General features: G+C 61.4%; 93 protein-coding genes, 1 tRNA gene and 3 pseudogenes. 61 read left to right on the top strand and 36 right to left on the bottom strand.

Translation table 11 applies throughout. From position 1 onward, the window contains the following. The 8 genes from FEV51_RS10500 to gntA form a co-directional block, all read left to right on the top strand. Positions 1-260: IS3 family transposase (locus FEV51_RS10500; protein WP_171033105.1), on the top strand; the 260-nt coding region annotated here is incomplete at its 5' end. A gap of 78 nt (positions 261-338) precedes the next feature. Then, complete coding sequence (locus FEV51_RS10495) at positions 339-1,130, top strand: alpha/beta fold hydrolase (protein WP_138618682.1); 792 nt, start codon at positions 339-341, stop codon at positions 1,128-1,130. 245 nt (positions 1,131-1,375) lie between these two features. Continuing rightward, positions 1,376-1,882 (top strand): DUF1989 domain-containing protein, encoded by a 507-nt coding sequence (locus tag FEV51_RS10490; RefSeq protein ID WP_246034532.1) that lies wholly within the window; start codon positions 1,376-1,378, stop codon positions 1,880-1,882. Beyond that, positions 1,879-2,634: a Crp/Fnr family transcriptional regulator gene (locus tag FEV51_RS10485; RefSeq protein WP_138618680.1), complete on the top strand. Its 756-nt coding sequence runs from the start codon at positions 1,879-1,881 to the stop codon at positions 2,632-2,634. Before FEV51_RS10490 ends, FEV51_RS10485 begins: the two co-directional genes overlap by 4 nt. A gap of 124 nt (positions 2,635-2,758) precedes the next feature. Beyond that, positions 2,759-3,001 carry a hypothetical protein gene (locus FEV51_RS10480; protein ID WP_138618679.1) on the top strand — a complete coding sequence of 81 codons (243 nt, stop codon included), beginning with the start codon at positions 2,759-2,761 and terminating at the stop codon, positions 2,999-3,001. Then, complete coding sequence (locus tag FEV51_RS10475) at positions 2,998-3,864, top strand: DUF2391 family protein (protein ID WP_138618677.1); 867 nt, start codon at positions 2,998-3,000, stop codon at positions 3,862-3,864. Before FEV51_RS10480 ends, FEV51_RS10475 begins: the two co-directional genes overlap by 4 nt. Next, entirely contained in the window at positions 3,861-4,271 is a 411-nt protein-coding gene (locus FEV51_RS10470; protein ID WP_138618675.1) for a hypothetical protein, read from the top strand. The genes FEV51_RS10475 and FEV51_RS10470 overlap by 4 nt, the downstream gene beginning before the upstream one ends. Positions 4,272-4,305: 34 nt before the next feature. Continuing rightward, on the top strand, positions 4,306-5,025 hold the full coding sequence (gene gntA, locus FEV51_RS10465; protein WP_425466619.1) for a guanitoxin biosynthesis heme-dependent pre-guanitoxin N-hydroxylase GntA: 720 nt from the start codon (positions 4,306-4,308) through the stop codon (positions 5,023-5,025). Between the two features lie 127 nt (positions 5,026-5,152). Here gntA and FEV51_RS10460 read toward each other — a convergent pair whose 3' ends face one another. Beyond that, complete coding sequence (locus FEV51_RS10460) at positions 5,153-5,650, bottom strand: DUF892 family protein (protein ID WP_138618671.1); 498 nt, start codon at positions 5,648-5,650, stop codon at positions 5,153-5,155. Between the two features lie 337 nt (positions 5,651-5,987). On the opposite strand from FEV51_RS10460, the gene ku reads away from it, so the two are divergent. Continuing rightward, positions 5,988-6,824 (top strand): non-homologous end joining protein Ku, encoded by an 837-nt coding sequence (gene ku, locus FEV51_RS10455; protein ID WP_138618669.1) that lies wholly within the window; start codon positions 5,988-5,990, stop codon positions 6,822-6,824. Between the two features lies 1 nt (position 6,825). Continuing rightward, positions 6,826-9,351, top strand: a complete 2,526-nt coding sequence (ligD, locus tag FEV51_RS10450) for a DNA ligase D (RefSeq protein ID WP_138618667.1) — start codon at positions 6,826-6,828, stop codon at positions 9,349-9,351. 559 nt (positions 9,352-9,910) lie between these two features. Here the strand turns inward: ligD and FEV51_RS10440 are convergent. From FEV51_RS10440 to FEV51_RS10430, 4 genes are all read right to left on the bottom strand, one after another. Then, positions 9,911-11,179 carry a HupE/UreJ family protein gene (locus FEV51_RS10440; RefSeq protein WP_171033104.1) on the bottom strand — a complete coding sequence of 423 codons (1,269 nt, stop codon included), beginning with the start codon at positions 11,177-11,179 and terminating at the stop codon, positions 9,911-9,913. Then, complete coding sequence (locus FEV51_RS13160) at positions 11,176-12,519, bottom strand: tetratricopeptide repeat protein (RefSeq protein ID WP_171033103.1); 1,344 nt, start codon at positions 12,517-12,519, stop codon at positions 11,176-11,178. The genes FEV51_RS10440 and FEV51_RS13160 overlap by 4 nt, the downstream gene beginning before the upstream one ends. A 79-nt stretch (positions 12,520-12,598) precedes the next feature. Continuing rightward, positions 12,599-13,303 carry a DUF4331 family protein gene (locus FEV51_RS10435; RefSeq protein WP_138618661.1) on the bottom strand — a complete coding sequence of 235 codons (705 nt, stop codon included), beginning with the start codon at positions 13,301-13,303 and terminating at the stop codon, positions 12,599-12,601. Then, positions 13,303-13,962, bottom strand: coding sequence for a DUF4331 family protein (locus FEV51_RS10430; RefSeq protein ID WP_138618658.1), 660 nt, complete (start codon positions 13,960-13,962; stop codon positions 13,303-13,305). Before FEV51_RS10430 ends, FEV51_RS10435 begins: the two co-directional genes overlap by 1 nt. 216 nt (positions 13,963-14,178) lie before the next feature. Between FEV51_RS10430 and FEV51_RS10425 the strand changes: the two genes are divergently transcribed. The 3 genes from FEV51_RS10425 (at position 14,179) to FEV51_RS10415 (ending at position 15,828) form a co-directional block, all read left to right on the top strand. After that, complete coding sequence (locus FEV51_RS10425; protein WP_171033102.1) at positions 14,179-14,778, top strand: RNA polymerase sigma factor; 600 nt, start codon at positions 14,179-14,181, stop codon at positions 14,776-14,778. Next, positions 14,771-15,532, top strand: coding sequence for an anti-sigma factor (locus FEV51_RS10420; protein WP_138618655.1), 762 nt, complete (start codon positions 14,771-14,773; stop codon positions 15,530-15,532). Before FEV51_RS10425 ends, FEV51_RS10420 begins: the two co-directional genes overlap by 8 nt. Before the next feature lie 65 nt (positions 15,533-15,597). Then, positions 15,598-15,828, top strand: a complete 231-nt coding sequence (locus FEV51_RS10415; protein ID WP_342773749.1) for an amidohydrolase family protein — start codon at positions 15,598-15,600, stop codon at positions 15,826-15,828. On the opposite strand, the gene FEV51_RS10410 is transcribed toward FEV51_RS10415, so the two are convergent. The 4 genes from FEV51_RS10410 to FEV51_RS10395 form a co-directional block, all read right to left on the bottom strand. After that, the gene (locus tag FEV51_RS10410; RefSeq protein ID WP_138618651.1) at positions 15,829-17,430 is read right to left on the bottom strand and encodes a phytoene desaturase family protein; all 1,602 of its coding nucleotides are present in this window, start codon (positions 17,428-17,430) and stop codon (positions 15,829-15,831) included. It lies immediately after the preceding gene. Next, a complete protein-coding gene (locus FEV51_RS10405; RefSeq protein ID WP_138618649.1) occupies positions 17,427-18,608 on the bottom strand; it encodes an aromatic ring-hydroxylating oxygenase subunit alpha in 1,182 nt (393 codons plus the stop codon). Before FEV51_RS10405 ends, FEV51_RS10410 begins: the two co-directional genes overlap by 4 nt. Positions 18,609-18,624: 16 nt before the next feature. Continuing rightward, entirely contained in the window at positions 18,625-19,941 is a 1,317-nt protein-coding gene (locus FEV51_RS10400) for an amino acid permease (protein WP_138618647.1), read from the bottom strand. Between the two features lie 127 nt (positions 19,942-20,068). Beyond that, positions 20,069-22,084 carry an alpha/beta hydrolase family protein gene (locus FEV51_RS10395; protein WP_138618645.1) on the bottom strand — a complete coding sequence of 672 codons (2,016 nt, stop codon included), beginning with the start codon at positions 22,082-22,084 and terminating at the stop codon, positions 20,069-20,071. A 168-nt stretch (positions 22,085-22,252) separates the two neighbouring features. On the opposite strand from FEV51_RS10395, the gene FEV51_RS10390 reads away from it, so the two are divergent. The 8 genes from FEV51_RS10390 to ftsH all read left to right on the top strand — a co-directional run bounded on the left by FEV51_RS10390 (position 22,253) and on the right by ftsH (position 31,736). Further along, complete coding sequence (locus tag FEV51_RS10390; RefSeq protein WP_138618643.1) at positions 22,253-23,341, top strand: CaiB/BaiF CoA transferase family protein; 1,089 nt, start codon at positions 22,253-22,255, stop codon at positions 23,339-23,341. Between the two features lie 23 nt (positions 23,342-23,364). Continuing rightward, positions 23,365-24,786, top strand: coding sequence for an aldehyde dehydrogenase family protein (locus FEV51_RS10385; protein WP_138618642.1), 1,422 nt, complete (start codon positions 23,365-23,367; stop codon positions 24,784-24,786). Beyond that, entirely contained in the window at positions 24,786-25,238 is a 453-nt protein-coding gene (locus FEV51_RS10380) for a MaoC family dehydratase (protein WP_138618640.1), read from the top strand. Before FEV51_RS10385 ends, FEV51_RS10380 begins: the two co-directional genes overlap by 1 nt. A gap of 57 nt (positions 25,239-25,295) precedes the next feature. Next, positions 25,296-25,928 carry an exopolysaccharide biosynthesis protein gene (locus FEV51_RS10375; protein WP_138618638.1) on the top strand — a complete coding sequence of 211 codons (633 nt, stop codon included), beginning with the start codon at positions 25,296-25,298 and terminating at the stop codon, positions 25,926-25,928. A 67-nt stretch (positions 25,929-25,995) separates the two neighbouring features. Further along, positions 25,996-27,939, top strand: a complete 1,944-nt coding sequence (locus FEV51_RS10370; RefSeq protein WP_246034530.1) for a DUF3604 domain-containing protein — start codon at positions 25,996-25,998, stop codon at positions 27,937-27,939. After that, the gene (locus FEV51_RS10365; protein WP_171033101.1) at positions 27,936-28,721 is read left to right on the top strand and encodes a peptidyl-prolyl cis-trans isomerase; all 786 of its coding nucleotides are present in this window, start codon (positions 27,936-27,938) and stop codon (positions 28,719-28,721) included. Before FEV51_RS10370 ends, FEV51_RS10365 begins: the two co-directional genes overlap by 4 nt. Further along, positions 28,718-29,689, top strand: coding sequence for a HupE/UreJ family protein (locus tag FEV51_RS10360; RefSeq protein ID WP_246034529.1), 972 nt, complete (start codon positions 28,718-28,720; stop codon positions 29,687-29,689). Before FEV51_RS10365 ends, FEV51_RS10360 begins: the two co-directional genes overlap by 4 nt. 82 nt (positions 29,690-29,771) lie before the next feature. Then, positions 29,772-31,736 carry an ATP-dependent zinc metalloprotease FtsH gene (ftsH, locus tag FEV51_RS10355; RefSeq protein ID WP_138618634.1) on the top strand — a complete coding sequence of 655 codons (1,965 nt, stop codon included), beginning with the start codon at positions 29,772-29,774 and terminating at the stop codon, positions 31,734-31,736. A 61-nt stretch (positions 31,737-31,797) separates the two neighbouring features. On the opposite strand, the gene FEV51_RS10350 is transcribed toward ftsH, so the two are convergent. Together FEV51_RS10350 and rpoZ are read right to left on the bottom strand one after the other, a co-directional pair. Further along, complete coding sequence (locus tag FEV51_RS10350; RefSeq protein WP_138618632.1) at positions 31,798-32,889, bottom strand: DUF3667 domain-containing protein; 1,092 nt, start codon at positions 32,887-32,889, stop codon at positions 31,798-31,800. 108 nt (positions 32,890-32,997) lie between these two features. Then, positions 32,998-33,342 (bottom strand): DNA-directed RNA polymerase subunit omega, encoded by a 345-nt coding sequence (gene rpoZ, locus FEV51_RS10345; RefSeq protein WP_138618630.1) that lies wholly within the window; start codon positions 33,340-33,342, stop codon positions 32,998-33,000. Positions 33,343-33,450: 108 nt separating this feature from the next. Between rpoZ and FEV51_RS10340 the strand changes: the two genes are divergently transcribed. Beyond that, positions 33,451-34,638 carry a phospholipase D-like domain-containing protein gene (locus FEV51_RS10340; protein WP_138618628.1) on the top strand — a complete coding sequence of 396 codons (1,188 nt, stop codon included), beginning with the start codon at positions 33,451-33,453 and terminating at the stop codon, positions 34,636-34,638. A 17-nt stretch (positions 34,639-34,655) separates the two neighbouring features. On the opposite strand, the gene FEV51_RS10335 is transcribed toward FEV51_RS10340, so the two are convergent. Further along, a complete protein-coding gene (locus tag FEV51_RS10335) occupies positions 34,656-36,170 on the bottom strand; it encodes a replicative DNA helicase (protein ID WP_138618626.1) in 1,515 nt (504 codons plus the stop codon). A gap of 167 nt (positions 36,171-36,337) precedes the next feature. Between FEV51_RS10335 and FEV51_RS10330 the strand changes: the two genes are divergently transcribed. The 4 genes from FEV51_RS10330 (at position 36,338) to FEV51_RS13155 (ending at position 38,268) form a co-directional block, all read left to right on the top strand. Next, a complete protein-coding gene (locus tag FEV51_RS10330) occupies positions 36,338-36,844 on the top strand; it encodes a UPF0262 family protein (protein WP_138618624.1) in 507 nt (168 codons plus the stop codon). 4 nt (positions 36,845-36,848) lie between these two features. Then, the gene (locus FEV51_RS10325; RefSeq protein ID WP_138618622.1) at positions 36,849-37,598 is read left to right on the top strand and encodes a glycoside hydrolase family 25 protein; all 750 of its coding nucleotides are present in this window, start codon (positions 36,849-36,851) and stop codon (positions 37,596-37,598) included. Then, positions 37,598-38,014, top strand: a complete 417-nt coding sequence (locus FEV51_RS10320) for a cytidine deaminase (RefSeq protein WP_138618620.1) — start codon at positions 37,598-37,600, stop codon at positions 38,012-38,014. The genes FEV51_RS10325 and FEV51_RS10320 overlap by 1 nt, the downstream gene beginning before the upstream one ends. Positions 38,015-38,094: 80 nt before the next feature. After that, on the top strand, positions 38,095-38,268 hold the full coding sequence (locus FEV51_RS13155) for a hypothetical protein (protein ID WP_171033100.1): 174 nt from the start codon (positions 38,095-38,097) through the stop codon (positions 38,266-38,268). A 22-nt stretch (positions 38,269-38,290) separates the two neighbouring features. Here the strand turns inward: FEV51_RS13155 and FEV51_RS10315 are convergent, their stop codons facing one another. Continuing rightward, complete coding sequence (locus FEV51_RS10315) at positions 38,291-39,442, bottom strand: M14 family metallopeptidase (RefSeq protein ID WP_138618618.1); 1,152 nt, start codon at positions 39,440-39,442, stop codon at positions 38,291-38,293. Positions 39,443-39,610: 168 nt separating this feature from the next. On the opposite strand from FEV51_RS10315, the gene galE reads away from it, so the two are divergent. The 3 genes from galE (at position 39,611) to FEV51_RS10300 (ending at position 41,550) form a co-directional block, all read left to right on the top strand. Beyond that, positions 39,611-40,624 carry a UDP-glucose 4-epimerase GalE gene (gene galE, locus FEV51_RS10310; RefSeq protein ID WP_138618616.1) on the top strand — a complete coding sequence of 338 codons (1,014 nt, stop codon included), beginning with the start codon at positions 39,611-39,613 and terminating at the stop codon, positions 40,622-40,624. Between the two features lie 90 nt (positions 40,625-40,714). Then, complete coding sequence (ykgO, locus tag FEV51_RS10305; RefSeq protein WP_050599643.1) at positions 40,715-40,840, top strand: type B 50S ribosomal protein L36; 126 nt, start codon at positions 40,715-40,717, stop codon at positions 40,838-40,840. A 98-nt stretch (positions 40,841-40,938) separates the two neighbouring features. Further along, positions 40,939-41,550: an HAD family hydrolase gene (locus FEV51_RS10300; RefSeq protein WP_138618614.1), complete on the top strand. Its 612-nt coding sequence runs from the start codon at positions 40,939-40,941 to the stop codon at positions 41,548-41,550. 78 nt (positions 41,551-41,628) lie between these two features. Here FEV51_RS10300 and FEV51_RS10295 read toward each other — a convergent pair whose 3' ends face one another. Continuing rightward, on the bottom strand, positions 41,629-41,970 hold the full coding sequence (locus FEV51_RS10295; protein ID WP_138618612.1) for a DUF8200 family protein: 342 nt from the start codon (positions 41,968-41,970) through the stop codon (positions 41,629-41,631). 184 nt (positions 41,971-42,154) lie between these two features. Here FEV51_RS10295 and FEV51_RS10290 point away from each other — a divergent pair, with 184 nt between their 5' ends. Together FEV51_RS10290 and FEV51_RS13360 are read left to right on the top strand one after the other, a co-directional pair. Further along, positions 42,155-42,709, top strand: coding sequence for a winged helix-turn-helix transcriptional regulator (locus FEV51_RS10290; RefSeq protein WP_138618610.1), 555 nt, complete (start codon positions 42,155-42,157; stop codon positions 42,707-42,709). A gap of 159 nt (positions 42,710-42,868) precedes the next feature. Continuing rightward, a complete protein-coding gene (locus tag FEV51_RS13360; protein WP_246034528.1) occupies positions 42,869-43,216 on the top strand; it encodes a hypothetical protein in 348 nt (115 codons plus the stop codon). On the opposite strand, the pseudogene FEV51_RS10280 reads toward FEV51_RS13360, so the two are convergent. Beyond that, a pseudogene (locus tag FEV51_RS10280) lies at positions 43,217-43,822 on the bottom strand (ATP-binding protein); the annotation flags it as partial. A gap of 62 nt (positions 43,823-43,884) precedes the next feature. On the opposite strand from FEV51_RS10280, the gene FEV51_RS10275 reads away from it, so the two are divergent. Both FEV51_RS10275 and FEV51_RS10270 read left to right on the top strand, forming a co-directional pair. Then, positions 43,885-44,316, top strand: coding sequence for a hypothetical protein (locus tag FEV51_RS10275; RefSeq protein WP_138618608.1), 432 nt, complete (start codon positions 43,885-43,887; stop codon positions 44,314-44,316). 268 nt (positions 44,317-44,584) lie between these two features. Next, entirely contained in the window at positions 44,585-45,226 is a 642-nt protein-coding gene (locus FEV51_RS10270) for a DUF4760 domain-containing protein (protein WP_138618606.1), read from the top strand. Here FEV51_RS10270 and FEV51_RS10265 read toward each other — a convergent pair whose 3' ends face one another. After that, positions 45,227-46,180 carry an IS1595 family transposase gene (locus FEV51_RS10265; RefSeq protein WP_138618698.1) on the bottom strand — a complete coding sequence of 318 codons (954 nt, stop codon included), beginning with the start codon at positions 46,178-46,180 and terminating at the stop codon, positions 45,227-45,229. It lies immediately after the preceding gene. Positions 46,181-46,285: 105 nt separating this feature from the next. On the opposite strand from FEV51_RS10265, the gene FEV51_RS10260 reads away from it, so the two are divergent. Then, positions 46,286-46,513 carry a DUF6471 domain-containing protein gene (locus tag FEV51_RS10260; protein WP_138618604.1) on the top strand — a complete coding sequence of 76 codons (228 nt, stop codon included), beginning with the start codon at positions 46,286-46,288 and terminating at the stop codon, positions 46,511-46,513. A gap of 47 nt (positions 46,514-46,560) precedes the next feature. On the opposite strand, the gene FEV51_RS10255 is transcribed toward FEV51_RS10260, so the two are convergent. Further along, positions 46,561-47,412 (bottom strand): hypothetical protein, encoded by an 852-nt coding sequence (locus FEV51_RS10255; protein ID WP_138618602.1) that lies wholly within the window; start codon positions 47,410-47,412, stop codon positions 46,561-46,563. Positions 47,413-47,438: 26 nt separating this feature from the next. After that, positions 47,439-48,353, bottom strand: a pseudogene (locus tag FEV51_RS10250) (YifB family Mg chelatase-like AAA ATPase); the annotation flags it as partial. Between the two features lie 162 nt (positions 48,354-48,515). Here FEV51_RS10250 and FEV51_RS10245 point away from each other — a divergent pair. The 7 genes from FEV51_RS10245 (at position 48,516) to FEV51_RS10215 (ending at position 53,593) form a co-directional block, all read left to right on the top strand. After that, the gene (locus FEV51_RS10245; protein WP_138618598.1) at positions 48,516-49,418 is read left to right on the top strand and encodes an alpha/beta hydrolase; all 903 of its coding nucleotides are present in this window, start codon (positions 48,516-48,518) and stop codon (positions 49,416-49,418) included. Positions 49,419-49,553: 135 nt separating this feature from the next. Beyond that, positions 49,554-49,688 carry a 50S ribosomal protein L34 gene (gene rpmH / locus FEV51_RS10240; protein ID WP_138618596.1) on the top strand — a complete coding sequence of 45 codons (135 nt, stop codon included), beginning with the start codon at positions 49,554-49,556 and terminating at the stop codon, positions 49,686-49,688. A gap of 96 nt (positions 49,689-49,784) precedes the next feature. Continuing rightward, positions 49,785-50,171, top strand: coding sequence for a ribonuclease P protein component (gene rnpA, locus FEV51_RS10235; RefSeq protein ID WP_138618594.1), 387 nt, complete (start codon positions 49,785-49,787; stop codon positions 50,169-50,171). Next, positions 50,168-50,377, top strand: a complete 210-nt coding sequence (yidD, locus tag FEV51_RS10230) for a membrane protein insertion efficiency factor YidD (RefSeq protein WP_138618592.1) — start codon at positions 50,168-50,170, stop codon at positions 50,375-50,377. The genes rnpA and yidD overlap by 4 nt, the downstream gene beginning before the upstream one ends. Before the next feature lie 76 nt (positions 50,378-50,453). After that, positions 50,454-52,226 carry a membrane protein insertase YidC gene (gene yidC / locus FEV51_RS10225; protein WP_138618590.1) on the top strand — a complete coding sequence of 591 codons (1,773 nt, stop codon included), beginning with the start codon at positions 50,454-50,456 and terminating at the stop codon, positions 52,224-52,226. A 35-nt stretch (positions 52,227-52,261) separates the two neighbouring features. Continuing rightward, positions 52,262-52,912: a ribosome biogenesis GTP-binding protein YihA/YsxC gene (yihA, locus tag FEV51_RS10220; protein ID WP_138618696.1), complete on the top strand. Its 651-nt coding sequence runs from the start codon at positions 52,262-52,264 to the stop codon at positions 52,910-52,912. A gap of 246 nt (positions 52,913-53,158) precedes the next feature. Continuing rightward, a complete protein-coding gene (locus FEV51_RS10215) occupies positions 53,159-53,593 on the top strand; it encodes an ester cyclase (RefSeq protein ID WP_138618588.1) in 435 nt (144 codons plus the stop codon). Positions 53,594-53,714: 121 nt separating this feature from the next. On the opposite strand, the pseudogene FEV51_RS10210 reads toward FEV51_RS10215, so the two are convergent. Beyond that, positions 53,715-53,848: pseudogene (locus FEV51_RS10210) on the bottom strand (IS5/IS1182 family transposase); the annotation flags it as partial. Positions 53,849-54,029: 181 nt separating this feature from the next. Continuing rightward, positions 54,030-54,449, bottom strand: coding sequence for a VOC family protein (locus FEV51_RS10205; protein ID WP_138618586.1), 420 nt, complete (start codon positions 54,447-54,449; stop codon positions 54,030-54,032). 232 nt (positions 54,450-54,681) lie between these two features. On the opposite strand from FEV51_RS10205, the gene FEV51_RS10200 reads away from it, so the two are divergent. Continuing rightward, positions 54,682-55,344 (top strand): glutathione S-transferase family protein, encoded by a 663-nt coding sequence (locus FEV51_RS10200; protein ID WP_138618584.1) that lies wholly within the window; start codon positions 54,682-54,684, stop codon positions 55,342-55,344. Then, positions 55,311-56,204 (top strand): S1/P1 nuclease, encoded by an 894-nt coding sequence (locus tag FEV51_RS10195; protein ID WP_138618582.1) that lies wholly within the window; start codon positions 55,311-55,313, stop codon positions 56,202-56,204. The genes FEV51_RS10200 and FEV51_RS10195 overlap by 34 nt, the downstream gene beginning before the upstream one ends. On the opposite strand, the gene FEV51_RS10190 is transcribed toward FEV51_RS10195, so the two are convergent. Continuing rightward, positions 56,201-56,668, bottom strand: coding sequence for a cupin domain-containing protein (locus FEV51_RS10190; protein ID WP_138618580.1), 468 nt, complete (start codon positions 56,666-56,668; stop codon positions 56,201-56,203). The genes FEV51_RS10195 and FEV51_RS10190 overlap by 4 nt on opposite strands. A gap of 29 nt (positions 56,669-56,697) precedes the next feature. Here FEV51_RS10190 and dapE point away from each other — a divergent pair, with 29 nt between their 5' ends. Next, on the top strand, positions 56,698-57,825 hold the full coding sequence (gene dapE, locus FEV51_RS10185; RefSeq protein WP_138618578.1) for a succinyl-diaminopimelate desuccinylase: 1,128 nt from the start codon (positions 56,698-56,700) through the stop codon (positions 57,823-57,825). A gap of 24 nt (positions 57,826-57,849) precedes the next feature. Continuing rightward, positions 57,850-59,088, top strand: coding sequence for a dicarboxylate/amino acid:cation symporter (locus FEV51_RS10180; RefSeq protein ID WP_138618576.1), 1,239 nt, complete (start codon positions 57,850-57,852; stop codon positions 59,086-59,088). A 323-nt stretch (positions 59,089-59,411) separates the two neighbouring features. Here the strand turns inward: FEV51_RS10180 and nth are convergent, their stop codons facing one another. The 3 genes from nth to dapB are packed head-to-tail and all read right to left on the bottom strand — an operon-like array spanning position 59,412 to position 61,584. Continuing rightward, the gene (gene nth / locus FEV51_RS10175) at positions 59,412-60,068 is read right to left on the bottom strand and encodes an endonuclease III (protein ID WP_138618574.1); all 657 of its coding nucleotides are present in this window, start codon (positions 60,066-60,068) and stop codon (positions 59,412-59,414) included. Continuing rightward, positions 60,065-60,859 carry an ion transporter gene (locus FEV51_RS10170; protein ID WP_171033099.1) on the bottom strand — a complete coding sequence of 265 codons (795 nt, stop codon included), beginning with the start codon at positions 60,857-60,859 and terminating at the stop codon, positions 60,065-60,067. The genes nth and FEV51_RS10170 overlap by 4 nt, the downstream gene beginning before the upstream one ends. Further along, on the bottom strand, positions 60,856-61,584 hold the full coding sequence (gene dapB / locus FEV51_RS10165) for a 4-hydroxy-tetrahydrodipicolinate reductase (protein ID WP_138618570.1): 729 nt from the start codon (positions 61,582-61,584) through the stop codon (positions 60,856-60,858). Before dapB ends, FEV51_RS10170 begins: the two co-directional genes overlap by 4 nt. A 34-nt stretch (positions 61,585-61,618) precedes the next feature. Here dapB and FEV51_RS10160 point away from each other — a divergent pair, with 34 nt between their 5' ends. Then, a complete protein-coding gene (locus FEV51_RS10160; protein ID WP_138618692.1) occupies positions 61,619-62,332 on the top strand; it encodes an NAD-dependent deacylase in 714 nt (237 codons plus the stop codon). Here the strand turns inward: FEV51_RS10160 and FEV51_RS10155 are convergent. Continuing rightward, positions 62,321-63,094 (bottom strand): HesA/MoeB/ThiF family protein, encoded by a 774-nt coding sequence (locus tag FEV51_RS10155; RefSeq protein ID WP_171033098.1) that lies wholly within the window; start codon positions 63,092-63,094, stop codon positions 62,321-62,323. The genes FEV51_RS10160 and FEV51_RS10155 overlap by 12 nt on opposite strands. Before the next feature lie 191 nt (positions 63,095-63,285). Between FEV51_RS10155 and FEV51_RS10150 the strand changes: the two genes are divergently transcribed. Continuing rightward, positions 63,286-63,927, top strand: a complete 642-nt coding sequence (locus FEV51_RS10150) for a PilZ domain-containing protein (protein WP_138618568.1) — start codon at positions 63,286-63,288, stop codon at positions 63,925-63,927. Between the two features lie 33 nt (positions 63,928-63,960). Here FEV51_RS10150 and FEV51_RS10145 read toward each other — a convergent pair whose 3' ends face one another. From FEV51_RS10145 to rpsT, 3 genes are all read right to left on the bottom strand, one after another. Next, complete coding sequence (locus FEV51_RS10145) at positions 63,961-64,389, bottom strand: hypothetical protein (RefSeq protein ID WP_138618567.1); 429 nt, start codon at positions 64,387-64,389, stop codon at positions 63,961-63,963. After that, the gene (gene dnaA / locus FEV51_RS10140; protein ID WP_138618565.1) at positions 64,389-65,855 is read right to left on the bottom strand and encodes a chromosomal replication initiator protein DnaA; all 1,467 of its coding nucleotides are present in this window, start codon (positions 65,853-65,855) and stop codon (positions 64,389-64,391) included. Before dnaA ends, FEV51_RS10145 begins: the two co-directional genes overlap by 1 nt. Positions 65,856-66,329: 474 nt before the next feature. Further along, a complete protein-coding gene (gene rpsT, locus FEV51_RS10135; RefSeq protein ID WP_138618563.1) occupies positions 66,330-66,590 on the bottom strand; it encodes a 30S ribosomal protein S20 in 261 nt (86 codons plus the stop codon). Positions 66,591-66,831: 241 nt separating this feature from the next. Here rpsT and msrB point away from each other — a divergent pair, with 241 nt between their 5' ends. Both msrB and FEV51_RS10125 read left to right on the top strand, forming a co-directional pair. Then, positions 66,832-67,269: a peptide-methionine (R)-S-oxide reductase MsrB gene (gene msrB / locus FEV51_RS10130; protein ID WP_246034527.1), complete on the top strand. Its 438-nt coding sequence runs from the start codon at positions 66,832-66,834 to the stop codon at positions 67,267-67,269. Positions 67,270-67,384: 115 nt separating this feature from the next. Beyond that, a complete protein-coding gene (locus FEV51_RS10125; protein ID WP_138618561.1) occupies positions 67,385-69,607 on the top strand; it encodes a transglycosylase domain-containing protein in 2,223 nt (740 codons plus the stop codon). A 376-nt stretch (positions 69,608-69,983) separates the two neighbouring features. Here FEV51_RS10125 and FEV51_RS10120 read toward each other — a convergent pair whose 3' ends face one another. From FEV51_RS10120 to hflK, 3 genes are all read right to left on the bottom strand, one after another. After that, on the bottom strand, positions 69,984-71,513 hold the full coding sequence (locus FEV51_RS10120) for a DegQ family serine endoprotease (protein WP_138618688.1): 1,530 nt from the start codon (positions 71,511-71,513) through the stop codon (positions 69,984-69,986). Positions 71,514-71,662: 149 nt separating this feature from the next. Next, positions 71,663-72,508 (bottom strand): protease modulator HflC, encoded by an 846-nt coding sequence (gene hflC / locus FEV51_RS10115; RefSeq protein ID WP_138618559.1) that lies wholly within the window; start codon positions 72,506-72,508, stop codon positions 71,663-71,665. Between the two features lies 1 nt (position 72,509). After that, entirely contained in the window at positions 72,510-73,712 is a 1,203-nt protein-coding gene (gene hflK / locus FEV51_RS10110) for a protease modulator HflK (RefSeq protein ID WP_246034526.1), read from the bottom strand. 268 nt (positions 73,713-73,980) lie between these two features. Between hflK and FEV51_RS10105 the strand changes: the two genes are divergently transcribed. The 4 genes from FEV51_RS10105 to FEV51_RS10090 are packed head-to-tail and all read left to right on the top strand — an operon-like array spanning position 73,981 to position 79,482. Beyond that, positions 73,981-74,748: an Mrp/NBP35 family ATP-binding protein gene (locus FEV51_RS10105; protein WP_246034533.1), complete on the top strand. Its 768-nt coding sequence runs from the start codon at positions 73,981-73,983 to the stop codon at positions 74,746-74,748. Next, positions 74,727-77,024: a xanthine dehydrogenase family protein molybdopterin-binding subunit gene (locus FEV51_RS10100; RefSeq protein ID WP_171033096.1), complete on the top strand. Its 2,298-nt coding sequence runs from the start codon at positions 74,727-74,729 to the stop codon at positions 77,022-77,024. The genes FEV51_RS10105 and FEV51_RS10100 overlap by 22 nt, the downstream gene beginning before the upstream one ends. Further along, positions 77,021-78,049 carry a ferrochelatase gene (gene hemH, locus FEV51_RS10095; RefSeq protein ID WP_138618555.1) on the top strand — a complete coding sequence of 343 codons (1,029 nt, stop codon included), beginning with the start codon at positions 77,021-77,023 and terminating at the stop codon, positions 78,047-78,049. Before FEV51_RS10100 ends, hemH begins: the two co-directional genes overlap by 4 nt. 38 nt (positions 78,050-78,087) lie before the next feature. Continuing rightward, positions 78,088-79,482 carry a cytochrome P450 gene (locus tag FEV51_RS10090; RefSeq protein ID WP_138618553.1) on the top strand — a complete coding sequence of 465 codons (1,395 nt, stop codon included), beginning with the start codon at positions 78,088-78,090 and terminating at the stop codon, positions 79,480-79,482. A 129-nt stretch (positions 79,483-79,611) separates the two neighbouring features. Here the strand turns inward: FEV51_RS10090 and FEV51_RS10085 are convergent, their stop codons facing one another. Beyond that, positions 79,612-79,770, bottom strand: coding sequence for a DUF1674 domain-containing protein (locus FEV51_RS10085; RefSeq protein WP_138618551.1), 159 nt, complete (start codon positions 79,768-79,770; stop codon positions 79,612-79,614). 54 nt (positions 79,771-79,824) lie between these two features. On the opposite strand from FEV51_RS10085, the gene FEV51_RS10080 reads away from it, so the two are divergent. Both FEV51_RS10080 and FEV51_RS10075 read left to right on the top strand, forming a co-directional pair. Next, positions 79,825-81,063 (top strand): RsmB/NOP family class I SAM-dependent RNA methyltransferase, encoded by a 1,239-nt coding sequence (locus FEV51_RS10080; RefSeq protein ID WP_138618549.1) that lies wholly within the window; start codon positions 79,825-79,827, stop codon positions 81,061-81,063. Positions 81,064-81,197: 134 nt separating this feature from the next. After that, complete coding sequence (locus tag FEV51_RS10075; protein ID WP_138618547.1) at positions 81,198-81,596, top strand: VOC family protein; 399 nt, start codon at positions 81,198-81,200, stop codon at positions 81,594-81,596. A 391-nt stretch (positions 81,597-81,987) separates the two neighbouring features. Here FEV51_RS10075 and msrA read toward each other — a convergent pair whose 3' ends face one another. After that, positions 81,988-82,530, bottom strand: a complete 543-nt coding sequence (msrA, locus tag FEV51_RS10070; protein WP_138618545.1) for a peptide-methionine (S)-S-oxide reductase MsrA — start codon at positions 82,528-82,530, stop codon at positions 81,988-81,990. 116 nt (positions 82,531-82,646) lie between these two features. Here msrA and FEV51_RS10065 point away from each other — a divergent pair, with 116 nt between their 5' ends. From FEV51_RS10065 to FEV51_RS10050, 4 genes are all read left to right on the top strand, one after another. Continuing rightward, positions 82,647-83,459: a class I SAM-dependent methyltransferase gene (locus tag FEV51_RS10065; RefSeq protein ID WP_138618543.1), complete on the top strand. Its 813-nt coding sequence runs from the start codon at positions 82,647-82,649 to the stop codon at positions 83,457-83,459. Between the two features lie 96 nt (positions 83,460-83,555). After that, complete coding sequence (locus tag FEV51_RS10060; RefSeq protein WP_138618541.1) at positions 83,556-84,299, top strand: SIMPL domain-containing protein; 744 nt, start codon at positions 83,556-83,558, stop codon at positions 84,297-84,299. 11 nt (positions 84,300-84,310) lie between these two features. Then, a complete protein-coding gene (gene aguB / locus FEV51_RS10055) occupies positions 84,311-85,186 on the top strand; it encodes an N-carbamoylputrescine amidase (protein ID WP_138618539.1) in 876 nt (291 codons plus the stop codon). A gap of 2 nt (positions 85,187-85,188) precedes the next feature. Next, positions 85,189-85,611, top strand: coding sequence for a hypothetical protein (locus FEV51_RS10050; RefSeq protein WP_138618537.1), 423 nt, complete (start codon positions 85,189-85,191; stop codon positions 85,609-85,611). On the opposite strand, the gene FEV51_RS10045 is transcribed toward FEV51_RS10050, so the two are convergent. Continuing rightward, positions 85,608-87,032 carry a M20/M25/M40 family metallo-hydrolase gene (locus tag FEV51_RS10045; protein ID WP_138618535.1) on the bottom strand — a complete coding sequence of 475 codons (1,425 nt, stop codon included), beginning with the start codon at positions 87,030-87,032 and terminating at the stop codon, positions 85,608-85,610. The two genes, FEV51_RS10050 and FEV51_RS10045, sit on opposite strands and share 4 nt — an antisense overlap. 55 nt (positions 87,033-87,087) lie before the next feature. Between FEV51_RS10045 and folK the strand changes: the two genes are divergently transcribed. Continuing rightward, positions 87,088-87,594 carry a 2-amino-4-hydroxy-6-hydroxymethyldihydropteridine diphosphokinase gene (gene folK / locus FEV51_RS10040; protein WP_138618533.1) on the top strand — a complete coding sequence of 169 codons (507 nt, stop codon included), beginning with the start codon at positions 87,088-87,090 and terminating at the stop codon, positions 87,592-87,594. Here folK and FEV51_RS10035 read toward each other — a convergent pair. After that, positions 87,539-89,323: a carbamoyltransferase family protein gene (locus FEV51_RS10035; protein ID WP_138618531.1), complete on the bottom strand. Its 1,785-nt coding sequence runs from the start codon at positions 89,321-89,323 to the stop codon at positions 87,539-87,541. The two genes, folK and FEV51_RS10035, sit on opposite strands and share 56 nt — an antisense overlap. A 107-nt stretch (positions 89,324-89,430) precedes the next feature. On the opposite strand from FEV51_RS10035, the gene FEV51_RS10030 reads away from it, so the two are divergent. Then, positions 89,431-89,506, top strand: a tRNA-Lys gene (locus FEV51_RS10030). Positions 89,507-89,990: 484 nt separating this feature from the next. On the opposite strand, the gene FEV51_RS10025 is transcribed toward FEV51_RS10030, so the two are convergent. After that, on the bottom strand, positions 89,991-90,251 hold a 261-nt coding region (locus tag FEV51_RS10025), incomplete at its 5' end, for an IS3 family transposase (RefSeq protein ID WP_138615238.1).

Below are 90,251 nucleotides of genomic sequence, written 5' to 3'. Positions count from 1 at the left end.
CCTACGATTATCAAAAGATGCTGCAGGCTTACGGCCTGCGGCCATCGATGAGCGGCAAGGGTAATTGCTATGATAACGCCTCTGTCGAGACATTCTTCAAAAGCCTGAAGGCGGAACTAATCTGGCGGCAGAGCTGGCCAACACGGCGACAAGCCGAGGCCGCCATCTTCCAGTACATCAACGGGTTCTACAATACCCGCCGCCGCCATTCATATCTGGGCGGCATCAGCCCGCTCGCATTCGAAGCCAAAGTGGCATAATGAGATCAGTGACCGGCACAAAACCGTTACAAGTCCACATCCTTGGGCCCATAAGTCGGTGTGAGACGTTACTATCACATGACCATGCATTACACGCGCACGGGGCGCGGAAAACCCCTCCTCCTTGTCCACGGACTGGGGGCGACTTGCGGCTCGTGGGACACGATCTCGCCTGCGCTTTCTCAATCCAGGGAGGTAATCGCCGTTGACCTGCCCGGCCACGGGCAGACACCCGAAGAGCCCGACAGCGGCACGTTCGACGGGCTGGCGCGCAGTCTGGACGCTTGGCTCGGCGCGGAGAATTTCGCAGGTATCGATATGGTTGGCAGCTCGCTGGGTGCGCGCCTGGTGCTCGAGATGGCGCGGCGCGGCCAAGCGGGCGCGGTTGTCGCACTGGATCCGGGCGGCTTCTGGCAGGGATGGGAGCGGACCTTCTTCAAAGCCACCATAACGCCTTCGGTTGCTCTGGTTCGCGCGCTGCGACCGGCGCTTTCTGCCATTACCGGAAATGTCGCAGGCCGGACCGCGCTCATGGCCCAGCTCTCTGCAAGGCCGTGGGCGCTCGACCCGGCATTCGTTGCGCGTGAACTGAAGTCATTGGCTAATACGCGCACCGTCAATTCGCTAGTGAAGGATCTCGCCAACGGCGCAATGCAGGAGGGCCCTGCGGAAACGGCTGCGCCCGTTGTCATCGGTTGGGGACGCAAGGATCGGTTGTGTCTACCGCAGCAGGCGGATCGCGCGATCAAAGCCTTCCCGGAAGCGACGATGCACTGGTTCGAGCATAGCGGACACTTCCCGATGTGGGATCAGCCAGAGGAGACCGTTCGCGTGATTCTGGATGCAACGAATATCTCGGAATCGAAATAACACTGCAATTGGGCGATTAGCAAAACGAGGGCCTATGCAGGGCTGGCCCCATTGTAAGGTCCTTTGTTGGGCCGATTGCGGACTGTCTGGTTGTGATGGTAACGCTGCACAAAGCGGAACATCACGGCAGCTCTTGCTTTAAACTGGCATGGAAAAGACGCATATTGTTTCACCCCGGACCGGGGCTGCTTTCGCCCTCTGCAAGGGGGCAAAAACTGAAAGCGCTTAACTCCGAGGGAGAGAAGATGAGCGATCTATTGTGTTTCGACCGCACTGATTTGAGTGAATCTTTGTCCAATCGTCGCACGATCGATTTTGCTTCGAACATCTATTCTTCGACCGGCGACAGGCTGTGTGCCAACCGTTCGGACGTGATGTTAACGGTTGAAGAGGCCCGAGTGGGCAAGCATGATTTCCTTCTGACGCCATGCAGCGCCGAGAGGTTTCGCAGCCCATATGGGCATGAAGACCCGCATCGCGGCTGCTTTGGTAATCTTGCGACGGCGCTCGATGAGGGTGGGGTCAAGCCTGACCAGATTCCGGCATCATTCAGCGTGTTCATGAATGTCCCGGTCGATGGCGAAACCGGGAAGTTGGGCGTCGAGCCGCCACTTTCAAAGGCGGGGGATTTCACCTCCTTCAAGGCTGGGATGGATTTGGTGGTTGCGCTGACCGCCTGCTCCGCGCCGCTGTCCAACAAAGGTGACTTCAAGCCGAACCGTTACGAAATTATCGGAGAGCCCATCGCGTGATCACCGAACTTTATCTTAAGGGGCGCCTGCGGCATGGACTCTCGCAGGAAGAGGCCGAGGCCATTGACGATGCTATCGACCATGTCATCACACTCGAACCGCGTGAAAAGCTCGTAACGCGCGGCGAAAAAGTAGAGCAGAGTTATTACATTATCGACGGATCAATGATGCGCTGCATCGATGATGCACGCGGGTTTCGGCAGATTGTCGGGCTTCAGGTGCCCGGCGACTGGGTTGATCTTCATTCCTTTCCGATGAAGCGGCTTGATCACGATGTTCATGCGCTCGCCGCGTCTCGGCTCGCTGTATTCAGACATGAGCGATTGCAGAAACTGATTGATGACCGGCCGCACCTAGCTCGCATCATGTGGTTCAGCACCCTGCTCGATGCAGCGATGCACCGTGAATGGATCTTTCGTCTGGGCCGTTTGAATGCCGAGGGACGTATTGCCCATTTGATCTGTGAGCTGCTGGAACGCCTTCGATTGGTTGGACGTCTGGAAGAGAGCAGCTTTCCCTTCCCGCTGACACAGCAGGATTTTGCAGAGGCATCCGGCATCACCACAACGCACGCCAATCGGACTTTCCGCTTATTGCGCGAACGTGGGTTGCTCGATCACGACGAAAATACTCGGGAAATGACTATCATCGATGAGCAGTCTCTTCGCGAACTGGGCGAATTCAAGCCCGATTACCTCTATGGCGAGGGAGCACTGCATCTCAACACTGCTTTTGCCGATAAGCCCGCCTGACAAAAGTCATAACGAATTTTCGAGACGGTTTCGGTGTGGGGATATAACGGGAACAAACTTAGCAAATTCATAACCATTTATCGTTTCGTGCACCCTCGCGGCGATCAGTACAAAAGGGGCGCAATTGTTTACTCAACTCACTGTCCCGCTGCCGGTCCATGTTATCGACAAAGGTGCTGGCCTGGCCTTCGCAATGATCGATTACGGGCCAGAGCATAACCTTATCTGGGTGACAGCGCTCGACGACAGTGGCGAAATCTGGTGCGCCCCCAATCCGAAAGTGAGAATGCAGGCAAACTGGACGACCGGCCGGGTCAAGCGTGACCGTATCGAAACCGAGGTCGAGCCTCAAGGGGACGATTCATGAAACTGGCAGTTACGGGATTTAACGCCCAGATCGACGATGATGGCCAGAATGGCTCTGCCGGAGTGGTTGAGCTGCGCGATTTGGCACGGGGTATGGCGGGCGCGTTATTCGTGTCCTTGCCGCTGCTGTTTACGTTAGAGATGTGGGTTGCTGCCAGAGCAATGCCGGATTTGGTTTTGCTAGCCTTCTTGGCAATCACAGTGGTGCTGAATAAATTCTATCTCGATTTCGCAGGCTTCAGAAAAACGGCATGGCAGTCCGCAAAATGGTGGGATGCGCTGATCACCCTTGGCATCGGGATTGTCGGGAGCGCGATCACGCTCGTCGTCATTGGTTCGCTCAAACCGGACATCGATTTCTATCTCGCAGTGAAGCTTGTCGCGCTGGAAGCGATCCCGATGAGCATGGGTGCAGCAGTCGCCATCAATCAGCTGGGAGCCAGTGACGGGGCAAGCCAGCAGGCCACGGGTTTGAGCCTAGATATGAAGGTCGTCGTCGGCTCGCTGCTTGGCGGCTTCCTCTTTGCTATGAATATTGCTCCGACGATGGAGCCAAAGCTCGTTGTCCTTCAGCAAAACTGGTATTTGACCGGTGCGACCCTTGTCCTGTCAATTCTGGTTTCATACCTGACGGTTGGGCTTGCAGCGTTTGAAGAGCAGGATCTTGCTGATCGAAAGGTCATCAACAGCGCCTGGTTGGAAACGGCGGTAGCATACGCAATTGCCTTTCTCGTCAGCGCGGTCCTGCTTTGGATATTCGGTTTTTCAACGCCGTTGGACCCAATGGTCGTCTGGCTTCCGCACGCTATCGCTCTTGCTTATGTTACGGCCCTCGGCGGGGCTGCGGGGAGACTGGTCCTGTGACTGAACAAAACAAGACTTCGCAGCCGGACAATGGCGATGACGTTGTAACCCATCCGCCCACGTTAGTCGGCTGGGCAGCGCGAGTTTTCAGCCTCGGTCTGATCGCGTCACTTGTCGGGGCGATCCTTTATCAAATCGCAGCGCCAGATCGCGAAGTGGCCTTCGAGGTGGTCACGCAGATAAGCGATGCCCGCGAAGTCGATAATCGTTTTCTGACCCCCATCGAGATCACAAACACCGGCTCGAAAACGGCCGGCGTTGTGAAGCTTGAGGTACTGGTCGATGGCAAGGCTGTAGAAATTTCCATTCCGATGATCGGCCAACAAGAGACGGTCTCTTACGTCATCGGGTCGGACACCCGCGTGTCGCATTTCCAGCACAAGATTATCAGTTATGAAGCGCCTTGATAAAGACGCGCCGGAAGGCGCTCGCAAAGTCGTCCTGTCCCCGAGACTGGGGCGCGAGGCGACATCCGATCTGTTCGGCGAGCAGGCGGGGATCGACCTCGCAGTGGAATTTCGGGACTTTATCCGCACTTCAGCATTTCCGTGCGTTGGCGCGAAATCCGCGCTGGGTCGTAACCAGATGACGGCCTATGTCGGCAACTCATTGACGTCGGCCTGGGATGATCTCCCGCTTGCTGACGAATTAATCGAATTCGCTGCGGCCTACCGCCAGAACCGGTCGATGTTTCAGACCTTTGTTGCGTTCTTTCCCAACACCCCCACATTGGACGAGGAAGCTTTCGAACAAGCATTGTGGGACCGAATCCAGTCGCTGCAGGCGAAGGACGAGTGGCTTGGCCAAGAATACGATTCCACGGTCAGCGCCGATCCTGCGTCACCGAATTTCTCGCTCAGTTTTGGCGGAATGTCATTCTTCGTTGTTGGCATGCATCATCAGGCATCGCGGCCTGCGCGGCGCTTTCGTGTGACCACGCTGGTGTTCAATTTGCATGATCAGTTCCACAAAATGCGAGCGGAAGGCAAATATGAAAAACTGCGCGTTGCAATTCTGGAACGGGACAAGGATTTGGCTGGGTCGATCAATCCGATGCTGGCGCGTCATGGAGAACGCTCAGAGGCCGTGCAATATTCCGGCCGTGTTGTCGGTCCGGATTGGGAATGCCCGTGGCCAGGGCGCGATAAGGATTCCGAATAAGCACGATGCAGCGATGAAACATCGGGGACGCCAATAACTCGGAAAAATCTGCCCGCACCGTTTGTCTACGATGCGGGCATGTTAATTGGGGCAGACGAAGCGATTTCCGTAAAAGGAAAGCGCTGTCTTAAGCGCGTGCAGCCTCGTTGACGCAGGTTTCGGCAACCTTGGTCATCTCCTCGTCGGAATTGTAAATATCAGCCGTGATTTTTTCCAGTTTGCTGGAATGATCCGCTTTGCCCAATCCATCTGCGAATGCCCGCGCGGTGCCAAACCCGCAAATCCCGTAGTGGCAAAGCCGCTGATATTGCGATAAAATGACGACATCCTGCACTGCGTTGAGATGCGGCGCTTCTTCAATTGCGTGCTTCCTGGCTTCCTTGCACAGGCCTTCCATGCCCTTGCAGTGTTCCTTGCCGCTTTCGCCGCAATCCTCAAGCAATTGCTTGATCGTATCGGTGTGCTTTTCGATCCCTTCGATCGTCTTCTTGAGATGGGACTTCAGCGCATCATTCGTTGCAGCTTCGTGAAGCTTTTCGACGACAGTGCTCATCTGGTCATTGGCTGAAATCAGATCCTTGAGCTCGTGGGTGTAACAATCTGTGAGGTTTGAGGGTGCAGACATAAAACTCTCCTTCGCGTGTTCAATCCCCAAGCGACGAGACGCGTTCCAGCCAGGCAGCTACTTTCGTTATGATAAATGTCAGGTAGTCAGGGCTGCGCAGCTGATTGGCGCCTCGATCCGAGTTGCTTGATTAAACTGCGGCATCAAAGACTACGTCGCCTGATGTGAATGATCGAAATTATGGAGTGCTTTGCTTGCCGGAGAAACCTGGGGCGGTAGCGGACCGTCGGCGTGAGGCCGATGCACGGCTGAGGATGACACGGATTCGATTATCGGGTTCCCGCTCCTGAAACCAAACCGAAAGTAAATCGCTGAGTCCTCTGAATGGAGGCAAGGCATGGCGGCACGGACATATTGGCAGGGACAAATCAGACTAGCGCTCGTTTCAATTCCCGTCGAAATTTATTCCGCGAGCAAATCGGGTTCAAAGATCAGGTTCAACCAGATTCACGAGCCGACCGGCAAAAGGGTAAGCTACGAGAAGACCGTGTCCGGCATCGGACCGATTGACCGTGACGATATCATCAAGGGCTACGAAATTTCCAAGGGCGAGTATGTCCTGCTGGAGGACGAGGAGATCGAGGCGGTCAAGATCGAGAGCCGAAAGACGCTCGAACTGGTTCAGTTCGTCGATGCTTGCGAAATTGATCCGCTTTATTTCGAGAAGCCCTATTACGTCGCTCCAAAGGATGATCTGGCGGAGGAGGCCTTCGTCGTATTGCGCGAGGCGCTGCGGAAGGCGAAGAAGGTTGCGCTCGGCCAGCTATCGGTCCGCGGAAGCGAGAAGCTCGTTGCGATCAAGCCATGCGGCAAGGGCCTGTTGCTCGAGACGCTGCGCTATGCCGACGAGGTCCACAAGGGGCAGTCCTTTTTTTCGGGTATCGACGAGGCCAAGCCGAAGAAGGAACTGCTCGATCTAGCCACCACTCTGATCGATGAGAAGAGCGCGCCGTTCGATGCGGGCGAGTTCAAGGATCGCTATATCGATGCCCTGCGCAAGCTGATCGACAAGAAGGCCAAATCAAACAGCAAGAAGGCGATTATCGAGGATGTCGATGCGCCGGAGGGTGCTGCGGGCGGCAACGTGATCGACCTGATGGCCGCGCTGAAGAAGTCGGTAGGAGAGCGAAAGGGCTCGGCGAAGCCCGCCTCCAAACGTAAGAAGTCCGCCTGATATGGCTGCGCAGCGCAAAGCCGATCCGCTCGCTACCTACAACGCCAAGCGCGATTTCAAGAAGACGCTCGAACCTGCTGGCAAGGCACAAGGCAGCGCGAGCGGAAATCTCTTCATCGTCCAGAAACACGATGCGACGCGGCTGCATTGGGACCTGCGGCTGGAAGTGGACGGAGTTCTAAAAAGCTGGGCGGTGACCAAGGGGCCCTCGCCCAATCCCGACACCAAGCGGCTCGCGGTGCGCACCGAGGACCACCCGATGTCCTATGCGGAGTTCGAGGGCACTATACCGAAAGGCGAATATGGCGGCGGTACCGTGATGCTGTGGGACCGCGGCAGCTGGGCGCCAATCGAAGGCAAGAGCGCGAAGGATCTCGAAAAAGGCCACCTCCATTTCTGCCTTCAAGGCGAGCGCATGCAGGGCGAGTGGCTGCTGATCCGGCTCAAAAAAAAGCCGGGAGATAAGCGCGAGAACTGGCTGCTGCGCAAATTGCAGGACGACCACGCGGAAGAGGGCGACGCGCTGGTCGAGCGCGAATTGACCAGCGTGCTCACTGGCCGCTCGATGGCCGAAATCGCGGCTGACAAGCAGGGCGAATATCCGCTTGCCGGGAAAAAGGACGATGCCTTTCTGGCGCAGACGGAAAATGCATCGCAGCGCAATACCTACAAGGCGCATCCTCGGCGCAAGTGCAAAGCCGCGCCACTCCCCAAATTCGTCAAGCCCCAACTCGCCACGCTGGTCGACGCCGTTCCAACCGGCAATGGCTGGATGCACGAGATAAAGTTCGACGGGTACCGCGCGCTGATCGCGGCCAAGGGGGACAAGGTCCGTGTCCATACCCGCAGCGGCAAAGATTGGACCGACAAATTCGGACCGCTTGTCGAGGCGATCGCCGCCCTCGAACTTCCGGCGAGCCTGATTGACGGTGAGATCGTCGCCACCGATGCGAAGGGCAATCCCGATTTTTCGACCCTGCAAAAGGTGCTGATGCGCGGGCATGGAAGTCAAACGCGCGGCGACGCGCTTTCCTTTCATGCCTTCGATCTGCTCTCGCTCGACGGGGACGATATCGGCAAATTGCCGACTATCGAACGCAAGGAGCGGCTCGAGGCGCTGCTGGCCACTGCAGAGCCGCCGATACACGTTGCCGATCACGTGATCGGTTCAGGCGAGAAACTCTATGCCGCGATGTGCCGCGCCGGACAGGAAGGGATAATCGCCAAGAAAATCGATGCGCCTTACCGCCATGCGCGCAGCAAAGCGTGGGTGAAGGTTAAATGCACACGGCGGCAAGAATTCGTCATCGCTGGCTGGAAAGCAAGCAAAGCGAGGGGTCGGCCATTTGCCTCGCTGCTGCTCGCGCAATATGAAGGAGGCGATTTGGTCTACAAGGGCAATGTTGGCACCGGGTTCACTGCCGACGCGCTCGACGATCTTGCCGCGAAGATGAAACGGCTCGAGCGCAAGAGCGCCCCGCTAGAAATCGATAAACCCAGTGCGCGCGATATCACCTGGGTCACGCCCAAACTGGTTGCCGAGATCGCCTTTGCCGAGTTCACCGCCGAGGGCAATGTGCGCCACGGAAGCTATCTCGGTCTCCGGAGCGACAAAGATGCCGGGTCGGTCAAACCGGAAAAACTGGCCCCCATTCCGCGAGCAAAAGACCAGGTGAAAATTTCCAGCCGTGACCGGGTGATCTTTCCCGATAGCGGGCAAACCAAGGGCGACCTCGCCAATTATTATGCGGCTTTCGCTCCGTTCATGCTGCCATTCGCCGGACGTCGCCCCGTCAGCCTCGTGCGCTGCCCGCAAGGCCGCGCGAAGAAGTGCTTTTTTCAGAAGCACGATAGCGGCGCGTTCGGGGAGGGGGTTCACCATGTCCCGATCCGCGAGAAGGACGGCGGTACTGAAGAATACCTCTATATCGAAGACGTGCGGGGAATCCTCGAATGTGTTCAGATGGGCACCATCGAGTTTCATGGCTGGGGGTCGCGCAGCGACAATGTCGAGGCGCCCGACCGCATGGTGTTCGATCTCGACCCCGACGAAGGGCTCGATTTCAGCGACGTCAAAGAGGCGGCACGCGATATCAGGGCGCGGCTATCGGATATCGGATTGGTCAGCTTCGCAATGCTGTCGGGCGGCAAAGGCGTTCATGTCATTGTGCCGCTGCAAACGGGTCACTCCTGGGACGAGCACCAAGACTTTTCGCGGCGGTTCGCCGAGGCCCTGAGCCTTGCCGAACCCGAGCGCTTTACCGCGACGATGAGCAAGGCAAAGCGCAAGGGGAAGATTTTCATAGACTGGCTACGTAACCAGCGCGGTAGCACGGCCGTGCTGCCCTATTCGGCGCGAGCACGGAGCGGCGCGCCAGTTGCCATTCCGCTCAGTTGGAATGAGCTGGAGGATATGAAAGATGCCAAGCCCTTTAGTATCGACGATGCCAAGCGGCTCATCGATCGTGCACGGAGCAAGGCATTGGTTGGCTGGGGATTTGCGGAACAGCGACTACCGGATATCTGATCGCCGCGACAGCGCTTCAATTTGCAGGGGATGGAGTCCAGGATTTGAGGTAGATGGACGTCCGCTTTCAGTAGGCCGCACACGCAACCGCAACGGCTGGAAGGGGTCGCCAAACGGACGATACAACTTAGCCATCAGCAAGGAGAATTGCGGAGGAGAGTGGAGGCTTGTCAGGCATGTAGCTGGCATGGAGGCTGATAGTCCCATCGGTACGCGCTGAAACCTCGCATCGAGCTGATCTGATCGAAATCGGATTTAACGTTGCAAAAGCTTGCGCGGACCCGCTCGATGTATTTTGAGATCGACTGATCGAAAATATCACCTCCCAAGGCAGTTGCCAGAAACGATCGCGTTAGTCCCCTTCCTCTTGCTTGAACGAGAGCCTTCACGATCAGATATTGGCTTTTCGGCAAGCGCAGCTCGCGACCCTCGAAGTGAAGCTCTCCTGGCCGATAGATCGAAATATTGCCATATGTGAAGTCGTCGAACTGACGTAAATTACAACCACAGTTGGGGCAGAGGCTGGTCGCTGTGACCGGAGCCAGATTTTGATAGTGTATCATGCTGAAGCGCCCTGCAAGGGAATGGAATTGCGCTTTCCGGCAAAGTGCCTCGGGACAACCAGAACCAGCGCAAGCAACGCCGCAGCGACTACCAGCCACGCCGCATGGCCCATTGCAGCTTCCATTGTTGCAACAACGCCCCCGGCGAGGCCGGTCGTGCGATTTACGATCCATGCTGCCGCCGCCGCAATGCCGAGATAGGCAAGTGCCTGCCGAAAGGCAGCGTATAACCGGTAGCGCGACAGGATGAGCAGCGATGGAACTACCGCAGCGACAATTGCGAGCTGAACCAGTTCTATGCCAAGATTGAAGCCAAGAAGTGTGAGCGCGCTGCTGGCCATTCCCGCTTGCGCTTCTTTTACCAGAGTGGCGAACGCCAGGCCGTGGACGAGGCCGAATACAAGCGCAATTATCGGCTCCTTCCCAGGTAGGATCGGACGAGCCGCATGCATGGCCGAAATTAAGACCGATAGGGCGATGGCAACTTCGACCGGTGCCGTCGGCAGCGACCAGTTTCCAAGAGTAGCAGCGATCAAGGTGAGGCTATGTCCGACGGTGAATGCGGTGACGATCTGCGCCAGTTTGACCACGGTTCCACAGGTTGATCGATGTCCGCCCCATGCGCCGGCCCGAGCGAGAAGCGGCGCCGGCAGCAGGAGCACGAGTAGAAACAGCAGGTGATCATATCCTTCCATGATGTGATGCGCGCCAAGGGCCATCGCGGCAATGAGGGGAGCCAGGGCACCCTGTTCGGCGTTGTTAATCTCCAACGGGGGCGTGTCTTTCCGCACGGCACCGATAATGACATTGCTGCCTGCGGCCCCTGCATCATGGAGGAAGAGGGCAAAATGTCCGGGCAACTCGTCGTTCAGAACCTGCCAATCAATCGACAGTTCGGTTACGTCAGCGCCCGCTGGAGGCACCAGATACGCGATAGCATGGAGGTAGGGCGGACCGACGGTCTGGACAAATTCGACTGTCCCCATGGAAACGGTCCAGGGCTTTCCGCCGGGGGTTGCGACGTCGATATGATCGGCCAGATATTCGCGGGCCAGACGAGTTGACCGGGGGCTTCCGTCGACTGGATTGCCGGTCCCGAAAGCATACTCGCCTTGCGGTACTATGATGTCGGCGACCACCCATTCTTCTGAGATCTTCAACCGAACTTCGGAATTGGGAGTGGAGTGCGCAGACAGAGGGGCAGCGACCATGGTCATCAAGACGACCAGCAAGGGCTTCAGCCAGAAGAGGAGGCGATCACTCATCCGTGCGACAGCCAGACTAGCGACGTCTGCGGTTCGAAGATCCTTGAGTTCAGTTGCTCGGCTGCCTTGCGCGCCTTTGCCGCCTCGTTCGGCCGGCCAGACAATTGGTTGGCTTGCGCAAGTAGCGCATACAATGGAGCGCTTCGCCATCCTGACCTTTCCGCAACCTTCAGCTCTTCGACTGCATCTTCGAAAGCTCCTTTCGACAGGTATGCAGAGGCCAGAAGAATACGGGATTCGCCATAGGGCCGGGCATCGAAATTGCGTTTCGCGAGGTCGAGAGCCTTGTCGGGAGAACCGAAAACGAGCTCATGCTCTACCGCGTGCCCATAGGCAGCTTCAGGTAGTTGCCCAAGACGTTTTTCCCAGATCGCTGAGGCCTTGTCCGCCCAGAGCCGGCTCTCACGCGCCTGCCCATCGGTACGAAGCAGCATCGCGAGGGCATCCAGAACTTCGCCCGCAGGCGCGCGGCGCGCCACGGCTTTCATATCTGTAATGGCACCGGCCAGATCGCCTTCGAGTGCCTTTGCCTGCGCCAGGTGGGCCTCGATCAGCCAGAACCCGGGGAACTGCCGGTTCGCCGTCTCGAACCACGCCCTCGCGTTCCGGTAATCGCCTCTTGCGAGTTCCACCCCGCCAATTTGCATCGCCGCACTCGCACTTGCGAGGGGAGTGGCAGTGCCCTGATCGGAGACGGCATCTGAGAAATGTCTTGCTGCGGCGTCGAACCTGCCCTGCGATTTGGCCAGTATCGCATAACGATACGCGACACCCGCGTTCGAGCCATACTTCGCAGCATCATCATATAATGCGCGAGCACGGGCCATGTCTCCGCGATAAAAGGCTATGTCGCCCTTCAGGCTTGAACTTTCCGCAAGGATGGTGCGATCGCTTCTGACTGCCGCCCCATCGAGTGCCGAGAGAGAGTTTTGGGTTCGGTCAAGTTGATGAGCCATCTGGGCGAATGCCGCATCGGTCAGCAAGGGACCGGAACCGACGGGTGCGAGACGCTTGGCCTCCGTCAGTACTTCACCCGCAAGAGCAAGCTCGTCGTAAGTATAGCTGAGATGCGAACGGGCAAGATACATTCGGGCAAGGCTATCGTGCCGAAGCCATTCATCAGGCCCTTTTGAAACCCGCTCCTTTCCAAGAGAGACGTCGGAATCCGATCGGGCCATCGCCGCGGAATACGAAGCCGCTCCAAAGCCGGGCCTTTCCCAATCGGCAGCACTGACCGGCGCTTCTGCCGTATCACTGGCCAGCCATTCGGCGCCAGTAAGCAGCGCGACCGCGGCAATCGGCAAGATCACATAGCGAGAGTTCTTCAAAGCATCACGCATGCACAATCCTCGCCTTTAGCTCCCATGGTGGCTGCAGATTATATGGCGGACGAGCGATGCCCGTCCGCCACTGTCCGAACTACTCCGGAACCGCGCAAGGGGTCAGCCCGGCTCCGGTCAGATCGTCCGCAAGCGCATTGGTCAATCCCGTCAGCGTAGCTGCCAGATCGGGCACGAAAGCGCCATTTGCGTCGGCCATCGGGCCAGCGTCGTTATAGGCGTTTTTCCGGTCTGACGGTATCAATGCAGTCGAGACCGCCGGCATTCCCATACGGTCGACCCTCACGTAGCTCGATACCGGATCACTTCTGAAGGTAAACATGGTGCCGCTGTTATCGGCGACCGGCGGCGAGCCTTGCGGGCCCGCCAGATAGGGGAATGTGTCCCTGAACGCGACGTCGTTCGCGGGAGGGTTGAGCGGGAGACCCGCCAGCGTCCCGGGACCGTTGACCGAAAGGTCGAGGAAAATGACCGCTAGAGTAACGTCGATTACAGGATCCGGGAGCTTCCGACCGTTCGGGAAACCGGAAGCTGCCGAAAGGTCCAGTGTCAGCGTGTCGGGAATAACGGCCTGCGCAACAGTTACGCCGGTTCCTGGAATCATCTGATTGAGGCAGGGCTCGACATTAAATGTCGTCTCTGTCGGGGGCGGTGTCGGAGTCGGCATGGCGATTGGATCGTCATCGTCATCGCCGTCGAAACAGGCGGATAGCATGCCGAGGCTTGCAATCATCGAGGTCGCCATTGCGAGCCGGCGGAGTGAAAGGTGGTTATTGGTCTTCATCAGAGCTGCCCTCCAAATCGCGCGGTTGCTCCCCAGACGTCCACTGGCGCGCCAGTATCGATCCGGTCCTTGGGTATCTCGATTACGACGGCGGTTAGGTTCTGCCCGGCGAAGAAATCTCGCTCTGAATCGAAACTCAAAGTGCCTGTGCTGCGTGTGTCTCTGAATCCTTGGAGATCGAAAAAGAACGGGTCATCGAAAAGACCGGCCCAGACCCTGACGCCGTCCTTTTCCAATTCGGTTTCGACCGAGCCCCTGATTGCCCCGCTGACGCCTGGAAGACCGGTTACGCTTACGCCGAACTGGCCCATCGCTCCCGTCCCGAATCGAAACCGGATCGGAATGTCGGTGGTGGTGCGAGGGCTGCTGTTCGATACGTTGATCGAATAAAGGACGTCCGGGTCGTAGGTCGCCGGCTGGTTGGTTGCCTGCGGGCCAGCGAAGGTCATCGCGACAACAACCGACGTATCGGTATGCCAGGCATAAACATCTGCTATGTCAGCAGCGCGGTCGGGCGTGCTATCCACGGCGGGATCGGTCCGTGCGGGCGGATCGAGATGGTCGGCGGCGATAATTCCCACCCCGGGCGCGAACAGGGCAGCTGCAGTCGCAAGCGACAGCCCTCCCAGCGCGAAAGGTATGGCTTTCGAATATTTCATTGCGATCTCCCCAATTCAACCCGAAGGTTCCTCAGCAGGGCCTTGTGACGGCCCCTCGGATGCCTTCCTGAGAAAGCACCGACGTAATATTGACGAGTGCTTGCGGGCTATCGATGCACCCGTGGCCAAAAAAAATCGGCCACTCTGTGATAGAGGCGGGAAGGGTAGTGTCAGATTCGTCTGTTTTCTGCGGAAAAAACCCTTATGCATGTGTGTGTGCAAAACCCGCAGTCTCCTCAAGACCAGGTAAGTCAAACCGTTCAAGGGCTCTCCGAGAACGAGATGCTTTCGCTTGATATCGGCTTGGTGGGTGATCTGGACAGGGAGGCTTTCCAGCGCTTGTACGCGAGAACCTCCAGCAAGCTGTTCGCAATCTGCCTCGCAGTGACGCGGGACCACGCCGCAGCCGAAGACGTACTGCAGGAATCCTATCTGAAGATATGGGACCGTGCCAAAGGTTATGATCCCGAACGTAACAGGCCGCTGGCCTGGATGTGCGCAATCGCGCGAAATGCTGCCATCGACTGGTACAGGGCTCGTGCGAGGCATCACCATGTCAGCGACGACCACTTAAATTTGCAGGAAAGTGAAGCGGCGGCCGCCGACGACCGTATCATAGCTATGAACCGCGAAGACCAGGTTTGGACAGCGGTCAGCGATCTCGACGCTGAAAGCGAACAAGAATTGAAGTCGATTTTCCTTTTAGGCCTGACTTACCCGGAAGCCGCACAGCGGCTCGGTTTACCTGTTGCTACATTCAAGAGCCGGGTGCGCCGTACCGTGATCAGGATTCGTCGGAAGCTGGCCGATGACTGATCGTTCGACCCACGACGACCTCGAGATCATGGCTGCCGGCTTGGCTCTTGGCCTGCTTGAAGGGATGGAGCGCGCCGAGGCTATGCGGCGCCAGCTTGAGGATCCGCACTTCGCGAACCGCGTAAGAGATTGGCAGGAGCAATCAGATCGCTGGCTTGAGGATGTCGAGTCCGTTGATGCACCGGCCAGCGCACTCGCGGCAATCGAGCACCAGCTGGAAAGTCGCGGCGCGAACACCGAAGTCTCGTCCATTTCCAACGATCAAGGATCTAACAAGATTTGGCGGAGCTGGGCCATAACCGCGACCGCAGCGTCGGTATTGCTGGCTGTCGGACTAGGTCTGGCGGTGACCAGCCCGGTGCAGGAGCAGACTGGACCAGTGCGTACTGCCTCCGAACAACCAGGGCAGCGAGTCAATGTTGCCCAGATCAAGGATGAGGCAGGCGCAACGCTCCTCAGTGCCTTGTACCGCCCTGAATCTGGTACGCTTTCTCTGCGGCTCTCCGATCTTCAGCAACCCGAACATGGCCCCGAACTCTGGATCATACCTGAGGACGGGATCCCTCGGTCACTCGGGCTTATGGATAGCGAACGTCTGACCGTAACAATGTCGTATGAGTTGCGATCTTACCTTCAGGACGGGGCGACAATGGCGGTGACTATAGAACCGCGTGACGGCGCACCCCACGACGCTCCGACCGGTGACATACTGGGAGCCGCGGTGCTGCAAGAAGTTCCGGCGAATACCATCTAGCCGAACATGCTTCTTCGGTAGCGGCTAGTTTACGCGATCGGATCCACGCAAACGCCAATGGCCGCTTGTCGCCAAGACTCGCGTTGTGCAGTGTGGCGAATGGCATGACTCCGGCACTGGCCATCCGCGCCGCCACGCTGGACGCCGCCAAAGTGATTGGCCGCGAGGGCGAATTGGGCAGTATCACCCCCGGAAAGTTCGCCGATCTGGTCGCGGAAAGGGGCAAACCGATGGCGGATATCCACGTGATGGAGCATATTGCGCGGTTCATTAAGCGCGGTGAAGTCTTCCGCTAATCACCCGAACCGTTTGAACTTGCCACCATCCGCGATCACTTCACGGGCGCAGTTGTGGCCGGGGGCGCCGGTTACGCCGCCGCCAGGGTGAGTGCCGGCCCCGCACATATACAGGCCCTTCACCGGGCCGCGATAGGCACCGTGGCCGAGCACAGGGCGGGCGGTCCACAACTGGTCGAGGCTCATATGGCCATGCATAATATCGCCGCCGACAAGCCCGAATTTATCATACAGGCCCTTCGGGCTGAGCACCTGTTGGCCCAGGATCGATGCTTGGAACCCGGGGGCGTATCCCTCGACCGTATGGATGATGGTGTTGGCGGCGGCGTCCTGTTCGTCGTCCCAATTGCGGCCACCAGGCAGTTCGGGCGCGAATTGCTGGCAGAACAGGCTGGCGACGTGCTGACCTTCGGGGGCGAGGCTGTCGTCCACCGTGCTGGGGATCAGCATTTCGACGATCGGTGCCTTTGACCAACCGTGCTGTTTGGCGTCGAGGAAGGCGCGGTCCATGTAATCCAGCGTGGGCGCGATAATGATGCCCGAGCGGTGATGTTCGCCCGGTTCAGGCAGGCAGGTAAAGCGCGGCAATTCACTGAGCGCGACATTCATACGGAAAGTGCCGCCGCCCGCCTTGAAACCGCGCATCCGGCGGCGGAAATCCTCCGGCTGGTGCGCATCGTCCAGCATTTTGCCATAGAGCAGCTTTGGCCCGACATTGGCGATGACCCTCCCGGCCGCGATTTCCTCGCCGCTGGCAAGCCGTACACCGGCGGCCCTGTCGCCATCGACCAGCACCTGATCCACCGGGCTTTCGAGGCTGATCTCCACGCCCAGATCACGGCACACCTTGGCCATAATCTGGGTGATCGTGCCCATGCCGCCGATCGAATGGCCCCATGCGCCCTTCTTGCCGTTCACCTCGCCAAACACATGGTGGAGCAAGACATAGGCGCTACCCAGAGTGTCGGGCGATGCGTAATTGCCGACCACGCTGTCAAAGCCAAACGCGGCCTTGACCGCTTCGCTTTCAAACCAGCTGTCGAGGAAGCTGCGCGCCGATTTGGTGAACAGGTCGAGCACGTCTCGCTTGGCCTCAAGGCTGAGCCGCGACAGGCCCCAGCCTTGTGTTGCTCCGGCCACCAGCGTGCGCAGCCCTTCGCCTGCATTGGGCGGGGATTTCAGCGCCAGGTCGCGCAGCACCTCGGCAACGCCCTCCAGCGCATCGTAATATGCAGGCAGTACCTCGGCGTCATGCGCTGAGAATTTGCGGAATTCTTCCTGCGTGCGCTTCAGCCCGCCGCCCAACTTGAGGTAGCCGCCATCTTCCTGCGGCAGGAGGTTGGAGATTGGCCGTTCAATCACGCGATATCCGTGATCGTGCAACTTCATGTCGGCGATGACCTTGGGCTGCAACAGGCTGACGGTGTAACTGGCCACCGAATTTCGAAAGCCGGGGTGAAATTCCTCGGTCACCGCTGCGCCGCCCACGACATCGCGGCGCTCGACAATACGGACTTTCAGCCCGGCTTTGGCGAGGTAGAAGCCGCAGACCAGCCCGTTATGGCCAGCTCCGATGATCACTGCGTCATAATGCTTGGTCATGCGTGGCTCCATCCCGGAGCGGGTTGGCGCTCCATCCGGGCTTGGGGAATGATGTGCCGCATCCGTGCGCAGAACTGCTTCAGGCATACCTCCTTGTCGCTGAGCGGTCCCGTGGTGAAACTGGCGGATTGCATCCCCTGCTGCACCCGGGCGATCAGCGCGGTGTCTTCGGTGTTGACCTGGCGATTGATCCGCCAGTTGAGATAGCGTGCGGCGCGCATTTCGCGGCGGTGATCGGCACTATAGGCCCCGGGCAGGACATAGCTGATTTCGCGGATCACGCAGCTGGTCGGCCCGGTGGGCAGCCATTGCATGAAATCGACCTGATCGGGATAGATGTCGAAGGCAACATTGGGCCACAGCTTGAAATACAGCCAGTGCCGCTGCGCATGATCGGGCAGATGCGGCACGGGCGGCAGTAATCGCTGATACAGCGCCTCTGACCAATTGGCCGATGGGCGATCGATCATATCGCCCCACATCCGGTCAACGTGCTGCTCCGCTTCGACGCCGTAGCTTTTGCCGAACAGCCGGGTCAGGCCGGGATGCGCCACAGGGATGTGCAGGCCGTCGGAATAATTGTCGCCAACGTTCTTCCAGTTCACTTCGCGCGGACGCAATGTGACGCGGCCCAGCGCCTCCAGCTCTCTGAAGCGATAGGGCGCGATCATCGCCTCGTAGGGTGCCATCATCTGCGCGGGGGAGGGGCCGCCGTCATCCTCCAGTCGCACGAAGACGAAACCGTTCCAGCTCTCCATACCGACGGGGACAAGGCCGGAGCGCTCTCTATCCAGCGCGGGATAGCTGGCGCTGTCGGGCACGCCTGTCAGCCTGCCGTCGAGGTCGTAAGTCCATGCGTGATAGGGGCATACCAGCTTGCGCGCGCAGCCGCTGGCGCCGTCGACCAGCCGTGATCCGCGGTGGCGGCAAACATTGGTGAAGGCGCGCAGCACAGCGTCGCGCCCGCGCACCACGATCACGCTCTCGCCGCAATAATCCAGCGTGTGCCAGTCACCGGCGGCGGGCAAATCGCTTTCGTGGCACACCACCTGCCAGCTGGGGCGGAAAATGCGCGCCTGTTCCAGCGCGAAAAACTCCGCATCGTGATAAGTCCAGGCGGGCAGGCTCCAGCCGTCAAGCGGGTCGGTGGCGGGAGAATTGTGGGCGATGGTGGCCATGGTCTTATCCTACGTGTCAGGCGGGCTCTTGCGAAGTGGCGGCTTCGCGCTTGCCCCACCAATATAGCGGCAGGCCCGCCAGCATCAGTACCAGACTCCATCCGCTCGCCTCGACCCCTGCCCCCCACAGCGTCCACAGCGCATAGACTGCGCCAATCAGCGCGAAGACGCGGACCACGCGCATCTTCCACGCGGCCAGCGCGCAGGCGAGATACAGCCACAGCGCCGCTGATGTGGAGAGCAGCAGCACGAATTCGTAAATCCCCTGCATGCTGCGGCTGGAGTTGAACAGCAGGCACAGCGTGGCGATGACGCTGGAGGCCAGCAATGCGCGCACCGGCGTACCGCGCAAATCGGTGCCCCCGAACCAGCGCGGCAGCAGGCCGCGCGCCGCAAGATTGCGTGGCAGTTCGCCCTGCACCAGCACCCAGCCATTCAACGCGCCTACGCAGGAGATAATTGCGAACAGCGCAATCAACGCCGCCGCCCCTGTGCTCCAGTACTGCTCGACAAAGGTTGCAAAAGGAGCAGACGAGCTGCTCGCCACGGCTTCGGGCAGCATCAGCGCGATGGCAGAGCATACCAGCAAGTAGAGTAGCCCGGTCAGCGCCGTGCCCCACATGGTGGCGCGTGGGACATTGACCTGCGGGTTTTCGACCCGTGCGGCGGCGAGACTTGCGCATTCGAAGCCCAGCAGCGCAAACAGCGTCAGCGCCGCCGCCCCGCGCAAATCGACCCCGTTAATTTCGCGTATGGCGAACGGGCGAATATTGGCACTGCCATCGCCCAGTGCCACACCCGCGATAATGATTACGGCGATCAGCGGCATGATCTTGAGCACTACAGTTACCACCTGGAAATCGCCCGCCGCACGCACACCGCGCAGATTGAGCAGCGTCATCGCCCAAACCAGCGCGATGGAGCACAGCGCGGGCATGAAGGGTGTGGCACCGATGGCTGGGAAGAAAGACGACAGATAGCTGACCGCGGCAACCGCAATCGAAACCACCGCAGTCCACACGGAAACCCAGTAAATCCAATACACAAGGAAGGCGGGCAGCTCGCCAAACGCCTCGGTCACAAAACCCGCCGGATCTCGCGCCAGCGGGCGGGCGCGGGTCAGCGCGGCGAGCACCCAGGCCAGTATCAGCGTGCCGACAATGGTGACGATCCAGCCCAGCACTGCGTTCCACCCGAAGGGGGCGAGGCTGGCAGGGAGCAGAAACACCCCCGAACCGATCATATTGCCCATGACCAGCGCGGTAGCAGCGACGAGGCCGAGCTTGCGCCCGGCCCCGCCATTATCAGGAGTAACTGGGGCTGAAGCAATCATCCGACCCGAGATAGCATCGCCTCACAGCGCAAGAAAGCGGGTGTTACCACAAGCAAAGGGCGCGCCACGCATTATGCCGAGCATTATGCGAAGCGCGCCCATGTTAAAATTAAAGCTGCGAAGTGGCTTAGAGGCCGCCAGGACCGCAATCGTTTTTCAGGAAGTCGAGCATTTTGGTGTAAAATGTTTCCTGATGTTCGTAATTCAATGTGTTGGAGAAGTGATCTGCCCCTTTTAAAGTCAGGAATTGAGCATTGGTCTTGCCCGCTTTTTGCATCGCTTTCTCGTAATCTTCGTAATTGTAATAAAGCACGCGGCGATCAACATCACCATGCACCATCAATAGCGGGATATTCGACTTGGCCACTTCATTGATCGGGTTGATACCGATTGTTCCTCGGCGTTTGCCCCAATCATCCAGCGCCTTGGCACCATTTGGATTGCGGGTCTGGATGTAGCCCTTCTCTGGATCGGCCACAGCGGCGCCGGCAATCGCACACTGGTAGATCTGCGGGTCACGCGTTGTCGCCACCAAGGCGGCGTAACCGCCATATGACCATCCAAACATAGCCATCCGGTCCTTGTCCACCAGGCCTTGCTTGACCAGATACAAAGCGCCGTCATCCTTGTCGTCCTGCATGGCCAGCCCATGCTGACCGTATGCGCTGTCGAAATGATCCTGGCCCCAGCCTACCGACATCCGGTATTGCGGTTGCAAGACCATGTAACCGGCATTGGCCAGCAATTGGCCCCATTCGTCAAATCCCACGACTTCATTTACGTGGGGCCCGCCGTGCGGCAACACCACCAGTGGGAATGGCCCCTGGCCTTTGGGTTTGGTGACATAGGCCGGGATCATCCGCCCATCGCGCGCCGGATATTTGATAAACTCGACATCGGCAAGGTCGTCAGCCTTGAGCAAGGGGTTGCGACTACCAATCTTGGCCAGTTTGCCGTCCAGAAAAAGCCAGAATGACCCCGGATCATGCGGGCCGGAATTGCTGATGACCATTGATTTGCCGTCACGCGAGCGCGTGCGGATATTTACGCTGTGCGCGTTGGGAATGGCAGATTCCAACAGTTCGTACAGCTGCTTTTCCTGCGGGTCGAACCAATGGCGCTCCATTTTTGCACCCGGATAGACTGCGGCAGCAAGCGTGTTGTCGCCTGCCCAGCGCATCGAGTTTTCGGTAATTCCCATGACATCGGCGTCAGGAGCAGAGAAAAGCTTTCGCCCAAATTGTCCGCTCGTAAAATCGAATTCCCACAGAGCCGCCTTATCCTCCCCGCGATTGTCGATGACGTAGCCTGTGTTCGGATCACCCTGTTTGAATCCTACAAGACCCTGAAAGCCACCTAGCACACGGTACAGGTTCGCATGATCGTCAAGATCGAACCGGTCACCAAATTCTTTCCAAGTGCTGTCGCCGGGTGCACGGTAGTAATACACTTGCTCCTTGGTGCCGGCCTCGAATCCTGTAGCGAAGCGCGGATTGCCTTCGTCATCAAAGCTGATGTTGGCATATTGCGTACTGCCGCGAATAACGAGTTCTCGTCCGCCGGTATTCAAATTGTAACGGTAATAGGAACGCGGACGAAATGCGGCGTACGGGTCCACCCCGGAGCCGCCATCATTGGAAGTAGCTGCGGCCACCAGAACACTGTCAGGCTCACCCGGCAATACGTTAACAATATCGTAGCTGCGCTCGTCCGCAGAAGGCTGGGTCTTCGAAAACTTGCCAGTTTCCAGATTGTACGAATATGACTTGTAGCTTCGAACGTCCTGCTCAGGCCCCTTGACCGACTTGCGGCTCACTTGCCATGCAGTTCCGTATATGAATTTGTCGCTTACAAACCGCGCGCTGACGATTTCCATCGGATCCGCAGCAAGGCGCGCAATCGGTTTGGTCAAATTCGCGGTCTCGTAAAGCTCGAGGACGTTCTCGCCCATCTTGCTCTCGGTCTTGAGAATGAGCAGGTGCTTGCCGTCGGGCGAAAGGTCAGCTGTGCTGATGACATCGCGCAGCGCCCACACCTCGACCGGTATGCTTGGCGTACCGGCAGTTTGTGCGGCCAGCGGATTGGTGGTTGCGGCCAGCGCGCACGCCACCGCCATCAAAAATGGATATTTCTTCAAGCGCATTATGCGACTCCCCAGTATGTCATTCCCTAAGCGTCCTGCCTAACATACTTCATGCTCTCCGCAATATTGCGAATGTTACAAGTTTGCTGACCAGTCGAGCGCCAGCGACGCTTGCCAAAGCGGTGTGCGGCAATCCATGCACACCGCCAGAGACAAAAGGACAACGTTATGAGCACGATCAACCAGAGCGGACCATTGACCGGGGTCAGGGTGGTGGAGTTCGCTGGCATCGGGCCTGGGCCGCATGTTGCCATGCTGCTGGCCGATCTGGGGGCTGAGGTCGTGCGGATCGGGCGGCCGGGCGGTGCGGTGATGAATCCGGTGGTTGAACGCGCGCGTCACCGTGTGGCGGTCGATATGAAAAGCGCCGAAGGCAAGGCGCTCGCCTTGAAGGCCTGCGCCAATGCCGATGTGCTGATCGAAGGGTTTCGCCCCGGCGTGATGGAACGGCTGGGGCTGGGGCCGGACGTGCTGCTGGCAGCGAATGAGCGGCTGGTTTACGCGCGGATGACCGGCTGGGGGCAGGACGGGCCACTGGCGCAGGCGGCGGGGCATGATCTCAATTATATTGCAGTGACCGGCGCTCTGGATGCGATTGGGGCCAAGGGCGAATTGCCCATACCGCCGCAAAATCTGGTCGGCGATTTTGGCGGCGGTTCGCTTTATTGCGCCTTTGGCATTCTGGCCGCGCTGTATGAGCGGGAGCGGTCGGGCAAGGGGCAGGTCGTCGATGCCGCAATTGTCGATGGTGTGACCAGCCTGATGAGCTTTTTCTATGGTCAGCCGCCATCGGCGCTGCGCACCACGGAACGCGGGACGGGACTGCTGGGCGGGGCGGCGCATTTCTATCGCTGTTACACCTGCCATGACGGCAAGGAGATCAGCGTCGGCGCGATCGAGCCGAAGTTCTATGCCGAATTGCTCCAGCGCGCCGATGCGCCTGAGGAACTGCGCGAGGGGCAGCTCAACCCTGCCAATTGGGACGATTACACGGGCAGGCTGCGCGAATTGTTTGCCACCAGAACGCAGGCCGAATGGTGCGAACTGCTCGAAGGCAGCGATGCGTGCTTTGCCCCTGTCGTCCCCCTCGACGAAGCGAAGGATCATCCCCACATGAAGGCACGCGGCGCTTTCGTCGAACATGGCGGCCGCTGGCATACTGCGCCCGCACCGCGCTTTGACCGCACCCCCGGTACCATTCGCGATAGCGCGGATGATGGCGCGGATGTGGTGGCGCGGTGGGCACAGGAACGCTAGGGCGGCGCACAAAGGAGAGATTTATGTACGAGTTCACCCAGTTTTATATCGATGGCGCGTGGGTCGATCCGGTCAAGCCCAACACGGTCCCGGTCGAGAACCCAGCCACCGAAGAAACCATCGGTCACATCTCGCTGGGCAGTGCCGCAGATGTCGACAAGGCGGTGGCCGCTGCACGCAACGCGTTTGAAAGCTGGTCGCAAACCAGCCGCGAGGAACGGCTTACGGTAATGCGCGCCATCCTGTCCGAAATTGGCAAGCGCAAGGAAGATCTGGCGCGCGCGGTGAGCGATGAAATGGGCGCCCCGATGTCGCTGGCCAATGGTCCGCATGTTGGCTTGTTGTCGGGGCATCTCCAGACGACCATCGGCATTCTGGAAAATTTCGAATTCGAACGGCAGGACGGGCCAACGATGCATCGTTACGAGCCAATTGGCGTGGTCGGTATGATTACCCCGTGGAACTGGCCGCTGAACCAGATCGCCTGCAAGGTGTTTCCAGCGCTGGCAACCGGCTGCACGATGGTGCTCAAGCCGTCGGAAATCGCTCCACTCGATGCGGCGATCTTTGCCGAGATTATGCACGCGGCTGGCGTACCGGCTGGCGTGTTCAACCTGATCAATGGTGACGGTCCGGGTGTTGGCACCGCGATCTCTGGCCATACCGATATAGATATGGTCAGCTTCACCGGCTCGACCCGCGCGGGCATCGCGATTGCCGAAAATGCCGCCAAGACGGTCAAGCGCGTGGCGCAGGAACTGGGCGGCAAAAGCCCGAACATCATTCTGGATGATGGCGCCTTTGCCAAATCGGTTGCGCGCGGCACCACCGCGATGATGAACAATTCGGGCCAGACCTGCACCGCGCCCAGCCGCATGCTGGTCCCGGCCAAGCGGATGGACGAAGCCAAGGTTGCCGCCAAGGAAGCCGCTGAGGGCGTGATTCCCGGTGACCCCAAGGGCAATTCCACCATCGGTCCGGTCGTCTCCGGCGCACAGTGGGACAAGATCCAGGGCCTGATCGAAAAGGGCATTTCCGAAGGTGCCACGTTGGTCGCTGGCGGAACCGGCAAACCCGATGGGCTGGAGACCGGCCATTACGTCAAACCGACCGTCTTCGCCGATGTCGACAATGACATGACCATCGCGCGCGAGGAAATCTTCGGCCCGGTGCTGTCCATCATCGGTTATGAGGATTATGATGACGCGATCCGCATTGCCAATGACACCGAATACGGTCTTGCCAGCCACATTGCGGGAGAAGACATCGAAACTGCCAAAAAGCTGGCTCCGCGCATTCGTGCAGGCCGGGTGGCGATCAATGGTGCCTATGACATGAACGCCGCGTTCGGCGGTTACAAGAAGTCGGGCAATGGCCGCGAATGGGGCGAGTTCGGCTTCCATGACTTCCTCGAAGTCAAGGCGGTCATGGGATACGACGCCTGATGGCAGGACGGCACTTCGACGAATGGAACATCGGCGACAAGATCACGCATGAGATCCGGCGCACGGTGACAGAGGCGGACAACCTCTTCTTCACCGTGATGACTCACAATCCGCAGCCTTTGCACCTCGATGTCGAGGCGGCAAAGGCCAGCGAATTCGGGCAGATCCTGGTCAATGGCACCTACACATTTGCATTGATGGTGGGGTTGTCGGTCGCTGACACCACGCTGGGCACGCTGGTGGCCAATCTGGGCTATGACAAACTGGTCATGCCCAAGCCGGTGTTTCTGGGCGACACCTTGCACGCCACCAGCGAAGTGGCGGCTTTGCGTCAAAGCAAATCGCGGCCCGATACCGGGATCGTCACTTTCGTGCATGAGGCGACCAATCAGCGCGGCGAAGTGGTGTGCCGCTGTGAACGCTCGGCTCTGTTGAAGAAAAGCGCCGCCTAAGCGCACTTGCGGACCCAATCCTCCGGTCCAGCCGTTTGGACCGGAGGAAAGTTCGCAATGCCGCATGATCCCCATCATCCGCCGGAAAGCGTCGAGGACGTGCTGGGCGAGCTCGACGATCTGGCCTCCAGCCGCAGCCGTGTGTGCGTTGCCCATGTGCTGCGCGATTTTGGCGAGCGCAGTTTCGGCCCCTTCATCATGCTGCCTGCCCTGATGGAGCTGACCCCGATTGGCGGCGTTCCCTTCGTGCCGACATTTCTGGCTGTCATCATCGCGCTGGTGGCAGGACAATTGCTGTTGGGCCGCGATCATGTGTGGATGCCGCGCTTCATCCGTTCGCGGTCCGTCACGGGCAAGAAATGGCACCGCGCGGTGCGCAAGCTGCGCGGGATCGGGCATTGGCTGGACAGCCACAGCGAAGGGCGGCTGGAACAGCTGACTCAGGGCGTGTGGCAACGGTTGGTGGGGCTTGTTATCATCCTGCTGTGCTGCACGGTGCCGCCGCTTGAGCTGTTGCCCTTTGCCAGTTCGCTGCCGATGCTGGCGATTGCGATGCTGGGACTGGCGCTGATTGTGCGTGACGGAGCGCTGGTGCTGGGGGCGCTGATGTTTGCCGGGCTGGCGGCGGCGCTGGGCGGCTATCTCTATGCCACATCGGATCTGGCCGAGAGCGGGCTTAATTTCTTCTGACCAGTGCGCTTGACGCGGCGCTGCCTAGGCGCGCAGAAAGGTTGCAAAGGGAAATGGGGAGAAACCGATGCGCAAGCTGGTTATGGCCGCGTGGACGACCACTGCAGCATTGACGTTGGTCGGCTGCGACATGGTCGCGTCTGACCCTGATGCCGCCGCGCAATCCGGGGATCAGGCGCAAACCGCCGAGCTCCCTGAGTTTCCCGATCGCCCATATTGGGGCGACACACATCTCCACACGGATGTTTCGGTTGACGCCTTTGGCTTCGGCGTCCGGCTGGGGCCAGAGGACGCGCTGAAATTTGCGCGCGGCGAGCAGGTGACGGCCACCACCGGCATGCCAGCACAGCTCGACCGCCCACTCGATTTCCTGGTCATCGCCGATCATTCGGACGCGATGGGTGCCACCCGGCGGCTGTTTGATGCCCCGCGCATGCTGGTGCGCGATCCGGTGCTGCGGCGCTGGTACGATCTGATGCACGAAGGGCCGGAAGGGTCGCAGCGCGCAATTGCCGAGCTGATTACCGCCGCTGCCAATGACGAAATTCCCGAAGCCTTGCGCGATCCCGAGCGGCAGGCAGGGGCGACCCGCGCGCTGTGGGACAATCATCTGGCGCTGCTGGAACGCTATAACCAGCCGGGCACATTCACCGCCTTTGCCGGGTTTGAATGGACCGCCATGCCCGATGGCAACAATCTGCACCGGGTGGTGATGTTCAGGGACAATGATGATCGGACCGAGCAGGTGGTGCCGTTCCCCGGCATCGATACCGAGGCGGAGCAGCTGTGGGATTATATGGAAGCCTATGAACGGGCGACCGGGGGCAAGGTGCTGGCGATCCCGCACAATTCCAATCTTTCCAACGGGCAGATGTTCGAACTGACCGGCCCGGATGGCGGGCCGATGACCGCCGCCTACGCCCGCCGCCGCGCCGCGCGAGAGCCGGTGGTGGAGGCCACGCAGATCAAGGGCGACAGCGAGACGCACCCCTTCCTTTCTCCTAATGACGAGTTGGCCGGGTTCGGAATCGCCGGGTGGGAGCTGGGCAATCTGCCGCTGACCCACACAACCACGCCCGACATGCTGCCCGGATCCTATGTCCGATCGGCGCTGAAGCGCGGGCTGACACTGGAGCAGCAGACGGGGGCCAACCCCTATGCCTTTGGCCTGATCGGTGCGACCGACAGCCACACCGCGCTGGCCACCGGGGATGAGGACAATTTCTTTGGCAAGCACACCGGCAATGAACCCAAGGCGACCCGCGCGATGCGGCCGCAAAATCTGGGTACGCGCGTGGGGCGTTTCGGCTGGAATTATCTGGCGGGCGGCTATGCAGCGGCCTGGGCGCGCGGCAATACGCGGACGGAAATCTTCGACGCCTTCATGCGGCGCGAAGTCTATGCCACCACTGGCCCGCGCATGACCGTGCGGCTGTTTGCCGGGTTCGACTTTGCCGAACAGGACTGGGAAGGCGATTGGGTGCGCGCAGGCTATACGCGCGGCGTGCCGATGGGCGGACAGCTGACCGATAGCGGCAAGGCACCCAGTTTCCTGATCTCGGCGCTCAAGGATCCCGACGGCGCAAATCTTGACCGGGTGCAGGTGGTGAAGGGCTGGGTCGGCGCCGACGGGGTGGCGCAGGAACAGGTCTATGATGTGGTCTGGTCCGATATGGCCAAGCGCCAGCGTAATGGCGGCAAGGTTCCGGCGGTGGGCGATACTGTCGACCGCGCCAATGCCAGCTATACCAACACGATCGGCGCCGCAGAACTGCGTGCCGCCTGGACCGATCCCGATTACCGCGCCGGGCAAAACGCGTTCTATTATGTCCGCGTGCTGGAAATCCCCACGCCGCGCTGGGTGCTGTTCGATGCCAAAAGGTTTGGGCTTGAGATTCCCGAAGATGTGATCGAGCAGGGGGTGGCGCAGGAACGGGCATACAGCTCGCCAGTATGGCTGCGGCCTGCCGCGCGGCCAGGCGATGCCCCGGCCATCATGGAGGGCGCGTGAGCCGCGCGCTGCTGCGCGAACCGCTGTTGCATTTCCTGATCGGCGGAGCCGTGCTGTACGCGCTGTTCGCGTGGATCGGCACGCCGGTTGATCCCGCCAGCCGCACGATCAGCCTGAGCCGCAGCGACCAGGCGCAAATCGCGCAGGGCTTCGCCCAGATGATGGGCCGGCCGCCCACCGATGCTGAATTGTCGGGCCTGATCGAACGCCGCGTGCGCGAGGAAGTGCTGTACCGTGAAGCACTGAGGCTGGGGCTGGACCGGGACGATCCGGCAGTGCGGCGGCGGCTAGCCACCAAGATGGACGAGATTGCAGCGGCCAGTGCCGAGGCGGAAACACCCGGTGATGCGGTGCTCGAAGAATGGCACAAAGCCCACGCGGGCACTTTTGAAACCGGCGGTGTGGTGAATTTCGAACAGGTCTATTTCGCTAGCGAGGCGGCGGCGCTGGCGGCCAAGGGGCAGGCCTCGCCGAGCGGCCAGCCGATCAGCCTGCCGCGCACTGTCGATGCGAAGTCGATGGTCGAACTGGGCGCGATTTTCGGGCAGCAATTCGCGCAGGAAATCGCCGAGCGGTCGGTGGCGCGTGAGTGGCAGGGGCCGATCCCCTCGGGCTTTGGCTGGCACCTTGTGCGTCTGTCCCATCGCGAGGAAGGCAGCGTGCCGCCGCTGGCGGAAATCCGTGACCGCGTCGAGGCCGACTGGCGCAACAGCACCATCACGGCGCGGCGGGCGGCCGCGTACAATGCTCTGCGTGAGGCATACCGGGTCGAAATCGAGTGAGGAGATACCTCGCCGCCCTGTTCGCATTGCTGCTGGCGGTGCCTGCCTCCGCTGACGAGCTGCGCCCGGTCTCGGTCCAGTTCGCCCAGCGTGAGGCGGCGATGTGGTCGCTGGGCTGGAAGCAGCCGCTGGCCTCGTCCGCCGATAATCCGCGCACTTTACCGGTTCTCCCCGCAGCGTGCCGCATAATTGGCGAACCGCGCTTCGATATTGCCGCGCTGGCCGCTCTTGGTTCTGCGCAAGTGCGCTGCCAAGGCGAGATTGCGGGCCAGCGTATCGGCTGGCCGCTGACCGCCACCGCGCCAGAGGCTCTGGTGCGAATCGCGCCTCAGGGCCGCCCGGTGCAAATCTATCGGCTGACACTGTCGCAGCCCGCCGCGACCATCGCCGCGCGGCCCGATGCGGGGCAGGTATGGCGCGAATATTTCGTGCTGGGCGCGGGGCATATCCTGTCGGGCTGGGACCATCTGCTGTTTGTAATTGCATTGGTGCTGCTGGTCGTGCGCGGCCGGGCCGTAGTGATCGCCGCCACAGCGTTTACAGTGGCGCATTCGCTGACGCTGGCGGGTGCGACGCTGGGTCTGGCCGGATTGCCCCAGCGTCCGGTTGAGGCACTGATTGCGCTGAGCATTGTGTTTCTGGCGCTGGAACTGTTGCGCGGACGGCGGGACACGCTGTCACACCGCCTGCCGTGGCTGGTCGCCTTTGGATTTGGCCTGCTCCACGGATTGGGCTTTGCCGGGGCATTGCGCGAAATCGGCTTGCCCGAAGGCGAGGTGCCTGCTGCCCTGCTAAGCTTCAATCTGGGCGTCGAAGCGGGCCAGCTTGCCGTCATCGCAGCCGTAATGCTGCTGCGCGCTGCGCTTGTCAGGCTGCGCCCCGCCGCCGAAATACCTGCGATTCGTTTGGCGTCCTATGCCATCGGGATCACTGGCGCATATTGGCTGATCGACCGGATCGCTGGCTGAGCGCGGAATTTTCGCGTGTCCGGTCAACTTGCCATTCACCCCTGCGCACCTACATTGGCGGGGACGAAAGGATTTCCTGTCGATGAGCGATCAAAACGAGCAGCCTGGCCCTGAGGGCGAAGGTCCCAATCCCTGGGTGAAAAGCCTGATGGTGTGGGGCGGGATTTTCCTGGCCCTGCTGATGGTTGTATCGGTGTTCGGCAATGCCGGACAGCCCAGCGGCGCAGCGGTGCCCTATTCGGCGTTCAAGGCGAAAGTGGCTGAAGGCTCGGTCACCGACGTCCAGATTTCCGACAAGAAAATCACCGGCACGATGAAAAATGGTGACGTTTTCACCACCATCCCGGTCAAAACCGACACCGGTCTGCCCAAATTGCTCGAGGATAACGGCGTCGCCTATTCCGGCGCTGAAGCGGATGAAGGCAATGTGCTGCTGTACATCCTGATCCAGACGCTCCCCTTTCTGCTGATCCTGGGCGTCGCATTCTTTGCGCTGCGACAGGTCCAGAAGGGCGGCGGCGCAGGCGGCGCGATGGGCTTTGGCAAATCCAAGGCCAAGCTGCTGACCGAAAAGCAGGGCAAGGTCACCTTTGCCGATGTCGCCGGTATCGACGAAGCGCGTGAAGAGCTGGAAGAAATCGTCGAGTTTCTCAAGGACCCGCACCGCTTTGCCAAGCTGGGCGGACAAATCCCCAAGGGTGCATTGCTGGTCGGTAGCCCCGGCACCGGCAAGACGCTGCTGGCGCGCGCGATTGCGGGCGAGGCGGGCGTGCCGTTCTTCACCATTTCGGGCTCCGACTTTGTCGAAATGTTTGTGGGCGTCGGCGCCAGCCGTGTGCGCGACATGTTCGAACAGGCGAAGAAAAATGCGCCGTGCATCGTCTTCATCGACGAAATCGACGCGGTTGGCCGTCATCGCGGCCACGGTCTGGGCAATTCCAATGACGAGCGCGAACAGACGCTGAACCAGCTGCTGGTCGAGATGGATGGCTTTGAGGCCAATGAAGGCATCATCATCATCGCGGCCACCAACCGTCCCGATGTGCTGGACCCCGCGCTGCTGCGTCCGGGCCGCTTCGATCGCCAGGTGGTTGTGCCGATTCCCGATATCGAAGGGCGCGAGAAGATCCTTGCCGTACACATGAAGAAGGTGCCGCTGGCGCCCGACGTCAATCCGCGCACCATTGCGCGCGGCACGCCGGGTTTCTCGGGCGCGGATCTTGCCAATCTGGTGAATGAAGCTGCCCTGCTGGCGGCCCGCCGTAACAAGCGGCTGGTGGCGATGCAGGAATTTGAAGACGCCAAGGACAAGGTCATGATGGGCGCTGAACGCCGCAGCATGGTCATGACCGAGGAAGAGAAGAAAATGACCGCCTATCACGAGGCTGGTCACGCGCTGGTGTCGGTCAACGAACCGGCGTCCGATCCCATTCACAAGGCCACGATCATCCCGCGCGGCCGTGCGCTGGGCATGGTTATGCGGTTGCCCGAACGCGACAGCTATTCCTATCACCGCGACAAAATGCACGCCAATCTGGCGGTGGCGATGGGCGGTCGCGTGGCAGAAGAAATCATCTTCGGGCATGACAAGGTTTCCAGCGGCGCATCGGGCGATATCCAATACGCCACCGATCTGGCACGCAGCATGGTCACCAAATGGGGTATGTCCGACAAGCTCGGCCCGCTTCAATACGAGGAAAGCCAGGAAGGCTATCTTGGAATGGGCCAGACCGCACGCACCATGGGCGGCGCGGAAACCAACAAGCTGATCGATGCCGAGATCAAGGAATTGGTCGAAAACGGTCTCAAACGGGCGACTCAGGTGCTCAGCGAGCAGGAAGACAAGCTCCATCTGCTGGCGCTGGCGCTGCTCGAATATGAAACGCTGAGCGGTGAAGAAATCGACCAGCTGATCAAGGACGGCAAGATCGATCGCCCCAACGAACCGCGCGGCCCGATTGCGATCAAGCCCGCCGGCGGCGCAGCCGTGCCCAAGGCCGGACGCAAGTTTGGCGGCGAAGGCGGGACAGCGCCGCAGGGCGTCTAAGTCGCTGGTAATCCGAGACAATTGAAGGGGCGTCCTGCGGGGCGCCCCTTTTGCTTGTGCCTCAGATTGCGCCCAACAGCAGCAGGACTTGCAGGAACAGCATTGCCACAATTGCAATGAAGAACAGCAACACTGCCAGCCGCCACAGCGCGGAAAAGCGCGACAGGCCGTAGGCACCGCGCAATTGCTTATACATGTGCACGGGCGGGATGAAGGCCAGCATGCTCCCCCACAGCCACTCTGCCGCGCCAAATTTGATCAGCAGTGAGATGGTGATGAACAGCAGCGACATGAAAGCGATCGAATAGGTCACGAAAATTGCGTGATCATAGGCTTTGAAGCGCCGCTTCCAGAAGAACAGCAGCCATACGAACGGGATCGACAGCGGGATCAACAGCCAGCTGAATTTGTAGCTGTTGGCCTGCAATTTATAGAGCATCAGGCTGGGATTGGTGCGCCATTTTTGCACCGCATTGTCCAGCCAGTTCCAGCCGGTCTGCTTGATCGACATCGAGACGGTCTTGTCGTCCTTGTTCGTGAACGTATAATCCTGTCCGGTCTCGATAGCTGCAAGCGCTGTATCGAGCTTCGCGATTTCGCCGGATAAATCAGCGCGCTGCGGATCGTTCTCGGGCAGGGCGTCATATTTCAGCTGGACGTCTGCTCGCGCTTCGCTCGCCTGCACCTTTGCCTGTGCGATTGGACCTTCGGTATCGATGTCGGTTGGCGTGGTCAGCCCCACCGCCTGAAACACTGCGAACATCAGAAAGATCGAGAACAGGAACAGCGCCATCGGTGACACAAAGCGTGCGCGCTCTCCCGCGATATAGCGGCGGGTCAGCTCGCCTGGTTTGAACGCCAGCTTGGGCAGCGTTTTCCAGGTCTTGCCTTCGAAATGCAGCGCCCCGTGGAGCAGATCATGCATGAACGCGCCCAGCGTGCGGTGCAAATGTGCCTTCTGACCGCATTGGTGACAATGAGGGCCAGTCAGCAGTTCGCCGCAATTGAGGCAGCTGCTTTCGGAAAAATGACCTTCGGCGAGTGGAACGTCATCCCCATCCGGCGGCTGCTTGCCGGTAGCTTTGCTGGCGACAGCGCGTGACAACAGGCCGCCTTCGACAGCTGTGCCCAGTGCATCGCCAATATTGCTCATACCGCTTGCCCTCCGCCCGCGTGTGTAGCGGCCACAACACACGCACTGCAACGCAAAAGGCCGCCCATCGGGGCGGCCTTCAGCTGTTCAGTAATGGGACACGCAGGCTTAGCCTTCGTAATCGCCGCCAACCGAGGTTGAGCGGGTCGGGGCCGAAGCCGTAATCCGCAGCGCTTCTGCCGACTGGCTGAGCGAGCCGACTTCGTCCGCTTCTTCCTCGTCATCAGGCAGGATCTTCTGCAGATTGCCGATGGCCGATTCCTTGAGCTCGGTCGGGCGCACGGTCTGTTCCGCAATTTCGCGCAATGCGACAACCGGGTTCTTGTCCCGGTCCCGCTCGATCGTCAGTTCCGCACCACCTGAAATCTCACGAGCCCGCTGGGCAGCCAGCAGGACAAGGTCGAAACGGTTGGGAATCTTGTCAACGCAATCTTCAACGGTAACGCGCGCCATCGGGCACTCCGGTCAATCAGGGGTGTCGGGAAAGCGCGCTGCTTAGTCGTGCATAGCGTGGCAGTCAAGCATTTGCGCCCGTGCGGCGCGGCGCTACAGCACGCAGCCATGGGCGATCAGACTGACCAGCAAGACCTGGCGAATTACCGCGACCCGCCGCCGTTCTCGGCCACGGCACAGGGGCAATCGCTGACCTTCTATCCCGCCGGACAGGACCGCCGCGGTGCGCTGTTGAAGCTGGTGGCATCGGCCAAGCGCAAGCTGGATGTGTGTTTCTACATCTTTGCCGAAGACACGGTGAGCACCGAATTGCGCGATGCCCTGTGCGAAGCGGCGCAGCGCGGGGTTGAAGTGACTCTGATTATCGACCGATTCGGCGCGGCGGCAACCGATGAATTCCTAAAGCCACTGGTCGATTGCGGCGGTCGGCACCTGTGTTTCAGCCCGCGCAAGACCCAGCGCTATCTGATCCGCAATCATCAAAAGATGGTGATCGCCGATGACGAGCGCGCGCTGTTCGGCGGATTCAATATCGAGGACGACTATTTCGCTTCGCCGCAGGACAATGGCTGGAACGATCTGGCCATATTGATCGAAGGCGATGCGGTGGCCGGGCTGGTCGAATGGTTCGCCAAGCTGCTGGACTGGACCGACAATGACAGCGCCAATTTCCGGGCGATCCGCGACACGGTACAGCAATGGGACTGGACCTCAGGTCAAGGCCACGCGCGCTGGCTGGTCGGCGGCCCCACACGCGGCCTGTCCAGCTGGGCGCGCTGCGTCACGCGCGATCTGGCCGAGGGGGAGAAGCTGGACATGTTTATGGCCTATTTCTCGCCGCCTTACACCCTGCTGAAACGCATCGCTCGGGTGGCGCGCAAGGGGCAGACGCGGTTGGTGATGGCGGGCAAATCGGACAATGGCGCCACCATCGGCGCAACCCGATCGCTGTACAATTACCTGCTCAAACGCGGCGCGAAAATTTGGGAATTCAGCCCGTGCAAGCTGCACACCAAGCTGATCGTACTCGACGATGCGGTTTATATGGGCAGCGCCAATTTCGACATGCGCAGCCTCTATCTCAATCTGGAAGTGATGCTGCGGATCGAAGACGCCGCGCTGGCCAACACCATGCGTGAATTCGTCAGCCAGCATATCGCTGTGTCGGAAGCTATCACGCCGCAGCTGCACCGCAGCCGCGCGACTGTGTGGAACCGGATTCGCTGGTGGGCTGGCTGGGTACTGGTGTCGGTGATCGATTACACCGTCTCACGGCGGCTGAATCTGGGGATCTGAGCGCGCCCGTTCTGCGCCTATTCGTAATCCGAATAATCGCGCGATTCGGGTGAGGTGAACTTGGTGAACTCGCTCTGGAACAGCAGCGGGACATTGCCGGTGGAGCCGTGACGCTGCTTGGCGATGATCAGTGTGGCCTTGTTCACCAGTTCCAGATGGCGCGCTTCCCATTCGGAATATTTGTTGCGCACGTCTTCACTGCTGGTTTCGTCTGGCGTGTCGGGCTTCAGCGAGTTGTGATAATATTCACCGCGGAAAATGAACCACACCATATCGGCGTCCTGCTCGATCGAGCCTGATTCTCGCAAATCCGACAGCTGCGGACGTTTGTCCTCGCGCTGTTCCACCGCGCGGCTGAGCTGTGACAGCGCGATCACCGGAACCGCCAGTTCCTTGGCAAGCGTCTTGAGCCCCCGGCTGATCTCCGAAATTTCGTTCACGCGGTTGTCGGTGGCGCGGCCCGAACCTTGCAGCAGCTGGAGATAATCGACGATCACCAGCCCGATATCGTGCCGCCGCTTCAGCCGCCGCGCTCGGGTGCGCAGCGCGCCGATGGTCAGCGCGGGCGTGTCATCGATATACAGCGGCAGGTCGTTCAATTCCTGGCTGGCGAAGGACAGCCGCTGAAACTCCTCGCGGCTAAGCATGCCGGACCGCAGCTTCTCGCTCGAAATTTCGGCCTGTTCGGCAAGGATACGGGTGGCCAACTGATCGGCGCTCATTTCCAGACTGAAAAAAGCGGTGGCTGCGCCGGGGGATTTCTCGATGCCGTCAATCTTGTCGCGCATCTGCCGCGCAGCTGCGTTGAACGCGATGTTGGTGGCGAGCGAGGTTTTGCCCATGCCGGGACGTCCGGCCAGAATGATAAGATCCGAATTGTGCAGGCCGCTGGTCTTGTCGTTGATCGTGTCGAGCCCGGTGGTCTTGCCCGAAAAGCGCCCGCCCGAATTCATCGCCGCCTGCACCATTTGCAGCGCGCCCAGCGCGGCGGTGCGGAAGCTTTGCGCCTCGCTGCCCGTGGTCGCCCCCTCGGCAACGCGGTACAGATCGGCCTCGGCCTGCTCGATCTTCTGCAGCGGCGCGACCTCTTCGGACGTGTCCAGCGCGCCTTCGACCAGTGTCCGGCCCACAGTCACCAGTTCGCGCAGCAGCGCGAGGTCATAGATCTGTTCGGCCAATTGGCGCGGGTGCAGCAGGCCCTGACCATCGGCGGTCAGCTGTGCCAGATAGGTCACGCCGCCCAGCTGTTTCAGCCCCTGGTCAGCCTCGAAATAGGGTTTGAGGGTGACCGGCGTGGCGACCGAATTGCGGTCCAGCAGGGTCAACACCCGTTCGTAAATACGCTGATGCACCGGCTCGTGAAAATGGGCGGGCGCCAGCGGGGTCTGCAGTTCCTCGATCACCTTGTTGTCGATCAGCACCGCGCCGATAAATGCCGCCTCCGCCTCAAGGTTGGCGGGCAGGGAGCGGCCCTGCGGCGCAGTTGCGGCGGGCGAATCGTCGGGGCGAAGCATAAGGTCGGTGTCGGCCATGGCGCCACCATGCGGGAATGGGAATTGGCTGTGAAGGCAGCAATTCAACTGATCCGAGGACAGCCCTGTGGAGGAATCCGAAAAGCCGCAATCCGGGCCAAAAGGACACCATTGCGATCCCCGCCCTTGCCGTGCCCTGTAAGGCTTGCGAAAGCGGTCCGCAGCGCATGACCGATTCCGCATCTCCCCCACAAAGCGATTACCGCATCGCGCATATTGCTCTGGATGAAGAGACGATCCTGTGGCGCAATGCTGATGTCGAGCAGGAACGGCGCGTCGCGATCTTCGATCTGATCGAGGAAAACACCTTCAAGCCGCTGCGCGCAGCCGAGCGCGGGGCAGGCGGTCCGTTCCGCCTGACGCTGGCAGTGCGTGACGGGCGGCTGGCAATGACCATTGCCGATGCTGACGACGTCGTGATCGAAGAATTGCTGCTGGGGCTGGCGCGTTTTCGCCGCCCGATCCGCGAATATTTTGCGATCTGCGACAGCTATTATCAAGCGATCCGCAAGGCCACTCCGGCTGAAATCGAGACCATCGACATGGCCCGCCGCGGGGTGCACAATCGCGCAGCCGAGCTGCTGATCGAGCGGCTTGAGGGCAAGGTCGATACCGATTTTGCCACCGCGCGGCGGCTGTTCACGCTGATCTGCGTGCTGCACATACGGGGGTAGGGGCATGGCCAGGAAGCAAACGGTTCAGCGCAAGCGCCGCAGCAAGAAGAAAGCCAAACGGCAGGTCTCGCGCGCGGGCATCATGGCCGCGTTCCTGCTGGCATTCGCGCTGCTGGCTGCGGGTTTCGCATGGTACAAGGGGCGGCAATGGCGTCCAGACGAACAGTTGTGGCCTGATCAGGGCGCAGTGGTGGGCGAGCGTGACGGGGTTGTCGATTTCGGCACTATCGCCGGGCTGGGCGCGAAGTTCACATATGTGCTGGCGAGCCACGGTGCTGGCCGGCAGGATGCGCGCTTCCCCGCCAACTTCGCGGCCGCGCGTGATGCCGGTCTGGAAGTCGGCGCGGTACATGAATTCGACCCTTGCGTCCCGGCTGACGGGCAATCGGCCAATTTCGTAACCGTGGTGCCGCGCGATGGCGATCTGCTGCCGCCGGCGATCCTGCTGGAAGGCGATGCGAGCGATTGCCCCACGCGCGTTTCGGACGCTGCGGTCCAAAGCGAGCTGATGACGCTGGTCAATCAGATAGAGGCGCATTCGGGCAAGGCGGTGATTCTGGCGCCGAGCAAGGATTTCGAAGAGCGCTATCACGTCGCGCAGCGGATTGACCGGCAATTGTGGCTGGCCCGCAATTGGTTCGAGCCGGTCTATGCTGGCCGTCCGTGGATGTTGTGGACGGCAAACCGGACCTTGCAGACCGAGGCAGCCGCGAAGCCGCTGCGCTGGGCAGTGATCCGGCGTGAGGACAATTAATGACTGACGAAAATCTGATCGCCGCCGCGCGCGAGGCGGCGCGCCATTCCTACTCGCCCTATTCGGATTTCGCCGTGGGTGCTGCGCTGCGCTTCGCCGATGGCAGCGTGGTGACCGGCACCAATATCGAAAACGCCAGCTACGGTCTGGCGCTATGCGCTGAAACGGTCGCGGTTTCCAAGGCGATGGCGGGCGGAGTACGCGGGGGGCTGGAAGCGGTCGCTGTGGTCGGCCCGCTGGACAAGGGCGGCAGCGAACCGATCACGCCGTGCGGGCGGTGCCGTCAGGTGCTGAGCGAGTTGGCCCAGCTGGGCAGCACCGATCCGGAGATTCTGTGTGTCGGGCCGGGGACTGTGCGGCGGGTACGCCTTTCGGAGTTGCTTCCGCACGCCTTTGGCCCCGCCAGCCTCGACTAAAACCGCGAAAGAAACATGCGGGCGTTAACGCGGCAGAGAGTGGTTGGCGCTAAGGGTGCCGGTGTCAGGAGACACCCCCAATGAAATTCGTACCTCTCAAATCGCGCGGCGGAAATTACCTCGTGGTGGCCAGCAATATCGCTTGGCTGCGCATTGGCGAGAACGGCCAGACGCTCGTCGGCATTGTCGGAGGCCAGCCACTGCTGGTCACCGGCACGCCCGAAGAAGTGGCTGCGGCAGTGCTAGCGGGATGATTCCGCGCCGCCGCTGGGCAGCTTAGCTGTCGTTTTTGCTGTCTTTGCTATCCAGCCATTCAAGCAGGCTGGCCAAACAATCGCGCGCCAGCATCTTGCACCGTTCGGGGCTCCAGCCCTGATCGGGCTCGGGGCTGGCCGGATTGTCCTTATACGGCATTTCCAGCGTCATGGCGGTGGCTCCGAAACGCTCTGCCACCTGATTGGTGCTCATCGACAGATTGGCCCCGCCGCGCTTGGCCTTGGCATAGCCTTGCTCGGTCTGGAAATCGAGTGTGCGGCGGTCAAGGATACGCTCGTAAGTGTAATAACTTTCGCCCTGCGCATCGGTCCATGACGGGATGCCTTCGAATCCGGCCAGAAAGCTGACGGGGATCGCCTCGTCGCCGTGGACGTCCATTGCGAAATCGACGCCCGTGGCATCCATCGCATTGCGGATGGCGAGCACTTCGGGGGATTTATCCGCAGTCGGGTTTTCCCATTCGCGGTTAAGGTTCACGCCCACAGCATTGGTGCGCAGATGGCCGCGGCGGCTGCCGTCGGGATTACAGTTCGGCACCACATTCAGGCGGCACCGCTTGCGCAATTCGCGCCCGACGCTGTCGGCAGGATCGGTCAGCACTTCCAGCGCGCCTTCCATCCACCATTCGGCCTGTGTTTCACCGGGATGTTGGCGGGCATACAGCCAGACATTGACCGCGCCTTCGCCCATTGCCAGGCAATCGATCGGCTGACCGTCCAGCGTATTGCCCAGATGACGGTATTCGACGCCTTCCGACGCAGCAGCCTCGGCCACCAGATCATGGTGCCGTTCCATCGAATAGGGGGCGAAATAGGCAAACCAGGCGATATCGCTGGCGGGCGTATAGCGGATCGTCAGCGTGCCGCCGTCGGCATCCTTATCAAAGCTGGAGGCGGCGCGGGCCCAATAATCACGGTCTTCGGAAACGCACGCGTCATAGCCGGGCCAGCCGCCGGGATATGCGCTGTCATTGAGGCCGGTGATATTGAGCTCAAGCTCGCGCCCCGCCGCACCGCCAACGCGGAAATGGAACCACTGCGCAAATTCGCTCATGTGGTCGCGCGGGATAGCCAATTTGGCTGTCGCACCATCGATTGCAAGCACTTCGATATTGCCGCTGTCAAAGGCGGAATCGATCCGGATATCGCTCACTGAAAACCTCTTTTTCGTATCGTGCAGCGGGCAGGCCCGCCAGAATTGCGCCGCCCGCATGGGCGTTTGCGCGTGTCTGCGCAAGGGGGTGATTCGGTTGCACCGGTACCGGCGCGGCGGCTCCTTAGGCGAATTGCGATTACCAAATCGTATGCTAGGGCGCGCGTCATGAATAATACAGACAAAGTACCGGTGCTGGTCACCGGCGGGGCTGGCTATATTGGCAGCCATGCGGTGCTGGCGCTGAAAGATGCAGGCTGGGACGTGGCCGTGATCGACAATCTGTCGACCGGCTTCGCGTTTGCCATTCCCGACGGCGTCCCGCTGTATGAAGGGGATATCGCCGATGCCGCGCTGCTGGCGCGGATCTTTGCCGAGCAGGGCACGAAGGCGATCATGCATTTCGCCGGATCGATCATTGTGCCCGAATCGGTCGAACAGCCGCTTAAATATTACGAGAACAATACGGTCAAAAGCCGCGCGCTGATCGCTGCGGCGGTGGCTGGCGGGGTGGATCATTTCATCTTCAGCTCGACAGCGGCAACCTATGGCGTGCCCGAAAGCTCGCCCATTGATGAAGACAGCCCCAAGGTGCCGATCAACCCCTATGGCTGGTCCAAGCTGATGACCGAACAGATGCTGTCCGACGCCAGCGCGGCGCACGGCTTTAACCATTGCGCGCTGCGTTACTTTAACGTCGCCGGCGCAGATCCGCAGGCGCGCAGCGGGCAATCCACTGCCGGGGCAACGCATCTGATCAAGGTGGCTTGCGAAGCCGCTACGGGCAAGCGTGACAGCGTTGCCGTGTTCGGCACCGATTACGATACGGCAGACGGCACCGGGGTGCGCGACTATATTCATGTCAGCGATCTGGCCGCCGCGCATGTGCTGGCGCTGGAGGCGCTGATCGCCCAGCCAGAGCGGTCGCTGACGATGAATTGCGGCTATGGCCGGGGGTTCTCGGTGCTCGAAGTGCTTGATGCGGTCGACCGGGTGACCAATCAGACCATCACTCGCAAGCTGGAGCCGCGCCGCGCGGGCGATCCGGGCGAGCTGGTTTCCGATCCTGCGCGCATCCGTGCCACCCTGACGTGGCAACCGCAGCATGAGGATCTGGGCGAGATCATCAGCCATGCACTGCAATGGGAACGCCGCCTGTCCGAATTGCGCGGAAACGGTTGACGGGAATCGGACCCCCCGCTAACGGGCGCGCTTGAAATTGTCGCGTCGGGGCACCATCTCCGGCGCGTATTTATTTGATTGAGAGAAACGATGAAGATCCGCAACAGCCTCAAGTCGCTCAAGGGCCGTCACCGCGATTGCCGCGTGATCCGTCGCCGCGGGCGGACCTATGTCATCAACAAGACCAACCGCCGCTTCAAGGCCCGCCAGGGCTAAGCACACGGCGTGATGGGCCGCCGTGCGCGGTCTATAGATGCAACCGGCCCGGCTCCGATCAGGAGTCCGGGCCGTTCGCGTTTCAGGGGAATGCAGCGGTGAGTCGGGCGGTTGAGGCAGTCGTGTTTGATGTGGGCCGCGTGCTGTATCAGTGGCAGCTTGGCGCCCTGTTCGAAAAGCTGGTCGATGATCCGGGCGAGCTGCGCTTCGTGCTTGATCATGTGGTGACGGAGGAATGGCATTTTCAGCATGACGCCGGACGTCCGCTGGCCGAAATGGTGCCCGAAAGAATCACTCAGTTCCCTGAGTATGCGGTCGCGATTCGCGCCTATGCCGAACGCTTCAACGAAACCATTCCTGGCCCGGTGCCGGGCAGTCACGCACTGGTTCAGGCTCTGACTGACTGCGGCGTTCCCCTATATGCCATCACCAATTTTGGGGCTGAATTCTGGGCGGGGTTCCGGCCAATCGCGCCGATCTTCGACGCATTCCGCGAAATCGTCGTTTCGGGTGAGGAGCGAATCACCAAGCCTGACCCTGCCATCTTCGCTCTGGCCGCCAAGCGGTTTGGCCGCGATCCTGCGCAAATGCTGTTCATCGATGACAACGCGGCCAATATTGCAACGGCTCAGGCGTGCGGCTGGCAGGTGCATCACTTCGCTAATGCCGCCGCTTTGCGCACTGACCTGTTACAGCGCGGACTGATCTGAAACGCAAAAAGCCCCGGCGCGTTAACGCCGGGGCTTGGAGTGCCGCCCCGCGGGAGGGAGAGGGACGGTGGGAAGGTCTCAGGCGTTGCAGCGTTCGAGCAGCTTGGCTTCCAGCGTCTCGCCCTTGGTGGTGAAATCGGCGACATCGCCCAACTCTCGCTTCAGTTCACGGCACATGCGCACGGGGCGCGAATTGCCTTTCTTCGCCTTGCAGGTGGTGCCTTCGCAGCGCCAGGCAACGCCGCCAGCCACGGTAATGCGGCTGTCTGCGGGCTGCGCCAGCTCGGCAGTGTAATAGGCCGCGCCAGTCTGGGCGGCGGCAGGGGCCGGGGCGATGACGGTGCCAATGGTCAGCGTGGTCCAGGCAAGGGCGGCGCCAATTGCACCGATATTGAGCGAGCGGGGGAGGAAGGCGTTCATGGGGAGGTCCTTTCGACGTGCAGTTTTCGCAACAGGCCTTGCGTGTTCCGCAAGTAAGTTGCGATATGCAACTCGTTGCGAATCACCACCTAGTGAGTTAAGTTGCATTCCGCAATCAAAATCTAAAGTTTGTGGATTCGCCGCAATTGGCGTTAGGAAGACCGCCAGAGAGGACTGCACACTTATGGGCGATCTACGAGAACCCCTGCGCGAGCTGACCGAATGCGGCCTGCCGCAAGCGCTGGAGGTGATGGGCGAACGCTGGTCGTTCATGATCCTGCGCGCCAGCTTCAACGGGCTGCATCATTTCGAGGAATTCCTCACCGAACTGGGGATCGCCCGCAATATCCTGTCAAATCGGCTGGCCAAGCTGGTCGAGCACGGCATTTTGAAGCGTGATCCTTGCGCCGAAGATCGCCGCAAGATCGAATATCGTCTGACGGAAAAGGGCTTCGACCTGCTGCCCGCAATGATTGCGCTGCGGCAATGGGGCCAGAAATATGGTTCGGAAGTGGTCGAGAACCCCGTGCTGGTTGATGAGCGCGACCGGATGCCCATCGGGCCAACCTCGATCCTGTCGCATGATGGCCGCATCCTTGGACCTGCCGATCTGTGGCTGGTCGAACGCGGCAATGTCGGCATCCGCGCCGATGGCACCCGCGTGGAAGAGGCTGAGGCGCTGGGACGCGGCTCGGTTGTCGATCTGGCCAAGACGCGCAAGGCCCCGCAGGCGGCCTGACACTGGTGGCGTGAGGCAGGCGACCTGATGCATGGCGCGCAGTTGCGCGTATGTCAGGAATGTTTGCAGCCGTGACGTCATCGTTAAAACCATGTCAATGCATCGCTGTCATGGATGCTGTCACATCAAGAACCACCGACCGGATTGGCCTGCGCGAACGTGATTGAAATCGAAATCCAGAACGAAACGCACCAGACGCAATTTCGCATCAAGGCGATGGCGGTGCCGCGCATTGGCGAAGGCATCCGGCTGAAGGAACCCGATGGCAATTGGGCCAGCCATGATGTGCTCGACGTGTGGTACCAGCAGGCCGATTACGGCGAAATCTGGGTGCCCTATCTCCACGTCCGCGTGACCCCCGGCGATACTGGTGCACATGTCGCGCAGCCCTCCGCCGACAAGGTCAACCGCGCACAGGCGATGCCAATCGAGGATTTCCTCGCCAAATTCGAAGGCGATCACGAACACCAGCCGGTCAAGCTGAACCTCGACCTCGGCGAGGAGTGATCAGGCCCGCGGTGCGACCCGGCGGTAGCTGAGCGCTTCGGCGACGTGGATGCGGCCGATGTCTTCGGCGCCTGCCAGATCTGCAATGGTGCGGGCGACTCGCAGCACTCTGGTATAACCGCGCGCGGACAGGCGCATGGCTGTGGCTGCCTGCATGAGCAGTGTGCGGCCTGCTTCGTCGGGCGTGGCGAAGCGTTCGAGTGCGTCACCATCCAGTTCCGCATTGGTCCGCGCGCCGCTGTCTTCGCGGCGTGCGGTTTGCCGGTCGCGTGCTGCGGCGACTCGCGCGGCGACTTCTCTGCTGCCTTCGGCAGGCGGGGGCAGGGAGAGATCGGCGGCGCTGACCGGATCGACCTCGACGTGCAAATCCACGCGGTCAAGCAGCGGGCCGGAGACCTTGCCCTGATAATCGGCGGCGCAGCGCGGGGCGCGGCTGCAGGCCAGTGCGGGATCGCCCAGATGGCCGCAGCGGCACGGGTTCATCGCCGCGATCAATTGGACATTGGCGGGAAAGCTGACGTGTGCATTGGCACGCGCGACATCGACCCGGCCGGTCTCCAGCGGCTGGCGTAGCGAATCGAGCACGGCGCGTTGGAATTCCGGTATTATGTAGCAAACGCACCAATAGCATTATGGTTGTCATCGCGCCAGTAGCCTAATGTCATCGTATGGCAGACACACACGTAGTAAGCGCCCTTCGTGACAAGCGCGGAGAACTGGCAGGAACCATTGACGGGTTGCAAGACCAGTTGCGGCAAGCCTTCATCGATATGGACCACATAGACGCCTCGCTGCGTATGTTCGTCCCCGATATAGAGCTGGAAGAGATCAAGCCCAAACCGCTGCCACCAAGGCACAGGGCATTCAAAGGGCAAGTGACCCGCGCAATCCTCGCGATGCTGCGTAAGGAAGGCGCTATGGATGCCAGAGCGATAACCCTGCGGCTAATGGCAGAGCGCGAACTGAACTTGAACGACAGCGACCTACAGAAAGCCATGCACAAGCGGATAGGGGCCGCACTGCGGAACTTGCGGGAGCGGACGCTGGTGGTGTCCGATCAGGGCGACAAGGGCTTGCTGCGGTGGTCTGTCAGCCCGTAAGCCATGTGTGCAGCGGCCATCCGATGATGACGGCGAAGAACGCTAGGGTTGCAAGCCACATGGCGGCGGTTTTGAGGTAGGAAACCATATGACAACGTTATCACAAACAGGGTTGCACCATCATAATTCACGCCCACATTGACTGCAACGGCGGCAACATTAGCGTTGCTGCTAACGTCGCCAATGGCTAGATTGAAAACAACACCATCAGCGATGCTGCTAAAAGCCATCACAGGCGATGCAAAGCTGACAGGAACCTGCACTGGAGGTGCACCGTTCATTAAGCAGTGAATGGTACAATGCGGGACATAAAGAGGAGACAGAGATATGCGCTTCGAAGGTCTCGGCGATTAACGCCGAAAAATCAATGTTCTCAAGCATATATAGCTTCTGGAACACCTACGGCCCCGACATCCAAAGCGGGGCCGTAGTTTTATCTGCGATTGCGGCCTTTCTCATTATAGGGGCGCATCGTCGGAACACGACTCGCCGGAACACCCTGGACCTGATCCTCCATCAACAGTCTGATCGCGAACTCATCGAGGCTCGCGAAAAATTCAATGAGCTTAAGTCCGGCTCCACGAAGCTTGTAACATACGCTTCGCTGGATGAGCGAGCGTCGAAAAACTTTGAGGCCATCCGGACCGTCCTCAATATTCACGAATTGACCTCCGTGAGCATCTGCGAGGGGGTTATTGACGAGAGGGTTTACCGTTCGTGGTTCAACACCGCAATGATCTCGGATTTTGAAGCAACGGAAGCTTTCATAAAAGAAATCCGGCGCAATCGAGATGCCCCCAAGGCATTTTGCGAGTTTGAGGCTATGGCGCGGCGCTGGAAAGACAGCCCTTATGAAGATGGGTTCTGGACCCGAAAGCGAAAAGCGATCCGCTATCTAAAGTCCGCTTAATTAGCGCTGCCAATACCCCTTCCAGTTCCGGCTGACCTTCGCTCCCATAGCGGCGTTGGCGACCATCATGGCCTGTGAACCATTATCCACGCGGCGATTATCTTCGCGCCAGCTTGCTTCACCGGCATAGGCATAGAGATACGGTCCAGCGATGTGATGGTGCGTTCCGGTTTCCATGCGGCGAAGGCGGCTGAAAAAGCTTTCCGCCTGATTGGTGCAAACGCCCTTGTCCTTGAACGCAATCGAGTGATTGACGCGCTTGGTATCCCAGCCCGCGTGAAGCGCATCCCAGCCCGTGCCTTCATCGGCATGGATGGTTGCGAGGGTGCCAACATGATCGCGCACATAGGGGACTGCATCGCCTTCATTGCGAACCACGAAGGGAAGCGACTTGCCGCCACGTTCGCGCATGATGACAACGCACTGGCGCTTGCCGGTGCGGTTGACTGAGAGGCGGCGGTCCTTGCGGTCTGCCTTGTAATTTTCCTGCTTCACATAGCCGCCGAAATAGCCGCCATCAATCTCGACAATGCCGTTCAGTTCGCGCTCTGCCAATTCCTGGGCCATCGCTTCGCGCAGCTTGTGCGAGAGGACGAAAGCGGTCTTGTATTGAACGTCAAGATCGCGGCTCATTTGCAGGGCCGAGATACCCTTCGCGCCGTTCACGAAGATTACGATTGCTGCCAGCAGATCGCCAAACGACATTTTGCGCGAAGCAAAGATAGTGCCGCTGGTGACGCTGAACTGGTGGTGACAGCCAACGCACTTGAACTTGCGGCGGGTGGAGATGTGATAGGCTTCGGTGCAGCCGCAACGCGGACATATCGGGCCACCATCGTTTTCCGGCCAGCGCAGTTCACAGAACACGCCATAAGCTTCGTCCTCGCCCATGCGAAAAACTTGGCGAAGGGAGAGGCTGCGAGCCTTGGTGGAGAGGAGAAAGTGTTGTGCCATTGTCATCGTTTCCGTTGCTTATGCATCGGCTATAGTGACATTATGCACTGTTGTAAAGGGCAAACGTATCGCGTATGGTGATATTTCACATCACAGGAGCGACAAATGCCAGTTCAGGAAAAGCAATGGGAGGATCGGGTCAAGAACCTGCTGAAAGCCGAATTGAAGCGCAAGGGCGTGACCTACGCGCAACTGGTCGGGCTGCTTGCCGATCAGGGGGTTATGGACTCAGAGCCGAATATCAGGAACAAGATCAGCAGGGGTAAATTTACAGCGGTGTTCTTGGTCCAATGTCTGACAGCAATTGGCGTCGAAGCTATAAGATTGGATTAAGCCTTGTTGCCCTAGTTACAGTAGGGTTTGCTGCATGGCTGTGGAATTCAACGGAAACCACCCATCTCGAAATAGAGCATCAAGCCTCCGAAGGCGCTCAGGCCTATAGAGACCCCCGCAACATAGCTGTAGAAGGCGAATGTCTCGCTTTGCCTGAATCGGGCCGCAGCGATTGCATAACGACAGAACGCGAGGCCTCCTACCAAGGCCAGCGCAATGAACGAGATCTTGAGGCCCAGCGCGCTATGGCTGCCTGGACGCGGGCGATTGGAATAGCGACCATTATTGGGATGGCGTTTGGTATATTCGGCTTGAGCCTGATTTTTGTCACTTTCAGGGAAACTAGGCGAGCTGCGGACGCCGGATACGACGCCAACAACATTGCCCGCGAGTCTAGCGAACGACAGCTGCGGGCTTACGTCGGGGTAGCTTCGGCTTCTATAACTTTGCTTGAGGATGGGACTGGCTTCATCCTTCAAGGTGAACTGGTTAATGCAGGTCAAACTCCTGCATACAACGCTAGGATAATGGGCGAAAGCTTCACTGCTGAATATCCGCTTGCTTCGGACAGGCCGTTTTCCCCGGTCGAAACTGGTTTTGGAACGCCTATCAATCCAAGTGGTGGCTTGCATTGTGCTTACCGCATCTTTTGCGATGACACCAATGAGGCGCTTGAACGAGTTATCGAAGGAAGGACGGGTCTCTATTTGCAAGGGGTTTGTGAATACGAAGACGCCTTCGGCAAGGACCGCAAAACCCATTTCAGATACGTTTTTGGCGGTCGCATTGCTAAAGCGCGAGGGTTGGTTTTGTTCGCGGCTGAAACCGGCAACACCGCCACCTAAAGCCCCGTAAACGATGACAAGCACCAGCGCCAGCGTAGATAACCATCTACGCATTGGTGCGTTTGCTACATAATACCGTGGAATTCGGGCAGTTCGTCAAGGAACAGCACGCCAAGATGTGCCAGGCTGACTTCGCCCGGTTTCACCTTGAGCCCGCCGCCAGTGAGCGCGGCCATTGATGCGGAGTGATGCGGCGCGCGGAACGGGCGGTTGCGGCTGATCCGCCCATCCTCCAGCGTCCCGGCGACCGATTGCACCATGCTGACCTCAAGCGCTTCACCCGGCGTCAGCGGCGGCAGGATCCCCGGGAGGCAGCTGGCGAGCAGCGACTTGCCTGCACCGGGCGGACCGATCATCAGCAGATTGTGCGCCCCGGCAGCAGCGATCTCCAGCGCGCGTTTGGCGGTTTCCTGCCCTTTGACCATTTTGAGATCGGCGGCGGGCGGCTCGATGGCCACCTCGCCGGGCTGGGGATCGGGCAGCCTCTGCGTGCCCTTGAGGTGGTTGAGCAGGCTGGCAAGGTCGGGCGCGGCGCAGATCGGCACTTCGCTGGCCCAGCGCGCCTCTGATCCTTGAGCGCGCGGACAGATCAGCCCGACCTCTTGCTCGCTGGCATGAATCGCAGCGAGCAGCACGCCGGGCGAGGGCACAATCCGCGCGTCCAGCGCCAGCTCACCCACGGCGATAAAGTCGCCCAGCTGTTCTGCATCGGTCACGCCCATCGCCGCCAGCAGTGCCAGCGCAATCGGCAGATCGTAATGCGACCCTTCCTTGGGAAGATCGGCGGGGGAGAGGTTGATCGTGATCCGTTTGGGCGGCAGCGCCAGACCCATTGATGACAGGGCAGCGCGAACGCGCTCCTTGCTTTCGCCCACCGCCTTGTCCGCCAGACCGACGATGTTGAATTTGGGCAGGCCGGGCGCGACCGAACATTGGACTTCCACCCCGCGCGCTTCCAGCCCGAGATAGGCAACCGTCCGCACCAGTGACACCAAAGTTAATCCCCCGCCCCGTGTTCTTACGCTGTTTCATGGCTTTACTGTTGCCCCGTGTCGAGGAGAAACCGCGCCAGAATGAAGGTCGCCAAAAAGGGTTAAAGCCAAGTTAGTCATAGGCATTGGCAGGTTCGCAAGGTGCGCGGGCGCACTTATGCTGGCATGTTCAGATTTACCGCCCTGGTGCTCTCGCTTTTTGGTGTCGCAATGGCCGCTCCGGCTGCTGCGCAATCTTTGTCGCTGGTAACGCTGCCGGTGGTTTATGTCTCTGCGCCTGTGGTGCAGCAGGTCCATCAGGGTCACTGGATTTCCCCGCTTGCCGAAACGCAGAGTGCGCCGCGTCAGGATCGGCATGTAGCCAGCACACCCTTCGTGCCGCGCGCCGCACCGGCGTTTGCGCCTGCCGCGCTGCCCGTGTGGAAAGCGCCCGTCGCCATCGACCGCGCGTTTCGCGACTACAACCGCGGGTTGGCGCAATACGGTCCGTTCCGCGTTCTGGATGGGCAGCGGGTGGCGCTGATGGGCGAAACCGATGCCGCCACGCCGCGCTGGTTCCGCGCCATGATGCGGGATTATCCCGGGCTGGCGCAGATCGACATGGTCGAATGCCCGGGCACGCGTGATGACCGCGCTAATATGCAGCTGGGCCGGATGATCCGTGCTGCCGGTATGGTTACTCACGTTCCGCCGATCGGTTCGGTGCGGTCGGGTGCGGTCGAGCTGTTCCTGGCCGGTGTCCAGCGTGACATCGCCAATGGCGCCGAGTTCGCCGTTCACAGCTGGATGGACGATTATGGCCGCGAGGCGGGTGATTTCGCCCCCAACGCACCGGAAAATCGCAAATATCTCGACTATTACCGCGAAATGGGCATGGACGATGGCACCGCGCGGGCGTTTTACGACATGACCAATTCGGTCCCGCATCGCCGCGCGCGGTGGTTGGGGGCCAGCGATATGCGCCGCTGGGTCGGACGTCCGGCGCAGGCGCGCGCGGTTCGCAAGGCTGCAACCGTGCAAGCGCGCAGCGCCCCGCGGATCGACTATGATGCGGCGACGCTTTCATGACCACTTTTGCTTGACGGGCGGGCGCAGCTGGCATAAGCGCGCCCCCTATCGAGCGGTCGCCTTGAACGGGCGGCCCTTTTTGTTGGCGCGGCTTCAGGCTGCGCGACCGAACAGTTTTTAACGAAGGACGATCCGATGAAGCGGACATTCCAGCCCTCGAACCTCGTGCGCGCCCGTCGCCACGGTTTCTTCGCCCGCAAGGCTACTCCCGGTGGCCGCAAGGTTCTCCGTGCCCGCCGTTCGCGTGGCCGCAAGAAGCTTTGCGCCTAAGTCGCTGACCTGCCGCGCCGGTCTCCGGTGCGGTGCAAGGTACGGCAATTGGAAAACGGGCTCCCGTCGGGGGCCCGTTTTGCGTATGGGAGCCTGATGGACCCGAGCCTCTCCGTAATTGGCAAGCGTGCCGACTTCCTCGCCGCGAATCGGGGCCTGCGAATCGCGCGGCCCGGCTTTGTGTTGCTGGCTCAGCCCAATGGCGGGCGGGGCAAGCGTTACGGCATCACCGTGACCAAGCGAATCGGCAATGCGGTCGTGCGCAACCGCATGAAGCGCCGCTTTCGAGAATTGCTGTGGGACGCGCTGCCCGAAGCAGGCCTGCCCGATCACGACCATATCCTGATTGGCCGCGAAGGTGGGGTGGAGCGTGATTTCGCGGCGCTGCAAAGCGAACTTTCCGCCGCGCTGCAACGGCTCGCCGATGGCAAGGGCGACCGTCCGCGCACCCCGCGCCACCGCAGCCGTAGCAGGCGCGCATGAAGCAGGTGCTGATCCTGATCGCGCGCGGCTGGCAGCTTGGTCCCAGCCGCATCATTCCGCCATCGTGCCGCTACTCCCCGTCCTGCAGCCAGTATGCGATAGAGGCGCTGGGGAAATACGGGGCGATCAAGGGTGGATGGATGGCATTTAAGCGTATATTGCGCTGCAACCCTTGGGGCGGGCACGGACATGATCCGGTTCCGTGACGCCAATCTCTGAAGGTGTCTTGACAGACTAAAACACCTTCCCACATTTAATGATCTTCAAAGAACGGGACCGACCTTGAACAATCAGCGCAATATCCTGCTGGCCGTGGTGTTGTCCGCCGCGCTCCTGCTCGGCTGGGACGCGGCCATGCGGTATTTCTATCCGCAGCCCGACAATGCCGTGGTCGCGACCGAAAACTCGCGTGACAAGGTGGATACGCCTGCCGAACGCTCGGCAGCGCAGCACACCCGCCAGGGCGGTCTGGTCGATCCGCTGGAAATTGCCGAGGAAAAGGCCGATCTCGCCACGGCGCTGGCTTCGCCTGACCGGGTGCGGATCGATGCGCCGCGAATCGCCGGTTCGATCAATCTGCAAGGCGCGGTGGTCGATGACATCGTGCTCAAGGATCACCGCGAAACGGTGGACAAGGATTCAGGGCCGGTCCGGCTGTTCAGCCCGCGCGGCACTCCGGCGCAGCAATTCGCCCAGTTCGGCTGGGTCGGATCGAACATCGCGGTGCCTGGCGCAGCAACCAAATGGGAAGCCGACGGGCGTGTGCTCTCGCAAGCCTCGCCGGTCACTCTGACGCATGACAATGGCGCAGGCCTGACCTTTGCGATCCGCTTCTCGATCGACGAAAACTATATGCTCACTGCTGACCAGAGCGTGGCCAACACCGGCGGCGCGCCGGTAGTGGTGCAGCCGTTTGGTCTGGTGAACCGCACCAGCCGCACCGCCAGCATGGACCAGTGGGTCGCGCATTCCGGCCCGATTGGCGGCTTTGGTGACGGCGCTGAATATGATTACGATTACGATGATGTGGACGATGACCAGCGCATTACGCCGGAAGGCCGAATGCACTGGATCGGCTTCACCGATATCTATTGGCTGACCGCATTGGTCCCGCAGAAGGGCATGGCCCCTGATGCGACATTCCGCGCGCTGGGCAATGAAACCTACCGCGCCGACATGATTTACGAGCCTGTCAGTGTGCCTGCGGGCCGCAAGCTGACGCTCAGCTCGCGCCTGTTTGTGGGAGCCAAGGAAAGCGAGCTCCTTGATTCCTACGAGGATGCGGGGATTTCCAAATTCGGCCTTGCGGTGGATTGGGGCTGGTTCCGCTGGTTTGAAAAACCGATGCTGTGGGTGCTGCGGACTCTGTTCGAACTCGCCGGCAATTTCGGCGTCGCGATTATCGGCCTGACCATCATCGTGCGCGCCTTCATGTTCCCCATCGCGCAGAAGGGTTTCGCCAGCATGGCGGCGATGAAGGCGATCCAGCCGAAGATGAAGGCGATCCAGGAACGCTACAAGGACGACAAGCAGAAGCAGCAGCAGGAAATCATGGCGCTGTACAAGGGCGAGGGCGTCAACCCGCTCGCCGGGTGCCTGCCGATGTTGCTGCAGATCCCGGTGTTCTTCGCGCTCTACAAGGTGCTGGTGCTGGCGATTGAGATGCGTCACCAGCCCTTCATCCTGTGGATCAAGGATCTGTCCGCACCCGACCCGGCGACGGTGCTGAACCTGTTCGGTCTGTTGCCGTTTACGCCGCCCAGCTTCCTGGCGATTGGCGTGCTGGCGGTGCTGCTGGGTATTACCATGTGGCTGACCTTCAAGCTAAACCCGGCGCAGATGGACCCGATCCAGCAACAGATGTTTGCGATCATGCCGTGGGTGCTGATGTTCGTGATGGCCCCGTTTGCCGCAGGGCTGCTGCTGTATTGGGTGACCTCGAACATTCTGGTGCTGGCGCAGCAGAGCTATCTGTATTCGAAACATCCGCAGCTGCGCGCCGCCGCCGCGAAGGACAAGGACGCCAGCACGGCCACGATCGAGGGCAAGACGTGACCGCCGCCGAAATCCCCGTGCCCACCGAGGCCGAAATAGCCGAGGAGGCTGCGGCGCGCGTCCAGTTGGAAAAGCGCGCGTCCAAGCTGTTTTCAGGCCGTGTGGACTTCCTGCTGTCCGCGCCGCAATTGCGCTTTCTGCCGGACCCGACCTGTCCCGAGATCGCCTTTTGCGGACGCTCGAACGTCGGCAAAAGCTCGCTGCTCAACGCGCTGACCGGTCGCCGGTCGATTGCCCGCGCTTCGGTAACGCCGGGGCGCACGCAGGAACTCAACTTCTTTGAAGTGGGCGAACCCACGCTGTTCCGGCTGGTCGACATGCCCGGCTATGGCTTTGCCAAGGCACCGCTCAAAGTGGTCGACAACTGGAAGAAGCTGGTGCGCACCTATTTGCGCGGGCGGCAGGCGCTGGCGCGCACGCTGGTGCTGGTCGATGCGCGGCATGGCCCCAAGGATGTCGACCGCGACATGATGACCATGCTCGACGAAACCGCCGTCAGCTACCGCGTGGTGCTGACCAAGGCGGACAAGATCAAGGCAAGCGAACTGGAAAAGATCATCGCCGCCACCGAGGCCGAGGCGCGCAAGCACACCGCCGCATATCCGGCGATCCACGTCACCAGCGCCGAAAAAGGCATGGGCATCCCCGAACTGCGCGCCGCCGTGCTAGCCGACGCAGGGGTTTAGGCTAGGGTCAGCTTACGGGTCGCTGATGCCTTTGCGGCAATGGCGATAACTGGGGTGGGAAGCGGAAGATCTGGTTTTGTTTCAGAATAGCGCGAAACGGCTGCATGGTCATCGAAGCTCGAGGGTCAAGACTCATAACCACCAAGCGATGATGGCAGCGAAGCTGATGCAAGCAGACGCCCGACGCCGGAACAGGGCGCTCGCCGAAGCGTCTTCTCTCCATAACCCCAACATTCGGAGCATATTATGACCAAGCAAGCCAACATCGACGCCACCAAGCGCTGGGGAGCGGAAGTCGCAAGCGCGGGCAAATACGATGTTCTCGATGAAATCCTCGCGCCCGGTTTTGTCGATAACGATCCGGCTCCCGATCAGGGGCCGGGAATTGAGGGCTTGAAGGACTTCTTCCGCAAGATGCGGACCGCATTTCCCGACCTGAAAGCGGAAGTCGTCGAAATGGTCGCTACCGACGAACATGTCGCGATGCGCTATACGCTAAGCGGCACGCATCGGGGAGAATTCCAGGGCGTTTCGGCGACCGGGAACAACTTCGAGGTCGGCGCCCTCCAGATCGGGCGCTTCGAGAACGGCAAATGCGTCGAGCGCTGGGGCTCGACCGACGAGCTCGGCATGCTCAAGCAGCTCGGCATCCTTGAGCGCGTCGCAGGCCAATCGAAGTAGAAGCCGGTGTAATCGGAGTGTTGAAGTTTTTGCGCTTAGGGGGTTCGGCGCTGACAGACGAGGCGAAAAAGGGGTCGGCGCGCTGGCGGCTCCAGGCGCGGCGATCAGAAGGGTCGCGGGCCTAGGGCCAAGACTCACAACCATAAGCGATGATGGCAGCTGAGTATGTAGCGGCGAGCTTGTCGTAGCGGGTTGCGACGCGGCGGAAGTCCTTGAGGCTCAGAAGGCGCGTTCGACGAGGTTACGGCGCTTGTACGATTCGTGGTCGAAAGGATAACAGGCTTCACGCCCGCTGACGAAGGCATCGCAGCCGTTGCGCGATTCATTTGCTGAATGAAGGACGGCTTTTGGCTAGTTTCTGCACTGGTTGGGAACGACCGAGATAAGGGTCGTTAGCGGAATGGCAGCTTCCCGTCAGCAAAACGCCAAACCCGGACTAACGCGCGAACAAGCTGGCCAAATCCGCAAATGCCTTCATCTCCAGCGCATTGCCGGATGGATCGCGCACGAACAGCGTAGCCTGTTCGCCGGGCTGGCCTTTGAAGCGGATGGTGGGCGGGATCGGCATATCCACTTTGGCGGCGACCAGCCGGTCGGCCAGCGCCTCCCAATCTGCCATGGCCAGCACCACGCCGAAATGCGGCACCGGTACGCCGTGTCCGTCAACATGGTTGACCGCCGCATCGCCGCTTCTCGCGGGCGCTAGATGGGCCACGATCTGATGGCCGTAGAAATCGAAATCGACCCATTGATCGGACGAGCGGCCCTCTGCGCAGCCCAGCACGCCGCCATAAAAGCCGCGCGCCGCAGCAAGATCATGGACCGGAAAGGCGAGGTGGAAGGGGCGCAGGGTCATGAGCCACTTGTAGCAAGCGCGAAACCATTTTCCTACAGGCGCTACGCCATGCCAGCACTGCGGTATGACACGCCCTCAGCCCACTCCCGCCCGCCTCGAGTTCGAAGCTCTGATGTGTCAGCTCTATCCGGAATTTTATACCCTTGGACCGTGGTCCATGCGGTCCACCGTTCAGCCTCGACAGCGAGTGGATGAACGCTTAGGGCCGGATTCGCAGCATAGGGACAGGCGTATGAAGCTGATCGTGGGTAACAAGAATTATTCAAGCTGGTCGCTGCGAGGATGGCTGGCGGCCAAGCAATCGGGCCTGCATTTCGAGGAGATCACGGTCCCGCTGTTTGGCGAGGATTGGGAGGCGACCAAGCGCAGCGATGATGAAATCCAGCCCTCCAGCGGCAAGGTTCCGATCCTGTGGGACGGCGAAACCGTGGTGTGGGACAGTCTGGCGATCCTGGAATATCTCGCCGACAAGGTGGGCCGCGACCGGTTCTGGCCCAAGGACGATACCGCACGCGGCATGGCCCGCGCGATGGTCTGCGAAATGCACAGTTCCTATGCCGCACTGCGCAGCGAATGCCCGATGAACGTCCGCCGCAAATTCGACGGTGTGCAATTGTCCGACAATGCCAAGCAGGACATTGTGCGTATTTTGACCCTGTGGGCCGAAGCGCGCGCGCGCTTTGCCAGCGGCGGGCCGTTTCTGTTCGGTGCCTTTGGCGCAGCGGACATTTTCTATGCGCCAGTGGTCAGCCGCTTCATCAGCTACCAGGTGGTCGTGCCCGGCTTTGCCGCCGCCTACATGCAGGCGGTGTGGGAACATGAATGGCTGCAAGCCTGGATCAATTCCGCCGAGGAAGAAGAATGGGTGATCGAGCAATACGAAGCGGTTGGCTGATACGGCTGGCGGCGCTGCTGGCGCTGCTGGCCCCGCTGCCGGTGCTGGCCTGGGGTTCCTATGGCCATGAGACCAGCGCGCAGATTGCGCTGGCGAATATGTCGCCGCAATCGCGTGCGCAGGTCACCCGGCTGCTGCGCGCGTCGCCGCAACTGGGCACGCCCGGCTGCGCGCTCGCCACGCTGGAGGATGCTTCGACCTGGCCCGATTGCCTGCGCCGTGACGGGTGGCGCTGGGGCTATACCTTCGCCTGGCATTACCAGACCCAGCCGGTGTGCGAGGCGTATGATGCGCGCAAGAACTGTCCGGGCGGCAATTGCGTACGCGCGCAGATTGAGCGCAGCCAGCGCGTTCTGGCCGACGAAAGCCTGCCCGATGCGGTGCGGCTGGAGGCGCTGGCCTTCCTCGTCCATTTCGTGGGTGATATTCACATGCCGTTGCATTCTGGCGATGACGGCGACCGGGGCGGGAATGACCGGGTGGTCGATTACGGCATCGTGCCCGCGCTCAATCTCCACTGGATCTGGGATGGCCCGCTGGCCGAACGCGCGATCAGCAGTGCGCAGCCCGCTCTGGTGCGCCGTTATTCCGCCAGCGAACGCGCAGAACTGGGCGGCGGCAGTATAGCCGACTGGGGCCGCGAAAGCTGGGAGATTGCCCGCGACATCGTCTATCCCGGCGCGTTTGGCCGCCAACCCTGTGCAGGCAATCTGCCGGATGAGACGGCGCTGACGCAGGATGCCATTGTCGCTGCGCTGCCAATTGCCGAACGGCGCGTGACACAGGCGGGCCTGCGGATTGCCGTGATGGTGGACGCGGCCTTCGCGCCCGGCCCGCTGCCCCGGCCCACACGCGATTAGGGGATGCGCCTGGTCGGATAGGGTGTGCCATCTTTGCGCGCAAAGCCATCGGGGCCGAACACCATATCGATATCGGGATATTCGCCCGAATCGCTATCTGCATCACCGCCGCTGATCGCCACGAAGACACAGTCGCTGCCTGAACGATTGTGCAACCGGTGGCCGTCCCTGACCCCCGCCGCCCACGCCAGCACATCGCCCGCGCGCACCGGTATCTCGCCGCCATCTTCGATCAGCACCGCCTCGCCTGACAGCATGATCACCAGCTCGTCCTGTCCGCCGTGCCAGTGGCGCTGCGAGGAATAGGCACCCGGTTTCAGCGTCACATGACTGGCACCCAGCCTGGTCAATCCGGCATCGGGCGCAAGACGGCGATACCAGCGCCCCTCCACCTCGGCATCATAGGGCGCGGGATAGCCTGTCGCATTGGTCTGGGGCATGGCATCAAGATCGAGCTTGGGCATGGGCATATTCTCCTGCTAGCGCGCTCAGCATGACCGATGTTCTCGAGCTCGCCAAGCGCCTGATCTCTGCGCCCAGTGTCACGCCCGCCAGCGGCGCAGTGTTCGATGCGATGGAGGCCATGCTCGCGCCGCTGGGCTTTGCCGTCCACCGCTTCATGGCGGGCGAGGCCCCCGATGGCCCGGTCGAAAACCTGTTCGCCATCCGCAGCGGCCCCGCCGGATCGCGGCACTTTGCCTTTGCCGGTCATCTCGATGTGGTCCCTCCGGGCGAGGGGTGGTCGACTGCTGGCGCGTTCGAACCGGAAGAGCGCGGCGCGTTGCTGTACGGGCGCGGCGCGGTTGATATGAAGGGCTCCATCGCCTGCATGGTCGCCGCGGTCGCCAACGTCCCTCAGGACGCAGGCACGATCAGTTTCATCATCACCGGCGACGAGGAAGGCCCTGCCATTTACGGCACCCGCGCGCTGATCGACTATATGCGCGATCAAGGACACCAGCCCGATCTGTGTCTGGTGGGCGAGCCGACCAGTGTCCAGCGTATGGGCGACATGATGAAAGTCGGGCGGCGCGGTTCACTTAACATCTGGCTGACGGTGGAGGGCAAGGAAGGCCACGTCGCCTATCCGCATTTGGCCGACAATCCGATCCCCCGCATGGTCGCCATGCTCGCAGACCTCGCTGCGCTGGAGCTGGACCGGGGTAATGACTGGTTCCAGCCCTCCAATCTGGAAATTACCGAGCTCGAAGTGGGCAATCCAGCCACCAATGTGATCCCCCCGCGCGCCACCGCCAGGCTGTCGATCCGGTTCAACGATCACCACACCGGCGCTTCGCTGTCAGAACTGGTGGGCGGGATTGCCGAAAAGCACGGAGGTACTGCGCTGCCGATCATTTCAGGCGAGCCGTTCCTCACCCTGCCGGGCGAATTTTCCGCCATCGTGGCGCGCGCGGTGCAGGCGGAGACCGGGCTGGACCCCGAGCCATCGACCACTGGCGGCACTTCGGATGCGCGGTTCCTGCGCGCGGTTTGCCCGGTGATCGAATTCGGCCTGATCAACGCCACCATGCACAAGCGTGACGAGGCAGTGGCCATTGCCGACCTGTATGCGCTAAGCCGTATCTATACTGCGATCGCGACCGCCGCGCTGCAATCGTGACAACGGACATTTGAGGGGATTGCCGTGTTGAAAGCCTGGTTCGCCATTGCGCTGTGGAAGCGCGTGATCGCTGCACTGCTATTGGGCATCATTATCGGCCTGATATGGGGGCCGGGGGCCGAAAGCATCAAGATCGTGGGCGATGTGTTCATTGCCTTTATCAAGATGCTGGTGGTGCCGCTGATCTTCTTCAGTCTGGTGTCGGGCGTCGCTGCGATTGGCGATCTGCGCAAGCTGGGTGCAGTGGGCGGACGCGCGCTTTTGCTGTTCATCGTAACCGGCCAGATTGCGGTGTGGCTGGGCTTGCTGCTGGGTACTCTGGTGAAGCCGGGCCTGCTGGTCGACCAGGGCGCAATCGTCCTTGGCGCGACGCCTGAACCCAATGAGACCACTTGGCGCGAAATGGTGCTGTCCGTGGTCCCTTCCTCACCGGTTCAGGTGATGGCGGATGTCGCGGTGCTGCCGCTGATCGTGTTCGCCTTGCTGATCGGTGTAGGCATCCTGATGGCGGGCAAGGAAGGCGATCCGCTGGGCCGCATTTTTGACGCCGGTTCGGTGGTGATGCAGAAGGTCACAATGGTGGTCATGGAATTGACCCCCTTCGGCGTGTTCGCGCTGATGGCATGGGTGGCGGGCACGCTGGGCTTTTCCGCACTGCAGGCACTGGGCGCACTGGTTGCGCTGAATTATCTGGGCTGCCTGCTGATCATCACGGTGATGTATTCGGCGATGATCAAGTTCATCGCCAAGCTGCCGGTGATGGATTTCTTCCGCGGCATCGTGGACGCGATTGCGGTCAGCTATTCCACCGCCAGCTCCAACGCCACACTGCCGGTGACGCTGCGCTGTGCCCAGCGCAATCTGGGCGTCTCCAAATCGGTGTCCAGCTTCGTGATCGCGCTGGGGGCGACGATCAACATGAACGGCACCGCGATGTATCTGGGGCTGGCAACACTGTTCGGCGCACAGATCTTTGGCGTGGACCTCAGTTGGGTCGATTACGGCATGATCGCCCTGACCGCGACCTTGGGCGCGATTGGCGCAGCGGGCATTCCGGGTGCTGGGCTGATCATGATGGCCCTGGTGTTCGGCACGGTTGGCGTGCCGCTGGAAACCATTGCTTTCGTGGCTGGTGTCGACCGGATCATGGACATGATGCGCACCACCACCAACGTCAGCGGCGACGCTGCGGTGGCGGTGACTGTGGCCAGCATGACCGGCGAGCTGGACAGGGCCGAGATGGTATCGGCGGACGATGTTTGAGCGGATGAGAGGGCCCGACTTTGAATTAGACGGTTGGTGCTTGGAAAGCGGGGAGGCTTATCATGAGGCTGCGCCCGACACGTTTGAAATCCCGTCAAATGCCGAGCGACAGAACCTAAAAGTCAGTGATTGTGACCCCCCCCCCGGAAAAATGGCTACTTTGGGATATTGGACAACAACCCTGACGCGCTTGCGGAGAACGACGAATTTTGGAGTGGGATCGAGCTACCCTTCGCAGCTCATCACGTGATTCAAATATTGAAAGGCGATGAGCAATCCAAAGCGATTGCCATAGTTGGTCCAACCCGTAGGTGGCCCAGAGATTAGCTACTCCGCCCCTTCGGCACCTCCAGCACTTTCTTGCGAAAGCTGCACAATCCCGCCACCTGGCAGCGCCAGCATTCGGGCGTCCGGGCTTTGCAGACATAGCGGCCGTGCAGGATCAGCCAGTGGTGGGCGTGCAGCCGGAAGGGGCCGGGAACGCGTTTTTCCAGTTTGGCTTCGACCTGTTCGGGGGTCTTGCCCTTGGCGAGGCCAGTGCGATTGCCCACGCGCAGGATGTGCGTGTCGACTGCAAAGGTTTCCTGCCCGAACCAGCAATTGAGCACGACGTTGGCGGTCTTGCGCCCCACACCGGGCAGCCGCACCAGATCTTCCCGCGTGCCGGGGACTTCGCCGCCATAGTCGTCCACCAGCAGCTGGCTCAGCGCGATGACGTTCTTCGCCTTGGAGTTGAACAGGCCGATGGTCTTGATGTGCTGTTTCAATCCGTCCTCGCCCAGCGCCAGCATTTGCGCAGGGGTCTCGATTTCAGCAAACAGCGCGCGGGTGGCCTTGTTGACGCCCACATCGGTGGCCTGCGCGGACAGCGCCACGGCAACCACAAGTTGGAAGGCATTGCCATATTCCAGCTCTGTTTCAGGCGCGGGATTGTCTTCCGCCAGGATGCGGAAAAATTCAAAGATCTGGTCATTCGTCATGCGTCTGGTTCGGACTGGCTTTTCAATTCTTCGCGGCGGCGCTGCATCCCGTCGCTGAATGCCGCTGCCAGGATGCCAGTGGGCAGCGCCACCAGCGCGATCCCCGCCAGCGCCACGGCGCCCGCGACCATCTTGCCCTCGGGCGTGACGGGCGAGACATCGCCATATCCCACGGTGGTCAGCGTGATCACCGCCCACCACAGCGCGCGCGGGATCGAGCCAAAGGCGTCGGGCTGGATCTCGCCCTCCAGCCAATAGAGCGAGGTTGCGCCGAACAGCATCAGGAAGCCGGCAAACCCCAGCGTGATCAGCAAATCATAGCGCCGCTCGTGCACTGCCGAGATCAGATAGCGCAGCGCCAGCGAGAACCGCGTCAGCCGCGCCAGCGCCAGAATGCGCATGACCCGCAGCACGCGCAGGATAGCCGCCTCCTCGAATATCATCGGGCTGAAAATCGACACAATAATCAGCAGATCGAGCAGGCCCAGCGGCGAGGTGGCAAATTTGATGCGCGCCCGCGCAGCGGTCATGTCGGGAAAATGGTCGGGCGCGGTCCACAGCCGCAGGACGTATTCGACAGCGAAGAAAGTCCCGGCGGAAATCTCGATCCAGAAGAAGTCGCGACCATAGGCGCGGGCCAGCGCGGGTTCGGTCTGGAGAATGGCCGCCAGCGAGGCGCCCAGCACCACCAGCACCACGATCTTGTTGAAGAAGGACAGCCCTTCGATATTCCGCGCCGCCGGATCGATATGCGCAAACACGCGCTGGCGGAGCGTCAGCGCCTCGCTCACAGGTCCAGCACGTCGTTCATCGTATAGCGGCCTGAGGGCTGGCCGGTCAGCCACTGTGCCGCCTTGACCGCACCGCGCGCGAAGATCGAGCGGTTTTCGGCACTGTGCGAGAGCGTCAGCCGCTCTTCCTCGCCCGCCAGAATCACGCTGTGTTCGCCGGTCACCGTGCCGCCGCGCAGGGCTGCAAAGCCAATCGCGCCCTCGCTCCGCGCGCCGGTCTGACCATCGCGCCCGCTCTCGCGGTGATCGCCCAGAGTGATGCCGCGCCCGGCAGCGGCAGCCTCGCCCAGCAGCAGCGCCGTGCCCGAAGGCGCATCGACCTTGCGGCGGTGATGCATCTCGACAATTTCCACGTCCCAGTCTGGGCCAAGCCGCGATGCGGCCTCACGCACCAGATGCGCCAGCAAGGTAACGCCCAGCGAGGTATTTCCGGTTTGCAGCACCGCCACCGCGCGGGCAGCCGCGTCGATCGCGTCATGGTGCCGCTCGGCCAGCCCGGTTGTGCCGACCACAATGGGCACGCCCGCGCCAATGGCAGCGTGCAGCGTGGCTTCCAGCCCGTGGGGGGAGGAGAAGTCGACCAGCACGTCGCTCGCATCGGCCAGCTTGGCGACATCGCCGCCCTTGTCGATCCCGCCGGCCAGCGTGTGCCCGTCAGCTTCGATTGCCTGCACCAACGCGGCGCCCATCGCCCCCTGGTCGCCAATTATTCCGATACGCGTCATTGCCTCTCCCTGCTTGCCGTGTTTCATGGCCCCGATGACCGAATTGCGCAATATCGTGGTGCTGACCGGGGCCGGAGTATCTGCCGAAAGCGGCATTGATACCTTTCGCGGCGGGGGCGGCCAAGGGATGGGAATTTGGGAGAAGCACCGGGTGGAGGATGTCGCGACACCCGAAGCCTTTGCCCGCGATCCCGATCTGGTCCTGCGGTTCTATGACATGCGCCGCGCGGCCATTCAGGAGAAACAGCCCAATCACGCGCATGCGGCGCTGGCGAAGCTCGATGCGCAGTGGCCGGGCGAACTGCTGATCGTGACGCAGAATGTTGATGATTTGCACGAACGCGCTGGTGCGCGGCGGCTGCTGCATATGCATGGCGAGCATCTGAACGCCTGGTGCACCACCTGCGACGCGCGCAGCCGCTGGACCGCCCCGCTGATCCACCGCCCGCCATGCCCGGCCTGCGGCGACGCAGCCCTGCGCCCTGATGTCGTGTGGTTTGGCGAGATGCCTTACGAGATGGAGCGGATTTATGCCGCCCTGCGTCAGGCGGATCTGTTCGTTTCCATCGGCACCTCGGGCGCGGTCTATCCGGCGGCGGGCTTTGTGCGCGATGCCGGGGCGCTGGGCGTGTCGACGCTGGAGCTTAATCTGGAGCGCAGCCAGGGTTCGCAATGGTTCACAGAGACACGGCTGGGCGCTGCGACGGCGCTGGTCCCGGCGTGGGTGGATCAGGTGTTAGGCCTCTGACCCGCACGCCGCGCAGGCGGGGTCCTTGGCAATCGTGAAATTGCGCATGGCGGGGGATAGCCCGTCGAGCAGGTGGACGCGGCCCCATTGCGGATCGCCCAATGCGCTGACGCCGCTCAGCAGTACGCGCACGGCCTGCAAGGCGGCGAAGGTCCCGACCCAGCCGACCATCGCGCCCAGCACGCCGTCTTCGGCGCAGCTGTCGCAATCCTCCGCATCAAAGGCATCCCCTACAAAGCAGCGGTAGCAGGCATGGCCCGGCAGATGACCTGCGAAAGCGCCGACCTGTCCCTGAAAGCGCCCCACGGCGGCGGACAGCAGCGGCGTCCCGGCGCGCACGCAGGCGTCCGAGATGGCGAGGCGGGTAGCGAAATTGTCAGTGCCGTCCAGCACCAGATTTGCGCCCGTAACCATCTCGCCCGCATTGCCCGCGTCGATCCGGCGGTCGCTGATCGCGACATCAAGTTTGCTGTCGAAATTGGCCGCCCAGCGCCGCGCGGCCACGGCCTTGCCATGCCCGATATCGCGTTCGCTGAAGAGCGTCTGGCGCTGGAGATTGCTGGCCTCGACCTTGTCATCATCGACCAGTGTCAGCCGCCCGATCCCGGCCCCCGCCAGATATTGCAGCGCGGGCGAGCCGATCCCGCCCAGACCCACCAGCACGATATGCGCATCCGCCAGCGCCACATGACCCGCGCCGCCAATCTCGGGCAGCACGATATGGCGGGCAAAACGTGTCAGACGGTCAGGGGTCAGGGGCATGGGCGAATGTAAGACAGTGCGCGCGGCTATGCCGCAAGCGGAAACATTGCATTGGCATCAGGGCAAGGCGCTGCTGCGGAAAGAAATATCCGCCGCCGTTCACCATTGTGAAGGGTAAATAAGGCAGGTTTGACACTGGCGCGTCACGCCTGACGTTGCCAGCCAATTTTCGAGGTCGCCGCATCGAAACTATGATTGCCAGAGAGCCACGCAAGAATGTCATGATCTCCGCCACCATCGAGGGCGACGGCGTATCCGCGCCCGTGCGCATTCGCAATCTGTCCGATCGCGGCGCGATGATCGATGGCGCGGCATTGCCGGAAACCGGTTCGCAAATAATGCTGCGCCGCCTGCAATGGATGGTCGGTGCCACCGTGATCTGGGCGCGCGAAGGGCGCTGCGGCTTGCAGCTGGAGAATGATGTCGTGGTCGATGAATGGATTACCGGAACCCGTTCGGCGACCCAGCGGACCAATCTGGGGCAGCTGAGAGTCGACAAGATTCAGGCTGCGCTGCGCGATGGCGGGGCCGTGCCCGCTGCATTGGCACGCCCCGCGCCGCCACCACCTGCGCCAACCAAGCCGGTGGACCTTGTCGTGGCGCAGGAACTGGCGCGCCTCAAGGAAGTGCTCGACGCGATTGCGCTGGAATTGAGCGAGGACATGGATGTGCTGATGCGTCACGGCGAAGCGCTGCAAAACCTCGACATCGCCTCGGCGACTGTCGAATCGCTTGAACAGGTGCTGTCCGCCGAAGATGTGATAAAAGCGATTGCCGAGGTCCCGATGAAGGATCTGCGCGACCGCCTGTCGGGTATCGAACCCGAAAGCTGAGGCTACGCCTCACGCCGCTATGTCGACCGATCTTCAGGGGCCGATGACACTGTAGCGGCATTGCGAGGGCGGTGGAGCGACGAGCAAATCGTAGACATTGTCGCCATCGAAGCCGCCGCCGCGTGTGATCTGTTCGCCGAAACGCATTTCGCCCGTGTTGATGCGGACCCGGTCGGGGAAAACCAGAATTTCTGCATCGCGCGAGAATCTGACCAGTGCCGGTTCTCCGCCATCCATCTTAGACACCAGACAGCTGTTCACGACGTCGAAGCTGCCGTGAAACAGGGCCAGGCGCGATGGTGCAGGCTGGCCGTCCGGCCCGATCAGCGGTTTCGCTGTGCGCGCGATATAGATGCCGTCGAGTGCAGCAAGTGCTTGATCCGGCGATGGCGATTGTTCGGGCTCGGCTTGTCCGCATGATACCAGCAGAGCCGCATAGACCACTGCCAGCGGCGTGCGCATCAGCTTTCCAGCTGGCGCAGCAGGCTGCGCACATCACCATCCATATCGGCGTCGCGCTGGCGAAGATCCTCGATCAGCCGGACCGCGTGAATCACCGTCGAATGATCGCGGCCGCCGAATTTGCGGCCAATTTCGGGATAGCTGCGGGGCGTGAGCACCTTGGCCAGATACATCGCCACCTGCCGCGGGCGCACAACCGCGCGCGCGCGCCGCTTGGATGACATTTCCGAACGGTCAATGCGGAAGAACTGGCACACTGTGCGCTGGATTTCATCAATGGTGATCCGGCGGCGGTTGGCCGACAGGATATCGGTCAGCTGTTCTTCGGCAAGCTGGAGAGAAACCTCTTGCCCGGTCAACTGCGCATAGGCGATCAGCTTGTTCAGGCCGCCGACCAGCTCACGGATATTGCGGGTGATGGTGCGGGCGAGAAAATCGATCACATCGTCCGGCACCGCCAGCGGCGCAAAGCGCGTCAGCTTGGAGACCAGGATCTTGCGACGCAATTCGATATCGGCGGCCTGGATATCGGCCACCAGACCCATCGACAGGCGGCTGAGCAGGCGCGGCTCCACCCCGTCGAGCGCTTGCGGCGCGCGGTCGGCGGCAAACACCAGCCGCTTGCCTTCGGCCAGCAGCGCGTCGATCGTATAGAGCAGCTCTTCCTGAGCGCTGGCCTTGCCGATGATGAACTGGATATCGTCGACCAACAGCAGGTCGAAGCTGCGCAGGCGGGATTTAAACTCCAGCATCTGGTTGGCTTTGAGCGCCTGGACAAATTCGACCATGAACCGCTCGGCGCTGCAGTAGAAGATGCGCGCACGGGGGTGGGCCTGCAGATAATTGTGACCGATGGCGTGCAGCAGATGCGTCTTGCCCTGGCCGGTGGCGGCTTTGAGGTAGAGCGGGCTGAACTGCGGTTTCTCGGTAGCGGCCATGCGCTGCGCGGCGTTGCAGGCCAGCACGTTGGCCTCGCCCGTGACAAAGGCGACAAAGGTCAGCGACGGGTCGAGCCCGACCGAGGAGGTGAAACCATGATCGCCCAGCGTATCGGCGCCGATGGCCATCATCGAGGTATCGCCGCCATCATTGGCAGGGCGGCGGCCATTGGCGTGCAGCCGCAGATCGGCGACCTGACGGCGGCCGGGATGCACAGCGATGCGCACATTGCGCACTTCGCTGCGGGCGATCTTCCAGGCCAGCGAGAGCCGGTCGGCAAAGCGGTCCTTGACCCAATTGGCGCTGAAATCGGTGGGCAGGAACAGGTCGAGTGTGCCGGTCTCATCGCACAGGCCGCCAACCTGGATCGGCTTGATCCACTGGCTGTGCAGCTGGTGGCCCAGGTCCTTGCGCAGGCCCTGACTGATGTCGGCCCAATCGGCGGCCAGATTTACAGCTTCGATATCTTCCATGCTGTCAGCCTGCCCCTTGCGCTTCGTGCCGGTAATTTCAGAATCCCTACCCATGCTGTGTATTCCAATCCCAGGGTCGGCGCTCTGCGGCACCGTCTCATTATATTTGGCGCAATGGATTAAGGGCGCGGCACGACCGCTCCCGAAACGCAGGTTTCGGGGCCTTCCCCTTGCTAGTGTTATGAAACCCGAGCTGTCCCGTCCCGGGCTGTTGAAAGGTTTCTAAGGCCCGTTTGGGGAGAGTCGCAAGGGCTGGGGACGTAAAAAAACGGAAATAAAATTGTTGACTCGGCATGGACCGCAGGGATGCGTTTAAAGCCCTGTAAATCTAAGATTTTGCCTAGATCAGGCACGCGAATCGTGGAGCAAGCTGGATTCGTGTGACCGCAGCATGACAATCGCATTTTCAACAGCAACTGACTTGGCCGCACAAACCCCAGCCGCTGCCGCCCAAATGGCGAGAGGGCCGCTGCCAATGGCAACGACCCTCTCGGTGATTCGACAATGATCGCGCCCGAAGGCGGCGAATCAGAGTGCGGCGACTCGCTTGGTCAGCCGGCTGAACTTGCGTGCAGCAGTGTTCTTGTGAAGCACGCCACGGGCAACCCCGCGCGCCAGTTCAGGCTGTGCGGACTTCAGAGCAGCCTGGGCCGTCCCCTTGTCGCCACCTTCAATCGCAGTCTCCACCTTCTTGACGAAGCTGCGGATGCGGCTGATGCGGGCGCCGTTGATTTCGGCACGGCGTTCGTTGCGACGAATGCGCTTTTTGGCTTGCGGCGTGTTGGCCATGTCTGTCCTCAATAGGCCGCGCTGAGACGCGGCAGAATTCTGTGCTTGGCGATTGCGAAAATCGGCGGTGTTCCGCCGGAAAGCGGCGCACTTAGCGGCGGCCATGCGAATCGTCAAGCGAAAGCGCCGCATGGTGACTTGCGCAGCGTCCAGTCCCAGGGAAACCGCCCCATCGGAACAAGGATGCCGCGCGAGGGGTTCTCATTACCGAAGCTGCACCCCTGCGGCAAGAGGAGCGGATGTGACTGACAAACTCGACCTGCCAGAGGATGAATGGCGCACGCGCCTGACGCCCGAGCAATATCACGTGTTGCGCGAAGGCGGGACCGAACGCGCCTTCACCGGCAAATATGACAAGAACAAAGCGGACGGCGAATATCACTGCGCCGCCTGCGGCCAGCGGGTGTTCGAAAGCAGCGACAAATATGACAGCGGATCGGGCTGGCCCAGCTTTACCGATCCGGCAGAAAGCGAAGCGGTCGAAGTGCGGCGCGACACCGCGCACGGCATGATCCGCACCGAAGTGCTGTGCTCGCAATGCGACGGGCATCTGGGCCATGTGTTCCCCGATGGGCCGGGCGAGAGCGGACTGCGCTATTGCATCAACAGCGCCTCGCTCGAGTTCGAGCCCGGCGACAAGGATACCAGCGGCCCAGATGGTGGCGACCCAGACAGCTGACGCGGGATAGCGGGCTGGCGATAACTATCGCGGGGCCGTTCACCCGGGGTTACGCCTCGCCTAATCAATGTCGGGGGACTATAGGGCCTCGGGCAACACAGGTAAGCGGGCGTCGATGGATAAAAGAGGCAATCGCCGCAAACACGCGGTGCGCGACAAGCGGGCCCGCAATGCGGCGAATGACAAGCCGCAGAGCCGTGTGGCCTTGTGGGGCAAGCGGATCGCCCTGTGGGGCGGCGCAATGGTGCTGCTGGGCGCATTGTTTCTGGGGCTTGCGGTCGCCTTTGCCGCCCGCTCGCTGCCCAGTTTCTATCAGCTGAAAGCCACCCAGAACGCTCAGACAATCGTGGTCCGCGCGCGCGACGGGACCGAACTGGTCGAGCTGGGGCCGAGTTACGGCAAATGGCTTACCTCGCGCGAAATCCCGCAGGTGATGAAAGATGCCATGATCGCGGTGGAGGATCGCCGCTATTTCTCTCATCCCGGTGTCGATCCGCTGGGCCTGATGCGCGCGCTTTACACCGCGGCCACGGGTGACCGGAGGGTGTCGGCCACCTCTACCATCACCCAGCAATTGGCGCGCAACGTCTTCCTCAACAACAATCGCTCGCTTGACCGCAAAATGCGCGAAGGCGTGCTGGCGCTGGCGCTGGAGGCGAAGTTTTCCAAGCAGCAGATCCTCGAACTGTATCTCAACAAGGTGTATTTCGGGGGCGGTGCCTACGGCATCGACAGCGCCAGCCGCACTTTCTTCAGCCATCCGGGCAGCGAGCTGTCGACTGCCGAGGCGGCGATTATCGCGGGCATGGTCAAGGCGCCCAGCCGCTATTCCCCCACGGCCGATGTCGATGCCGCTGTGGGCCGCGCCGGCGTGGTGCTGCGGCTGATGCGCGAACAGGGCTTCATCACCGCCAGCCAGGCGCAGGTGGATGTCTCTGCGGTCAAGTTGAAGAAGGAAAAGGCGCAAAATTCGGTGCGCTATTTCACCGATTGGGCGCTGCCGCAGCTTGATCTGTTGCTGCCCGAAACATTCGAGCCGATCGAGGTGTGGACCACGCTGGATGTCGGGATGCAGCGGGCGGCAACCACTGCGATCACTGCCAATGTCCCCGGCGGTGCGCAGGGCGCGATGGTCAGCCTGGACCGCGACGGGGCCGTGCTGGCGCTGGTCGGCGGCACCGATTACGTCGAAACCAATTACAACCGCGCCACCAATGCGCTGCGCCAGCCGGGCTCGTCATGGAAGCTGTTCGTCTATCTGGCGGCGCTGGAGGCCGGATACACGCCTGAAGACCGCGTGGTCGATACGCCGGTGACGGTCAACGGGTGGAGCCCGCGCAATTCCAGCGGACGCAATGCGGGCGAGATCAATCTGCGCACAGCCTTTGCCTATTCGATCAACACCGTGGCGGCGCAGCTGGGCAATGAAGTGGGCTTCGGAACGGTCGCGTCGATGGCCAAGCGCTTCGGCATCACCACGCCGATCAAGACCTATCCTTCGATGGTGCTGGGATCATCCGAAGTTCGGCTGATCGATATGGTGCGCGCGTTCGCGGCGGTGTCGGCGGAAGGGTATTCGGTTGAGCCTTACGGCATCGTCAAGGTGACCACGGGTGACGGCAAGCTGCTCTACACACATGAAAAGGCGCGCAGCACGCAGCTGGTGCCTGATTATGTTGCGGCGGGGATTACCGATCTGCTGCAAACCGCCGTCGCCACCGGCACTGGCAAGGCGGCGCAGATTGGCCGCCCGGTTGCGGGCAAAACCGGCACCACCAGTTCGAACAAGGACGGCTATTTCGTGGGCTTCTCGTCCGGCATCACCACCGGCGTGTGGATGGGCCGCGATGACAATGCGCGGGTGGCGGGCCTGCAGGGCGGTACGGCCCCAGCACGCGCCTTTGCGGCCTATATGCGCTATGCGGTGAAGGATCGCCCGGTCCAGAAATTCGACACCGATCTCAAGCTGCCCGAATGGCAGCTGGAACCCGATGACGAAGCAATCTTCGGCGATCCGGAAGATTATTACTTCATCGACGAGCAGGGCAATCTGATCGAGCCGGGCCGCCCGGCTGACCAGCGTGACGATCCCTTTGGGGTTGATGGTGAACGGCGTCCGGAGGATGGCCAGCGCCCACTGCCGCCAAGCGGCGGGCCGCGTCAGGTGCCGGCACCGCTGCCACGCGGCGCAGACGGGGCGCCGCAGGCGATCGGCGATGATTTCCTCGATGAAGCCACTGGCGGCGCATCAGGCCGCCGTCCGCAGGCCCAGCCTCCCCGCCAGCCATCGCCGCGCCAGCCTGCTCCGCGACCCGTACCCACCCAGCCGCAGCAATAAGTGCGCCGCATATGAAAAACCCCTCCGGATGGGGAGGGGCTTTTCGCTGTTTCACCGGGTGAGGTCTGCGCGTCAGCGCATCCGCACTGCGACATATTGCGCCGGACGTCCGCGGCGCCAATTGACGATTATTTGCTTGCGCAAATACCCTGACTAGCAGCGTCACAAATACAAACGTTGCCAATATCGGACCACCAAAATCCAGGCGCACATCTGCTGTCGGACTGAGCACTTGCCTGAACAGAAACAAAACCTATGGTAAAAAGACTAACTACGGCAGATAGTGAAAATGCAATTTTTTTTCATCAAGGTTCTCCCTTTTAAGGAACCTCAATATTACATCAAATTTCATTTTTAGCAACTGCCCGCGCTCAAATCACCGTAACCTTATTGCTTCATACCTCAATGGACGGCCCCGGCTTTGCAAACGAAGCAGCACAGCCTCCCTCCCATCAGTCTTAGCCTTAGTGATTATCTTTTCCAGATCGGCCAGCGAGGAAACTTCGCGGTAATTGGCCGACAGGATGATGTCGCCGCGTTGGAGGCCCTTGCGGGCAGCGTCCGAATTGGGATCGACCACACCCACGACCAGCCCGCTGGCATCCGCACCGGCACCCAGCTGGCGCGCGATTTGCGGGGTCAGCGGCAGCAATTGCAGGCCCAGCCGTTCCTCGATCACCGCGCTGTCGCTTGGCTCCATTTCGTCGGGTTCGGCGTCGGGGTCGAACATCTGCTGCTGGCGCAGCGCTTCTTCGGTCGGACGCTTGCCCACCGTGGCGCTGACACGCATTGGCTTGCCGTCACGGATCAGATCGATGGGGACCTTGGTTCCGGGGCGGATATTGGCGACCAGAAAAGACAGCGTCTGCTCAGGCGTCACGTCTTGGCCATCCACCTTCAGCACGATGTCACCCGGCTTGATGCCCGCGCGTTCAGCCGGCTCGCCCGATTGCACCGACTGGACGAACTCGCCGCGATTGGTGGGCAGGCCCAGCGAATCGGCCACATCTTCGGTCACGCCCTGGATGCTGACACCCAGATAGCCGCGCTCGATTTCCTTGCCGCGCCGCAATTGGTCAACGATGGGAGCGGCGATTTCGGCGGGGATGGCAAAGCCGATCCCGACACTGCCACCCGAAGGCGAGAAGATCGCATTGTTGATGCCGATCACATTCCCGCCCATATCGAACAGCGGTCCGCCCGAATTGCCGCGATTGATGCTGGCGTCGGTCTGGATATAGCGGTCGTAAGCGCCGCCCTGACCGGTGTTGCGGTACACTGCGGAAACGATCCCGCTGGTCACCGTGCCGCCAAGGCCAAAGGGATTGCCGATCGCGACAACCCAGTCACCGGGGCGCGACTGGCTGGAATCGCCGAATTTGACGAAGGGGAAATTCTCGCGCCGGGCGATCTTGAGCACGGCCAGATCGGACGCTGCATCATTGCCCACCAGCTCGGCCGGATATTCGGTGCCGTCGGGCATGGTGACGGTAATTTCCTCAACCTCGCCGCGGCCCGTGGGGCTGATGACGTGGTTGTTGGTGACGACATAGCCATCGGCGGAAATGATGAAGCCCGAACCCAGCGACTGGCCTTCGCGGAACTGTGGTTCCTGCTGCCGCTGTTGCCCGCGATTACCAAACATCCCTTCAAACGGCGTACCGGCAAACGGATTGCGGCTCTGCGGGACTTCGATACGCTGGCGGGTGGAGATGTTGACCACTGCCGGCTGCAATTGCGCGGTCAGATCGGCAAAGCTTTCGGGTGCCCCGGCGCGGGGGACCACGCGGGCGATGGCGCTGTCATCGTTCTGGGCCACTTGCGCACCTGCGGGATAGCCGGTCGCCAGCGAAATCGCCGCGCCTCCAACCAGCAGGGCACTTGTCACGGAATAAGCATATCGCACAGGCTTCACGTCCTTTTCGTCCTCTTCATCAACTGCGGGGCGCAGACCCGGATCGCTCCCGTCCACTGCGCCGCTCAAACTCTGCGGGCATGATCACGACCTGCGCGCTGAACAGCAATTGAACGAGCCGCGCAGGCTTCGACGAACGGTCAACGTCTCCCGCGGAACTGCCGCAGATATTCATTATCCGATGACAGGACGACCGAACTGTCGGCCTTGCCCTGTTCGAATGTGCGGCGATAACTCTCCATCGCGCGATAGAAATCGTAGAAGTCGGGATCCTTGCCGAATGCCGTGGCATAAGTGCGCGCGGCATTGGCTTCGGCCTCGGCGCGGATGATTTGCGCGTTCTTCTCGCCCTGCGCGCGGATCGTCGCGGCTTCTTCCTGCCGGTCGGTCTGCATACGGGTGAAGGCGGCGTTCAGCGGTGCACCATCGGGAAGATCGGCGCGCTTGATGCGCACATCGATAACCTGCGCACCATAATTGCGCGCCTGCGTGTCCAGCGTGGCGGTGATCTTCTTCATCGCCGTGCCGCGTTCAGCGGTCAGCAGCGCGGAAAACGGACGCCGCCCCAGCTCCTGACGGAGCACCGAGGTCAGGATCGGCGAAAGCTGCGAGCGGAGGATTTCCTCGCTGCCCGCATTTTCGACCATCTTGACCGGATCAATGATGCGGAAGCGGGCATAGGCATCGACCTGCAGACGCTGCTGATCGTTCGACAGCACTTGCTGGCGTTCCATGTCGAGGTCGAGAATACGCTTGTCGACCATCTGCACGCGTTCATAACCCGGAATGCGGAAAATGATGCCTGCGCCGGTCTGGCCGAAGTCCTTGTTCGGTTCAAACCGGTTGGCGACGCGCCCCGGCTTACCACCGGCGATCACGACAGCCTGCTGCGTTTCGGGGACGATCACCATCGACGATGCGAGCACGACCAGTGCGATAATCGCGGCGATAAGGCTGCCTTTGTGATGCTGCCAGATGCGTTCCATGTTACTGCACCTCCGGCTGGGTCACGATTGTCGGCGGCGTCGCGGTACGCTCGGAACGGCGTTTTACTTCTGGCAGCGGCAGATACGTCGTCACGCCTGAGGTTTCGACGATTGTCTTGTCGGTCTGGCCCAGCACGCTCTCCATGGTTTCATAATACAGCCGCCGCCGGGTAACCTCGGGCGCCAGTTTATATTCGGCATAGATCTTGTCAAACGCTGCGGCATCACCCTGCGCGCGGGCCAGCACCCGCTGGGCATAGGCGCGGGCGGAGTTGACGGCGGTTTCGGCATCCTGCTGCGCGGCGGAAACGTCCTTGAACGCCTCGACCACTTCGTTCGGCGGATCGGTTTTCTCGATTTCGATACCCTGCACGGCCACCCCGGCACGGTATCCGTCCAATATCGACTGCATCCGGCTCATCACACGGGCTTCGATTTCAGCGCGTCCTTCACCGGACAGCACGCTGTCCAGCTCCTGTTCGGCGACCGAGGCGCGCATCGCGGCCTCCGCCACTTCGCGGATGGTGTCTTCAGGATCGATCAGCTGGAAACGGAACTGCTTCAGATCCTTGATATTCCAGCGAATAAGATAGGACAGATCGACCAGATTCTGGTCCCCGGTCAGGATCAGCTTCTGCTCGTTTCCGCCGGGAATGCTTTCAGACCGGATCTGGCTGACATTCTCGATATCAACCACTTGCAGCGGCCACGGGGCGGTCCAGTTGAGACCCGGGGTCACATTGCGCGCATATTGTCCGCCAAGCCATGTCACCACACCCTGTTCGCGCGGGGCGACCTGATGGATGCTGGTCGCGAACAGCCACACGGCGGCGACACCGACAATCGCGATGGGAAACCAGCTTTTGCCGCCGGGCCGTTCGGGCAGGCGAAAATTGGGGCCACCGGGGCCGCCCCCGCCGCCCTTGCGGCGCGGGCCTTCGGGGCCGCGATGTTTGAAGATGTCTTCGATATTGGCGGCGCGGCGCGGGCCGTCATCCGACCCGGTCGGCAACCAGGGATTCTTCGGCCCCTTGGGCTTGCCTCCATCGGGAGCGCCATCACCAGCGGGCGGCTCACCCGCAGGCTCATCGCCTCCGGGATCGTCACCCTTCGGTGGTTCACCGCCGGAGCCTTTGCCCCAGGGGTTGCGCTTGCCAGCCATTGCCAGCCTGATTTTCTGTCCGAACCCGTCAATCGTCCTCATGCATTACCTTATAGGTGTGGTTTGCGGGAAAAACAGGGTTGAACCCGCCTTTTTGATGCTACAGCAGCGCGAGATGACCAATCCCGACCTGTCCGCTCTTCTCCCCGCCTCGATTGCTGCGCGCGTCTCGTCGCTCACGCTGAAGGATCGGCGCGCTCTGGCGGTGCTCGATGTCAGCGGGATGGGGGATCAGGAACGCAAGGATATTTCGGCGGCAATCACCGACATCCTGTCTGCGCAGGATACGGTGGATGACGTGCGCATCGCCATGACCGCCGAACGCAAGACGCGCCAGCTCATCGCCATCGGATCGGGCAAGGGCGGCGTGGGCAAATCCACACTGACCGCCAATCTGGCGGTCGCGCTGGCGCGCAAGGGCCGCAAGGTCGGGCTGGTCGATGCCGATATTTACGGCCCGTCGCAGCCCACCCTGCTGGGCAATTATGGCCAGCGGCCAGAGGTGAGCGAAGACAAGCTGGTGCCGGTTGCCAGCAAATTCGGCGTGCCGGTGCTGTCGATGGGCCACCTGATCGATGCGGGCCGGGCCATCGCATGGCGCGGGCCGATGGCGGGCAAGGCGCTGACGCAATTGATCGATGCGCAATGGGGCGATGCCGAGGTGATTCTGGTCGATCTGCCGCCGGGCACAGGCGATGTGCAGCTGACCATGTTGCAGAAATTCAAACCTGCCGGGGCGATCATCGTCTCGACGCCGCAGGATCTCGCGCTGATCGACGCAGCGCGCGCGGGCCAGCTGTTTGACGAGGCAGAAGTGCCGGTCATCGGGCTGGTTGAAAACATGGCGGGCTATGCCTGTCCGCATTGCGGCGAGCTGTCCGACCCATTTGGCAAGGGCGGGGTGGAAACCGCTGCCGGACGTTTGGAGCTGCCCTTCCTCGGGCGCATTCCGCTGCATATGGACATCCGCCAGAGCAGCGATGCGGGCACGCCGCCCGCTGCCGGTGACAGCGCGCAGGCCGCGCCCTTCCTGGCGATTGCCGAGCAGCTGGACGCATGGCTTTGCGCGAACGTCTGAACGGCCTGACGCTGACCCGGCGGCAATTTGCCGTTGGCGCAGCAGCGGGCGGCGGCTTGCTGGTCGCTTGGTATTTATGGCCGCGCAGCTATCCCAGCCCGCTGTCCCCCGGACCGGGCGAACATGTATTCGGCGGCTGGCTGACCATTGCGCGTGACGGGGTGGTCACAGTGGCCGTGCCGCAGCTGGAAATGGGGCAGGGGGTCAACAGCCTGTTGGCGCAAGTCGCGGCGGTCGAATTGGGCGCGGACTGGCGGCAGATCGCCGTCGAACCGGCACCGCCCAGCGGGATTTACGGCAATCTGCCGCTCGCCGCCAAATGGGCCGGGCTGTGGTCCAGCGTGCCGTCACTGGCGGATGAGGCCGATGATCGCCTGACCGAGAATTTTGCGCGCGGCGAGATGTTCGCCGCCACTGCCGATGGCACTGCGCTCGAAGCCTTCGAACTCCCCATCCGCAACGCGGCCGCTGCGGCGCGCACCATGCTGGCGATGGCTGCGGCGGAGCGCTGGGACATTGATTTCGAGGAATGCGAAGTTGCAGATGGCTTCGTAACTTATGGCGATGAGCGACTGAGCTTTGGCGCGCTGGTTGAGGATGCAGCCAGCTACGATCCGCCCGATCCCCCGCCGCTGCGCCCGCAAGCCGCGTCCGAAGGTCCAATTGCTGGCGAGGCCGAGGCGCAGACGGCGTTCCCCCGGCTCGACCTGCCTGCCAAGGTCGATGGCAGTTTCCTGTTCGCGTGCGATATTCGGCTGCCGGGGCTGGTCTATGCCTCGATCCGGCATGGTCCGCTGGGGCAACCCGAACTGTCACGCTTCGATGCAGACGCGGTGAAGGGGATGCGCGGGGTTGTCGGCGTGGTCCGCTCTAAACGCTATCTCGCCGCCGTGGCGGAAAGCTGGTGGACTGCCGAACAGGCGCTCAAAGCGATGCGGCCTGTGTTTCGCGGCCCGCCGGGTTTCGACAGCGCAGCAATCGAACCCGCTTTGGAAGCGGCTTTCGATACCGTCGAGCCAGAGGCGATCGTCAGCTATGGCGATCCGGGGGAGCTGCTGGCCGCGCCCAGCCACACCAGCCGGTATATGATCGCCCCCGCAGTCCACGCCAGTATCGAAACCGCCAGCGCCACTGCGCGCTTTGCCGATGGGCGGCTGGAGCTGTGGATTGCCGCACAGGCACCCGAACTCACGCGCCGCGCGGCGGCCAAGGCCATCGGCATCGGCGCGCGCGATGTGGTGCTGTATCCCACGGCTGCAGGCGGCAGCTTCGATGCGCGGCTGGAACGGCTGCACGCCATCGAAGTCGCGCAGATTGCGCAGCAGATTGGCCGCCCGGTGCAACTGACATGGCCGCGGGTGCAGGAATTCCAGTCGCTCCCCCCGCGCACCCCGGTGCTGGCAGAGCTGGCGGCGGCATTTACGCCCGGCACCGGCGGCCAGATCGCGGCATGGCGCACCCGGCTGGCCATGCCCGCCACCACACGCGAATTTGGCGCGCGGCTGTTCGACAATGCCACGCCCGAATCTGCCATCGCCAACGCTGCCGGCCAAGCCGATCCGCTGGCCTGCGAAGGTGCAGTACCGCCCTATGCCATCGCCAATATCGCGGTTGAGCATTTGCCTGTTACACTCGACCTGCCCACCGGGCGCCTGCGCGGTAATTCCGCTGCCTACACCGCGTTTTGTACCGAGAGCTTTCTTGACGAACTGGCGGAAAAAGCCGGGCAGGACCCGTTCCTGTATCGCATGGCATTGCTGGGTCAGGCCCCGCGCATGGCCGATGTGCTGCGCCGCGCGACCCGGATCGGCGGCTGGGACGGCGGACGCCGCGGCAGCAGTCAAGGACTGGCAATGGTCCGCATGGGCAGCGCCGATGGCGGCGGGCGGATCGCCTGCGTTGCCGAGGCGGCGCTGGGCGCGGGCGGAGTACAGGTCACGCGCCTGTCCGCAGCGGTCGATATCGGCCGCATCGTCAATATCGACCTGGCGCGCCAGCAGATCGAGGGCGGGCTGATCTTCGGCCTCTCGCAGGCCACGGGCAGCAGCGCGGCGTTCAAGGATGGCAAGCCGGTCCCGCGTTCCCTGCGCGGACTGTCATTGCCGGTGCTGGCCGATTGCCCCGAGGTAATTGTCGATTTCGTCGCCAGTGAAGCGGCCCCCTTCGATCCCGGCGAGCTGGGCGTGGCGGTTGCTGCCCCGGCGATTGCCAATGCCCTGTATTCCGCAACGGGCCGGCGCTTCCGCCGCTTGCCGTTGCTGTCGGAGAGACAATGACCCTTACCCCGCAAAGCCTGCCGCAAGACCATCCATCTGTCCGATCGGGCCGCGTGGGAGTGCTGGTGGTCAATCTGGGCACGCCCGACGCGCCCGAAGCCGGAGCGGTTAAGCGCTATCTCGCTGAATTCCTGTCCGACCGGCGCGTGGTCGAAATCCCGCCGATTGCCTGGCAGCCAATCCTGCGCGGCATCATCCTCAACACGCGCCCCAAGAAAAGCGCCCACGCCTATGCGCAGGTCTGGACCGATGAAGGCTCGCCCTTGGCAGTGATCACCCGCCAGCAGGCCGAAGCGATGCAGGTGCAGCTGGGCGACGGTGTGCTGGTCGATTACGCGATGCGGTACGGCGCGCGGCCCATTCCCGAACGCTTGCAGGCGCTGCTGGATGCCGGGTGTGAACGCATCCTGCTCGCACCGCTCTATCCGCAATATAGCGGGGCAACGACCGCCACCGTGGTCGACAAGGCGGGCGAGGCGCTGGGCAAAATGCGCTGGCAGCCCAGCCTGCGCGTTCTGCCGCCCTATCATGATGATCCGGCCTATATCGGCGCGCTGGCGCAGGATCTGACGCGGCAGGTCGATGCGCTGGAGTTCGCGCCGGAGCTGTTGCTGCTCAGCTTCCACGGGATGCCGCAGCGCACGCTGGAGCTGGGCGATCCCTATCACTGCCACTGCCGCAAGACCGCACGGCTGCTGGAAACGGCAATGGCGCGGCCCGGCCTGCGGTTCCGCACCACATTCCAGAGCCGCTTTGGCCGTGCCAAATGGCTGGAACCGGCCACCGACACCGTGCTGGCGGAAGAGGGCGCCAATGGCACCAGGCGAATCGCCATCGCCGCGCCGGGCTTTTCCGCTGATTGTCTGGAGACACTGGAAGAGCTGGCGATCCAGGGACGCGAACAATTTGCGGCGGCTGGAGGTGAGCAATTTGCCGCGCTTTCGTGCCTCAATACCTCCCCTGACGGGCTGGATATGCTGGAGACAATTCTTCGCCGTGAACTATCGGGCTGGATTAACGGCTAAGACTTACTTACACTAAGGTAAGTTGTAAGGAGCTACCTATGTCCACGCTCGCCGCGCATGCCCCTGCCGAATTTACCCACTGGACCGATCCGGTGCCAGATGATGCACTCGACCATATTCCCGGCGATGGTGGCTGGCCGCTGGTTGGCAACACGCTGCGGATGCTGGCCGACCCGCATGGCTTTACCGCGCGGATGATCGCGGAGCACGGGCCGGTCTATAAGAACAAGGCGTTTGGCGGCTGGAACGTCGCGCTGATCGGCGCCGACGCCAACGAACTGGTGCTGTTCGATCGCGAGAAGATATTTTCGTCAGAGCAGGGCTGGGGGCCGATCCTCGACAAGCTGTTCCCGCGCGGGTTGATGCTAATGGATTTCGACCATCACCGCGCCGATCGCCGCGCGCTGTCGATTGCGTTCAAGCCGGGTCCGATGCGGCATTATGCGGGCAGCCTGAACCGCGGAATCGCGCGTAAGGTCGAAGAATGGGGCGCAGGCGACATGCGCTTCTACCCCAAGATCAAGGAACTGACGCTGGATCTGGCGGCGGACAGCTTTCTTGGCCTGCCGTGGGGGCCGGAGGCAGATGCCATCAATCAGGCCTTTATCTACATGGTGCAGGCCTCGGTCGCGCCGGTACGCACGCCGCTGCCCTTTACCCTTATGAAAAAGGGCGTCGACGGCCGCGCTTATCTGGTCGACTGGTTCACCCGCGAAACGCACAAGCGGCGCGCCGAGGGCGGCGGGCAGGACATGTTCAGCCAGTTCGCCACCGCCACCCGCGAAGATGGCGAGTTGCTGCCGGTCGACGAGGTGGTCGATCACATGAATTTCCTGATGATGGCCGCGCATGACACCATCACCAGCTCGGCCACCACGCTGATCTGGATGCTGGCCAAACATCCCGAATGGCAGGAAAAGCTGCGGCAGGAAGTGTTGGCAGTGACCGGCGGCCCCGCTGCCGATGGCACCCCGCGCGATCTGGCTTACGAGGATCTGGGCAAGCTTGAACTGACCGAAATGGCGTTCAAGGAATCGCTACGGATCATGCCGCCGGTTCCCTCCACCCCGCGCCGCGCATTGCGCGATTTCGATTTTGGTGGGTATCGCATTCCTGCCGGAACCCCGGTGGGGATCAATGCGCAATTCGTCCACCACATGGAAGAATACTGGTCCGATCCCGAACGCTTTGATCCGATGCGCTTTATGCCCGATCAGGTGAAGGCGCGGCACAAATATGCTTGGGTGCCGTTCAGCGGCGGCGCGCATATGTGTCTGGGGCTGCATTTCGCCTATATGCAGGTGAAGATATTTGTCGCGCAGCTGCTGCCGCGATACCGGATCGAACTGGCCGAGGGGTATGAACCCAAGTGGCAGGCTTGGCCGATCCCCAAGCCCAAGGACGGGCTGAAGATCACTTTGAAAGCGCTTTAGTCTTCGCCCTCAGACGCCGGGCGCATGCCATCCGGCATACTTGGCTTCCTCGCATTGGCTCGGGCGGCCGGTCGGCCTTGCCGTCCCTATGCATGTGGACCGTTCACGCGCAAAGCCTCGCAGGGTTTGTTAAAAATCCACTGCGATGCCGTCTTTTACCCAGTCGCCATAACGGGTCGGGCTGAGCTCTTCCTCGTCCTCGCCCGGCTTGGGCTGGGGCGGGGGGTCATTGCTCCAATGCGCGGGCTTGGCGAAGGGTTCGGGGCGCTGTGTGGCACGTTTGGTCATCCTGCCAAGATGTGCGGGCTGGCCCCGTCATTCAAGTGGCTGTAGGGGCAGCCGATGGCACAGCCCCCCGGAATTCACGCGCGCCGCGCCGCGCTTCGCATCCTCGACGCCGTGATGCGTCGCGGTGACACGCTCGACACCGCCTTTGGCGCGGCCACCAAGGACGTGCGCAAGTTCGAAGACAAGGCGCTGACCCGCGCCATTGCCAGCGAAGTGCTGCGCTGGCTGACCGATCTCGACACGCTGATCGACAGCGCCACCAAGACCAATCTGCCGCCCGATGCCAAACCGCGCATGGTGCTGCGAATGATGCTGGCGCAGTGGCTGCGGCTGGACACGCCGCCGCATGCGGTGCTGGCCACCGGCCTGCCGCTGCTGGCGGGCGGACCTCGGCGGCTGGCGCATGGCGTGTTCTCCACGCTGGCCAAACGCGAAGTGACGTTGCCCGACGCGCCGACCCTGCCAGCGGAAGTGTCCGAACGCTGGGGCGAGCGTGCCGCAGCCATCGCCGCAGGCCTCGCGCATCCGCCGCCGCTCGACCTCGAACTGCGCGATAGCGCCGAGACCGTGCAATGGGCCAACCAGCTGGCGGGCGACAGTCTGATGCCGGGCCATATCCGCCTGCCGCGCGGCTCTGCGATCGAGAAACTGCCCGGCTTTGCCGATGGCGCATGGTGGGTGCAGGACCTCGCCGCATCGCTGCCCGCACGGCTGCTGGGGCCGGGCGAGGCGCGGCATGCGCTGGATTTGTGCGCCGCGCCGGGCGGCAAGACGCTGCAATTGGCGGCAGCGGGCTGGAATGTCACTGCGCTGGATATTTCCAAGCGGCGGCTGGAATTGCTGCGCGACAATCTGAAACGCACCGATCTGAAGGCCGGCATCGTCCGCGCCGATGCGCTGGGGTGGGAGCCCAAGCACCAGTTCGACGCCATCCTGCTCGACGCGCCTTGTACCGCCACCGGCACCGCACGCCGCCATCCCGATGTTCTGCACCGCATTGGCCCGCGCCAGATCGCGGAGATGGCGGAACTGCAAACCGCGCTGCTGGAGCGGGCGCAAAGTTGGCTTAAACCCGGGGGCGTGCTGATCTATGCGGTGTGCTCGCTGGAGCCGGAAGAAGGCGAACAGCAGGCACAGCGCGTCACACTCGGCCCGCTACCCATCACCGCCGACGAATTGCCCGCCGGCCTGTCACCCACCGCCGAGGGTTGGCTACGCACCGATCCCGGAATGCTGACCGAACAGGGCGGGCTCGACGGCTTCTTCATAGCCCGTTGGCGCGCGCCGGGTTGAGATGAGATTTCGCTATGGCGGCTAACGACCCGATTGCGGACATTCCGAGGGCCAGGGGTGACTGCGGGATACATGCCTGTTAGGTGAGACCGCTAATAGCGATCGGAAGTCGATCAGCCTTCAGGAGAGTATGCGTGCTTTTTCACACCATGGTCGGATCGAACGACATTGAACGATCCAAGTGCTTCTATGACACGGTGCTCGGTACCTTGGGTGCAGGCGAAGGGGCGCGGAATGTCGCCGACAGCGGCCATATCCGTCTGATCTACAATAACGGCAACGGAACGAACTTCATCGTCAGCCAGCCGATCAACGGCGAACCGGCAAGCGTCGCCAACGGCAGCACAGTTGCCTTTTCCTGCGACTCGCCCGAGCAGGTGAAGCAGCTTCACGATACCGCCGTTGCCGCTGGTGGAACCTCGATCGAAGCTCCGCCCGGACCGCGCGAAACTGCCTCCATGGGCACCATCGAACTGGCCTATTTTCGTGATCCCGACGGCAACAAACTGTGCGGAATTCATTTTCCTGCCTGATCCGTGCGGCACGGGTCTGCTTCTAAACCTAGCGGACTTCGATCATGCGATCCCGAGAATGTCCGCTTCCAACCCCAGTTGTCGCAATTCCAGCCTATCTCGGCGTGGTCTAGCAAAAACGCATCTGCCATAAACCAGCGCGTCGCCTGGCATATTGACATGATCTGCCATCAGCACAGTTGATTCTGCGATGCCCAAAAGAAGCGATAAACGCTTTCCTACAATGGTCCTTCTTTGGCAGACATCGGCTATGGCCAATTTAACCCATCCTGCAGCCCTCGGACTGGTTTGCAGGGCGGGACATGCCCAGAAAATTTTTTACTCTCTGGACCGTGTAACACCCGGTCCATGTCTCAGGAAATGGGCTCCAAAGCTGAACGAAGCAGCCGACTCAGGAGTCAGCTTTGAGGTATTTCTGAAAGCTCTTGCGCAGTTTCATCAGCTTGGGCGGGATTGTCGCCTGGCAATAGGGATTGCGCTGGCCTTCGCCTTCCCAATATTCCTGGTGGTAGCCCTCGGCCGGAAACCAGGTCGCAGGGCCTTCCACGGTGGTGGCGGCGCTTTGGCCCGCATGGTCAGCGTCCCAGCGGGCGATGGCGGCGGCGGCTTCGCTGCGCTGCGCATCGTCCAGCGGGAAAATCGCGCTGCGGTATTGGGTGCCGACGTCATTGCCCTGACGGTTGAGCTGGCTGGGATCATGCGTGCCCATGAACACGTCCAGCAGATCGGCATAGCTGATAACATCGGTGTCGAAGGTCACGCGCACACCCTCGGCATGGCCGGTGGTGCCGCTGCACACCTCTTTGTAAGTCGGGTCGGCAATCTGCCCGCCAATATAGCCGCTCTCTACCGCACTGACGCCGATCACATCGTTCATCACCGCCTCGGTGCACCAGAAGCATCCGCCTGCGATAATTGCCTGTTGCTGTGCCATTTTGTGTCTCCTTGGTCTGACCATGTAGGAAACCGCCAAGCGCTTGTCATCGGCTTGTCATCGCGTGCGCGCACGTTCACAAGGCCGCCACAAGCTTTTTCTGGGAGAGAACACTGATGCGCAAATTTTTGATGGCCACTGCTGTGGCCGCTGCAACGCTGCTGGCGGCTCCGCTGGCGGCAGATCACCACATGACGGCACCGGAGCTGACCGCCGCGCTGGCGCAGGCCAACCGCGCCGAGGACCGTGCGCGCGACCAATTCCGGCATCCCGCCGAAACGCTGGCGTTCTTTGGCGTGAAGCCCGGCATGACCGTGGCCGATTATATGCCGTCAGGCGGTTGGTACACGCGGGTGCTGGTGCCCTATCTGGGTGCAAGCGGCAGCTATATCGGACTGAACCCGGATGGTTCGACCGCCAACAACACCGGCTTTACCGAATATGCCGCCAAGCTGACGCCGCGCTTCAAGGAACTGTCGCCTGCCTGGTCATTGTCGGGCGCGCCGGTGATGGTGCACAATTCCAACGAGCTGGAACCGATGAACGGCACGGTGGACCGCGTGCTGATCTTCCGTGAAATGCACAATCTGCTGCGCAATGGCATGATGCATCAGGAACTCACTCGGATGCGCGCATTGCTGAAAGACGATGGGATGCTGGGCATTGTCCAGCACCGTGCCAAGCCTTGGGCAAACGGCGACTACACCGATGGATCGAAAGGCTATTTGCGGCAAAGCGATGTTATCGGTTTGGTAGAAGCGCATGGCTTCGCTTTGGTTGGCACCAGCGAGGTAAATGCCAATCCGATGGATGCGGCAAACCACGAGAAAGGTGTGTGGGAGATGCCGCCGGTGCTGGGGTCCAAGCGCGATGATTTGAAAAACATGGGCGAGAGCGACAGGATGACGCTTCTGTTCCGCAAGCGTTGATCAATGTAATACTGTATCATTAAGCAAGCGTTCACATTATGGCGGAAATAAGGCACCCTAGCCGCGGCATCTCGCTGCGGCTGGGGAGAGCCTGTTATGTCGCGCAAATCATTGATCCTAGTGACTGCCCTGCCGCTGGCGCTGACCGCTTGCGGGGACAAGCCTTATGATCCGCGCGGGGTCGATCATGACGAGACGCTGCTGTCCGTCAGCGCGACGGGCGAAAGCGAAGTGCGGCCCGACGAGGCGTTCTTTCAGGTCGGCATCAACAGCTGGTCAAACAGCGCGGGCAAAGCCTCTGCCGCCAATACTGTCGACATCGAAAAAGTGGTTGCCGCGCTGACCGCAGCCGGTGTGCCGGAAAAGGATATTCAGACCCGCACTGTCGGCATCCAGAAACTCGACTGGGGGCCGAAGAAGGGGCAGTTTCAAGCGAGCAATGTGGTGGCCGTGACGGTGCGCGATATCGACAAGGCGGGCGCTGCGGTGACTGCCGCGACCGAAGCCGGCGCCAATGTGCTGTCCGGTCCGGATCTGCGAATTTCCGACAGCGAGAAAGCCGCCAATGCTGCTTACGGCGAGGCGTTCAAGGCCGCCAAGGCGCGCGCGCAGGCATATGCCGATGCGGCGGATATGGAAATCTCGCGCACGCTGTCCATCCGCGATGGCGGCGGCGGGCAGGGCAACCGTTATATTCCGGGCGCACCGCCCCCGCCAGTGGCTGCGATACAAACGTCGAATGATATGGCCATGCCTGAACAGGGCGGCGGGCGCATCATGCCGGGGCAGACCACCAGCCGCGTATCGGTTCAGGTGGACTTCGCGCTACGACCGAAATAACGCATGGCTCCATGAGAGAGCTGACCCTCGCCGTTCTGCAATTGCCGCTCGCCCGCGCTGACGAGGCGGACAATATCGCCGCCGTCGCATCGCTGGTCGAAACCGCCGCTGAACAGGGCGCGCAGGTGATCCTGCCGCCCGAACTGTTCGCAGGCGAATATTTCTGCCGCGAGGAGGACGAGGCTCTGTTCGCCCGCGCACGGCCCACTGCCGAGCACCCTTCGGTGCTGGCGATGCAGCAACAGGCGGCGCGGCTGGGCGTGGCGATCCCCACCAGCTTTTTCGAGCGGGACGGGCACCATTACTACAATACGCTGGCGATGATCGGCCCCGATGGCGCGGTGATGGGCACATACCGCAAGAGCCATATTCCCGATGGGCCGGGCTATGAGGAAAAATACTATTTCCGCCCCGGCAATGACGGTTTCAAAGTGTGGGACGTGCCGATTGCGCAAGGCACGGCGCGCATCGGTGTGGGGATCTGCTGGGACCAGTGGTATCCCGAATGCGCGCGGGTCATGGCGTTGCAGGGGGCCGAAGTGCTGCTGTACCCCACCGCCATCGGGTCCGAGCCTTATGATGCCAATCTGGACACCAGCCGGATGTGGCGCCGCGCGATGATCGGCCACGCGGTGTCGAACTGTATGCCCGTCGCCGCCGCCAACCGCATCGGCCATGAAGGTCCGGCGGACCGGCAGCAAAGCTTTTACGGGCACAGCTTTATCAGCGACGAATGGGGCGATCTGGTCGCCGATTACGGCGCGCAGGAAAGCGGCGTTCTGCTGGCCACACTCGACCTGGACAGCGCGGCAAAGCACCGCGCAGGCATGGGCTTCTTCCGTGACCGCCGCCCGCAGCTTTATTCACGAATTGTCGAGGATATCTGACGATGGCGACAGGCGGGATCGACCAGCATCAGCTGGACCGCCTGTTCACCGCTGCGCTGGAGGCTGCTGCGGCCTTGGTCGAGAAGCAGGGCAAATTCCTGCCGCTGCTGTTTGAATTGCGCAAGGGCGGAGACATTCAGGCGGTGGCGGTGCTGGAAAAGGAAAGCCTCGACAGCGCGCAATCGGTGCTGGACCGCTTCGCCCAAATCCTGCGCCCGCGTGCCGCCGACGGGACGATCCGCGCGGTGGCGATTGCGCAGCACCAGTCCGGACAGATCGCGGTGCGCCTACGCGCCGCCAATTACGCCGCCGATATCGCCGTGCCCTATGATCTGGCCACCAGCGGAATCCTGCGGCGCACGCGCAAGCTGACGCTGGGCGCACTGCAAATGCAGCCAGCCGAGAACGATATTTTCGGCGCTTAACGCCCCGCAAGTTCCTTGAGCACAATTGTCCAATGGTCGAGCCCGGCATAAAACGCATCGACCCGAAGCCGCTCGTTCATGCCGTGGGCAAACATATCCTGCGCGCGGCTGGCACCGCCGCTGATGGCGACCGTGTCATAGCCAAGATTGCGGTAATGCATCCCGTCGGTGCCGCCCGATTCCATATAGGGGATGATCGGGATCGCGCTGCCATACCGTGCGGTCAGGCTCTTGGTCAGCGCCGCCAGCACATCGTCGCGCAGGGGGGATTCGGGGCTTTCGGTGGGATCGCCCAGCACGGCGAAGGTTACCTCGGCATCACCCACCACAGCTTCCAGCTCGGCCTGGGTTTTGGCGACACCATTGCCGGGGAATATCCGGCAATTGACCGTCGCAGTGACGCTTTGCGGTAGTGCGTTTTCGGCATGGCCGCCGCGCAGCATTGTGGGAATGCAGGTGGTGCCCAGCGTGCCCACAGTCTCGGGCATCGCCTGCAAAGTGGCGACCGCCGCTGCATCATCGGGATTGGCGGCAAAGGCGCGCATCGCCTCCCCTGCTGCACCCGGCATGGCCTGCCCCAGCGCCCCCAGATAGCTGCGCGTGAGCGGGGTGGCCTGCACTGCAAATCTGTGCCGTTCGATCTTGAGCAGCGCCGCCGCCAGCTGGTAAATCGCATTGTCGGATCGCGGACGCGAGGAATGGCCGCCCGGATTGGTCACGGTTAGTTCAAACGTGGCATAGGTTTTCTCCGCCGCCTGCACCCGCATTGCCTGCGGGGCGTAGTCATTGCCCAGCCCCGTGCCGCCCGCATCCGAATTCAGCACAAAGGCCGGGTCGATGCTCTTCGCCACCCACTGCGCCTGCGCCTTGGTGGAGACCATTCCGGTTTCTTCATCACCCGAGAATACCAGATAGAGATCACGGTTCGGGGTCCAGCCTTCCTGCTTCAGCCTGATGAAAGTGCCGGTCAAATTGGCGACGCCATATTTGTTGTCCATCGTGCCGCGGCCAAAGAAATACCCGTCTTCCTCGATCAGCGTGAACGGGTCGCGCTCCCAATCTTCGGGCAGGGCATCGACCACATCCATATGCGCCAGCAGCACGATCGCCTTTTCGCCAGATGACCCGTCGCCGCGATAGCGCACGACAAGTCCCTGCGTCGCTTCGCCTTCGGAATCGTAATCGCTGACCATGATATCGTCCTGCGCGAAGCCCGCTTCGGACAGCCGCCCGCCCAGATAGGCGACCATTTCGGGCACTTTGCCGTGGCCGCGTGCAGTGCGGAAGGCGATGATATCGCGGTAGATGTCATGCACGCGCTGCTCATGTTCGGTAAGCTGGCGCGGCGCCGCCGGTTGCTGCGCCACCGCTGCGCTGGTGATGGCAAGCATACTGGCGGCGATCATGGTCTTGAGGCGCATTGCGAATTCTCTCCCGGCGATTTCCAATTGCTGCGCGTGAGGCTAGGACGGGGCCATGTCCGGCGCAAGCTCCCACCGCTATCTGATCGCCTTGGGCAGCAACCAGCGCCACCCCGCCATCGGCGCACCGCGCGCGGTGCTGGCGGCGGCTTTGGGCGCGCTGGCGGAGGTCGGGGTGGAGCTGCTCGATGCTTCGCCGTTCAGTGCCAGTGCCCCCATAGGCCCTTCACAGCGCCGCTACGCCAATGCAGCCGCGCTGGTGGAGACCCCGCATCACCCGCCCGCCCTGCTGGCTGCCTTGCAGAGCATTGAGCAGGTGTTCGGCCGGGATCGGCGCGGGCAGCGCTGGCGCGCTCGAGTGCTCGATCTGGATATCGTGCTGTGGGACGGCGGGATCTGGGTCAGTGGGGCGCTGGCGATCCCGCATCCGCAGTTCCGCACCCGCGAATTCGTGCTGCGCCCCGCCGCCGCGATTGCCCCGCAATGGCGTGACCCGGTGAGCGGGTTCAGTCTGCGCCAGCTGGCGGCGCGGCTGGCCCGTCGGCGCGCGCTTTCTCGATAACAAAGCGGCCCATCACCAGCGCATCCATATCGGTGCGCAGGAAGCAGTCGAGCGCCTGTGCGGGCGTATCGACCACTGGCTCGTTCTCGTTGAAACTGGTGTTCAGCAGCATTCCGTGCCCGGTACGCCGCTTCATCGCGGTCAGCAGGCGGAAAAACAGCGGATTGTTGTCCTCTGCCACGCTTTGCAGCCGCCCAGTGCCATCGACATGGGTGACCGCCGGAAAGGTTTCGCGCCATTTCTCGCGGAATTTGACAACGTGCATCATGAACGGGCTGTCGATGTCCTGTTCGAAATAGCGGCTGACATCGGCGCGCAGCAGGGCGGGGGCGAACGGGCGGAAGTTTTCGCGCCGCTTGATCTTGCGGTTGATCCGCTCTTTCATGTCTGGGATCGCCGGATTGGCCAGGATCGAGCGATTGCCCAGCGCGCGCGGTCCCCATTCGCTGCGGCCCTGATACCAGCCGGTGACTGCGCCGCCCGCGATCAGCTCTGCTGCGATCTCCACAGCCTCATCCGCGCTGGCGCATTCGCGCACCGGCAATGTGCAGCCGTCCAGCGCGCGGCGGATGGCTTCATGGCCATGCTCCGGCCCCCAGAAGGCGTGGGTCATATGAAACCGCTCGGGCCGGCTCAGCTTCTCGTGCCAGCAATGGAAGGCCGCGCCCACCGCCGTGCCGTCATCCGATGCGGCGGCGTGCAGATAGGCGTGCCCAATGGGAAAGTCGCGATAGGCGCGGGCATTCATAACCCCGTTGAGTGCGCAGCCGCCCGCCATTGCCAGCCGGGTCAGCGGCACGCGGTCGCCAAGCGAAGTCAGGCATTGCGACACCGCGCGTTCGAACATCGCCTGCGTTGATCGCGCGATATCCATCTCGCGCTGTGTCACCGGATCCTCGCGCCGCCGGGGCGGACCAAACAGCTGCTCCAGCGCGGCGGAGTAGATCGTCCCCATCCGCAGCTGGCCCGCGGCATTGACCTCGGAAGCCGCCAGCCCGTTCCACACATCGAGATATTTGCCGTCGACACGGTACCAGTCGGTGCCCTCCAGCCGCACGATCCGCGCCATTTCGGCGGCGTAACGGTCATGACCATAGGGGGCCAGGCCCATCACCTTATACTCTTCGCCGAATAGGTCGAAGCCGATGAACTGGCACAATGCGGTGTAGAAATGCCCCAGACTGGCGGGCAGCGTCACCTTATCCAGCACTTCGATACGTGTGCCTTCACAGCGCGCCGCCATGCCGCTGACGAAATCGCCCGACCCGTCAATCGAGAAACCCGCTGTCGCCTGCTCGAACGGGGAGCAGTAATAGGCGCTGGCGATGTGGCTGACGTGATGTTCGACGAAATGGCTTTCCGCCATCACAAGCGCCGGGTCCATATCGCAGGCATGCGCCAGCAATTCGGTCAGCCCCAGTGTCGCCTTGTGACGCCGCAGCGCGCTGGTCACGGCATTGATGCCGTTGGCAGGCTTGGCCAGCAAATATCGCAGCTTGGCCGCGCGATTGGCGCTGGTCTGCCGCCCCATCGCCACATGGCTGACGTCGGCCAGCGTAATTCCGGCGTCGGCCAGCAAATGCCGCACCGCATAGGCGGGAAAGTCGGCGGTATGCTTTTGCCGCGCACCCAGCCGCTCCTCCGCCACTGCGCCCACCAGCTGTCCGTCAATGACCAGACAGGCCGAGGCATCGGGGTGAAAAGCGGCAAGTCCCAGGATCGCAGTCATCACCTGAAGCTTTTGCACTTCGCGCTGCGATTTACCAGAAGCCGCAGAAACTCCCGCAAGTCCGCTTGACCCGGCGGCGCGGTCTATCTAGTGGCACGCCGGTGGTCGGGCCCTTAGCTCAGTCGGTAGAGCAACTGACTTTTAATCAGTAGGTCGCTGGTTCGAACCCAGCAGGGCTCACCACCCATTGTCTTTCAACGACTTAGCGTTGTTGCGATGCAGATTGTCTCACACATTTGTCTCGCAGGGTCATGGCGCTCCATCCAAATCGAAAAACCGGCCATAGGCGGCGTCGCGGCCGCGAAGCTCGACGTCTTGCGCGTGATCGCAGAATCTTCGCGAAACTGCGCCTCTTGGTGGGAGAGGCGGAGCGTCGTCATGCCCAATTTGACGAGCCTGTCGAAGCGCTATCAGTCTTCTATGGGAAACAGGACCGACCGGCTTCATGGGAATTGTCTCCGTTTCCTATGCGGGTTCAAGAGAACGGGAGACCTATGCCCAAATGGGAAGACCTGTCACAATGGATGAAGGTGACCATGGCTACGGTGGTCTGTCATGAATGGGACCTGCTGACCTTCAACATTAACCTGCACCCTGACCTAGAGGCTAAGCTGGTAGCGAAGGGCACTTTGGACTTGTAACGGTTTTGTGCCGGTCACTGATCTCATTATGCCACTTTGGCTTCGAATGCGAGCGGGCTGATGCCGCCCAGATATGAATGGCGGCGGCGGGTATTGTAGAACCCGTTGATGTACTGGAAGATGGCGGCCTCGGCTTGTCGCCGTGTTGGCCAGCTCTGCCGCCAGATTAGTTCCGCCTTCAGGCTTTTGAAGAATGTCTCGACAGAGGCGTTATCATAGCAATTACCCTTGCCGCTCATCGATGGCCGCAGGCCGTAAGCCTGCAGCATCTTTTGATAATCGTAGGA

The organism is Qipengyuania marisflavi (assembly GCF_005884405.1).
GTDB lineage: Bacteria > Pseudomonadota > Alphaproteobacteria > Sphingomonadales > Sphingomonadaceae > Qipengyuania > Qipengyuania marisflavi.
The sequence above is the reverse complement of the archived record's forward strand: the minus strand, read 5'-3'. Positions and strand labels throughout refer to the sequence as shown.

Bases quoted from the DNA above. Each gene is read 5' to 3' on its own strand.
- FEV51_RS10495 (WP_138618682.1), top strand. From the start codon at position 339: ATGACCATGCATTACACGCGCACGGGGCGCGGAAAACCCCTCCTCCTT.
- FEV51_RS10490 (WP_246034532.1), top strand. From the start codon at position 1,376: ATGAGCGATCTATTGTGTTTCGACCGCACTGATTTGAGTGAATCTTTG.
- FEV51_RS10475 (WP_138618677.1), top strand. From the start codon at position 2,998: ATGAAACTGGCAGTTACGGGATTTAACGCCCAGATCGACGATGATGGC.
- FEV51_RS10460 (WP_138618671.1), bottom strand. From the start codon at position 5,650: ATGTCTGCACCCTCAAACCTCACAGATTGTTACACCCACGAGCTCAAG.
- ku (WP_138618669.1), top strand. From the start codon at position 5,988: ATGGCGGCACGGACATATTGGCAGGGACAAATCAGACTAGCGCTCGTT.
- ligD (WP_138618667.1), top strand. From the start codon at position 6,826: ATGGCTGCGCAGCGCAAAGCCGATCCGCTCGCTACCTACAACGCCAAG.
- FEV51_RS10440 (WP_171033104.1), bottom strand. From the start codon at position 11,179: ATGAGTGATCGCCTCCTCTTCTGGCTGAAGCCCTTGCTGGTCGTCTTG.
- FEV51_RS13160 (WP_171033103.1), bottom strand. From the start codon at position 12,519: ATGCGTGATGCTTTGAAGAACTCTCGCTATGTGATCTTGCCGATTGCC.
- FEV51_RS10435 (WP_138618661.1), bottom strand. From the start codon at position 13,303: ATGAAGACCAATAACCACCTTTCACTCCGCCGGCTCGCAATGGCGACC.
- FEV51_RS10430 (WP_138618658.1), bottom strand. From the start codon at position 13,962: ATGAAATATTCGAAAGCCATACCTTTCGCGCTGGGAGGGCTGTCGCTT.
- FEV51_RS10420 (WP_138618655.1), top strand. From the start codon at position 14,771: ATGACTGATCGTTCGACCCACGACGACCTCGAGATCATGGCTGCCGGC.
- FEV51_RS10410 (WP_138618651.1), bottom strand. From the start codon at position 17,430: ATGACCAAGCATTATGACGCAGTGATCATCGGAGCTGGCCATAACGGG.
- FEV51_RS10405 (WP_138618649.1), bottom strand. From the start codon at position 18,608: ATGGCCACCATCGCCCACAATTCTCCCGCCACCGACCCGCTTGACGGC.
- FEV51_RS10400 (WP_138618647.1), bottom strand. From the start codon at position 19,941: ATGATTGCTTCAGCCCCAGTTACTCCTGATAATGGCGGGGCCGGGCGC.
- FEV51_RS10395 (WP_138618645.1), bottom strand. From the start codon at position 22,084: ATGCGCTTGAAGAAATATCCATTTTTGATGGCGGTGGCGTGCGCGCTG.
- FEV51_RS10390 (WP_138618643.1), top strand. From the start codon at position 22,253: ATGAGCACGATCAACCAGAGCGGACCATTGACCGGGGTCAGGGTGGTG.
- FEV51_RS10385 (WP_138618642.1), top strand. From the start codon at position 23,365: ATGTACGAGTTCACCCAGTTTTATATCGATGGCGCGTGGGTCGATCCG.
- FEV51_RS10380 (WP_138618640.1), top strand. From the start codon at position 24,786: ATGGCAGGACGGCACTTCGACGAATGGAACATCGGCGACAAGATCACG.
- FEV51_RS10375 (WP_138618638.1), top strand. From the start codon at position 25,296: ATGCCGCATGATCCCCATCATCCGCCGGAAAGCGTCGAGGACGTGCTG.
- FEV51_RS10370 (WP_246034530.1), top strand. From the start codon at position 25,996: ATGCGCAAGCTGGTTATGGCCGCGTGGACGACCACTGCAGCATTGACG.
- ftsH (WP_138618634.1), top strand. From the start codon at position 29,772: ATGAGCGATCAAAACGAGCAGCCTGGCCCTGAGGGCGAAGGTCCCAAT.
- FEV51_RS10350 (WP_138618632.1), bottom strand. From the start codon at position 32,889: ATGAGCAATATTGGCGATGCACTGGGCACAGCTGTCGAAGGCGGCCTG.
- rpoZ (WP_138618630.1), bottom strand. From the start codon at position 33,342: ATGGCGCGCGTTACCGTTGAAGATTGCGTTGACAAGATTCCCAACCGT.
- FEV51_RS10340 (WP_138618628.1), top strand. From the start codon at position 33,451: ATGGGCGATCAGACTGACCAGCAAGACCTGGCGAATTACCGCGACCCG.
- FEV51_RS10335 (WP_138618626.1), bottom strand. From the start codon at position 36,170: ATGGCCGACACCGACCTTATGCTTCGCCCCGACGATTCGCCCGCCGCA.
- FEV51_RS10330 (WP_138618624.1), top strand. From the start codon at position 36,338: ATGACCGATTCCGCATCTCCCCCACAAAGCGATTACCGCATCGCGCAT.
- FEV51_RS10325 (WP_138618622.1), top strand. From the start codon at position 36,849: ATGGCCAGGAAGCAAACGGTTCAGCGCAAGCGCCGCAGCAAGAAGAAA.
- FEV51_RS10320 (WP_138618620.1), top strand. From the start codon at position 37,598: ATGACTGACGAAAATCTGATCGCCGCCGCGCGCGAGGCGGCGCGCCAT.
- FEV51_RS13155 (WP_171033100.1), top strand. From the start codon at position 38,095: ATGAAATTCGTACCTCTCAAATCGCGCGGCGGAAATTACCTCGTGGTG.
- galE (WP_138618616.1), top strand. From the start codon at position 39,611: ATGAATAATACAGACAAAGTACCGGTGCTGGTCACCGGCGGGGCTGGC.
- ykgO (WP_050599643.1), top strand. From the start codon at position 40,715: ATGAAGATCCGCAACAGCCTCAAGTCGCTCAAGGGCCGTCACCGCGAT.
- FEV51_RS10295 (WP_138618612.1), bottom strand. From the start codon at position 41,970: ATGAACGCCTTCCTCCCCCGCTCGCTCAATATCGGTGCAATTGGCGCC.
- FEV51_RS10290 (WP_138618610.1), top strand. From the start codon at position 42,155: ATGGGCGATCTACGAGAACCCCTGCGCGAGCTGACCGAATGCGGCCTG.
- FEV51_RS10275 (WP_138618608.1), top strand. From the start codon at position 43,885: ATGGCAGACACACACGTAGTAAGCGCCCTTCGTGACAAGCGCGGAGAA.
- FEV51_RS10265 (WP_138618698.1), bottom strand. From the start codon at position 46,180: ATGGCACAACACTTTCTCCTCTCCACCAAGGCTCGCAGCCTCTCCCTT.
- FEV51_RS10260 (WP_138618604.1), top strand. From the start codon at position 46,286: ATGCCAGTTCAGGAAAAGCAATGGGAGGATCGGGTCAAGAACCTGCTG.
- FEV51_RS10255 (WP_138618602.1), bottom strand. From the start codon at position 47,412: ATGCGTAGATGGTTATCTACGCTGGCGCTGGTGCTTGTCATCGTTTAC.
- FEV51_RS10245 (WP_138618598.1), top strand. From the start codon at position 48,516: ATGTTCAGATTTACCGCCCTGGTGCTCTCGCTTTTTGGTGTCGCAATG.
- rpmH (WP_138618596.1), top strand. From the start codon at position 49,554: ATGAAGCGGACATTCCAGCCCTCGAACCTCGTGCGCGCCCGTCGCCAC.
- rnpA (WP_138618594.1), top strand. From the start codon at position 49,785: ATGGACCCGAGCCTCTCCGTAATTGGCAAGCGTGCCGACTTCCTCGCC.
- yidD (WP_138618592.1), top strand. From the start codon at position 50,168: ATGAAGCAGGTGCTGATCCTGATCGCGCGCGGCTGGCAGCTTGGTCCC.
- FEV51_RS10215 (WP_138618588.1), top strand. From the start codon at position 53,159: ATGACCAAGCAAGCCAACATCGACGCCACCAAGCGCTGGGGAGCGGAA.
- FEV51_RS10205 (WP_138618586.1), bottom strand. From the start codon at position 54,449: ATGACCCTGCGCCCCTTCCACCTCGCCTTTCCGGTCCATGATCTTGCT.
- FEV51_RS10200 (WP_138618584.1), top strand. From the start codon at position 54,682: ATGAAGCTGATCGTGGGTAACAAGAATTATTCAAGCTGGTCGCTGCGA.
- FEV51_RS10195 (WP_138618582.1), top strand. From the start codon at position 55,311: ATGGGTGATCGAGCAATACGAAGCGGTTGGCTGATACGGCTGGCGGCG.
- FEV51_RS10190 (WP_138618580.1), bottom strand. From the start codon at position 56,668: ATGCCCAAGCTCGATCTTGATGCCATGCCCCAGACCAATGCGACAGGC.
- dapE (WP_138618578.1), top strand. From the start codon at position 56,698: ATGACCGATGTTCTCGAGCTCGCCAAGCGCCTGATCTCTGCGCCCAGT.
- nth (WP_138618574.1), bottom strand. From the start codon at position 60,068: ATGACGAATGACCAGATCTTTGAATTTTTCCGCATCCTGGCGGAAGAC.
- dapB (WP_138618570.1), bottom strand. From the start codon at position 61,584: ATGACGCGTATCGGAATAATTGGCGACCAGGGGGCGATGGGCGCCGCG.
- FEV51_RS10160 (WP_138618692.1), top strand. From the start codon at position 61,619: ATGACCGAATTGCGCAATATCGTGGTGCTGACCGGGGCCGGAGTATCT.
- FEV51_RS10155 (WP_171033098.1), bottom strand. From the start codon at position 63,094: ATGCCCCTGACCCCTGACCGTCTGACACGTTTTGCCCGCCATATCGTG.
- FEV51_RS10150 (WP_138618568.1), top strand. From the start codon at position 63,286: ATGATTGCCAGAGAGCCACGCAAGAATGTCATGATCTCCGCCACCATC.
- FEV51_RS10145 (WP_138618567.1), bottom strand. From the start codon at position 64,389: ATGCGCACGCCGCTGGCAGTGGTCTATGCGGCTCTGCTGGTATCATGC.
- dnaA (WP_138618565.1), bottom strand. From the start codon at position 65,855: ATGGGTAGGGATTCTGAAATTACCGGCACGAAGCGCAAGGGGCAGGCT.
- rpsT (WP_138618563.1), bottom strand. From the start codon at position 66,590: ATGGCCAACACGCCGCAAGCCAAAAAGCGCATTCGTCGCAACGAACGC.
- FEV51_RS10125 (WP_138618561.1), top strand. From the start codon at position 67,385: ATGGATAAAAGAGGCAATCGCCGCAAACACGCGGTGCGCGACAAGCGG.
- hflC (WP_138618559.1), bottom strand. From the start codon at position 72,508: ATGGAACGCATCTGGCAGCATCACAAAGGCAGCCTTATCGCCGCGATT.
- hflK (WP_246034526.1), bottom strand. From the start codon at position 73,712: ATGAGGACGATTGACGGGTTCGGACAGAAAATCAGGCTGGCAATGGCT.
- FEV51_RS10105 (WP_246034533.1), top strand. From the start codon at position 73,981: ATGACCGCCGAACGCAAGACGCGCCAGCTCATCGCCATCGGATCGGGC.
- FEV51_RS10100 (WP_171033096.1), top strand. From the start codon at position 74,727: ATGGCTTTGCGCGAACGTCTGAACGGCCTGACGCTGACCCGGCGGCAA.
- hemH (WP_138618555.1), top strand. From the start codon at position 77,021: ATGACCCTTACCCCGCAAAGCCTGCCGCAAGACCATCCATCTGTCCGA.
- FEV51_RS10090 (WP_138618553.1), top strand. From the start codon at position 78,088: ATGTCCACGCTCGCCGCGCATGCCCCTGCCGAATTTACCCACTGGACC.
- FEV51_RS10085 (WP_138618551.1), bottom strand. From the start codon at position 79,770: ATGACCAAACGTGCCACACAGCGCCCCGAACCCTTCGCCAAGCCCGCG.
- FEV51_RS10080 (WP_138618549.1), top strand. From the start codon at position 79,825: ATGGCACAGCCCCCCGGAATTCACGCGCGCCGCGCCGCGCTTCGCATC.
- msrA (WP_138618545.1), bottom strand. From the start codon at position 82,530: ATGGCACAGCAACAGGCAATTATCGCAGGCGGATGCTTCTGGTGCACC.
- FEV51_RS10065 (WP_138618543.1), top strand. From the start codon at position 82,647: ATGCGCAAATTTTTGATGGCCACTGCTGTGGCCGCTGCAACGCTGCTG.
- FEV51_RS10060 (WP_138618541.1), top strand. From the start codon at position 83,556: ATGTCGCGCAAATCATTGATCCTAGTGACTGCCCTGCCGCTGGCGCTG.
- aguB (WP_138618539.1), top strand. From the start codon at position 84,311: ATGAGAGAGCTGACCCTCGCCGTTCTGCAATTGCCGCTCGCCCGCGCT.
- FEV51_RS10050 (WP_138618537.1), top strand. From the start codon at position 85,189: ATGGCGACAGGCGGGATCGACCAGCATCAGCTGGACCGCCTGTTCACC.
- FEV51_RS10045 (WP_138618535.1), bottom strand. From the start codon at position 87,032: ATGCGCCTCAAGACCATGATCGCCGCCAGTATGCTTGCCATCACCAGC.
- folK (WP_138618533.1), top strand. From the start codon at position 87,088: ATGTCCGGCGCAAGCTCCCACCGCTATCTGATCGCCTTGGGCAGCAAC.
- FEV51_RS10035 (WP_138618531.1), bottom strand. From the start codon at position 89,323: ATGACTGCGATCCTGGGACTTGCCGCTTTTCACCCCGATGCCTCGGCC.